The organism is Pseudomonas sp. NFACC08-1, from assembly GCF_900106735.1.
In the GTDB taxonomy this organism is placed as follows: domain Bacteria; phylum Pseudomonadota; class Gammaproteobacteria; order Pseudomonadales; family Pseudomonadaceae; genus Aquipseudomonas; species Aquipseudomonas fluorescens_Q.
On sequence record NZ_FNNL01000007.1, the window covers coordinates 169,320 to 282,068 of the forward strand.

Below are 112,749 nucleotides of genomic sequence, written 5' to 3' on the forward strand. Positions count from 1 at the left end.
ATGAACCCGCCAGGGGCGAGCAGGGCCAGGGGCAGGCCGTTGCCGATCAACTCACGCACGGCGCCCAGGCTGATCATCAAAAGGCCAAACAGCCCGGCCAGCTTGAGGCGTCCGGGCCAGCGAGAATCAACGAAGAAGCCCTCATGCTCCAGCGCTACGCAGCTCAGGGCGATCCAGCCAACGTAAAGGCTCAACGGTCGATACAATTCCAGTGCCCAGGCCTGGAGGACAAGGCCAATGCAGGTGCTCAGGGTAGCGGCCAACACGATAGAGGCGAGCAGCCGTTGACAGGCTGCCAGGTGTTGCCGCACAAGCCCCATTGCCAAGCCATGGCTGAAAAGAACCAGGGCCCAGGCCAGCCATAACCCCAGCGCGCCAACCAGCGAATCGCTCGCGCCGACCAATGGGACGAGCAGCAGGCCGTGTGTCAGTCCCCATGGCTTATTCATTGGCCGCCACCCCCGTCAACTGAGCCTTGTGCTCGTCGAAGTAACGCAGCGCATCGTGAACAGCCTGGAGGACCGCCCGGGACGTCACTGTCGCGCCAGCCAGTTGATCGAACTGGCCCTGGTCCTTTTTCAAGGCCCAGCCGCTGTCATCAGGTGCCTGGCGTGATTTACCCGTGAAGGTCTGCAACCAGGCGTTCGGCCAGCCGGCAATTGCTGCGCCCAATCCGGGTGTCTCGGATTGGCGCAGGGTCTTGACGCCCAGCAACCGGCCCTGTGGATCGATGGCGACCAGCAATTCGATGCTGCCTTCATAGCCCAGCGCCTGGCTACGCAGCAGCACGGCGCTGGGTTGGCCGCTGCGAGTCGCCAGGTAGCCGCCCAGCAGCGTGCTATGGGCCAGGGGCTCTGAGGCTGTGACAACGGGGTGCGCCAACGGCTGGTTATCATAGTGGTCGGTGGGCAGCACCTCGAGCAAGGCCCTGTTCGCCAGCGCTTGCTGCTGGGCCTCGATGCGCCCGGCCGTGCCGAGGTGCGTGAGGTAAGTGGCACCGAGCCCCAGGCCGATCAACAAGGTCAGGATTGCCACGCCGACGGGGTTGTTCATGTCAGTGGCCGCCGTTGTCGCGCCTCGGCAAACCGGTCCAGTGCCGGCACGCCGAGGTTCATCAGCAACACTGCGAACGCCACGCCGTCGGGATAGCCACCCCAGGTGCGTATCAGATAGACCAGCAATCCCATGCCCGCGCCAAACAGCAGGCGGGCGAGAGGAACCTTGGCACCGGAGACCGGTTCGGTCGCGATAAAAAACGCGCCGAGCATGGTTGCGCCGCTGAACAGATGAAACAGCGGCGAGCCATGGGTGTCGGAGCCCGAACCGTTCCAGCACAGCAGGCTGACGACGGACAGGCTCAGCAGCATGCCCACGGGTGCATGCCAACTGAACACCCGTTGCTGCAGCAGAAACAGACCGCCCGCCAGGAAGGCCAGGTTGACCCATTCGCCACCCCGGCCACCGAAACGCCCGAACGCCGGATCGTTGGCGAACAGTTCATCGACGGTCAGGCTCGCGTTGATTCGCAGGCTGTCCAGTGCGGTCGCCCCCGCCCAGGCATCGGGCGCCGGATGAGCGCCGAATACCTGCTGCAAGCCTTCAGACAGGCCCATGCCGTGGAGCGCCGGCCAGTGACTCATCTGGGAAGGAAAGGCCACCAGTACCAGGGCGTACCCGAGCATTGCCGGGTTGAACGGGTTGCTGCCGACGCCGCCCCACAGGTGCTTGCCGAACAGCAAGGCGCAGGCGGCGGCCGTGACGGTCAGCCACCAGGGGCAATAGGCCGGCAAGGCCAGGGCCAGCAGCGTGGCGCTGACCAGCGCGCTGCCATCGTTCAGGTCGGGCCTGAGTGGCTGGCGTCGCAAACGCAGCACCAACGCCTCGACTGCCAGCGCAGTGACGCCGGACAACAGCAGGTTGAGCGCCACGCCCCAGCCTTGGAACCACAGCAACGCCAGTACGCCGGGCAGCGTCGCCAGCAACACTCGCGTCATTGCTTGGCGCAGCCGTTCGTCCACTGGCTCAAGAGGCGGCATGGGCGTCCACCTGGCGTTCGGCATCCTTCACCGCTTGTTCCAATGCCTGCAGTTGTTCATCCGATGCCGTAGCTGCCCGGGCTTTGCTGAGTTCGGCGCGGCGCATCGCCAGTTGGATCTTGGCCCGCTTCAGCTCGGCGTTTTGCGTCGGTGCTGGGGCTGGCGGGGCCGCGGGCGCGGCGTTTTCCAGTTGGTTCAGCGCCTGTTCGGCCGCTTCGAACTGGCGTTGCAGCACGATCAGTTGCGACTGCTGCTCGAAGGTTGGCGGGTGGCCGAACGCTTTCAAGGATTTGTTCAACTGTGCCCGGCTCATGGCCAGGTCGACCTTGGCTTTTTTCAAGGCGGCATCGGCGGTGGCGGCTTTTTGCGCGCGCACGCGCTCCAGCGCGGCTTGCACGGGGTCGAGTGCCGGGTCCTGGGTTTGAGCCTGGGCCTGGGCCTGCGCCGCCCGTTGGGTCCGAGCCAGGCGCTCGGCCTGGCGCTGTTCCTCTTCGCGGCGCAGGCGCGCATTGCGTTGTTCGAAGCGGCGCCGGGCATGGTTGCGCTTGGCGGTTCGCGCCTGTTGTTCCTCGGTGCTGAAGGCCAGGCCGCCGACAATCGGCAGCACGTTTGCCGTCGGCAGGGGACGCATTTCGATGCAATCGACCGGGCAGGGCGCCACGCACAGGTCGCAGCCTGTGCATTCGTCGATGAGGACGGTGTGCATCAGCTTGGCGGCGCCGACAATCGCGTCCACCGGACAGGCCTGGATGCACTTGGTGCAACCGATGCATTCGGCTTCCCGGATAAAGGCGATTTGCGCCGGGGCCACGCCGCGGCTGGTGTCCAGCTCCAACACCGGTATTTTCATCAGTTCGGCCAGGGCCGCGATGGTTTCGCGCCCCCCGGGCGGACATTTATTGATCGGCTCGCCCTGGGCGATGCCTTCGGCGTAGGGTTTGCACCCGGGATGGCCGCACTTGCCGCATTGGGTCTGCGGCAGCAGGGCGTCGATACGTTGAATCAGGCTCATGTTTTGACCAGCCCGCGTAATCCGAGAAAGGCCACCGCCATCAGTCCGGCGCTGATCAACTGAATCGGCAGGCCCCGAAAGGGCAGGGGAACATCGTTATTGAAAGTGCGCTGGCGCAAATCGTCGAACAGGCCCAGCACCAGCCAGAACCCCAGCCCGGCACCCAGGCTCAGGGCGATGGCGTGGCCCAGGCCCCGGTCATCCTGGCCGTTGAGCAGTGTGACGCCCAGTATGCCGGCATTGCCGAGCAACAGCGGCCACAACCCCTCGAACGACATTGCCGGCCGCCAGCGTGCCAGCAGGCGCAGCAAGGGGCCGATCAGCAACACGCTCAAGGACAGCCAGGCCAACAAGCGCAGCGAGACCAGGTTGCTCGGCGCCAGCAGGCAATGATCGATCAGGTAGCCCAGGGTACCGACGATCAGCATCAGGCACGCCGTCGCCAGGCCCAAGGCGTGCACCTGCTTTCGACCATTGGCCGCCAGCAGCGGATCGACGCCCAGCGGCCAGTGCAACACCAGGTTGTTGATCAGGGCAGCGCTGAACAGCGTGAGGACGATTTCGGTCATGGGTGCGTTGGCGACAAAGGGCCTGTTACAAGATTAGGCATTATCCGGCACGCCGGGAGCATGGGCCAGATATGAAAATCCCACAGCCACCTGCAAGGCGACTGTGGGATCGGTGCAGCAAGCGGTCGCGTTACTTGATCCGCTGGCCCGGCTTGGCGCCGCTGTCAGGGCTCAACAGGTAGATTTCCTCGCCGCCGGGGCCCGCCGCCATCACCATGCCTTCGGAGATGCCAAAGCGCATTTTGCGCGGCTTGAGGTTGGCGATCATCATCGTCAACCGACCTTCGAGCTTGGCCGGGTCCGGGTAGGCACTCTTGATCCCGGAGAACACGTTGCGTTGCTCGTCGCCGATGTCCAGGGTCAGGCGCAGCAGCTTGTCGGCGCCTTCGACGGCCTCGGCCTTGACGATCAGCGCCACGCGCAGGTCAACGGCGGCGAAAGTGTCGAAGTCGATTTCCGGCGACAGCGGGTCCTTGGCCAGTTCGCCGTTCCCGGCAGGTACACCGGTGTCGGTCTGGCTGGCGGCCAGGTCTTCCTTGGAGGCGTCGGTCATGGCTTGCACCTTGGTCGCGTCGATACGGGTCATCAACGGTTTGAACGCGTTCAACTGATGGTTGCTCAGCAGGGTCTGGTGATCGTTCCAGGTCAGCGGTGCGACGTTGAGGAACGCCTCGGCATCGGCGGCCAGCAGCGGCAGCACTGGCTTGAGGAAAATCACCAGTTGGCGGAACAGGTTGATGCCCAGGGCGCAGATCGCCTGGACTTCGTCCTGCTTGCCTTCCTGCTTGGCCAGGGACCAGGGCGCCTTGTCGGCGATCCAGGCATTGGCGCGGTCGGCCAAGGCCATGATCTCGCGCATGGCCCGGGCAAAGTCGCGGCTCTCATAGGCATCGGCGATGCTTGGCGCCGCGGCCAGGAAAGCGTCGGTCAGCTCCGGCGCGGCGTTGCCGGCTACCAGAACACCGGCGTTGCCTTTGTGGATAAAACCGGCGCAGCGGCTGGCAATGTTGACCACCTTGCCCACCAGGTCGGAGTTGACCTTCTGCACGAAGTCTTCGAGGTTCAGGTCCAGGTCGTCGACGCCGCGGCCGAGCTTGGCCGCGTAGTAGTAGCGCAGGTATTCCGGGGACAGGTGGTCCAGGTAGGTCCGGGCCTTGATGAAGGTGCCGCGGGACTTGGACATTTTCTGGCCGTTGACGGTCAGGTAGCCGTGGACATTGATGCCGGTCGGCTTGCGGAAGCCGGCGCCTTCGAGCATGGCCGGCCAGAACAAGGCGTGGAAGTTGACGATGTCCTTGCCGATGAAGTGATACAGCTCGGCAGTGGAGTCCTTGCCCCAGAACGCGTCGAAGTCCAGCTCCGGTGTGCGGTTGCAGAGGTTCTTGAAACTCGCCATGTAGCCGATCGGTGCATCCAGCCACACGTAGAAATACTTGCCGGGCTCGTCGGGGATCTCGAAGCCGAAGTACGGCGCATCGCGGGAAATGTCCCACTGCTGCAGGCCTGCATCGAGCCATTCGGCGATCTTGTTGGCGACGGCGTCCTGCAGGGTGCCGCTGCGGGTCCAGGCTTGCAGCATCTGCTGGAAGTCCGGCAGCTTGAAGAAGAAATGCTGGGAGTCCTTGAGCACCGGCGTCGCCCCGGAAATCGCCGATTTCGGGTCCTTCAGGTCGGTCGGTGCGTAGGTGGCGCCGCATTTTTCGCAGTTATCGCCGTACTGGTCTTCAGTGCCGCATTTCGGGCAGGTGCCCTTGATGAAGCGGTCGGCCAGGAACATTTTCTTTTCCGGGTCGAAATACTGGGTGATCGAACGGGTAGCGATGTGCCCGGCGTCACGCAGCTTCAGGTAGATCTGGCTCGACAGCTCACGGTTTTCTTCGGCGTGGGTGGAGTGGAAGTTGTCGAAATCCACCAGGAACTCGGCAAAGTCGGCGCTGTGTTCAGCCTGGACGTTGGCGATCAGTTGTTCCGGGGTGATGCCTTCCTTTTCCGCACGCAGCATGATGGCCGAGCCGTGGGCGTCGTCGGCGCAGACATAAATACATTGGTTGCCGCGATGCTTCTGGAAGCGCACCCACATATCGGTCTGGATGTATTCCAGCATATGGCCGAGGTGAATCGAACCATTGGCATAGGGCAGGGCGCTGGTGACGAGGATCTTGCGTGGCTCGGACATGGGGCTCGGCTACTTGATGAAACGGAGGTCGGCCACTATAAAGCGCCGGGAAATATATTTCACCCCACTGGCCTGTTTCCGCATGCATCGTTGGGAGCGGTGAAAGGCCTGAGCCAGGCTCAATCTGTGGCGAGGGGATTTATCCCCGCTGGACTGCGCAGCAGTCCCAAAACATTCGAATCTGACCAGCCTGACTCAGCGAGGCGCCAGATTTTGGGGTTGCTTCGCAACCCAGCGGGGATAAATCCCCTCGCCACAAAAGGTGTTCGCCCTGCTGTAATCGGGTCGCCACGCGCAAGCGTGGGGCGTAGGATAGCGGCCTGTTTTCAAGTCTTGCTATCGGAGTTGCCCATGAGCGCCGTCAATCGCGCAGCGGTGGAAGCCGTCCTTCGCCAGTACACCGACCCCTACCTGAACCAGGATCCGGTCAGCGCCGGATGTGTGCGCACCATCGACATCCAGGGCGATCGCGTCAGCGTCCAGCTGGAAATCGGCTACGCCGCCGACCTGTTCAAGCGTGGTTGGGCGCAGATGCTGCAAATGGCGATCGAGGCCCTGGACGGGGTGAGCGCCGCCAAAGTCGACGTCACCAGTGTGATCGCCGCCCACAAGGCCCAGGCGCAGGTGCCGGGGCTGGCGAACGTCAAGAACGTGATCGCCGTGGCCTCGGGCAAGGGCGGCGTGGGCAAGTCCACCACTGCGGCCAACCTGGCCCTGGCCCTGGCCCGTGAAGGGGCGAAGGTCGGGATTCTCGATGCAGACATCTACGGCCCGAGCCAGGGCATCATGTTCGGTGTTGCCGAGGGCACCCGACCGCAGGTCAAGGACCAGAAGTGGTTTGTGCCGATCCAGTCCCATGGCGTGGAAGTCATGTCCATGGCGTTCCTCACCGACGACAACACGCCGATGGTCTGGCGCGGGCCGATGGTGTCCGGTGCCTTGTTGCAATTGGTCACGCAAACCGCCTGGGGCGACCTGGATTACCTGGTGATCGACATGCCACCAGGCACCGGCGATATCCAACTGACCCTGGCGCAGAAAGTCCCGGTGGCCGGTGCGGTGATCGTCACCACGCCTCAAGACCTGGCCTTGCTGGACGCGCGCAAGGGTGTGGAGATGTTTCGCAAGGTCAACATCCCGGTGCTGGGCGTGGTGGAGAACATGGCCGTGCACATCTGTTCGAACTGCGGGCATGCCGAGCACCTGTTCGGCGAAGGTGGCGGGGAAAAACTGGCGAGCCAGTACGGCGTCGAATTGTTGGCTTCGCTGCCGCTGTCGATGCTGATCCGCGAACAGGCCGACGGCGGCAAGCCGACGGTCATCGCCGAACCGGACAGCCAGATCGCCATGGTCTATCAGGAACTGGCCCGCCACGTGGGCGCGCGGATCGTGTTGCAAGAGGCCGCTTCACCGATGATGCCGAACATCACGGTCAGTGACGATTGATAGAGTGAAACCCTATCCACTGTGGGAGCGAGCTTGCTCGCGATAGCGGAGTGTCAGTCACATCAAGGCTGATTGACCCGACGCCATCGCGAGCAAACTCGCTCCCACAGTGGCTGTGTGCGGGCGCTTAGATCCGCAACCCGCCATCCATCTCCAGGATCCGACCGGTGTAGTAGTCGTTCTCGAAGATATACGCCGCCGAATGAGCAATCTCCTCGGGTTTGCCCATGCGCTTGAGCGGAATCCCCGAGGTCATTTTTTCCAGGGCCTCGGGCTTCATGCCCAGGGTCATTTCGGTTTCGATGAAACCCGGGGCGATGCCGGCGACACGGATGCCGTAGCGTGCCAGCTCCTTGGCCCAGGTCACAGTGGCGGCGGCCACACCGGCCTTGGCGGCCGAGTAATTGGTCTGGCCGACGTTGCCGGCGCGGGAGATCGACGAGATATTGATGATGGCGCCGCTGTTCTTCAGCTCGACCATTTTCGCGGCCACCTCACGGGTGCAAAGGAATACACCGGTGAGGTTGACGTCGATCACGGCCTGCCACTGGGCCAGGCTCATCTTGGTCATTTCGCCGTCCTTGACCTTGAGCAGCAGACCGTCACGCAGGATCCCGGCGTTGTTGATCAGGCCGTGGATCGCGCCGAAGTCCTCGGCGACCCGGGCGACCATGTCGCTGACCTGCTCCTCATTGGCAACGTTGCACAGGTACGCCCGGGCTTCGACGCCCTTGGCTGCACACGCGGCAACCGCCTGGTCGAGTTTTTCCTGGTTGAGGTCCACCAGGGCGAGTTTCGCGCCTTTGCCCGCGAGATACTCGGCCATGGAGCGGCCCAGGCCCTGGCAACCGCCGGTGATAATGATTACTTTGTCAGTGAGTTGCATGCTCATGTCCAGGTGGCGCAGCGATGGAGGGGACCTTTTGGGACGTCTCTCGATTGGCGTGTAGCCCGGTTGCACACGAGAACTGTCCTATCGGTGTATCGGAACATTACTCCAGTCGCCTGACCGTTTTCTAGACGGATTTCATTAAAGGAGTCATAAGTTGAGCGTTGAAGCTGCCAAGCATGCCCGGGAATTGCTGCTCAAGGAATACCGTGGAGTGCTCTCCACTCATTCCAAATCCATGCCCGGCTTTCCGTTCGGTTCCGTGGTGCCCTATTGCCTGGACGAACAAGGCCGGCCACTGATCCTGATCAGCCGTATCGCCCAGCACACTCACAATCTGCAGAAAGACCCCAAGTGTTCGATGCTGGTGGGCGAGCGGGGCGCCGAGGATGTGCAGGCCGTGGGGCGCCTGACCTACCTGGCCGAGGCCCGCAAACTCGAAGACAGCGCCGTCATCGAGGCTGCCGCCGAGCGTTACTACCGCTATTTCCCTGACTCGCAGAACTACCACAAGGCCCATGATTTCGATTTCTGGGTGCTCGAGCCGGTGCGCCATCGCTACATTGGCGGCTTTGGCGCCATCCACTGGATAGACCAGCTCACCCTGGCCAACCCCTTCGCCGGCAAAGCCGAAGCCAGCATGGTCGAGCACATGAATGCCGATCACGCCAAGGCCATTGCCCATTACGTGGAACTGACCGGCCTGCCGAAAAGCGAACCGGCACAACTGGCGGGCATCGACAGCGAGGGCATGCACTTGCGCATTGGCCAGGGCCTGCACTGGCTGGCGTTTCCGACGCCTTGCAACACCCCGACACAAGTGCGCGAAGCCTTGGTTTATCTGGCTCACGCCGAGCAATGGCCGAAAAATGCCGAGGTCGACGCTTGAATTCACGAAAGGGCGACGTCATTTAGGGTTTCATAGCAAGGCATTCTTGCGTTGAGGAACCATTTGATGCGCCCTTTTTTGTTGCTCTTTCTGCTGTTCCCGGTGTTGGAGCTGTTCGTATTCGTCAAGGTCAGCGGTGCGATCGGGTTTTTCCCGGCCCTGCTGCTGGTCATTCTCGGCTCGATGCTCGGCGTGTTCGTGCTGCGTATCGCCGGCCTCGCCACGGCATTGCGTGCCCGTGAAAGCCTGAACCGCGGCGAGCTGCCCGCCCAGACCATGCTCGAAGGCCTGATGCTGGCCCTGGGTGGCGGTCTGTTGATCCTGCCAGGCTTTATCAGCGACGTGTTGGGCCTGGTCATGCTGTTGCCGTTCACCCGTAGGCTGCTGGCCAATAAAATGCGCCAGCGTGCCGAAGAGCAGGCGATGCGTCAGCGCGCCTTCGCCGATGACCTGCAACCCCGTGGCGGCCCGGCTCCGCGAGAGCCTATGGGCCGCGAGCCCAATGTGATCGAAGGCGAATTCGAACACCGGGATTCCAAGTAAAACCATCAGCACGGCGCCTTCGGGCGCCGTGCTCGTTTTGGTGGCGCGGAGCAAAAAAATTTCTGTCTCCGCCCTTGTAATCCACTTGTGCGCCCTTATGTAACGGTCACCGCAAGGTTTCCGGTGGTGACACCGGGCAGACTTCCGCGGTTCGACTGACGAACCGCACCCGGCTCCGCCGGCTTTGTTAAACCCGCCGGGACTACACCGGCCGATGAAAACCAAAAATTAGGAGAGATCGACAATGAAGCTTCGTCCTCTGCATGACCGCGTCGTCATCCGTCGCAGCGAAGAAGAGAAGAAAACCGCTGGCGGTATCGTCCTGCCAGGTTCGGCTGCTGAAAAAGCCAACCACGGTGAAGTTCTCGCTGTAGGCCCAGGCAAGGCACTGGAAAACGGTGAAGTACGTGCGCTGGCCGTGAAAGTGGGTGACAAGGTTGTGTTCGGCCCTTACTCCGGCAGCAACACAGTGAAAGTCGACGGCGAAGACCTGCTGGTAATGAGCGAGAACGAAATCCTCGCTGTTCTCGAAGGCTGATTCCCCCGCCCATTTTCCCGTTACTACAAAGTATTTAAGGAATATCGATCATGGCTGCTAAAGAAGTTAAATTCGGCGATTCCGCCCGCAAGAAAATGCTCGCCGGTGTCAACGTCCTGGCTGACGCAGTAAAAGCGACCCTGGGCCCGAAAGGCCGTAACGTGATCATCGAGAAGAGCTTCGGCGCTCCGACCATCACCAAGGACGGCGTTTCCGTAGCCAAAGAAATCGAGCTGAAAGATCGCTTCGAAAACATGGGCGCGCAGCTGGTCAAAGACGTTGCCTCCCGTGCCAACGATGACGCCGGTGACGGCACCACCACCGCCACCGTACTGGCTCAGTCGATCGTCAACGAAGGCCTGAAAGCCGTCGCTGCCGGCATGAACCCGATGGACCTCAAGCGTGGTATCGACAAGGCGACCATCGCCATCGTCAAGGAACTGAAGGGTCTGGCCAAGCCTTGCGCTGACTCCAAGGCGATCGCTCAGGTCGGCACCATCTCGGCCAACTCCGACAACTCCATCGGCGACATCATTGCCGAAGCCATGGAAAAAGTCGGTAAAGAAGGCGTGATCACCGTTGAAGAAGGCTCGGGCCTGGAAAACGAACTGTCGGTTGTAGAAGGCATGCAGTTCGACCGTGGCTACCTGTCCCCGTACTTCGTCAACAAGCCGGACACCATGACCGCCGAGCTGGACAGCCCGCTGATCCTGCTGGTGGACAAGAAAATCTCGAACATCCGCGAAATGCTGCCAGTGCTGGAAGCCGTTGCCAAAGCCGGCCGCCCACTGCTGATCGTGGCTGAAGACGTTGAAGGCGAAGCCCTGGCGACCCTGGTTGTGAACAACATGCGCGGTATCGTCAAAGTCGCTGCCGTCAAGGCACCAGGCTTCGGTGATCGTCGCAAGGCCATGCTGCAGGACATCGCCGTACTGACCGGCGGTACCGTTATCTCCGAAGAGATCGGCCTGAGCCTGGAAAGCACCACCCTGGAGCACCTGGGTAACGCCAAGCGCGTGATCCTGTCCAAGGAAAACACCACCGTGATCGACGGTGCCGGCGTTGAGGCTGACATCCAGGCTCGCGTTACCCAGATCCGCGCACAAGTGGCCGAGACCTCGTCCGACTACGACCGTGAAAAACTGCAAGAGCGTCTGGCCAAGTTGTCCGGCGGCGTCGCAGTGATCAAGGTTGGCGCGGGTTCCGAAGTTGAAATGAAAGAGAAGAAAGCCCGCGTTGAAGACGCCCTGCACGCTACCCGCGCAGCCGTCGAAGAAGGCGTGGTACCTGGCGGTGGCGTGGCTCTGGTTCGTGCCCTGCAAGCCATCAGCGAACTCAAAGGCGACAACGATGACCAGAACGTCGGCATCCAGTTGCTGCGTCGCGCTGTAGAAGCTCCGCTGCGCCAGATCGTTGCCAACTCCGGCGACGAGCCAAGCGTTGTGGTCGACAAGGTCAAGCAGGGTTCGGGTAACTACGGTTACAACGCTGCCACCGGCGAATACGGCGACATGATCGAAATGGGTATCCTGGACCCGGCCAAAGTGACTCGTTCGGCTCTGCAAGCGGCTTCGTCGATTGCCAGCCTGATGATCACCACCGAGGCGATGATCGCTGAAATCAAGGAAGACGCTCCAGCTGGCGGCGGTATGCCAGACATGGGCGGCATGGGTGGCATGGGCGGCATGATGTAAGCCAGCCTTACCCCTGTAGCGAAAAACCCCGCCTGCGAAAGCAAGCGGGGTTTTTTATTGCCTTGGATTCATGACGCGGTGCCAATCCCCTGTGGGAGCGAGCTTGCTCGCGATTACGGTGTGTCAGCTCATATATCCGGCACTGACCCACCGCTATCGCGAGCAAGCTCGCTCCCACATTGGGATGTGGTTCAGTTCAGGCATTGGCGGGACTGGTTACAGCTACGTGATCAGCCGTGGCGGCCGGTCGGTACAGGATGTAGTAGTAACACCCCAGGCAAATCAGCCAACAGAACACCGCCGTCCACACGTTATGGGAAAAGAAATGCGCCCCTTGCATCATCCGCCCCAGGGAGAACACCGTTCCCAACGTGAAGGCGAATATCAGAGCCTGGCGGGCCAGGCGTGGACGGCGGTCGCGTAGCACAAAAAACAGCGCAAACAACGTGAACCCAGTGGCGGCGTGACCGCCGGGCCAGCATCGACCGGGTTTGTCCGTGGCCGGCCGTGGGCTGAGCAGTTCGCTATAGGTTTCCTTGCCACCGAATTCCTTCAGGCTCCAGGGGCATTGCACTGCTGTCACCGCTTTCATCGGCGTGACGAAGGACGTCGCCAGTGCCAGGGACAGCACCAGGCAACCGAGCTCGCGCTTGAGCGGTTTGAGCCGGGCGATGAAGAACGAGCTGATGAATCCCAGGACCGCCAGCATGGAAAATACGATCACCACCTCTTTGGCCCGGTCGTGCAGGATGTCCTCCAGGAAAAAGCTGTGTCGACCGATAAATCCACCCGCCATCGGGTCGTAAAACAGCTTCGCCAGGTCCATGTCCAACGTGGTCAGTTCCAGTAACACCAGAATCGCTGCGACAAAGGCAGGCAGGCCGAGGGCAATCCAGAAATTCAGGGGCCTGGAAGCGGGGCGGATGGCGGTGGAAACCATGGCAGTACCTTTGGTGGTGGGGGCGTAAGCAGCGCGATGCGCAGTCTGGTCTGTGTTGCGTCGGGACGGTGTGAATGTTGGGTGAAAAACTCGTCAATGCCTTGCAGTCTGGCTGTGGGTCCAGGCTGCCACAGCCGATACAATCCTAGCCGTCAGCCAAACTTGGCCGTAAGCTGCGCGGGCCAAGATGGCCGTTAATTGCGTACGCTGAGGTGCCCATGCGAATTCTATTGGTCGAAGACAACCGCGATATCCTGGCCAATCTGGCCGATTACCTGGGGCTCAAGGGCTATACCGTCGATTGTGCCCAGGACGGTTTGTCGGGGTTGCACCTGGCCGCGACCGAACACTACGACCTGATCGTGCTCGACATCATGCTGCCGGGCATCGACGGCTACACCTTGTGCAAGCGCCTGCGCGAAGACGCCCGGCGCGATACGCCGGTGATCATGCTCACCGCCCGGGATCAGTTGGACGATCGTTTGCAGGGCTTCAAGTCCGGCGCCGATGACTACCTGATCAAGCCGTTTGCCTTGTCGGAACTGGCGGCGCGGATCGAAGCCGTCATGCGTCGATCCCAGGGCGGTGGCCGCCGTGCCTTGCAGGTCGGCGACCTGAGCTATGACCTCGATACCCTTGAAGTGACGCGCGAAGGAAAGCTGCTCAAGCTCAACCCCGTAGGCCTCAAGCTGCTGGCGGTACTGATGCAGAAAAGCCCCCACGTGCTGCGCCGCGAAATCCTCGAAGAAGCCTTGTGGGGCGATGACTGCCCGGACAGCGACAGCCTGCGCAGCCACGTCCATCAACTGCGCCAGGTGATCGACAAACCGTTCGACAAACCGTTGTTGCACACCGTACATGGCGTCGGCTATCGCTTGGCCGAGGGCCGCGATGGAGTTTAAGCAGAGCCTCGCCCAACGGATCATCATCGCCTTTGCGCTGATGAGCGCACTGGTGGCAGGCGCTTTCGCCATGGGCATCGTGGCGACGGTCCACCTGGTGGAAGAGAAGCTGATTTCCGCCGGGCTTGGCGGTGATTTGCAACGCCTGCTGTTGATGGACAGTGTCTCGGACTGGAACCATCGGCCGGAACCCGACCAGTTGTTTTATTTCAGCGGCGGCCCGGGGGACTTCGAGTTGCCCAAGGATCTGCGCCATCTGGAGCGCGGTTTCCACGAGGTGTTTCGCGAGCAGTTGTCCTATCACGCCATGGTAGAGATCGTTGATGGGCGGCACTACGTGTTGCTGCAGGACCAGAGCGATTTCGAAGAGCGCGAACGGGTGCTGTTCGCCGTGGTGCTGGTGGGTTTCGTGCTCAGCCTGGCACTGGCGGTATTTCTGGGCTGGGTCTTGGCACGCCGGGTAATGGCGCCCGTGGTTCGCCTGGCCCGGCAAGTGCGTCATCGCGACCAGCTGCTGGGACTCGCGCCGCCGCTGGCCCCGGATTATGCCGCCGATGAGGTGGGTGAACTGGCGGTGGCGTTCGATGCCACATTGGGGCGTTTACGCCAGGCCTTGACCCGCGAGCGGTTGTTTACCAGCGACGTGAGCCACGAGTTGCGCACACCGTTGATGGTCCTGGCGACCTCTTGTGAGTTGCTGTTGGAAAACCCGGCGCTGGACCCGCGCGGTCGTACCCAGGTCGAGCGCATCAATCGGGCCAGTGAAGAGATGCGCGAGCTGGTGCAGACCTTCCTGATGCTCGCCAGGGCCGAGCGTGAAGACAACGGCATGTCGCCTCGACTGACCTTGGGGCAGGTGGCCGAGAACCTCCTTGGCGTGTGGCGTGCCCCCATCGAATCCAAAGGTCTGACGCTGATCTTCGAACCTGGGCAACCCGTCGACACCCTGTATAACGCCACGTTCCTGACGGCCGTGATGGGCAATCTATTGCGTAACGCCCTGCACTACACTGACCAGGGTTTTATCCGCCTGTCGCTGACCACCACCGGATTCGTGGTCGAGGACAGCGGCGTGGGGATTCCAGAGGAGAAGCGCGAGGCGATGTTCGAGCCGTTCGTGCGCGGAAACGAAAAACGCGGTGAGGGATTGGGATTGGGCTTGTCTCTGGTGCAGCGCATCTGCGAGAACCAGGCTTGGACAGTCAGCCTCAGTACGATGGAGCCCAATGGTTGCCACTTCGAGGTGGAATTGAATCCAGAGGGCTAAACCTCCATGCCGAAAAGTCTTGTAAACATTGGAGCGTTTACCTGACTTTATTTTCACAAAGGCATGACATTCCGATCCATAAGGTGGGGCCGATCAGTCATCGAGACCCGCCTAATGTCCAAACCCATCAAGCTGGAATTTTCTGAAAAATACGACGAGCAGCACGCCAGGGAATATTTTCATAAGCACCGCCGTGGCTTGAGTCGTCGTCTTTCCAATCAGCGAGATCAACAACTGGCCCGGCGTGCATTGGCCCTCGTCGCAGACCCCGGCCTGGTCCTGGACCTGCCCTGCGGTGCCGGGCGCTTCTGGTCTTTGTTAGCCGAAAAGCCGAATCGAGTCATCATCGGCGCGGACAATTCCGAGGCCATGCTCAAGACCGCAATGGAGGCTCAACCGACCGATGTGGTGAAACGGGTACAACCCTTGCACACTTCTGCGTTCGACATCGCGTTGCCTGATAACGCCGTCGATAGCATTTTTTGCATGCGTCTGTTGCACCACATCGGTGAACCCGCGCACCGACTGGCGATTCTGAAGGAATTCGAGCGTGTCAGCCGCGACAGCGTGATCGTTTCATTGTGGGTTGATGGCAATTTCAAGGCCTGGAAACGCAAGCGTCTGGAGCGCACTCGTGCGCAGAAAGACTACCAGAATCGATTTGTGTTACCGACAGATACAGTAGAAGAAGAGTTTCGGCAGTCTGGGTTTCGCATTCAGGAACGGCTGGATTTCCTACCGCTCTATGCCATGTGGCGAGTTTATGTATTGCGCAAGAGGTAAGGGCATGGGTGTACAGGCAGCAGAACCATCAATGTTTCTTCTCGACGACTTTGAACATTTCTGGAGTCAGCAGGGTGATTGGGTGGAAGAACCTAATGTACGTCGCGGTGGTGAAAGCGGCGTGCAGCGGATCAAGAGCAAGGATGGCAAGCTGCTTTATGCCAAGCGTCAGACCGGACATATTTATCGCAGCTGGCTGCACCCATTTGGTAGACCGACCGTGCTGCGCGAGCAAGACGCACTCCTGGCGTTGACCCGACTGGATGTTCGCGTCCCCCAGCTCATTTTCTGTGGCGCCCAATGGGACCCGGTTCACCAGTGGCGTGCGCTGCTGGTAACCGAGGCGCTGGAAGGTTTTGAAGAGATCGAGCACTGGTATGCCGGGGGTGGCCGCGAGCGCCATGGCGAAGCCGTGCATGATCAAATCCTCCTGGCACTGGCTGAAAACCTGGCTCGCATGCACAAGGGCCGTTGGCAACATGGCTGTATCTACATCAAGCATGTCTTTGTGCGCGTGAGCGGGGAGGGCGAGGCGGCCGAGGCCGAAGTGGCTTTGCTCGATTTTGAAAAGTGTCGCCAGCGTCTGACCGCCCAACGTGCGGCATCCCATGACCTGAAGCAGCTGCGGCGCCACTCGTCGTTCAGCGAGGCTGACTGGAAAAAACTGGTCTATTTTTACGAGGCGGCGTTTGGCAGCGCTATCAAAGGTTTATAGCGATGAAACTAGAAATTGCTAGAGGTTTGTTTTTAGTCGGAGCCCTGGCAGTTGCGTCGATGGCGTTGGCTGTCTGGGAACAGCCTCGTTCGCAGATCCTCAGTGCGTCCAGTGCGGGTGCGTATTGTCCGCTGCCGCGTGTGGCAAAGACGAGTGAGGCGATCCGACCGGACGATGATCTGTTGCTGTTCATGTTCAGCCTGTCCCAAGGAATGAGGCCGCAGAGTTGAACATCACGAAGCCCAAAAGGCCTCGCTTGTGCGAGGCCTTTTTTTTCCTGCCGCAATCTCCAGTCGAGCACTGAAACCTGTGGCGAGGGAGCTTGCTCCCGCTGGACCGCGAAGCGGTCCCAATCGATTGCTCAGGTAGCCTTGGTGCATTGACGACTGCTTCGCAGCCGAGCGGGAGCAAGCTCCCTCGCCACAAAAAACCTCCTGTTCCCTTCTGGCCGCCTTCAGGGTTTATCGGGCTTGGCCAGCAGCGTGTAGACGCAAGGCAACACGAACAGCGTGAACAAGGTGCCAATCGACATCCCGGTGGCGATCACCGTGCCAATGTCGAAGCGGCTCACCGCCCCGGCGCCTGTGGCGAAGATGAGCGGCACCATGCCGAACACCATCGCAGCGGTGGTCATCAGCACCGGCCGCAGACGAATCGACGCGGCTTGTTCCACGGCTTCCCGCGGTGTCAGGTTCTGTTCCCTGCGCAGCTGGTTGGCGAATTCGACAATCAGAATCCCATGCTTGCTGATCAGGCCAATCAACGTCACCAGCCCCACCTGGGTATAGATGTTCATGCTCGACCAGCCGAGGAACAACGGAATCAAGGCGCCGCAAATCGACAACGGCACGGTCACCAGGATCACCAGCGGGTCCCGGAAACTCTCGAACTGCGCGGCCAGCACCAGGAAGATAATCGCCAGGGCCAGGGCAAAGGTCACCCACAACGCGCTGCCTTCCTGTACGAATTGGCGTGAAGCCCCGGCGTAATCGAAGGCGAACCCCGCCGGGGCTTCCTCCCGGGCGATCTGGCGGACGGTCTCGATCGCCTCGCCCATGCTTACGACGGGAAAGCCCGAAATGGTCACCGCATTGAGCTGCTGGAACTGGTTCAGCTGTCGCGGTCGCGCCCGGTCGCTGACCTTGATCAGGGTCGACAGCGGGAGTGATTCACCCTTGGCATTTTTCACGTAGTAGTTGTTCAACCAGTCCGGGTTGTCCCGGAAGGGGCGTTCGACCTGGGCAATGACCTTATAGCTGCGCCCCTCGAGGGTGAAGCGGTTGATCTCGGCTTCACCCAGCAGTGTCGCCAGGGTACCGCCCAGATCCTGCATCGAGACGCCCATCTGGGCGGCCTTGGCGCGATCGATATCCACCACGACTTCGGGTTTGTCGAACGCCAGGTCAATGTCCATGAAGGCGAACTTGCCGGATTCCAATGCGCGCTTTTTGACACGCTCGGCAATCTCCAGCAGCGTCGCATAATCCTTCGGCGAGTTGATGACGAACGCAAATGGCAAGCCTTCGCCAGTGCCCGGCAGTGAGGGCAGGTTGAAACCGAAGATCTGCAAACCAGGCACGCTTTCGAGCTTGGCCTGGACCTCTGGCAGGATTTCCATCTGGGTGCGGCTGCGTTCGTTCCAGGGCTTGAGCAGGAAGCCGCCGATGCCCGACTGTACGCCGTTGTAGCCGTTGATCTGGAACGAGGAGTAGTACTCCGGGAACTCCTTGAAGATGGTAATGAAGTGATCGGTGTAGGTGTTCAGGTAGTCGAGGTTGGTTGGCTGCGGGGCGTTGGCCATCATGAAGATGATGCCCTGGTCCTCGTCGGGGGCCAGTTCGGACTTGGTGAACATGATCAGCACCGGGATCAGCAGCAGTACGATCACGGCGAACACCAGTACCACCGGCCGGGTGTTGAGCGTGCCGTGAAGCATGCGCTGGTAACGGCTCTTCAGACGCTCGAAAACCATGTCCAGCCGATGGGCCAGCCCCGAGGGGTTCTCATCGTGGCGCAGGAGCATGGCGCACATCATCGGTGACAAGGTCAGGGCGACGATGCCGGAGATCACCACCGCCCCGGCCAGGGTCAATGCGAACTCCTTGAACAAAGCGCCCGTCAGGCCCTGGAGCAGGCCGATCGGCGCGTACACCGCCGCCAGGGTGATGGTCATCGAGACCACCGGCATGGCGATTTCCCGGGCACCTTCTATCGCGGCGTCGAATGGTGTCTTGCCTTCCTCGATATGCCGGTGAATGTTCTCCACCACCACGATGGCGTCGTCCACTACCAGGCCGATGGCGAGCACCATGGCCAGCAGGGTCAGGAGGTTCATCGAGTAGCCCATCAACTGCATGAAGAACATCACGCCGATCATCGACAGCGGGATGGTCACCACCGGGATGACCACCGAACGCAGGGCGCCGAGGAACAGGAACACGACGACGATGACGATCAGCACCGCCTCGAACAGGGTTTTCACCACTTCGTCGATCGAGGCCTGGATGAACAGGGTGGCATCGTAGGCAATCTCGGCCTTGAGGTTGGCCGGGAGCTGGGCCTCCATGTCCGGCATGATCTTGCGTACTTCCTTGATCACATCCAGCGGGTTCGCACCGGGTGTGGCCTTGATCCCTATGTACACCGAGGGTGTGCCACCAAAGGAACTGATGGTGTCGTAGTTCTCGGCGCCCATTTCCACGCGGGCGACGTCTCGCAGCAACACCCGGCTATCACCGTCGGTCTTGAGCGGGATCGCGGCGAAGGCCTCGGCGGACTTGAGTTCGGTGTTGGCGTTGATGCTGGTGACGATGTATTCGCCTTTCACTTCACCGGCGGCGGAGAGGAAGTTGTGCTGGCGCACGGCATTGGTTACGTCGGCGGCAGTCAGGCCGAAGCCGGCGAGCTTGACCGGGTCCAGCCACAGGCGCATGGCGAAGACCTGGTTGCCGAGGATCTCCGCCTCGGCCATGCCGGGCAATGTCGCCAGCTTGGGCTGGATCACCCGTGACAGGTAGTCGGTGATCTGCGGGTTGTTCAGTTCCTTGCTGAAGAAGCTGATGTACATCAGTGCCGAGGCATCGGCGGCCTCGCGGCTGAGGACCGGGTCCTCGGCATCCTGGGGCAACTGGTTCTTGACCTCGTTGGCCTTGGCCAGCAGTTCGGTAAAGAGCCGGTCGCTGTTGGAGCCGATGCGGGCATAGACCGAAATCACCGAGAAGTTCTGGCGACTGACCGAGGTCATGTAGTCGATGCCCTCGGCACTGGCCAGGCTCTGTTGCATCGGTTGGGTGATGTAGCCCTGGATGGTCTCGGCGTTGGCCCCGGGGTAGGCGGTGGTCACCGTGATCAGGGCGTTTTCCATTTGTGGATACTGACGCAGGGGCAGCTTGCTCCAGGCCTGGAAACCCAGGAGCACGATCAACAGGCTGACCACGGTGGCGAGCACCGGACGGCGGATGAACGGATCGGTAAAAGCCATGGGGGTTCCTTGATCAGTCCGCGCGCGGCGGGCTGTTCTGTTCGGTCAGGGTCTTGTCGTCGCTGATGGCGATGGGCGTACCGTTATCGAGCTTGATCTGGCCGGCGATCACGACTTGGTCGCCGCTCTGCACACCTTTGGTAACCAGCACCTGCCCGTCGCGTCGCTCGCCGGTTTCAACGAAACGCCGTTCAGCGATCAGGACCGGCTGGCCCTTGTCGTCTTTCTCGACTGTGCCGTCGGCGGCTTTCTTTTGCGCCACCACGTACATGGAGTTGCCGTAGAGGGTGTAGGTCACGGCGCTTTCCGGCACGACGATTCCGGCGGCCACGTCCGGCAGGATCACCTGCAGGTTGGCGAACATGCCGGGCAGCAGCTTGCCGTCGGGGTTGCCCAGGGTGGCGCGCACCAGGACGTTGCGGGTGCTGTCCTCGACCTTGGGGTTGATCGCGCTGATGGTGCCGACGAAGGTCTGCCCGGGATAGGCCGAGACGCTGACGTTGACCGGTTGGGCGACCGCGAGCCGGGGCACGCTTTGCTCTGGCACGTAGAAGTCCACGTACAGGCTGCTGAGGTCTTGCAGGGTGGCGATCACCGTGCCGCTGGCCAGGTAGTCGCCGACGTCCACCTGGCGAATGCCGATGGTGCCGCTGAATGGCGCCAGAATCTGTTTTTTGGCCAGCGAAGCCTTGAGCTGGTTGACCGTGGCCTGGTTCTTCTTCAGTTGTGCCGAGAGCCGGTCGAATTCGCCCTTGGAGATCGCCTGGCTGCCCACCAGCTGTCGGCCGCGACCGAAATCCAGTTGCGCCAGGCCAAGGTCGGCCTCGGCGGTTTCCAGCAGGGCGCTTTCGACTTCACTATCCAGTTGCAGCAGCGGCTGGCCCGCCTTGACCTTCTGCCCGGACTGGAACTGCACCTTCTGCACGGTCCCGGCGATTTCCAGGCTCAGGTCCACGCCTTGCAGGGCCTTGAGGCTACCGACGGTGGGCAGGCGTGCCTGCCAGGGCTGCTCGATGGCCTTGGCCACGGCCACGCTGACGGGTGGTTTCGGTGCAGAAAACATCTGGATCTGCTGGTAGATGGAGAAGGCCTTGTAGCCGGCGAGCAACAGCACCACCAGCAGGACAACACCCAACATGATCAGCATGCGGCGTCGCAGCATGTTCCACTTCCTTGGAAAAGAGCTGAGAGAAAATACAGATAGGCGGGCACATTACCCTGAGTGTGCGGGCTATTCCAGATGCTGGCGGGCTGGAGGTGCGTGGGATTTTTCCGAAAAATCAGGGAGCTCGGCGCCGATGGGCTTCGCTCCCTGGCTCAGGCCAGATGCAAATGGTTGTCCCAGAGCCCTGCCGGCAGATCCAGCGGCTTTGCAACCAGTTGTGTCTGCCGGCAATCGTAATAACGGCAACGCCCTTGTCCCGACGTCACGACGAAACCGTCGGCCACCGCACCCACACCGGCACAGTCCGGTAAAGGTGCATCCAGGCGCACTTCACCGCTGTCCAGGTCCCAGATGAAAAAGCGGTTGCCACGGGGAGCGGTCAGGGCCACCAGGCGCAGGTCGCTGTGCACGGCGACGCTGGCGGTGTAGTGCCCCATGGCCTGCAATTGTTCCTCAGGCAGGGGAAACGCCTGGAACGGCTGGCCCGGCCGCTTGATCGCTAGCAGTTCCGACGACTCGTGGGCTGCGCCCATGAACTGCTGGCCGGAGACGATGGTGCCGTCACTGGCGATGCCGAGGTGGCGCACGCTGTTCATCGATTGGGCGAGGGTTTCCTTGCTCAGCAGGGTGCCATCGCGTTGCATCAGCACCAGGCTCGGCTCCATGGCGTCGAGGTTCATTTCGACCCGGCTTTCGGCCTCGGTGCGAATGCCGCCATTGGCCACCACCAGGGTTTCGCCATCAGGCATCCATGAGACCTGGTGCGGACCGATGCCATGGGTGGATATCTCGCCGCTGTGCACCAGCCGCTCGCCTTCGAAACGGTAAACGCCCAACAGGCCGCGTCCCGGGTCGGTGGTGTCGTTCTCGGTGGTGTACAGCCATTCGCCGCTGTTATGGATGACCGCGTGGCCGTAGAAATGCCGGTTCGGCAACGAGGCGATGGTTTGCAGCAGCGCCCCGTCGCGCAGGTCGATCAAGTAGCTTTCGGTGCCTGGACGACGGGCGACGAACAGCGCAATCGGCTGTGTCGGATGATTGATGATGTCATGGCAGCGTTGGCCGACCTGGGTGGCGAACACCCGGGTGCCGTCCAGTCGATAGCCGACGGCATAGTGCTTGCCGTCGCCATCGTCCCGTGCCGAAAGCAAGAGTGGGTGCTTGTCCTTTTGCTTGAACAGCGTCCAGCCGCCCAGGGTGACGGCGCCGAGCAGCAAGCTGCCCAGTGCCAGGACCTGACGTCGAAACATGATCAGTCACCGTCGTTGGCATTGAAGCCCAGTTGAATGCCCAGCGCCTTGGCCAGTTCGCCTTCGTGCAGGCGATGGACGACGTTGAGGCTGTCATACAAATCGTTGAGTTGCTGGCGCCCGGCATCGTCGTTGAGCATTTCGGTCAACGAGCGCTGGCTGCTGGCGAACAACTTCAAGGAGGCATCGTAGGCGGCGTCGATCTTGTCCGCCAACGGTTTCTGGTCGCTGGGCAGCAGGCCGCGCAGACCCTTGTTGTCCACGCCGGCCCAGACGGTCCTGGCCGCGCTCAGGCTGGCCTCCAGGCCTTGCAGCGACGACTGGCTGCGCCAGGCATCGGCCTGGAACGGTTGCGGCACACCCTTGCTCTGGCGGCCCATCGGCGTGCCGAGTTTTTTCTTCAGGGTGTCGAGGGCGGTGACCTGGACCCGCAGCAGGTCAGCGATGGCTTCGTGGGAATCGGCGTAGCGCTGGTTGGGGAATTTGCTCATCTGGGCGAGCATGCCGTCGTTGGTGTTCCAGCGCGACAGGATCTCTTCGGCCAGTTGTTTCTGGCGTTCGCCAATGGCGGTGAGCAGCGGGCAATACTTGGCTTTTTGCGCACTGTCGGCCATGTCGATCTTGGCGTCGAACAGCAGGTATTCATAGGCCGAGAGGCCCTGGACCACGACGCTGGACTTGGCCAGGCCGGCGGCGTCGATCTGTGGCTCGCTGTTGACCAATTGCTCGACCTGACGGCCCACCAGGTTTTTCTTGTCCGGCCAGAACTGCACCTGCCAGGCGCGGTTGCCCTCGGCCAGCGGACCGATCAACAGCGGTTGCAATTCGGCCCAGGCTTTTTGTGCCTTGAGGAAATCGGCGCGGGCGGTTTCCAGGTTTTCCTTGCCTTGGCAGAAAGCCAGGGCGCTGGTCGCCAGTTGCCGGTCGGCGTCGACCCAGCGGCTATAGGTCGGCAGGATCACTTGCTTGGCGATGGCGGCCGAGGTTACGGCTTGTGGATCCTGGGGCGAGCAGGCACCGAGGGCGATGGCGGCGAGGCTGGTGAACAACAGCTTGGGACGGAACATGTTGTGCTCCCACTTCTGGAAAAGGCATTTAAAGGGAATTCAGGAAGGCCAGCAACGCAGTGCGCTGCTCGGCATTGAACGCTAAAACCTGACGCTGCGCCGCTTGTGCTTCGCCGCCATGCCACAGCACGGCTTCGAGCAGGTTGCGGGCCCGGCCGTCATGCAGGAACTGGGTGTGGCCGTTGACGGTTTCGGTCAGGCCGATGCCCCACAGCGGCGGGGTTCGCCAGTCACGGCCGCTGGCCTTGAATTCGCTGCGGTTGTCCGCCAGGCCTTCGCCCATGTCGTGCAACAGCAGGTCGGTGTAAGGGCGAATGAGCTGGTTCGCCAACTCCGGTTCGGCGGCGTTGGCGGAGGTGGTGTATTTCGGGGTGTGGCAGGACTGGCAACCGGCCTGGAAGAACAGATTCTTGCCCGCCAGCACCTGGGGTGAATTCACCTCGCGCCGGGCCGGTACGGCGAGGTTGCGGCTATAGAACAGCACCAGTCGCAGGATGTTGTCGCTGACTTCCGGTTCGCCATCGGGGCCGTTGCCGCTGGGCGCACGCTTGCAGTCGGCCTGGGTCTGGGTGCAGTCGTCGAAGGGTCGCAGGCTTGTCGTCAGGCCCATGTCGCCGGAGAACGCGTGGACGTTCTGCTGGTTGAGGTTGGGCTGTCCGGCCTTCCAGCCGAACCTTCCCAGGACGGTTTTTTGCTGGGCATCGTCCCAGACCTCGTTGGGACGCCCGGCGATGCCGTTTTTCTCCCGGGCCTGGGCTTCGGCGTTTGCGAGGATGGCTTCGTCGGGGATCGCCTCGAGCAGTCCCAGGCCGATCATCGGCGGGGCGACGCGGGCGGAAAAACGCGTGTCCGGGTGCATCGGTCCATAGGCCAGTTGGGTAATCTGCAGGTCCGGCTTGCGCAGTTCCACCACGGTGCCGTCCTTGAAACGCATCGGGACCGGCGTGTAATCGACCCGCACCTTGCCTTCGGGGGCGACGCCGGGCACGGACATGTCCTGTAATTGCCCGCCGTAAACCGGTTCCGGCACGACGCCCAATTGTTCGATGACCTTGGCGTAGGGTGGTGCGTCGGGGATCGACAGGCGTACCAGCATCGATACCGCGGTGGTCGCGTCCGGCGCAGGTGGGTGGCCGCGGCCGTCCTTGATGTGGCAGTTCTGGCAGGCGTTGGTGTTGAACAAGGGCCCGAGGCCGTCGCGAGCGGTGGTGGTCGAGGGGGCGATCACCCAGGGGCTGCGGAAGAAACTGTTGCCGACGCTGAAATCCACGCGCCGTGAGGGCGGCAGGTTGGCCGAGGGCAGGGAAAAGGCGTTCTGGTCCGTCTTGCGTACTGTCGCGGCGCCACCGGAACGGGCTTCACCCGGTTCGGCCTGGGTAAAGCGCGGGGCATCATCGCAGGCGCTCAGGCCCAGGGCCATGAACAACGCACATAAACGAAGAGGCAACGACGGCATCGGGCGTCCTGGGAGATGAGTGAAAACGAGGGCGCAAAGTCTAACAGGGCGGGGCTGTTTGAATAAGAGGAATTATCGTTTGGTTGAGGGGGTCGCGCTTGCCTGGCGGCAACACTGCTCACTCAGGCTTGCTCGATTCCCTGTGGCGAGGGAGCTTGCTCCCGCTCGGTTGCGCAGCAACCGCAAAATCTTGGGGCCGCTTCGCAGCCCAGCGGGAGCAAGCTCCCTCGCCACAGGGTGCAGCGTTGCCCTGGAGTCAACAGATCAACTGTTCATTTGCAGGTTACGGCTGGACAACAGCCCCCGGCACCAACGGCAACTCCAGCGTCGCGATGAACCCGCCGCCAGGATGATTGCCCAGCACCAGCGTGCCGCCGTGGCGTTCGGCGGCACGGCGCGCGATGGCCAGGCCCAGGCCATGGCCGGCGGCGGTCTGGCCGGGCGCGCGATAGAACGGCTCGCCCAATTGTCCCAGGTGTTCGGCATCCACGCCTGGCCCGTGGTCGCGCACGCTGATCAGGATCCGTTCACCCTGGCGCATCGCGTGCATCTCGATCGATTGCCCGGCCGGATTGAAGCGCTGGGCGTTGCGCAGCAGGTTGTCCACTGCTCGCTCGATCATGGTCGGCCAGCCCTTGAGGGTCAGGTCCGCCTCGGTTTCGAGCTGCACGGTTTGTTCCGGTGAGGCCAGTTGCGCATCTTTTTGCAGGGTGACCAGCAAACCGTTGAGTTCCACCTCTTCGGCGCTGGCGTTGTCGGCATCGACCCGGGCCAACACCAGGATTTCACTGATCAACGCTTCCAGGCGATCGCATTCGCGGGTCAGGCGTGGCCAGAGCCTTTCACGCTCCTCGGGGCTGGCCCGTTCAGCCAAGGCCAAGGCAATGCGCAGCCGGGCCAGGGGCGAGCGCAGTTCGTGGGACACGTCGCGCAGCAGTTGTCGCTGGCTGGTGATCAAGCTTTGCAGGCGTGCGCCCATGCGGTTGAAGTCAGTGGCCAGTACGCCGAACTCATCCCGCCGGTTGGCCAGCTTGGCGAGGCTGTTCTGCTGATAGGCGGCCTGGCCCAAGTCATGCACCGCACCACGCAGGCGGCTCAGCGGGCGAGTGATGGAAAGCGTCACCAACAGGCTGAACAAGGTCAGCACCACCAGCGCGATCCCCAGCGCACTGAGGGGCCAGAGCAGGCTGTCGCGGTGCCAGGCGTCCAGTTCGGGATGGGGGATGCGGTAGATGAACAGATACGTGTCGCCGGTTTTGGCGCTGGTGAATTCGTCGGTCAGTCGCCGCCAGGGCAGGCGTCGCTCGTTGTTGTTCTGCCGAGCCTCGAAGGCCGCGGCGCGATGTGGGAAGGTGCCGCGCACCACCGGGTCGCCGCTTTCATTGAACACTTGGACGTCGATGTGATATTGACGCTTGCGCTGTTGCAGGATGTCCTGCGCGGCGTCCTCGCCCTGGCTTTCGTAGGTTTGTGTCCACTCTTCGGGCAGGGTGTTGAGACCCGGATGGCGGCTGAGGATCCAGGCGTCCTGATTGAGCATGTGGCCCATCAGGAGCGAAAGCCCTGCAACCAGAGCGATGGCCAGCCAGAAACTGGCCAGGATGCGCCAGAACAATGAACGCACGGTAAATCCTCGAAAACAAAGAAAGCCCAACGGCGACTTGCCGTTGGGCTGGGGGCTTCAGTGCATTATTGCGCTTTTTGCGGCTGTTGCGCTTTCCAGGCCTTGAACTCAGCCCACTCGGCGCGACGCTCGGCCTGTTTCTTCTGGATCGCGTCGAACTCTTTCTGCTGCTCAGGCTTCAACAGCCCGCGGATCTGGGCATCGATCTTCTGATGCCGGGCGTCCATTTCGTCTTGCATGGCTTTCTGGTCGGCTGGCGACAGCTTGGCCAGGTACTTGTCTACCAGTTCGCGTTGTTCGTGGCGCTGTTCGCCCATGATCCGGCGAATCTGCTGGCGCTGTTCGCGGCTCAGGTCCAGATCGCTGAAGGGACCTTTGTCATGTATCATGCCGCCGTGGCGCGGGCCATCCATCGGACCCATCGGGCCGGCGTCTCCAGGCATGGCCATGGCGACGGTCGGCAGGGCAGCAGCGAACATCAGAGCGATAAGGGTCTTGCGCATGGTGTGTCTCCTTGTCTCATTCCCGGTCAGTTCCGGATGAGTGCAGATTACGGAGATCAAGGTCAGCGGCGGTCAGGGGTGGGTAAAGCTTGGGTAAAGAGGTTTTGGTGGCGGGCTTACAAAACCGTCGAAGCAAAAGATGTGGCAGGCAGATAATCTGTGGCGAGGGGATTTATCCCCGTTGGGCCGCGCAGCGGCCCCCCCTTGGTGTTATTTGATACACCAATGGGCAGACTGACTTGGGGGCGCTTCGCACCCCAACGGGGATAAATCCCCTCGCCACAAAGGGATCATGTCCCCCAGTCCAAGCAAGGCATCGGTGCAGTGCTTAGAGGCTGTAGTAGTAACCACGGCTACGCAGCGCCACGATGCGCGGGCGGCCGTCGGGGTGGGGGCCGATCTTCTTGCGCAGGTTGCTCACGTGCATATCGAGGCTGCGGTCGTACAGGGTCAGCTTGCGGCCCAGGGCGATCTGCGCCAGTTCCTGCTTGTCCAGCGGCTCGCCTGGCTGCTTGAGCAACGCTTCGAGCAGGCGGCTTTCGGAAATGGTGAGGGCCTGTTCCTGTTCATCGATGCTGACCACGCCACGCACCGGGCTGAAAGTCAGGTCACCCAGTTCGATCTGGGTGGACACGGCCGTCGGGTGGCTGCGCCGTAGCACGGCGCGCAGGCGGGCGGTCAGTTCGCGTGGGTCGCAGGGCTTGGCCAGGTAATCATCGGCGCCCAGTTCCAGGCCGAGGATACGGTCCAGCGGTTCACCCCGGGCCGACAGCATCAGCACCGGCAGCTCCGGGTGATCGCTGCGCAATTGCTTGAGCAGTTCCAGGCCACTGCCGTCGGGCAGCATCACGTCCAGTACCACGGCTGCCGGGGCGGTTTCGGCCAGGGCCTTGCGGGCACTTTGGCCATCGTGACAGGCCCGGACCTGAAAACCTTCCTGGCTCAACCAGCTAACGAGGAGCTCGCACAGCTCCTGGTCATCGTCTATCAGTAACAGCTCGCTCATGACTCACTCAATTTAGCCATTGCCGACGTTGTCTACGTCCACCGCTGGCAAAGATACCGCACAGCAGGGCCAATAGCGCTACCCCGGCACCGATGACAAACCATTGCTGTTGATCGGTCAACAGGCGTGGCAGGGGGCTGGCCTGGGCTTCCTTGAGTTGCAGCTTCAGGCGCTGGTTCTCCTGGCGCAACCGGGCCAGCAATGCGCTCTCGCGTTCGCTGTCGGCGCTTTGCAATTGCTTGCTCAATTCTTCGCGCTGGCGTTCGCTGTCTTTCAAGCGTTGCTGCAGTTCGGCGATCTGGCTGCCGGCACTCAGGGACAAAGGCGTCGAATGACTGCCCTCGGTGTTCTCCTCGCCATGGGCGGGTGCCCCGATCGCCAACGTGACCAATAACAGGCACAACGGACCTTTGCGCATTGCAACTCCTGAATTCCAATCGAGATTAGACAGGTTGTCGGCAGGCAAACGAGAACAATGAGCAATTGAACGCAATGAGCCGCGAAGGCTCATCGCGCCAGGGGCATTTACGGCATGACTTGCTTGAATGGCTTGACCACGACATTGGCATAGACGCCGGCCGCAACGAACGGATCGGCCTCGGCCCATTGCTGCGCGGCGGACAGCGAGTCGAATTCGACCACCATCAGGCTGCCACTGAAGCCCGCGGCGCCCGGGTCATTGCTGTCCACCGCCGGATGCGGTCCAGCCAGCACTACGCGGCCTTCGTCCTGGAGTTTTTGCAGGCGCTCCAGGTGCGCGGGACGAGCGGCCTGGCGTTTTTCCAGGGAGTTGGCGACGTCGGTAGCAATGATTGCGTAGAGCATGTCAGTCCTCGGTTTTTGGCGTGGTGGGGTCGGCATCATGCAGATGACGGGACAGGTAGATACCCTGGCCAATCAGGAACAACAGCGTCAAGCCCAGGCTACCGAAGACCTTGAAGTCGACCCAGTAGTCCTGGAACGTGAATGCAACGAACAGGTTGGCGGCGCCGCAGAACAGGAAGAACGCGATCCAGGCGATGTTCAACCGGGTCCAGATCAGTTCTGGCAGGTTGATGGCATGGCCCATGATGCGCTTGATCAGCAAGCGGTCACCGACAAAGTGGCTGCCGATGAAGGCGAGGGCGAACAACCAGTTGACCACCGGGGCCTTCCATTTGAGGAAGGTTTCGCTGTGGAACGCCAGGGTCAGGCTGCCGAACACGAGGCAGGCGATCAGGGTCAGCCACTGGCTCTTCTCCAGCTTGCGCTGGGACACGAACAATGCGCCGTAGACCACCAGGGAACTGATGATCAGCACTGCGGTGGCGCTGTAAATACCGCCTACAGTCAAGGAGTGACCGGCGATATCGACGGTTCGTGGATCAAGTTTGTAGACGATGAAAAACAGCAGGAGCGGGATGAAGTCGATGAATTGTTTCACAGTGGCAGCCAGAAGCAGGATGTGGCGGCATAATAACAAACATCCTTGGCCGCGATAGGGCCAGCTGATTTGAGGTAACAAACTCTCGTGAATGTTGATTTGCACTGCCATAGCACGGCCTCCGATGGCGCCCTGGCGCCTGCGGTTCTGGTGGCGCGGGCGTTCGAGCACGGCGTGCGAGTCCTGGCCCTGACCGATCACGACACCCTCGAAGGCCTCGACGAGGCCCGCAGCGCCGCCACGGCACTGGGCATGCAACTGGTCAATGGGGTCGAGTTGTCCTGTACCTGGGGCGGGGCGACCATTCATGTGCTGGGCTATGGTTTCGATGTGAATGCGCCCGCGTTGGTCCAGGCCATCGCGCAGTTGCGCGACGGGCGCTGGCTGCGTTCCGAAGAGATCAGCCGCAAGCTGGCCCTCAAGGGCATGCCCGGTGCGCTGGACGGCGCCCGGCAGATCCAGCAGGAACTGGGCGACAGCGGCAACGCACCGGCCCGGCCACACTTTGCCGACTGGATGGTGCGCGAAGGGTTCGTCAAGGATCGCGCCGAAGCGTTCCGCAAATGGCTGGGGGCCGGCAAGCTGGGGGATGTCAAGCAGCACTGGCCGACGCTGGAAGAAACCGTCCAGACCCTGCGGGCCGCTGGCGCCTGGGTCAGCCTGGCACATCCATGGCATTATGATTTCACTCGCAGCAAGCGCCGTCGCCTGGTCGCCGACTATATTCAAGCGGGGGGCCATGCCATTGAGGTGGTCAACGGCCATCAGCCTGCCGAGCAGGTCGGCAGCCTGGCGATCCTGGCCCGTGAGTTCGGCCTGCTGGTCACCGCCGGCAGTGATTTCCATGGCCCTGGGGGCTGGTCCGAGATTGGCGAGTACCGCCCGTTGCCGGAAGATCTGCCACCACTATGGTGTAGATTCAAACATGATCCCGTTACCGCCGCCGTCTGAACAGGTAGAACACGTGAGTCAATTTTTCCAGATTCATCCGGAAAACCCGCAAGCGCGCCTGATCAAACAGGCCGTGGAGATTATTCGTAGCGGTGGCGTGGTGGTCTATCCCACCGACTCGTCCTATGCCATCGGTTGCCAGATCGGCGACAAGAATGCCGTGGAGCGTGTCAGACGCCTGCGTCAACTGGACGACAAGCACAACTTCGCGCTCATCTGCAGCGACCTGTCGCAGTTGGGCCTGTTCGCCAAGATCGACACCGGCACCTTCCGCCTGCTCAAGGCGCATTTGCCGGGGCCATACACCTTTATTCTCAATGCTACGCGGGAAGTCCCGCGGCTGTTGCTGCACCCGAAAAAGCGCACCATCGGCCTGCGGGTGCCAAGCCATCCCATTGCCCTGGCGCTGCTGGCGGAACTGGGTGAGCCGCTGATGAGCGTGACGCTGATCATGCCCGGCGAGACCGATCCATTGACCGATCCCTATGAGATGCGCCAGATCCTCGAGCATCAGGTGGACCTGATCATCGACGGCGGTTTCGGCGGCATGTCGGCGTCCACGGTGATCAACCTGGCCGATGGCGAGCCCCAGGTGGTGCGCGTCGGTTGTGGCGATCCGACACCGTTCATGGTCGAGGCCTGAATGTCCGCCGTGGAAACCGCCGTGGAGCGTACAGACAGCCAGGCCGGCGCGCAGCAGGAGCTGCCGTTCGCCATGGTCTATGGCCAGGCGGTCATGGAAATGCCCCTGGACCTGTACATTCCGCCGGATGCGCTGGAAGTATTCCTCGAAGCCTTCGAGGGCCCGCTTGACCTGCTGCTGTACCTGATTCGCAAACAGAACATCAACATCCTCGACATCCCCGTGGCGGAAATCACCCGCCAGTACATGGGCTACGTCGAGTTGATGCAGTCGGTGCGCCTGGAACTGGCGGCCGAGTACCTGGTGATGGCCGCCATGCTGGCCGAGATCAAGTCGCGGATGCTGCTGCCGCGCTCGGCTGAGGTCGAAGCGGAAGAGGACGACCCGCGGGCCGAACTGATCCGTCGTTTGCAGGAGTACGAACGCTTCAAGGTCGCAGCCGAAGGCCTCGATGGTTTGAACCGGGTCGGGCGCGATGTGGTGGTGCCCAAGCTCGATGCCCCCGAGGCGCGGGCGCGCAAGTTGCTGCCGGATGTGAGCCTGGAAGAGTTGCTGATGTCCATGGCTGAGGTCCTGCGCCGGGGCGATATGTTTGAAAGTCATCAGGTCAGCCGCGAAGCGCTGTCCACCCGCGAGCGCATGAGCGATGTGCTGGAGCGGCTCAAGGGCGGCGGTTTCGTGCCGTTCGTCGAGCTGTTCACCGCCGAGGAAGGGCGCCTGGGGGTCGTTGTGACGTTTATGGCGGTCTTGGAATTGGTCAAGGAATCCTTGGTCGAGCTGGTACAGAATGAGCCGTTCGCAGCGATCCATGTGCGGGCACGAGCCGAATAACGAGCAAATCAATGAATCTGACTGAACCCCGCGAGCTGGCCCCCTTGCTTGAAGCTTTCCTGTTGGCCTCGGGAAAGCCGCAATCGATGGAGCGCCTGTTCGAACTCTTCGAAGAAGGCGAGCGACCTGAGCCGGCCGTGTTCAAGAAAGCCCTGACGCTGCTGGGCAAATCCTGCGAGGGACGGGCCTTCGAGCTCAAGGAAGTGGCGTCCGGTTATCGCCTGCAGATCCGCGAGAAGTTCGCGCCATGGGTCGGGCGCCTGTGGGAGGAGCGGCCGCAGCGCTACTCCCGCGCCATGCTCGAAACCATGGCATTGATTGCCTATCGTCAACCGATCACCCGGGGCGAGATCGAAGATGTGCGCGGCGTGGCGGTCAACAGCCATATCGTCAAGACGCTGTTGGAGCGCGAGTGGATCCGCGTCGTCGGCTATCGCGATGTGCCCGGCAAACCGGCGATGTTCGCCACCACCAAGGCCTTTCTCGATCACTTCAACCTGAAGAACCTGGATGACCTGCCGCCGCTGGCCGAACTGCGGGAGCTGGAACCCGAACCGATGCTGGAATTCGACGACGCCCCGGTGCCCCAGGGCCTGCAGGAATTGGCCGACGCCAGTGCCGAGCCTGAGGAGCCGAAGGAAGAGACCAGTTTCCACTCGTTGTTGCTGGAGCTGGACACCATGGAGGAGGGCTTGAAGACCGATTTCGACGACCTGCTGCGTGAGGGGCCGGGGCCTGAAGGCGAGACGGATGAGTTGCCGGAGCCTGACAGCGAGTCGGAGCCTGAACCTGAGCCGGAAGAAGACATCCTCGGCGTTGCCGAAGCCCGGGAAAAACTGCTGGCCGCCGTCGCCGCCCTCCAACCGCCGGAACCCGAACTGAGCGACGAGGAAGCCGAAGCCCGCGCCCTGGCCGAAGCGATCGAAAACGAACGGCGCCAGTTCGACGATTGATTCAACTGGGTTGGAACGCGGTCGCCTGTGGGAGCCGAGCTGCTCGCGATGACAGAGGAACATTCAGCATCAATGCAAGCTGACCCACCGCTATCGCGAGCAAGCTCGGCTCCCACAGGGGGCCTTCAGCCACCGGTCGGCGGAAAAAGCGCTGAGCCTGGGTTGATCAGCTAGTCTCTGATGCGCAATCGCCTCAACGAGCGTATGATTCGCGACCCTTTGGCGATCCCTTCGTCGAAGACCCGTTTTCAAAGCGTCAGGCCAAGCCTGGCTCGACCACACCGGGAGGTGCCCAGAATGAAAGACCAAGACCAGAACGACAGCCAGGAAATCGGCCCAGCAGGCGAGAAGCTGCAAAAAGTCCTCGCCCGTATCGGCGTTGGTTCGCGCCGTGACGTGGAAGCCTGGATCACCCAGGGCCGGATCAAGGTCAATGGCAAAGATGCCACCTTGGGCCTGCGTGTCGACATGCATGACGCCATCACCATCGATGGCAAGGTGATCAAGCGCGAAGAGGCCGCCGAAACGGTGCGTCGCGTGATCATGTACAACAAACCCGACGGCGAGATCTGCACCCGTGACGACCCGGAAGGCCGTCCGACCGTGTTCGACAAGATGCCGCGTCCGAAAGAGGGCCGCTGGATCAACATCGGGCGCCTGGACATCAACACCACCGGTCTGCTGATGTTCACCACCGACGGTGAGTTGGCCAACCGTTTGATGCACCCGTCCTATGAGATGGACCGCGAATACGCTGTGCGTGTGCGTGGTGAAGTCGACGACGAGATGATCGAGCGCCTGAAGGCCGGCGTCGTGCTGGAAGACGGTCCGGCGCGTTTCACCGACATCAAGCAGGCGCCCGGCGGTGAAGGCTTCAACCACTGGTACCACTGCGTGGTGATGGAAGGCCGCAACCGTGAAGTGCGGCGTCTGTGGGAATCCCAGGGGTTGGTGGTCAGCCGCCTCAAGCGCGTGCGCTTCGGTCCGGTGTTCCTCAATTCCGACCTGCCGATGGGCCGCTGGCGCGAAATGAGCCAGTACGAAGTCGACATCCTGGCGGCCGAAGTGGGCCTCAAGCCGGTAGCAATGCCGCAGATGACCGCCAAGAGCAAGGACAAGCTGGAGCGGATGCAGCGCAAGTCCTCGCGTCCGATGGGCAAGACCGAGCGCGTGCGTACCCTGCGTCCGGCTGCTGAAGGTGTGGCGACCGGCCCGCGTCCTTCACGCGAGCCGCAGATCGAAGGCGAACGCCCGGCCCGCAAGCCTGCACCTCGCCAGGACGGTGAGCGTGGCCCACGTACGCCGCGTCCGGCCAATGGTCGGACTGAACGTGGTGAGGGGCGCGGTGCTCCGGCTGGCCGCGGTACGCCAGTCGCCGATCGCCCGGCCGACACCAAGCGTCCGGCCAAGCCCGCGCCGAAAAAGCGCCCGGGTATCGTCCTGGCCGATCGCGATGCGCCATCGGGCAAGCGCCGTGGTGCACCGGCAGGTTCGGGACAGCGTCCGGGGTTCGGGCGTCGTAAGCCGGAGTGAGGCAGCCATGAGCTTCTAGCTGCAAGCTGCAAGAAAAAACGGCAACCACTAGGTTGCCGTTTTTGTGTCTGGCGTTATTGATACGCTGCCGGTGCGGCCGTCTTCGCGAGCAGCTCCACGCCACGATCCAGAGGCTGCTCGCTCTTTCTTGCCGCTTGAAGCTCGCCGCTTGCAACTGCCCCTAAAGCACAAACCGCCCATCAAACATCGGCTTGTTATCCAGCGCCAATACGCCGCTCTCGAAAATCAGGTCCAGGTGATGGCTGCCCTTGGCCCCGCCACCGAGTCCCAGGTGCAGGCCGCAATGGCGCTCCTCGAAACCGGCGTTGCGTGCATAAAGACTCTTGACCCCTTCATTGGTGCCGATTCCCAGTTCCTCGATGCGGCGATTGGACGGGTTGGCGTCCAGGTACTTGTTGAAGTCGTGCTCCAGGCCCGGTACGTCGGTGGCGATTTTCTGGATGGTGGAGTCTTCGATCCACAGCTCCAGCGGCGATTGCAGCACGCCGTATTTACGTGCGAACGGGATGGTGCTCAGGAAGGTGCCGACGAAATTCACCCGACCATTGATGGTGTCGCTGTGAGTGGCGATTTCGCCGGGCGCCAGGTCGTAGTTGCCGAGGCCGTTGATGTCGGTCCACTTCTTCACGCCGCCCAGGACTGTGTCGAAATATGAACCGTGGTCATCCTGGAAACTCAGGGTCGCCGCCTGGGACATGCGTCGGATCAGGTGACTGTTGAGCCCGGCGATACGCTGGGGAATCACGCTGAAGGTGTCGTAGAAGTAGTCGCCGTAGTCCTTGAACAGCAGCGATTTCTTCCAGTTGTCGGCCATCACGCCTTGCAGTGCGCGGACAAAGTCCGGGCCGTCGGGACGAGGGTTGGGCAGGGTCGAGGAGTCGTAGAAGAAAATATACAGATCGCTGTCGGCAATGGCCTGGGACAGGCGCTCCGTGGGTTCGAGGTCCAGGCGCATGGCACTGAACCGGAAGGGCGAGCCGCTGCCCGCCTGTTCGGCGATGGCGCCGGTCAGCGCTTCGTAGTCAGCGGTATGGCCGAGCAACACCTTGGCGGGCTGGATGCCGGCCAGGGCGGGATGGTGTTCGAGGTAGTAAAGGAAATGTGAGATGGCTCGTTGCGTGTCCATGCTTATTCTTCCCTGACAAGTTCATTAAACGTCCCTGACAACCGGCAAAAGTGGCGGAGTCGACCGGCCGGATCGCCTCCGCCGGGCGGTGCCTACAGAGGCCACATCGCCGTGCCGAATGGAACGACGGCATCGGCCTGCATCATTTCAACGGCGGCTTCATGGGTTGGGGCTTCAAACCATTCGTCCAGTTGCAGTTCGGTTTCCAAGTCTTTGTCCAGTGCTTGCATAGTGAATCTCCTAGATGACTTTTACGGAAATAAGCGGCTCGCTTCGGCGAGTGGAAACAGGCCGGCGACGGCACCGCAGAACTTGTCGGCACGATGCCTTGGCAAGTCGCTGAAAACCTAGTCGAGGGAATTTTGGATTGCAAAAAAATAATTTATTTTTTTTCGTTTGAACTTTTTGTTCCATTTTCAGCGACGACATTACTCATTCAAAAACAGCCGCCTGGGTGTTTTTTTAAATAGGTAGCTACCTACCGTCAATTTGCAGTCAGCCTACGGAAATTTCCTACTTGGAAAATTTGCGTGACGGGTTGTAAAGAAATGCTGACGTAAAAGGCCGGTCGAGAGGGGCCGAAACGTCGTTTTCCCAAAGCGTAAGAAAAAACTTCCGTAAGCCCCGCCCTGCAGGGGTTTCCAAAGCTCTGGCCCGCTTGTTTCGAATCGATGGGCAGGGTGAGATGCGCCTCATGCCTGTCGTGCAGGTGAATAACAAGAAGGAGGCGCAATGAACGCCGCAGCTCAAGTGCATTTCTCCCGTCGTAGCGTTTTTAGCGCTACACCCTTCAGGGGCTCGCAAGGGCCTGGACACTTTTTTGCAGCCGCCCGGCATGTTCGGGGCGGCCCCACGCAATCCCGGCAAACGACACGCTGATCCGGTGGTGTCTGGCAGCAGGGGGTCAGCGGTGTACAATGCGCCGCGTTTTACTGTGACCCTTCGCGTACCCACGCACTTTCAAGGTTATCCACCTTGTTCACTCCGCCACGCCACAAGCGTGTCGGGTTCGATTTCGTCACAGATAAAAACAAACAGGTGACGCATGACCGTTGTAAAAACGCTGAATTCCTGGTGCCTGCGCTGGGGTTTGATCGGCGCTGCTTGAGATCCGATTCGAGCGGCAACGTCTAACGAACATCATCAAACCTTGCGTGAGACCCTTTTCATGAGTGGACAAAACTCGCATTCGGGCGAGCTGAAACGCGGCCTGAAAAATCGCCACATTCAACTGATCGCCCTCGGTGGCGCGATCGGCACTGGCCTGTTCCTCGGCTCGGCGGGGGTGCTGAAATCAGCCGGCCCGTCGATGATCCTTGGCTACGCCATCTGCGGCTTCATCGCCTTCATGATCATGCGCCAGTTGGGCGAAATGATCGTCGAAGAGCCAGTCGCCGGGTCCTTCAGCCACTTCGCCCACAAGTATTGGGGCGGTTTCGCCGGGTTCCTGTCGGGTTGGAACTGCTGGATTCTGTACATCCTGGTGGGCATGTCCGAACTGACTGCTGTCGGCAAGTACATCCATTACTGGGCGCCGGATATCCCGACCTGGGTGTCGGCGGCGGCGTTTTTCATCCTGATCAACGTCATCAACCTGGCTAACGTCAAAGTCTTCGGCGAGGCCGAGTTCTGGTTCGCGATCATCAAGGTCGTGGCGATTGTCGGCATGATTGCCCTGGGCAGCTATTTGCTGGTCAGTGGCCACGGCGGCCCGCAAGCGTCGGTGACCAACCTGTGGTCCCATGGTGGGTTTTTCCCCAATGGCGTCAGCGGCCTGGTGATGGCCATGGCGATCATCATGTTCTCTTTTGGTGGCCTGGAAATGCTCGGTTTCACCGCCGCTGAGGCCGACAAACCGAAAACCGTGATCCCCAAGGCCATTAACCAGGTGATCTACCGGATCCTGATTTTCTACATCGGTGCGCTCGTGGTGCTGCTGTCCCTGACGCCTTGGGACAGCCTGCTGAGCACGCTCAACGCCTCCGGCGATGCCTACAGCGGCAGCCCGTTCGTGCAGGTGTTCTCGATGCTGGGCAGCAACACCGCGGCGCATATCCTCAACTTCGTGGTGCTGACCGCCGCGCTGTCGGTGTACAACAGCGGCACCTATTGCAACAGCCGTATGTTGCTGGGCATGGCCGAGCAGGGCGATGCGCCCAAGGTCTTGTCCAAGATCGACAAGCGCGGCGTGCCGGTGCGTTCGATCCTCGCATCGGCGGCGGTCACGCTGGTGGCGGTGCTGTTGAATTACCTGATCCCGCAACATGCGCTGGAGTTGCTGATGTCGCTGGTGGTCGCGACCCTGGTGATCAACTGGGCGATGATCAGCTACTCGCACTTCAAGTTCCGCCAGCACATGAACCAGACCCATCAGACGCCGCTGTTCAAGGCGCTGTGGTACCCGTACGGCAACTACATCTGCCTGGCGTTCGTGGTGTTCATCCTGGGCGTGATGTTGTTGATCCCGGGCATCCAGGTATCGGTCTATGCGATTCCGGTGTGGGTGGTGTTCATGGCCGTGTGCTATTGGATCAAGAACAAGCGCAGTGCGCGGCAGGAACTGGCTGTGGCGGCTGCAGCCAAGTAATCCATCCTGAAAATACAACAAACCCGGCGAAGTGCCGTAATGCTGTTCACTCAAGGCAATCGGCAAACCCGTGGCGAGGGAGCTTGCTCCCGCTGGGCCGCGAAGCGGCCCCAAAACCTGCCAGATGCGGAGCATCAGACGCACCGCACCCGCCGGTTTACGACTGCTTCGCAGCCGAACGGGAGCAAGCTCCCTCGCCACAGGTCCATCATTTTTCTTGAATGAACCGCATTAGGCCAGGTGCCGGGTTTGTCGTTTCCGGCTCACACCTCCCACAGGGTTAGGCGTTGTCGGGGGGATTCGCGGTATCCTGTGGGGCCTGATACCGGACACTTTCCATGCTGGCGATTTCCAACACCGTGCACATCCCGGATGCCGAGATCGAGCTGACGGCCATCCGCGCCCAGGGGGCCGGGGGGCAGAACGTCAACAAGGTCTCCAGTGCCGTGCATTTGCGCTTCGACATTCCGGCCTCGTCGCTGCCCGAGTTCTACAAGGAGCGGCTGCTGGCCCTGAGTGACAGTCGCATTACCAGCGACGGTGTGTTGATCATCAAGGCCCAGCAGTACCGCACCCAGGAACAGAACCGGGCCGATGCCCTGGAGCGCCTGCTCGAGCTGATCCTCAGCGCCACCAAGGTCGAGAAGAAGCGCCGTCCGACCAAACCGACCCTGGGTTCGAAAAAGCGTCGCCTGGAATCCAAGACCAAGCGCGGCTCGATCAAGGCCGGCCGCGGCAAGGTGGACTTCTAGCTTTTCTCCCGTTCCTGGCGATGCCTCGGCGCCTGTCGGTACAGATAGACGCTCAATGCCAACCCGCCCAGGGCCGCGAATGCGGCGAACAGAAAGATCGAGGCAAAGCCGAAGCCCGCAGCAATCGCACCGGCCAGCGGTCCGGTGATCCCCAGCGACAAATCAATGAACAGTGAATAAGCCCCCACCGCCGCCCCACGGCTGGAGGCCGGCACCAGGTTGACCGCTTCCACGCCCAGCGCCGGAAACACCAGGGAGAAGCCGAAACCGCTCAACGCCGCGCCCGCCAGGGCCCAGTGGGCATCCGGTGCGAGCCACAACAGCAACAGGCCCAGGGTTTCCACCGACAGGCAGGCAATGGCGACGCGGAAGCCGCCCATTCGGTTGATCAGGTTGCCAAAGAGCAAGCGCGCGCCGATGAAGCTGGCGCCGAACAGGCTCAGGCACAACACCGCGTTGTCCCAATGCTGGGTGGCGTAGTACAGGGTGATGAACGTGGCGATGGTGCCAAACCCGATGGAACCCAGGGCCAGGCCGCAGCCGTGCGGCAGGACGCGCCCCAGCACGTGCATGAACGGCAGGCGTTCGCCAGTGACGATGGGCGCGGCGGTTTTGCGCCAGGCCAATGCCAACCCCAGCAAACCGAGCAAGATAATGCTCACGCCCATGCTCCACAGCCCCAGCGCATTGACCAGCCACACCCCCAGCGGTGCGCCGATCGCCAGCGCGCCGTAACTGGCGATACCGTTCCAGGAAATCACCTTGGCGGTATTCGCCGCGCCGACCCGGCCGATGCCCCAGCCAATCGAACCGGAGCCCACCAGGCTTTCCGCGCTGCCGAGCACCAGACGACCGATCAGCAGGCTGATCAGGCTGAACGTGGGCAGGTGGGGCGTCCAGGCAGAGACCAGCATGAACACGCCGCTCAGCCCGCAGCCGGCGAGGCCGAACATCACCGCGCGCTTGCTCCCCAGGTTATCGATGATTCGCCCGGCGTAAGGACGACTGAGCAGGGTGGCCAGGTATTGCACGCTGATCACCAACCCGGCGATCACTGCGCCGAAGCCCAGTTCGCCGTGGACGAACCCGGGCAGCACGGCCAGGGGAATGCCGATATTCAGGTAGCCGATGAAGGTGAACAGGACGATGGAGACGACTTGCAGCGTGACCGCCAGGGGGCGCTGGGAATCTGACATGGGGTAAAGGTCCACGGAGCAGCAGGATAGATAGGCTGCTTATGATAACGGCGACCGTGGGGTCAGGGCGCAGAAAAGTAAAACTATTTGCCCAATGGTGGTTCAGTTGCCGCTCTCACCGCTGACCAGGCGTGTGGTAACCAGTGCGGCGATGGCGTTTTCTTCGCTGCCAAAGCGCGCCAGCAGGACCGCTTGTTTCTCGGCAGGAAGGCGGGTCCAGATCTCGACCATTTTTTCGGCAGTGCCGATCAGTACGCTGGCCTGGGCTTCGCTGAATGGAGGGGTGTCATCGGTCATGGAGGGCTCGGGGTTCAGGCGGTGTGGAAAGCGCATCTTAGCGCTTTCCACACGGTCTGGTGGTGCGGGTCAATCAGTCTTCGCTGTCGGCCTGGCGGCGTTCAGTGGCTTCTTTTGGCTCGGGTTGCTGGGCGTCTGCTTGCCCCCCGGCTTGTAGCGTGGTCGTCTGCTCAGTGTCGTGCAGGCTTGGGAAGGGGAGATTAGGGATCTCGTGCATATCGCGCTCCTCGCAAGGTCTGTGGATAGATCTGGTAGATCCGCGCTTTTACAAAGCCTGGGCAGGATACAGCAGGAGAAATGACAAAAAGACTTTTAAATCCCGTCGGGCCGACAAAAGGGATTGTCTAGACACGTCATGTTCAATAGTCACCTCGCTTGCGAAATGCCCAGCGGCCGGCAATCAGCGTGAAGGTTGCCACCAGTGCCACCAGGATCCAGAAGCCTTCGGGATCGCTGGCAAGCGGCACGCCACCGACGTTCATGCCAAAGAAACCGGCAATGATGTTGATGGGCAATGCCAATACCGTGACCACCGTCAGGGTGAACAGGGTGCGGTTGCTTTGTTCGTTGAGATTGGCGGCGATTTCTTCCTGGAGCAGCTTGATCCGTTCACTCAACGCGGTGAGGTCGTTGATGATCAGGGCGAATTCCTCGGTGGATTTGCGCAGCTCCTTGACGTCTTCTTTCTGCAACCATTGCGGCGGGCGGTTGAGCAGACGTAGCAATGAACCCGGCTCCAGGGCCAGCAAGCGCTGCAAGCGCACCAGCACCCGGCGGTTGCTGCCCAGCTCGGCGCGGTTGGTGGACAGCCGCGAGGACAGCAATTGATCTTCGATCTGGTCGACGCTCAGGCTGGTCTTGCGCACGATCTGGGTCAGCACTTCGCCCTGGTCGCGCAGCAAGTGCACGAGTAATTCCACTGGCGAGCGAAAGCACTCGCCGGCCTTCACCGACGAGCGCAGCTTGTCGACCGAGTGCAAGGGTTGCAGGCGCGCGCTGACGATCAATCGGCTGTGCACGCAAACCCACAATGTGGAGACATCCGAGGACACCATGTTGCTGAGGTTGAACACGACATCGTTCACCACGGCCAGCAACGCCGAGTCGACATGCTCGATGCGGGTCGAGCGCGAGCCTTCGTGCAAGGCTTCGAAAAATTCCTGGGGCAGGGCCAGGTGACCTTTCATCCAGCGCTCGCACGCAGCGTGGGCCAGGTTCAGGTGCAGCCAGAGGAACTCATCCGAGTCTTGCGGGTGTTGCAGGCTCCGTAAGGCCTGGGCCGAATCGATTTCCTGCCCGCGTTCGCCGGGGCGGAAACGGAACCCGTAAAGCAGGCCGAACAGGTCCGGATCACGGTGGCTTTGATCAAGGCTGTGGTTCATGAAGTCTCGCTGGCGGGAAGTGCCTGTCGCGGCTACAGGTTCACTTGAACGCCATCTTCGCAAGCTTTCTTGATGGTTTTGTGACAGTCCCATCCGCACCGCCAAGCTGGCGCTACCGGCAGTCGCCAAGTTTCAAGAATGCCCCGGGCAGGCCGATGTCGTGTACATATCCCCCGTATTCGGTGTGTTGCGGATATGGGGGCGGGACATCGTTCCTGTTCCTCTTGCTTAGAGATTGCTCCCCATGATTCTACAAAAATCCCTTCGAGCCCAGATTCTCGCCCTGTTGAGCGGCAGCCTGCTGGCGATGTTGCTGATCGCCCTGGCGTCCTTTCATTTCCTTTCCAATGGTGTCCAGAACTATCGCAACCTGATCGATGGACCGTTGCGTGCCTCGCAATTGATCGACGAGGCCAACCTGCAGTTCAAGGTGCAGGTGCAGGAATGGAAAAACGTCCTGCTGCGCGGCAAGCAGCCGGCGGACCTGGATAAATACTGGAAGCAGTTCGAGGAACGTCAGCGTGAGGTCCAAGACATCCTTGGCCAATTGAGCGGGCGTGAAGGTGTGCCGGCGCCAATCAAGACCCGCATCGTGGCCCTGCGCGATGAACATCGTCAGTTGGGTGCTGCCTACCAAAAGGGCCGTGACGCATTTGTCGCCTCCGGTGGCGATTCGGCGGCGGGCGATGCGGCGGTCAAGGGCGTGGACCGTGCGGCCAGTGAGCAAATGAGTGCGCTGGTGGTGGAGCTGCGCAAGCTGGCCACCGAGCAATCGACGCTGATCAGTGCCGGCGCCGATCGCACGATTATGCTGGGCACCGTGATCATGCTGGTGTCGGGTGTGCTGATTGGGCTGTTCAGCCTGTGGCTGGTCAATCGCAACCTGGTTCAACCGATCCGTAACCTGATCGACTACGTGACCCGACTCAGCCATGGGCGTTTCGCCGAGCGTGTGACGAGCAACCGTCAGGACGAGTTGGGCAATCTGGCGGTAGCGGCCAACACATTGCGCGATTTCCTTGCCGAAACCTTTACCCGCCTGCAACGCAGTGCCACGGAACTGGACAGTGCCAGCGGTGAGCTCAATGCCATCGCCAGCCTGATGAGCCAGGGCACCAGCGAGCAATTCGAACGCACCGATCAGGTGGCGACGGCGATGAACGAAATGTCCGCCACGGCCCAGGAAGTGGCCCGCCATGCGGCTGATGCTGCAAGGGCGGCCGATGACGCCGATCAATCGGCGCAGCAGGGCGAGAAGGTCATGCAAGGGACCATTCACACCATCACGCGGATGCGCGGCGAGATCGCCAACACGGCCACGGTCATCCGTCAGTTGGAAACCGACAGCGGGCGCATCGGCAAGGTGCTGGAGGTGATCCGCGGGATCGCCGAACAGACCAACCTGCTGGCCCTCAATGCTGCCATCGAAGCGGCGCGAGCCGGGGAGGCGGGGCGCGGTTTCGCGGTGGTCGCCGATGAGGTCCGCAGCCTGGCCCAGCGTACGGCTTCGTCAATCATCGAGATCAACCAGATTATCCAGACTGTACAAACGGGAGCGGTGGACGCGGCCCACGCCATTGAGAGTGGGCAATCGCGCAGCGAAGAAAGTGTGGAGCAAGTGACCCAGGCCGGTGTGATGCTCGAACGCATCACCCAGGCTGTCGAAGCGATTCGCGACATGAACCGCCAGATCGCCACCGCAGCCGAAGAGCAGACTTCCGTGGCCGAAGACATTTCCCGCAACCTGACGGAAATCACCTGCATCGCCAGCACTAACCTGGACAATGTGCAACGCACCGAAGCCGCCAGTCGGGACTTGCACGGTTTGTCGGGACAGTTGAATGAAGTGACGGCGCGGTTGAGTGCCTGACGGTCGTTCGCGACAGGTATTGATAAACGCAAAAGAGCCGCGCAACCCCAAGGTTGCGCGGCTCTTTTTTTTGCTGATGGATCAAGTGTCTTGCTTGTTGCTCAAGACTTTGCCGGTGGTGGCATCGAAATCAACATCAAACTCTTTGCCGTCGGCGGTTTTCAATTCGACTTCATATTCATAACCGTTGAAGTGGTTATCCAGGTCGGTGTCGGTGATGGTCGCGCCCGGGTGCAACTTCAGGGCTTCGTCGTTCATCGACTCAAGGGACTTGATCTTGCCTTCCTTGACCAGTTGAGGAATCTGATCGACGCGAACATCTGCCTGGGCCAGGCCAGCAGTCAGGGTCAGGGCAGCGGCGGTAAACAGGGCAGTCAATGTTTTCATGAGTTCTTTCCTTGGTGTCGTTAAGGGTGAGTCGTTTAAGTGAGCTCAGATTAACTGTGGCAACTTAATTCACCCTTAATTCGAAAAAACCTGAAGCAAGTTGCCTGGCAACCGTCTTGCGACTCAGTAGCCATTCTTTTCCAATAGTTGCACCACGCTGCCTGTCTCGGGACGCTGGAAGTACTTGAGCAACTCATTGGCACGGTTGGTGAAGATGCCATCGACACCGGCATCCATCACTTTCTTGAAGTCCACCGCTTCATCCACGGTGTAGACATGCACCAGCAGACCCTGGTCATGGGTGTACTGGTTCATCCACGGTTGCACCAGGTCCGCGTAACTCTGGCTGCCGCCATGGGTCAACGCCGCGGATGGCCCGGTACCAACGGCGCCCTGGGCCTTGGCGTACTGAATCCATTTTTCGAATTCAGCCTTGTCCTTGGGTTCCTGTTTGGCGTAATAGGCGGCCTTGTCCGTTTCGCCGGACTCGGCAAAAGGCACCTTGGATTTGGGCTCGATGTTGCCTTCGCCCACCCACAACAGCAGGATCTTCGGCACCTTTGGCATCTCTTTGTGCAGCAGTTCGAGACTGCTCTTTTCAAAGGTCTGCAAGACGACCTTGCCCTTGCCCTGGCCGACTCCCGTGGCCCGCTTGGCCAGTTTCGACCCGGCTGGGCTCAGCCAACCGCGGTCCTGCAATTTGTCCTTCAGGTCGCGCTCGATGCCGGGGAACAGTTTCGGCTCTTTGGTTTCGATGTACAGCCCGGGCTTTTGCTGCGGATTGCCCTCGGCGATATTGATCACTTCATCGAGGGTCAGGATCTTCAGGCCGGCGAACGAAGGGCGCGCGCGGTCCGGGTAAGCGGTGTTGAACCAACTGCCGGCATCGAGCGTCTTGAGTTCCGCCATGGTGAATTCGTTGGCGGTGCTGTCCTTGCGCTCGGGGAATTTGACCGCGACATCCGTGGTGCGCAGCAGGCTGTCGTCATGCAGGACGAACAACACGCCGTCCTTGCTGCGTTGCAGGTCCAGTTCCAGGTAATCGGCGCCCAGGTCGCGGGCCAGCTTGTAGGCGGCAGCAGTAGATTCCGGCGCGTCGAACGAGGCCCCGCGGTGGGCGATCACGGCGGGGTGCGGAATGCCCTGGAGGGTTGCCAGGGCCTTGGGGCTCGGGGCCTCGGACGCTTGGGGCTGGCCGAAGCCGAGCAACAGGCTCAGCATCAAGGCGGTGCGGGTGAAGGTGACAGGCATGCTCGAAATCCTTTCGTCGGTGTGCAAAAAACTATCTTTTAACAACTGAACGCGGTCGGCGCTATCGCCATACCGACATAAAGCTGTGCAAAGAAGATTTTTCCCACGCATTTCCAGGCCGCTTTGCAGTACCCTTGCCGCATCAGTTTCCCCGGCAGAGGGAAACCTTAAATCCTGTGTCCGCTTGCCCTGCGTGTAAACCATTGATCAGACGTCCTGAGGGACGCATCCATGAGGTTTACCATGCGCACCACTTCGACATTCATCTGCCAGGCCGCCGACCAGCTCAAGGGTTTTGTCGGCTTGAACCGCAAGACTGGCCAGTACATCGTGCGTTTCAGCGAAGACGCTTTCGGCATGGACGTGGCCGACGACGGCATCATCCCCACCTGCGAATTTGTCTGGGCCCCCGTGGCAGACGGCACCATGGCCCTCAAGCGCGAGCGGATCCAGTTGCTGCTGGACCAGCACATCGACGACCGGATCAACCTCACCGAACCCTTGCGGGTGTACATGGCCCGCAGTGATTTGCCAGAGATCGTGGCGGTGCGGCAGTTGGTGGAGGGCTGAAGCCCTCGAGCTTGCGTTGAACAGAGATCCTGTGGGAGCCCACAAGGATTTTTGGAATGGCACGGTCCTGTGGCGAGGGAGCAAGCTCCCTCGCCACAAAAGCTTCCCTGCTATCACGCTACAGATTGATCAACGGTAAACACTGTGACATTAGATTGGGCGTTGGAAGGCATAGTCGCGTTCGACCTTGCACACCCTCGTATGGCAATGGCTATACCAGGTGGAGCGGCCGCGCTCACGGATCGCGCAGTGTTCGGGATGCTGCTTCCAGGCCAGGATCGCGGCTTCATCGCTCCAATAGGACACGGTAATCCCCAGGCCATCTTCGCCACGCGCCGATTCGACACCGAGAAACCCCGGCTGCTCTCGAGCCAAGGCCAGCATGCGCTCGGCGGCTTCGGCGTATCCTTGGTTCCCCTCGGTGCGCAGGGAGGTGAAAATCACTGCGTAGTAGTGGGCGTTCATGGCGTTGTCCTGGCGCAGGCTTGGACAAACGCGCTGACCAGCGGCGGCACGCGCCCTTCCAATGCGGCACGTTCAGGCTGGAACAGCGTGGCGACGAAGAACGGATGGTCCTGCAGCTCCACCGCTCGCAGGCCGCCGGCCAAGTCTCGGGCCACGGGATGCAGGCGCTGATTGAGCAAGTCTTCTTCAAAGTTCGGGTTGACCCCGAAGCGGCAATGGTAGCCCTCGAATACCATCTGGCGACCATAAGCCTTGGCAATCAACGAGTCCGCATCGAGCTGAAGGCTATCGATGGTTTCGATCAAGGCACAGCTCAGCGGCGTCAACAGCGCGCGTTTAGCTTCGGGATCGGTTTCGCCATGGGCGGCATCGGCCCACCCCATCACATTGCGCGCGTATTCCAGCACGGCATGCTGAAAACCACCGCAGGTGCCGAGGAAAGGGCGACGCTGTTCGCGGGCAAAACGAATCGCTTGCACGGCGCCGTCTTCACTTCGGTAAGGACTGCCGGGCACGCACCAGACGCCGTTGAAGTCATTTAGAACGCTGTTGTCAGCGATGGAGTCGGTTGCCAACCATTGGAAGTGAATGTCTTGGCCGGTTTGTCTGGTGATGAGCTCAAGGGCGATGGGGATTGCCCGATGAGCCGTTATCTGGGGGTCATGGTCGCCGACCAGGGCGATGTGTAAAGGACGCTGTTTTTCCATGGGAGAGTCGCCGCTTGTTGATTCCTGGTCGCCACTATAGATTGGCGTTCACGCAATCAATATTGGCGTTTATACAAGTGATCAATGCAGCAGCGCACTATCGTCTGGACTATCCCGACCTGTCCCTGATCCTCGCACTGGTCCGTGGCGGCTCACTGGCCCGGGCCGCTCGATTGCTGCAGGTGGATGTGTCCACGGTGTTTCGTTCGGTACGTCGGCTGGAGGCGGCCCTGGGCCAGCCCTTGTTCGAAAAAAGCCGTTCCGGGTACTTGCCCACGAGCCTGGCCCAGGCGCTGGCCGAGCAAGCCGAGCGCGCCGAACAGGCCTTGGAGGCGGCGCGGGTGGGGGTGGAGCAGGGCGGCGAGGTCATCAGCGGGACGGTACGCTTGACGTGCAGCGACTCGGTCCTGCAAGCGTTGCTGCTGCCTGCGCTGGCGCGTTTCATGCCCGCGTATCCGGCGTTGACCCTTGAGCTGAGCACCTCGAACGACTTCGCCAACCTGAGCCGCCGCGATGCCGACATCGCGTTACGCCTGACCCGTACGCCGCCGGAACACCTGGTCGGTCGAAATCTGGGCGATGTGGCATACCGGGTATGCGCCAGCGCCACCTACCTGCGCTTGGCGAATACGGATGACCTGGCTTCCATGACCTGGATCGCGTCGGACGATTTTCTCCCGGATCACCCCACCGTAGCCTGGCGCCGCCAACATCTACCCGCCGTGGTGCCCGCCTATCGCTGCAACAGCATGCTCTCGGTCACCGAACTGGTGCGAGCCGGCTTGGGGGTGGCGGCGCTGCCAGACTTTCTGATCGATGAACACCAGGGCCTGATGCCCCTTGGCGAACCGCTGGAGGGGTATGACACCGCCCTGTGGCTCCTGACTCGCCCCGACTGCCGGGCCTTGCGCTCGGTGGTGAGCTTGTTCGATGAGCTGGGGCGCAATCTGCGCTGGCGCTGACTTTTAACGAGTAGGGTGTGCATGACTCAATGGATGATGGTCCCCCAACGATTATAGTGCCTCAAGCACCCGCCCTTGGCAGAGAACATCACGATGACGAAGTCTTCCCAACCCACTCCCGCCGCACCCGTTGACCACTTGCGTTTTCATCGCCCCCACGCGCATCTGGCGCCGACCTTCGGCAATGACCGCTTTGCGCTGAGAGCGGAGGCGTTTGCGCGTTTTTTCGGGACGCCGATGTTCCTCGGCGCGCAAACCTTGATCGTGTTGATATGGGTCAGCCTGAACCTGCTGGGGGTCTTTCATTTCGATGCTTACCCATTCATTTTGCTGAACCTGGCGTTCAGCCTGCAGTCAGCCTATGCCGCGCCGCTGATCTTGCTGGCACAAACCCGTCAGGCTGCTCGGGACAAAGCCCAGGCGGAAGCCGATGCCCAGCATCGTGAAGCCTTGGCCATCGCCAATAGCGAGCGCCAGGCCCAGGCCGCGCAGAATACGGCGCAGTTACTTGAGTTGTTGGAACAGAACACCCGCCTGACGGAAATGACCAAGGCATTGACCGAGCGCATCGACAACTTGACCACTGAAATGCACCAGAAGGTCGTGCACAACCCATCGGTGCAATAGCCCTTCACGCCAGGACTTCTTGATCAAGCCTGGTAACGGCTCAGGAACATGTCGAGGGCCGATTCGATCACCTGGGCCTGCTCATCCTGGGTCAGGCTGGGTTGCCCCATCGAGACCTGCGGCCAGAAGGCGAACGTCTTGAGCAGCCCATGCATTTGCTGGGCGGCAAATGCCGGTTCCACGGCTTTCAACCGGCCATCGGCCTGGGCTTGGCGAATCCAGGCCGTCAGGCCTTCTTCCCGCTGTCCCATGCGCGACACCATGTCCCGGGCCCGCTCCGGGGAATGAATGGTTGCGGCGATGGCGATGCGCGCCAGGTCAAGGAAGTTCTCGTCCGCCAGCATGTGCAGTTTGGCTTGCAGCAACGTTTGCAGCTGCTCCCGTAGCGGCTTTCGCGGGCTGTAGGGCATGTCCTGTTCCGCGGTAATGCTGTTCCATAACCGATTCAGAATTTCGGCAAACAACTCTTCCTTGCTCGGAAAATGGTTATACACCGTGCGCTTCGATACGCCGGCAGTCGCCGCAATCTTGTCCATGCTGGTGATCTCGAAACCGCTGCTACGGAATTCAGCAATCGCGGCCTGGAGGATGGCTTCGCGTTTTCGCTCGGTAAGGCGCTGCGGTACGGTCATGGGCAATTCGTCGGTGAGATGAGAGAACTTACACTCGGCAGTTTACTTGCTGCCGGGATTCATGCAATCTAGAAAGTACACCGAGTGGTGTAGTTTTTTGAGTCAAGCGGCTGAGCGTGCATGCAACGGCCATCCAGCGTCCCACAACGGCGAAGCGCAATTGCGCCGACGCCCTTGGAGTTATCGCACCATGACCATTCCCTCTCTTTCGACCGACAATCCGTCCGCCCAAGACGCATCCCGGCGTGAACAGGGCAAGTATCGCAATCATGCCTTCACGCCTCGGGAAGGCTTTGGCACCACCCTGCGTATCATCTGGAACATGATCTTCCACAAGCCGCGCACCACTCGGCCTTCGGGCGCCATCGAGGTTCAACCGCTGTCGCGCGACACCCTGCTGGCCGCGCCGAACAACAGTGTCTGGCGCCTCGGCCATTCCACCGTGCTGCTCAAGCTGCGGGACAAGTTCTGGCTGACCGACCCGGTTTTCTCCGAACGTGCCTCACCCGTGCAATGGGTCGGTCCCAAGCGTTTTCATCAGCCACCCATCAGCCTGGAAGAACTGCCGCCGATCGAAGCAGTGATCCTTTCCCATGATCATTACGATCACCTCGACCATCAGGCCATTCTCAAACTGGCTGCCAAGACTCGCCACTTCCTGGCTCCCTTGGGCGTGGGCGACACCCTGATCAAATGGGGCATCGACGCCAGCAAGGTCCGTCAGTTGGACTGGTGGCAAGGCACCGAAGTGGACGGTATCGAGTTCATTGCCACGCCATCCCAGCATTTTTCCGGTCGCGGCCTGTTCGACAGCAACGGCACGTTATGGGCCTCGTGGGTGATGATCGACGCCGGTACCCGGATTTTCTTCAGCGGCGACACTGGTTATTTCGATGGTTTCAAACGCATCGGTGAGCAATACGGCCCCTTTGACCTGACGCTGATGGAAACTGGTGCCTATAACGTCGACTGGCCGCATGTCCACATGCAGCCGGAGCAAACCCTGCAAGCTCATATCGACCTCAGGGGCCGCTGGTTGCTGCCGATTCACAACGGCACATTCGACCTGGCGATGCATGCCTGGTATGAACCCTTCGATCGCATCCTGGCCCTGGCCTGGGAGCGAAACGTCAGCATCGCTACGCCGCAAATGGGCGAAGCATTCACCCTGACGCAGCCGAAACGTGGCCGCGCCTGGTGGCTGGATGTGGAGCCCTCGGCTTATCAGGACCAGCCCGACATGGCCTGACTCCCGACGCATCGATCATTCGATCATTGCGTAGTCTGGGCGCTCCATCGGATCCGGCGTGGCGCCCTTGATGTTCATGCCGCGCCCCGGTGCGAAGCCGGGGAAGAACACCAGGCCCTCGGCCTCCAGCCGAAAGGCCAGGGCCAGGCGGGTCACATCGAGCAACTCGCCCCCAGCCTCGAAGCGGCGGATGGCCTGGACCGAGACGCCGGATTGGCGGGACAGCTCCTCGACACTCCAGCCCAGCATGGCTCGCGCCTGTGCACTGTGAGCAGGGGTGAATTGATAGACAGCGATGCGTTGCAGGGTGGTTTTGATTGCGAGAGAGGCCATGGGGGGCTCCAAAGCTATGGGATAAAAAAATACTGTGTTTTTGTACAGTTGTTTTGAATCCCGATCAATCTCATTTTTTTGATCAATGACCAGCGGTCTTTTCCAGCCAGGCACTCGGTGCATGTCCCAGTACCCGGCGGAACATGGTGGAGAACGCGGCGGGGCTGTCGTAGCCCAGATCAAGGGCAATGCGGGTTACCGAATCGCCTACGGCCAATCGGGACAATGCCGACATCACACACGCCTGTTGCCGCCATTGGCTGAAACTTGCCCCAGTTTGCTGGCTGAACAGGCGATTGAACGAGCGCAAGCTGATATGTAGCTGCGCCGCCCATTGCACGGGCGAGACGTGGGCGTTGGGGTGTTTCAGAAAACCCTGGCACAGGCCTAGCAGACGCGGGTCCTTGGGCAGTGGAAGGTGCAGCGGCAAATGCGCGCTGCGGGCCAGCTCGTGCAGCAACAGATCGATTAATGCACCGTCGCGTCCAGCCTCGTCATAGTCCGGGGCAAGTTCCACGGCTTCCATCAGCAACTGGCGCATCAGCGGCGACACGCTGATGACCTGGCAACGGGCGTCCATGGCCGTTACCGCAGCCGGTTCGATATACAAACTTCGCGTGCTGACGCCCAGCATCAGCACCTCATGGGCAACCCCGGGCGGGATCCACACCGCCCGTTGCGGCGGCACCACCCAATTGCCGTCCGCGGTGCTGACCTGCATGACTCCGGTGGCGCCGTAGAGCAACTGCGCCCGCCGGTGGGTATGGCGCGGCAACCGATGACCGTCGGGGTAATCCGTACCGATAGCCACTACTGGCCGTGGCGTGTCGTCCAGCAGGTCAATCGAAACATTGCGCATCGAGCGGTATCCAGCGATTGGCGTAAACACAAACATTATTGGCCTACTTGCTGAGGCAGGCCAAGCCCCATCGCTCTATCGTCGGCCTCTCTCAATTTACGGATGCTGCGCGATGTTCTACCTCTTGCTGGCACTCTTCGGTTGCATGACTGGCATCACTGCTGTGCTGTTCGGCTTCGGCGGTGGATTCGTCGTGGTGCCCTTGCTATACCGCATGCTCACCGCCAGCCACGGCGCTGACGACCCTATCGGCCAATCGGCGATGCATATTGCCGTGGCCACCTCGACCTGCGTGATGATAGTCAACGCGCTGATCGCCACCACCAAGCATCACCGCGCCGGTAACCTCATTCGCCACTACGTGTGGCCGTTGGGCGGTTTCATCGGCCTGGGCGCTATCGTCGGAGCCGTTGCCGCGATGTGGGCGAGTAGCGAAGTCATTCGCTATGCCTTCATCGTTTATCTGGGCGTGACCATCCTGGACTGCTTGTTCAGACGCGGTTTTCTGACGCAGCCTGACGCTGTAGTCCCACGGCGATTGGGCAGGGCAGAGGTATCGGCAGGCGGAATCAGCATCGGCGTCATCGCCACTTTTCTGGGCGTGGGTGGCAGCGTCCTGACCGTGCCGTTATTGCGTCGTTGCGGGCTGAACATGTCGCGCGCGACGTCCATGGCTAACCCGCTGAGTTTGCCGGTTGCGGTGGCCGGGACGTTGACTTACATGGCCATGGCCGGGTTTACCGAGTTTGATTTGGGGCCGTGGTTTGTTGGGTATGTGGATTTGCAGGCGTTTGCGGTTTTGACACTGGGCTCGTTAGTGGGGATTCGATTAGCTACGCCATGGATCGGGCGGATACCGGATCGATTTCACGCCGGGGTCTATATCGGATTGTTGATCGTCGTGATGTTGGGCATATCGGTGCGGTAAGTTGCTGCGTGGCATTGCTAAAAATTTTGTGGGAGAGGGTGGCATATCGATTCTATGAAGCTGATTCGTCATACTTCGCGCCACTCATTTCGTGAGCTGACGCTCGCTTTTTCCAGGAAGATTCCATGTTCAAAGGACTGTTGCTCCTCGCATCCAGCGCCGCGTGCCTGCTCGCGCTCTGTTCGACAGCCAGTGCCGATGGTGGTAGTGGCGTCTTTACCGGCACCTTGGGCAAGATGCCGATTGTGCTGGGACTCAACACTGCTCAAGAGGACGAGGTCATCGGTCGTTATTTCTATGAGAAATACCATCGTGACTTGGGATTGAGCGGCTCGCAGCAAGGAAAGACCCTGACGCTGGTCGAGGGCGGTACCCGTTACGACGACGGCCAATCGCTGCCAACCCTGACGCTGCAAAAAACGGCCAACGGCTGGCAGGGTGAATGGAAAAGTCTCAAGGGCAAAGTTCTGCCCGTACAGTTGACCGAGGCCAGGCTCCCGGCACCTGGGGCTGATCTTTCCCCCGTTATCGCCGAGCTGCAAAAAAGTGATCCTTATGAGTATCTCCGCCTGCAAGGCTTGAAACTCAAGCCGGGCAAGAAAGAATCTTTCATGGGGCATGACTTGCAATGGTGGACGGAGCCAGATTCCGGCATTTCTATGTTCAGCGTCGAGTCCGGCTACTCGAAAGACGAACTACAACGGGTCAATCGGCAATTGTTGGGACGGCTCTGGACCGAAGTCATCAGCTACCACGGCTGTCTGTTGCAGGGCGCGGATAATGCCGAGTTCGACCAAGGCGTTGCGCCCAAATTCCTATCGCCCGATGTGATCAGCCTGAACATTTCCACAAGTTACTACTGCGGCGGCGTGCATCCGGATTTTGGCAATTCGCCGCTCAATCTCGATGCTCACACCGGCCACAGTTTGTCGCTGGAAGATGTGCTCTGGGTTGGCACAGGCAAGCCACCGCTGTACGCCGGCCACAACGACATGGGTGATGCTCCGTTGACCGATGCAGAGAGCCAGGCGCGATACACTTACCAGCGCGAGGTATTCGCGCCATGGCTGATCAAGCAATTCACCACGCTGTACCCCGACGAGATGCTGAAGCCAACGGATGAAGACAGCTGCGACTACACCGATGAAGGCGTCTGGGGATATTCCAATTGGTACTTCACCGAAAAAGGTTTGTACCTGGGACCGTTCTTCGCCCGCGCGCAACGCGTTTGTGATGATCCTGGCTGGTCGGTGCTGCCATACGCAGTCGTAAAACAACACCCCGGTGCGGTCAAACTTCAATTGCCCGGGACTGGTGACTAACCCTCAGCCAACCCGGGTGCCTCCCGAATAACGAAGTGATCGAGGTTCTCGATACTGGCACTGAACACCCCGAACGTCTGTTCGGGGTTCTTCTTGCTCGGTACCTGTTTCAACTCCGGCGTCACGCCATAAAAGAAGCAATACAACGGCGCGTCACTGTCGACGGCATGCTTGATCTCTTCCAGGAACGCTTTGCGCTTGCGGTAGTTGTCGATCAACTTCTTGCTCAGGTAAACATTGACTGAGTAAGGCTTCTTCTTCGTCTCGTCCGGTTGCCTGAACCAGACCTTCTGTTCGAAATCGATGCGAAAGCTTTGCGTGTAATCCTTGATCTCCTTGATCTTGCCCCAGTAAATGAGCCCCTTGTTATCCAGCAGGTACTCGACCTTCTTGAAGAACGAGCCATAGGGCGCCGTGTGCTCGCCAATCTTCAGCATCATGCGCTTGAGCAGGTCCTTGTCCGCGAAGTTCGACACGAAGCACTCCACCGGATGGGCGAAGACATGGGTCTTGTCCGGTGCCGAGTCACGGCCCGGGTGCTCGTCATGCCTGGCGGCTGAAGGCACTCGCTCATCGCGCATCACGTCTGCAGTCGCCGTCGGGTTGGACGGCTTGCGCACATACTCACGTCGAGTCAGCAACAACTCCGAAGGGAAATGCTCCTCCCGCCCGTCATCCGATTCCGCACCATCCACTTCCAGGCCCGACGCCGATGCCTTCAGGCTGACATAAGGACAACCTTCGATATGCCGTGTGCTGGGGATGTTCTTGAAGTGCGGCGTGCGCACGTAATTCACATTCTTGGCGTTGAACGTCCCCAACACATTCGCCGCATCAAACGCCATTCGACAGGCATCGTTGGGGCACTGGAACTGTTCCTTCGCGGAATCGAACGCCACCGTCTCGTCGAAATTCAAATCGCGAACGTCATAGATCGACAGCTTGTCGTCGAGGCTGCGGCAGTAGGCGAGGTCGAATTTCATGGTGGGCTCGGGTCCTTGAGGGGGAAGGGTATTAATAGCGGGAGGCGGGGTGGGTTGCACTGACTGTTTTCAGCTCAGAGCAAATTTGTAGCAATGCCCCGCCCATGGACAGCGCCCGAGACGTTATTGATATTCTTCCAGCTCAACACCGACCCTGTGGCGAGGGAGCTTGCTCCCGCTGGGCTGCGCAGCAGCCCCCAATTCCTATTACCAACAAAAAACCGTCGCTCGAACACAGACAACAGCGTCGCAATTACAACTCGCTTAACCACGCGAGTGCATAACCGGAATTATATTTCCGGAAGTGGAGGCTTGAGCCACGACAATCGGCATTATAGTTCCGACTGTGTCGGACAAGCCTGCTCCTGAAGCGAGCGTTGACTGCGAGGCATTGCGAAGGCCAAGGATGATGACAAGGGGGATCGAATGAGTGATGACGCAAAATCCGCAGGTACGCGTGCATGGCAGGGCGACAGGGTGATGATCACTAAGGCCGATAAGCCTCATCTGGATCTGCTACCTCATGCCGATACGCCTCAGGTGCGCAAGCCAGGTCGGTTGAAGGGGAAGATTCGGGCGTCGGCGGATTTTGACTGCACCCCCGGGGACATCATCGAGAGTTTTGAGGGACGGTCGTGAGTTCGGAAGAGTTTTCCTGATCTGAGATTTCAGCAGGCACCTCAGCAATGCAGGCTTCGTCGAACTCCTGCATAGTAGCCGTGTCGATAGCGCCGATCTTCAGCAGCGCTTCAGCCGAGTTGTGAATCGATTCGAGAGTTTCACTTTTGTATTCTTCAGCCATGGCACATCTCCAAAAAATCTCGTTCTTGAGCAACTCAACGGGAGCCTGCTCGTGATCTTAAAAAAACACAGTAATGAGGCCTGCCGCTGAATTGTGGCGAGGGGATTTATCCCCGCTGGGCTGCGAAGCAGCCCCAACTCCCATTTCACCAACAAAGAACCGCCGCCCGAACACGGACGACGGCTTCAGATTGAGCTTCAAAACCCCCGCAAAACCCGCGACGCCTTCCGCCACCAAGACTCATGCTGGCCAAACGGATCATCCACCAACACCGCCGGCATATCCCGCAAGCGAATCCACGGCTCATCCTGCCAGTGCAGCATGCAGAGCGACATCTTCGGCCAATCCAACACGCTCAACGTCGGCCGCTCCACCTTATGCGAGCAGCGCTCATCCCGCAGCGCAGGCACCACCTGATGCGTGATCCACTCACGCAGCAACCGATACTCAGGGCAGTAGTGATAAACCAACAACGCATAAACGCCCGACTCGCTCAGCATCAGACGCTCTTCGGTCAAGCCGTGGACATGCACGAGCATCATCCGGCGTTGGTCAGGGTCAAGCTTGCGGGTCATGCGCTCATCGAGGTGCTTGCTCATCAAACGTCCCAAGTCACAGGCGCTGAACCAAGCCTGGTTTTCAACCAAGAGGGCATGAAGATGGAGGTTGTGACGGGTGAACGATCCCGGGAGATAAGCATCAGGCATGATTGATCTCCAAGGTATACGGAGAGCAGGGTGAAATTTTTGTGGGCATAACCACCTCTACGTTCGAAGGTTAGCGGCGCGAGCCCGACGTAGAGGATGTAAGAAAATCCCAACAAGCTATTTCCCTACACAGAATTGCTCATGTTCCTAGACAACATGCGCTTCTATGGGGGGGCGATCAGCTACTACGTTGGGCGTTTCTTAGGCACCTGCGACTAAGATAGGTAACGAGGCGATACGGCGTCAATGCGGAAGGATTCTGAGTTTTTCGTAGGGCAAAGGTAGCGCGCCTGCGCCAGAGTTAAACGTGGCTTGGCTTCTGCGGAACACAAAAAACCCCGTTTTCACGGGGTTTTAAGTTAAGTCGCTGGTGGTTCAGCTCAGGATTTCTCTCTCGAAATCAATCCCAGCTCAAAGCCCCACCCGTCTGATACTCAATCACTCGCGTCTCAAAGAAATTCTTCTCTTTCTTCAAGTCCATGATCTCGCTCATCCAAGGGAACGGGTTAGTCGTGCCTGGATACTCTTCCTTCAGACCAATCTGCGACAGGCGACGGTTAGCGATGAACTTCAGATAGTCTTCCATCATCGCCGCATTCATCCCCAACACGCCGCGAGGCATGGTGTCGCGGGCGTATTCGATCTCCAGCTGCGTACCCTGCAGGATCATCTGGGTCGCTTCTTCCTTCATCTCGGCATCCCACAGGTGCGGGTTTTCGATCTTGATCTGGTTGATCACGTCGATGCCGAAGTTCAGGTGCATGGATTCGTCGCGCAGGATGTACTGGAACTGCTCGGCGACGCCGGTCATTTTGTTGCGGCGGCCCATGGAGAGGATCTGGGTGAAGCCGCAGTAGAAGAAGATGCCTTCCAGGACGCAGTAGTAGGCGATCAGGTTGCGCAGCAGCTCTTTGTCGGTTTCCGGGGTGCCGGTTTCGAACTTCGGATCGGAGATCGAACGGGTGTATTTCAGGCCCCAGGCGGCTTTTTTCGCGACCGATGGGATCTCGTGGTACATGTTGAAGATCTCGCCTTCATCCATGGCCAGCGATTCGATGCAGTACTGGTAGGCGTGGGTGTGGATCGCCTCTTCGAAGGCCTGGCGCAGGATGTACTGGCGGCATTCCGGGTTGGTGATCAGGCGGTACACGGCCAGGACCAGGTTGTTGGCAACCAGGGAGTCGGCGGTGGAGAAGAAGCCCAGGTTGCGCATCACGATGCGGCGCTCGTCGTCGGTCAGGCCTTCCGGGTTTTTCCAGAGGGCGATGTCGGCGGTCATGTTGACTTCTTGCGGCATCCAGTGGTTTGCGCAGCCGTCCAGGTACTTCTGCCAGGCCCAATCGTATTTGAATGGCACGAGCTGGTTAAGGTCGGCGCGGCAGTTGATCATGCGCTTTTCGTCGACGGCGACACGGGCGGAGGCGCCTTCGAGTTCGGCGAGGCCTTCGGCGATGTCGAGTTTGTCGAGGGCGGCCTTGGCGCGAATGATCGCGGCCGAGTCGTTGGCCGTCACGGCCCGGGCTTCGAGGGCGGCGGCACCGCCGGCGCTGTCGAGGCGGTCCATGTTGGCTTCAGAAGCGTGGCCGGCGTTGGCGCCTTTTACAGCGACTTCGCCGTCTTCTTTGTCGAATTCGTCCCAGCTCAGCATGACGTGTCGTCTCCTGCGTGAGGGCCAGATGCCCAATGAAGGCCTACTGGCCGCGGTGGATCTTGGAAAAATCGTTTGTTGCAGCAGCTGACGCAGGCAATAAACAGAAAAATGTACGGGTCATTCTGAAGCGGCTGTGTACGCGAGGAGGCGATGAGCCTCTGCGGGGGCTTCAGGCTGGCTTGATCCCCTGTAAGGGAATATTGCAGGCCCGTTTAAGGCGGCATTATAAGGACTTTTTTACCTACGTGCTGCGGCGAAATCGCCCACGAAGGAGGTGGCGGGGGGCATATCCGCGTGGGAGCGAGGGTTTACAAGGCTTTGGCTGCTGAAGATTTTTTTTGCATGGGTCGCGGGGCGGGTTTTTTTGATCAAAAAATGAGCGTTTTTTACGGTTTTGCACTACATGTTGTGTTTGTGGAGGGTTTTCGGCGCTTTCAGACACAACCAGGCCCGATCGAAATCGGGCCGTGGAAAATGCCAGTAATGATCAGCCGATACGGGCCGAACCGGTTTGATCGTAGCCATCTTCCGCGACGGTAGCGGAGCCGGTACGGTCGTAGCCGTCTTGCGCGACGGTAGCAGAACCGGTGCGGTCGTAGCCGTCTTCAGCGACCGCAGAACCGGTGCGATCAAATCCGTCGGCGGCGAAGGTGTTGCCGGCCAGTACGGACAGGGTCAGGACGAGGATCAGTGGGGTTTTCATGGTGGTTGCTCCCGATTGGTTTAAAGGTTGATCAGCCGTTGGAGCAGCCGTTGCCCATGACGCTGTAGCGCAGGATGTGGCGCTGGCCCTTGGAATCGTCGTATTCCATCTTCGCCGGGACCACTTCGCAGACGTTCGGGATTTCGCTCATGGAAATGACTTTGGCGATGTCCAGGTGGGTGGAGTAGGTGTACTCCTCAATGGCCGGTTTTTGCTGTGCAGCGTCGGTCGGGAGCTCGTCTGCCATCGCGGTGGCGCAAAGGCTGCCGAGGACCAGAACCCATAAAGCTTTCATCTGATTCACCTTTCTTGAGGTCGAGTGGGGTCACGCAACCTTTTTGGGGTTGCGTGTGGAGCAAGTATTGGAAGTTGGATTAACGGCCTTCGTGGGGGCTGTGTTGCGTTAATCGTGTTTGCCGGTTGGCGAGATGAATTTTAGGGAGTGGGGCGGGGCACAAAAAGACTCGGTTTTGATAAACACTGTTGGTTGATCTGGTAATAATCGCTGCAGGTGGGGGGATTGTCTGCTGTATCTATGTTGGATGGGCTACCGCCATCGCGAGCAGGCTCGGCTCCCACAGGCTCGGCTGCTGCACAGGGAAAAGCCTGGCGGGAGGGAGTTGCACGTTAGTACCGACATTTTGTAGGGACTTGTTACTACCATCGTCGAATGGTTCTATAGGCCCGCCCCGGGCTACAACGGGATCATACAAAAACAACTATTCACCGAGGTAAGAAAGATGAGTGCGGCTTCTGTGTATCCCGTTCGTCCCGAGGTTGCGGCCAATACGCTGACTGACGAGGCGACCTACAAGGCCATGTACCAGCAGTCGGTGGTCAACCCGGACGGCTTCTGGCGCGAGCAGGCCAAGCGCCTCGATTGGATCAAGCCTTTCACCACGGTGAAGCAGACGTCCTTCGACGATCACCATGTCGACATCAAGTGGTTCGCCGACGGCACCCTGAACGTTTCCTACAACTGCCTCGACCGTCACCTGGCCGAGCGCGGCGATCAGGTTGCAATTATCTGGGAGGGCGATGACCCTGCCGAGAGCCGCAACATCACCTATCGCGAGCTGCATGAAGAAGTCTGCAAGTTCGCCAACGCCCTGCGCGGCCAGGATGTGCATCGCGGCGACGTGGTGACGATCTACATGCCGATGATCCCCGAGGCCGTGGTCGCCATGCTGGCTTGTGCCCGGATCGGAGCGATCCACTCGGTCGTTTTCGGCGGCTTCTCGCCGGAAGCACTGGCCGGTCGGATCATCGACTGCAAGTCCAAAGTGGTGATCACCGCCGACGAGGGCGTTCGCGCCGGCAAGAAGATCCCGCTCAAGGCCAACGTCGATGACGCGTTGACCAACCCGGAAACCAGCAGCATCCAGAAGGTCATCGTGTGCAAGCGCACCGGTGGTGGCATCAAGTGGAACCAGCACCGCGACATCTGGTACGAAGACCTGATGAAAGTGGCCGGCACCGTTTGCGCGCCGAAGGAAATGGGCGCCGAAGAAGCGCTGTTCATCCTCTACACCTCCGGTTCCACCGGCAAGCCCAAGGGCGTGCAGCACACCACGGCCGGCTACTTGCTGTACGCGGCGCTGACCCATGAGCGCGTGTTCGACTACAAGCCCGGTGACGTCTACTGGTGCACCGCCGATGTCGGCTGGGTCACTGGCCACAGCTATATCGTCTACGGCCCGCTGGCCAATGGCGCGACCACGCTGCTGTTCGAAGGCGTGCCGAACTACCCGGACATCACCCGAGTGGCCAAGGTTGTCGACAAGCACAAGGTCAACATCCTCTACACCGCGCCGACCGCTATCCGCGCGATGATGGCCTCGGGTACTGCCGCCGTCGAAGGTGCCGACGGCAGCAGCCTGCGCCTGTTGGGTTCGGTGGGCGAGCCGATCAACCCGGAAGCCTGGGACTGGTACTACAAGAATGTTGGCAAGGAGCGTTGCCCGATCGTCGACACCTGGTGGCAGACCGAAACCGGTGGCGTGCTGATCAGCCCACTGCCAGGCGCCACGGCATTGAAGCCAGGTTCGGCCACGCGTCCGTTCTTCGGTGTGGTGCCGGCGTTGGTGGACAACCTCGGCAACCTGATCGAAGGCGCGGCCGAAGGCAACCTGGTGATCCTCGATTCGTGGCCAGGCCAGGCGCGTACGCTGTACGGCGACCATGATCGTTTTGTCGACACCTACTTCAAGACTTTCAGCGGCATGTATTTCACCGGCGACGGTGCGCGTCGCGACGAGGATGGCTACTACTGGATCACCGGTCGGGTGGATGACGTGCTCAACGTGTCCGGCCACCGCATGGGCACGGCCGAGATCGAGAGCGCCATGGTCGCCCACCCGAAAGTCGCCGAAGCGGCGGTGGTCGGTGTGCCGCACGACATCAAGGGGCAGGGCATCTACGTCTATGTCACCCTCAATGCCGGCGAAGAAACCAGCGAGGCCCTGCGCCTGGAACTGAAGAACTGGGTGCGCAAGGAGATCGGTCCGATTGCTTCGCCGGATGTGATCCAGTGGGCGCCGGGGCTGCCAAAAACCCGCTCTGGCAAGATCATGCGCCGCATCCTGCGCAAGATCGCCACGGCGGAGTACGACGGGTTGGGTGATATCTCCACCCTGGCCGACCCGAGCGTGGTGGCGCATCTGATCGAGACGCACAAGACCATGAACGTCGCCTGACGGCGGTTTGTGACCTCAAGCAGCCCCGCCTGGCATTTGCCTGGCGGGGCTTTTTTATGGGGCCTGTCTGGTCCTGAATAAGGTTTACACCTATTTCACGGCTGGGTGCTCTTGTGGCGAGGGAGCTTGCTCCCGCTCGGCTGCGCAGCAGTCGTAAACCGGCCCATGCGGTATGACCGAACGACCGCGGTGCCTGGCTTTGGGGCTGCTTCAGCCCTGCGGGAGCAAGCTCCCTCGCCACGGGTTGGGTGTTCGAACGACTGCGGTGCCTGGCTTTGGGGCTGCTGCGCAGCCCAGCGGGAGCAAGCTCCCTCGCCACAGGTTGGGTGTTCGAACGACTGCGGTGCCTGGCTTTGGGGCTGCTGCGCAGTCCAGCGGGAGCAAGCTCCCTCGCCACAGGGTTTTGTGTTTGGCCGACATGGTCTGCGAATAAATATCGATCTTCGTCGTCAGACGCTTCCGAGCGTTACCGGTGTTTCGAAATGTGTAACCAAAGGCGCCACAACGGGGCGATGTGAAACGCCAAGCCCCGATACAGGGCGCTTCCGGGTGTCTCCAAAAATAAGCCGACACGCTGTGCTTGCCGGATTAGAAGGGTTTGCGAATAATGGGCCCGCTATTTGCAGCATAGATCGGTTTCCCTTCTTTTGCTCTTGCATGAATTTGCGGGGCTGTCAATGCGCTCGAACAGCTTTCTCGGTGCTTCTGTAATTTGTTGTCGCATTGAAGAAATATCGGCTTCGGGCCTGTCGTTAGAATGCCGATCACTCGCTCGTCGTGGCTCGTGTTGAATAAATCGTGAGCTTCCTAGGACGCAGCACCAAAGTTCGTTTCACCCATTCGCATATTGGGCTGTTGCTCACTCTGCCGTTTTTGCCCTTTACCGATGGAGTCCCAAGATGAAGAAACTTGTGCTGCTTGGCGCCCTGGCACTGTCCGTGCTGTCCCTGCCAACCTTCGCTGATGAGAAACCCCTGAAGATTGGTATCGAAGCGGCTTACCCTCCGTTCGCTTCTAAAGCTCCGGATGGCAGCATCGTCGGTTTCGACTACGACATCGGCAATGCGCTGTGCGAAGAGATGAAGGTCAAGTGCGTGTGGGTCGAGCAAGAGTTCGACGGTCTGATCCCGGCGCTCAAGGTTCGCAAGATCGACGCGATCCTGTCGTCCATGTCGATCACCGAAGATCGCAAGAAGTCGGTTGATTTCACCAACAAGTACTACAACACCCCGGCTCGTCTGGTGATGAAGGCCGGTACCCAGGTCAGCGACGGTCTGACCGAGCTCAAGGGCAAGAATATCGGCGTGCAGCGTGGTTCGATCCACGAGCGTTTCGCCCGTGAAGTCCTGGCCCCGCTGGGTGCCGAGATCAAGCCATACGGTTCGCAGAACGAGATCTACCTGGACGTGTCCGCTGGTCGTCTCGACGGCACCGTGGCAGACGCTACGCTGTTGGATGACGGCTTCCTCAAGACCGATGCCGGCAAGGGCTTCGCGTTCGTCGGCCCGGCCTTTACCGACGTCAAGTACTTCGGCGACGGCGTCGGCATCGCGGTGCGCAAGGGCGACGCGTTGAAGGGCAAGATCAATGGCGCGATCGCGGCCATTCGCGAGAACGGCAAGTACAAGCAAATCCAGGACAAATACTTCGCTTTCGACATCTACGGCAAGTAACGACGTCCCGCCACTCGTGCGAAATGGCGCAAGCAACAGGATCTCTGCGGTTTGCGCCATTTTTTCATCCCACTTTCGAGGACCTGAATCATGTTGAAAGGCTACGGGGCTGTCATCCTCGATGGCGCATGGTTGACGCTTGAGCTCGCCTTGTCGTCCATGGCCCTGGCCATCGTCCTGGGGTTGATCGGCGTTGCGTTGCGCCTCTCTCCGGTGCGCTGGCTGGCGTGGCTGGGCGACCTGTATGCCACGGTCATTCGCGGTATTCCCGATCTTGTGCTGATCCTGCTGATTTTCTACGGCGGTCAGGACTTGCTCAATCGCGTGGCGCCGATGCTCGGCTACGACGATTACATCGACCTGAACCCGCTGGCGGCCGGTATCGGCACTCTGGGGTTCATCTTCGGTGCCTACCTGTCGGAAACCTTCCGCGGTGCCTTCATGGCGATCCCCAAGGGGCAGGCCGAGGCGGGCATGGCGTACGGCATGAACGGGTTCCAGGTGTTTTTCCGGGTGCTGGTGCCGCAGATGATTCGCCTGGCGATCCCGGGCTTCACCAACAACTGGCTGGTGCTGACCAAGGCCACCGCGCTGATTTCGGTGGTGGGCCTGCAAGACATGATGTTCAAGGCCAAGCAGGCGGCAGATGCCACGCGCGAGCCTTTCACCTTCTTCCTCGCAGTGGCGGCGATGTACCTGGTGATCACCAGTGTCTCGTTACTGGCATTGCGTCACCTTGAGAAGCGCTACTCGGTAGGCGTAAGGGCGGCTGATCTATGATCTTCGACTACAACGTCATCTATGAAGCCTTGCCGCTGTATTTCAGTGGCTTGTTGACCACTCTGAAGTTGCTGGCCCTGTCGCTGTTCTTCGGCCTGCTGGCGGCGTTGCCCCTGGGGCTGATGCGGGTGTCCAAGCAGCCGGTCGTCAACATGACGGCCTGGCTCTACACCTACGTGATCCGCGGCACGCCGATGCTGGTGCAACTGTTCCTGATCTACTACGGGCTGGCGCAGTTCGCGATCGTTCGCGAAAGCTTCCTCTGGCCGTGGCTGTCCAGTGCGACCTTCTGTGCGTGCCTGGCGTTCGCCATCAACACCAGCGCCTACACCGCTGAAATCATCGCCGGCAGCCTGCGGGCCACGTCCAACGGTGAGATCGAAGCGGCCAAGGCCATGGGCATGTCGCGCTACAAGCTGTATCGCCGGATCCTGCTGCCATCGGCCTTGCGTCGGGCGCTGCCGCAATACAGCAATGAGGTGATCATGATGTTGCAGACCACCAGCCTGGCCTCCATCGTGACCCTGATCGACATCACCGGTGCCGCGCGCACAGTGAATGCGCAGTACTACTTGCCGTTCGAAGCCTACATCACGGCCGGCGTTTTCTACCTGTGCCTGACTTTCATCCTGGTGCGCCTGTTCAAGCTGGCCGAGCGCCGCTGGCTGGGTTACCTGGCCCCGCGCAAGCACTGATAACGCATCGATCCGATCGACTGCTCAACGACTGACGTTTTGTGAGAACCGACCGCATGTACAAGCTTGAAGTCCAAGACCTGCATAAACGCTATGGCAGTCACGAAGTGCTCAAGGGCGTGTCCCTGAAAGCCGCCGCCGGCGATGTGATCAGCATCATCGGCTCCAGTGGCTCCGGCAAGAGTACTTTCCTGCGTTGCATCAACCTGCTTGAGCAACCCCATGCTGGCAAGATCCTGCTCAACAACGAAGAGTTGAAGCTGGTCGCCGGCAAGGACGGCGCGTTGAAGGCTGCAGACCCCAAGCAACTGCAGCGCATGCGTTCGCGGCTGTCGATGGTGTTCCAGCATTTCAACCTGTGGTCCCACATGACCGCGCTGGAAAACATCATGGAAGCGCCGGTGCATGTGCTGGGCGTGACCAAGGCTCAAGCGCGGGAGAAAGCCGAGCACTACCTGAACAAGGTCGGCGTGGCCCATCGCAAGGATGCCTACCCGGGCCACATGTCCGGCGGCGAGCAGCAGCGTGTGGCGATCGCCCGTGCGCTGGCGATGGAGCCGGAGGTGATGCTGTTCGACGAGCCGACCTCGGCCCTCGACCCGGAACTGGTAGGCGATGTGCTCAAGGTGATGCAGGGCCTGGCCCTGGAAGGCCGGACGATGGTGGTGGTGACCCACGAAATGGGCTTTGCCCGTGAAGTGTCGAACCAACTGGTGTTCTTGCACAAAGGCATCGTCGAAGAAAGCGGCAACCCGCGCGAAGTGCTGGTCAATCCGCAATCCGAGCGCTTGCAACAATTTCTTTCGGGCAGCCTCAAGTAATCGCTCCCGTTACGCACCTGATTTGGGTCATGCTGCGCACCGCGCGCCAGATGGTCTAATTTGGTTGCAGCCGCTTTTGGCTTTAACACTGTTTTCGCTTCGGATCGCCCGCCATGACTGCCCATCGAATAGGTTTCCTGATTTGGCCCAGCACTAAAGCCTTGACGCTGGCGCTGGCCGAGGAGGCCTTGCGTGTTGCTCAGCGGGTGCATCCGGATGTGGTCTATGAACTTTCGTTCTTGCAGGCCGAACCACCGGTCGACGGCGCCTGGCAACTGCCGGGCGAGCCCTGGGCTGGCAAGCTCGAAGGCTTGCAGAAGCTTTTCCTGCTGGCCGATGAGCCGCCGGCTGCACTGGCCTCATCCCTGAGCAGCGCCCTCAAGCAACTGGTGCGTGCCGGTTGTGTGATTGGTGGTTTGTCTGCCGGTGTCTATCCCCTGGCCCAACTGGGTTTGCTCGACGGTTACCGTGCCGCCGTGCATTGGCGCTGGCAGGACGATTTCTCCGAGCGCTTCCCCAAGGTCATCGCCACTAGCCATCTGTTTGACTGGGATCGCGATCGCCTGAGCGCTTGCGGCGGCATGTCGGTGCTCGACCTGTTGCTGGCGGTGCTGGCTCGCGATCACGGCGCGGAACTGGCCGGTGCGGTGTCGGAAGAGTTGGTGGTCGAGCGCATTCGCGAGGGCGGCGAGCGTCAGCGCATCCCGTTGCAGAACCGTCTTGGCTCCAGCCATCCAAAGCTCACCCAGGCAGTGCTGTTGATGGAAGCCAACATCGAGGAGCCGCTGACCACCGACGAGATCGCCCAGCATGTCTGTGTATCCCGCCGGCAACTGGAGCGGATCTTCAAGCAATACCTCAATCGCGTGCCGAGCCAGTATTACCTGGAGCTGCGCCTGAACAAGGCCCGGCAGATGCTGATGCAGACCAGCAAATCCATCATCCAGATCGGCCTGTCCTGCGGTTTTTCCTCGGGGCCGCACTTCTCCAGCGCCTACCGCAACTTTTTCGGCGCCACACCGCGGGAAGACCGCAACCAGCGCCGCAGCAGCAGCCCGTTCGAACTGTCGTCGGTGCCGTCCGAACGGGGCTAGGGCATAAGGCTCCTGGGGTAAGACAACTTCCTGTGGCGAGGGAGCTTGCTCCTGCTGGGCCGCGAAGCGGACCCAAATGGTAACCCCGGTGCCTCAGATTGATCGGGTTTTTTTCTGGGGGACGCTGCGCGCCCCAGCGGGAGCAAGCTCCCTCGCCACAGATAACGCCTCTCAAGCTCCAGTTGTGGCTGGCCAGGGAAATATGGATGCAGGTGCCTCAAATCCCTTGGCAACGTTTAAACTGCGCCTTTGCGACGCTATTTGTCGCATTGCCGTAAACCCGCGAAAAACGTGGGTTGGCGCTATAAGAAGTTGTCGCTTGGCGGCAAGGCCGGGCTGAAAACTGTCCTTACAATCCTTACCAAGCCCGCCAGTTCCAGGCGGGTGTTCCTCATCAGGAGACTCCGATGTCCGTTGAGCAAGCCGCGGTACAACGCGCCGATTTCGACCAGGTTATGGTTCCCAACTATGCACCTGCTGCCTTCATCCCTGTGCGTGGTGCCGGTTCCCGCGTATGGGACCAATCCGGTCGTGAGTTGATCGACTTTGCTGGCGGTATTGCAGTCAACGTACTGGGCCACGCCCACCCGGCGCTGGTCGGCGCACTGACCGAACAGGCCAACAAGTTGTGGCACGTGTCCAACGTATTCACCAACGAGCCGGCCCTGCGCCTGGCCCATAAGTTGGTCAACGCAACCTTTGCCGAGCGCGCGTTCTTCTGCAATTCGGGCGCCGAAGCCAACGAGGCCGCCTTCAAGCTGGCCCGTCGTGTCGCGTTCGATCGTTTCGGCAGCGAGAAGTACGAAATCATCGCCGCACTCAATAGCTTCCACGGTCGTACCTTGTTCACCGTCAACGTCGGCGGGCAGTCGAAGTACTCCGACGGCTTCGGTCCTAAAATTACTGGCATCACCCACGTTCCCTACAACGACCTGGCCGCTTTGAAAGCCGCCATTTCGGATAAGACCTGCGCCGTGGTGCTGGAGCCGATCCAGGGCGAGGGCGGGGTGCTGCCGGCCGAGCAGGCCTACCTGCAAGGCGCCCGCGACCTGTGCGATGCCCACGACGCATTGCTGGTGTTCGATGAAGTGCAGACCGGCATGGGCCGCAGCGGCCACCTGTTCGCCTACATGCATTACGGCGTGGTCCCGGACATCCTCACCAGCGCCAAGAGCCTGGGTGGTGGTTTCCCGATCGCGGCGATGCTCACCACGGAAGCGCTGGCCAAGCACCTGGTGGTTGGCACCCATGGCACCACCTACGGCGGCAACCCGCTGGCTTGTGCGGTGGCCGAAGCGGTGATCGATGTGGTCAATACGCCTGAGGTACTGGGCGGTGTCAAAACCAAGCACGCCAAGTTCAAGGCGCGCCTGGAGCAGATCGGCGAGAAGTACGGCCTGTTCACCCAGGTACGCGGCCTGGGCCTGCTGATCGGCTGCGTGCTGAACGACGCCTGGAAAGGCAAGGCCAAGGACATCTTCAACGCCGCCGAACAGGAAGGCCTGATGATCCTGCAAGCCGGCCCGGACGTGATTCGCTTCGCCCCGAGCCTGGTGGTGGAAGACGCCGATATCGATGCCGGCCTGGACCGCTTCGAGCGGGCCGCGGCGAAGCTGACGCAAGCCTGATTCCTTAAGGCCGGACAGGATCCAAATGTGGGAGCGGGCTTGCCCGCGAAGGCGATCGATCAGTCAACATCTGCGTTGAAAGTGATGGCCTCTTCGCGAGCAAGCCCGCTCCCACACTCGAACGGATGCGGTAGTCGGTCCGGTATTTTTTTCATGTCTCGACCCCTGGTCGAACCGTTTATTTCAAGTTAAGGAGTGACACCATGCTGGTGATGCGCCCCGCGCAAATGGCTGATCTGGGCGAGGTACAGCGTCTGGCTGCGGACAGTCCGATCGGTGTCACTTCCTTGCCGGATGACGTGGAACGCCTGAGCGACAAGATCGCCGCAAGCGAAGCCTCGTTTGCCGCCGAAGTCAGCTTCAACGGTGAAGAGAGCTATTTCTTCGTCCTTGAAGACACCACGACCGGCAAGCTGGTGGGCTGTTCGGCCATCGTCGCTTCGGCCGGTTATTCCGAACCGTTCTACAGCTTTCGCAACGAGACTTTCGTTCACGCCTCCCGTGAGCTGAAGATCCACAACAAGATCCACGTGCTCTCCCAATGCCACGACCTGACTGGCAACAGCCTGCTGACCAGTTTCTACGTGGTGCCGGAGCTGGTGGGTTCGCCATGGTCGGAACTCAATTCCCGCGGGCGCCTGCTGTTCGTCGCCAGCCACCCGGAACGGTTTGCCGATTCGGTGGTGACCGAGATCGTCGGCTACAGCGATGAGAATGGCGACTCGCCGTTCTGGGACGCCATCGGTCGCAACTTCTTCGACCTCAACTACGCCGCCGCCGAGCGCTTGTGCGGGCTGAAAAGTCGCACCTTCCTCGCCGAATTGATGCCGCATTACCCGATCTACGTGCCGCTGTTGCCGGACGCCGCCCAAGAGGCCATGGGGCAGGTCCATCCGCGGGCGCAGATCACCTTCGACATCCTGATGCGCGAGGGTTTCGAGACCGATCACTACATCGACATCTTCGACGGTGGCCCGACCCTGCATGCTCGTGTCTCGGGCATCCGCTCGATCGCCCAGAGCCGCGTGGTGCCGGTCAAGATCGGCGAACCGGTCAAGGGTGCCGGCCGCCAGTACCTGGTGGCCAATGCCCAGTTGCAGGATTACCGCGCCGTGCTGCTCGAGCTCGATTACGCGCCGGGCAAGCCTGTGACGCTGGACATGGAAGCGGCCGAAGCCTTGGGCGTCGGCGAAGGCGCCAGCGTGCGCCTGGTAGCCGTATAACGCTTTACAGCTGAGTTTCGCGGGTGGCGCAAGCGACCCGTTTGAGGAGATAGCATGATCGTTCGTCCCGTACGCAGCAGCGATTTACCCGCTCTGATCGCCCTGGCCCGCAGCACGGGCACCGGCCTGACCACCTTGCCGGCCAACGAAGAGCGCCTGGCCCATCGGGTCGGCTGGGCCGAGAAGACCTTTCGCGGCGAAGCCGGGCGCGGTGACGCGGACTACCTGTTCGTGCTCGAAGACGATGACGGTCGCGTGGTGGGCATTTCCGCCATCGCCGGTGCCGTGGGGTTGCGTGAGCCCTGGTACAACTTCCGGGTCGGCCTGACGGTCAGCGCTTCCCAGGAATTGAACATCTATCGGGAAATCCCGACCTTGTTCCTGGCCAACGACCTGACCGGCAATTCCGAGCTGTGCTCGCTGTTCCTGCATGCCGATTTCCGCAGTGGTCTCAATGGCCGCATGCTGGCCAAGGCGCGGCTGTTGTTCATTGCCGAATTCCCACAGCTGTTCGGCAACAAGATCATCGCCGAGATGCGCGGCATGTCCGACGACAAGGGGCGTTCACCGTTCTGGGAAAGCCTGGGCCGACACTTCTTCAAGATGGAATTCAGCCAGGCCGATTACCTCACCGGCGTGGGCAACAAGGCCTTCATCGCCGAGCTGATGCCCAAGTTCCCGCTGTACACCTGTTTCTTGTCCGAAGATGCCCGGGCCGTGATCGGCCAGGTTCATCCGGACACCGAACCGGCATTGTCGATGCTCAAGAGCGAAGGCTTCAGTTACCAGGGTTACGTCGACATCTTCGACGCCGGCCCGGCGGTGGAGTGCGAAACCGGCAAGATCCGCGCGATTCGTGACAGCCAGGCGCTGGTGCTGGCCATCGGTACGCCGGGTGATGACGCCACGCCGTTCATCATTCATAACCGTAAGCGCGAGGACTGCCGCATCACGGCGGCACCGGCGCGCCTGGCTGCGGGCACCCTGGTGGTCGATCCGCTGACTGCCAAACGTCTTCAACTCAATGCCGGCGATCAGGTGCGTGCCGTCGCGTTGTCTGCTGCTCGGGAGTCGAAATAATGAATTCGCTGTACATCGCAGGAAGTTGGCTGGAAGGCCAAGGTGACGTTTTTGAGTCGTTGAACCCGGTGACCCAGCAGGTGCTGTGGTCGGGCAAGGGCGCCACGGCTGCGCAGGTGGAGTCGGCGGTGCAGGCCGCGCGCCAGGCGTTTCCGGGCTGGGCTCGGCGTACGCTGGATGAGCGCATCCAGGTACTGGAAGCCTTTGCCGCGAGCCTGAAAAGCCATGCTGACGAACTGGCCCAGTGCATCGGTGAAGAAACCGGAAAACCGTTGTGGGAAGCGGCGACCGAAGTCACCACCATGGTCAATAAAATTGCCATTTCGGTGCAGAGCTACCGCGAGCGGACCGGTGAGAAGAGCGGCCCCCTGGGCGACGCCACCGCCGTGCTGCGCCACAAGCCCCATGGCGTGGTGGCGGTGTTCGGCCCCTACAACTTCCCCGGTCACTTGCCCAATGGCCACATCGTGCCAGCGCTGCTGGCCGGTAACAGCGTGCTGTTCAAACCGAGCGAGCTGACGCCGAAAGTCGCCGAGCTGACGGTCAAGTGCTGGGTCGAGGCTGGTCTGCCGGCGGGCGTACTGAACCTGCTGCAAGGCGCGCGGGAAACCGGTATCGCCCTGGCGGCCAACTCGGGCATCGACGGGTTGTTCTTCACCGGCTCCAGCCGTACCGGCAATCTGTTGCACCAACAATTTTCCGGGCGTCCGGACAAGATCCTCGCGCTGGAAATGGGCGGCAACAACCCGCTGGTGGTGGATGAGGTGGCCGACGTCGATGCTGCGGTCTACACCATTATTCAGTCCGCTTTCATTTCCGCCGGGCAGCGCTGCACCTGTGCGCGCCGCCTGCTGGTGCCGGAAGGAGCCTGGGGCGATGCCTTGCTGGCGCGCCTGGTGGCGGTCAGCTCGACCCTCGAGGTCGGAGCCTTCGACCAGCAACCGGCGCCGTTCATGGGCTCGGTGATTTCCCTGGCCGCGGCGAAGGCGCTGATGGACGCGCAGAACCATTTGTTGGGCCTGGGCGCCGTGCCGCTGTTGGCCATGACCCAACCCCAGGCCCAGGCCGCATTGCTGACGCCGGGTATCCTCGACGTGACGGCGGTGGCCGAGCGTCCTGACGAGGAGCTGTTCGGGCCGTTGCTGCAGGTGATTCGCTACACGGATTTCCCAGCGGCGATCGCCGAGGCCAACAATACTCAATATGGCCTGGCCGCCGGTTTGCTGTCGGACTCCGAAGCGCGTTACCAGCAGTTCTGGCTGGAGAGCCGTGCCGGTATCGTCAACTGGAACAAGCAACTGACGGGGGCTGCCAGCAGCGCACCGTTCGGCGGTGTCGGCGCTTCGGGCAACCATCGCGCCAGTGCTTATTACGCGGCTGATTATTGCGCGTACCCGGTGGCTTCCCTGGAAACCCCGAGCCTCGTCATGCCGGCTGCCCTGACCCCCGGCGTGAGAATGGTGTGAACCCCGATCGCGAGCAAGCTCGCTCCCACAGGGGGTTGTGCAGTCCTTTGTGGGAGCGAGCTTGCTCGCGATAGCCGCGACGCGGTTGTAATTGATGCCTATAAAAACAGATTCTCGTGGAGCCTCGCTGATGAAATCCTATGAAGTCAACTTTGACGGTCTAGTGGGGCCGACCCATAACTACGGCGGGCTCTCGTACGGCAACGTCGCCTCCCAGAGCAATAGCCAGCAGTCCTCCAACCCCAAGGAAGCGGCGTTGCAGGGCCTGGCGAAAATGAAAGCGCTGATGGACATGGGTTTCCAGCAAGGTGTGCTGGCGCCGCAGGAGCGCCCGGACGTGGCGGCCCTGCGTCGGTTGGGTTTTGCCGGCAGCGATGCCCAGGTCATCCAGCAGGCGGCGAAAGAAGCGATGCCGCTGCTGGTCGCCAGTTGCTCGGCCTCCAGCATGTGGGTGGCCAACGCCGCCACCGTCAGCCCGAGTGCCGACACCGCTGATGGTCGCGTGCATTTCACCGCCGCCAACCTGAATTGCAAATACCACCGCAGCATCGAACATCCGACCACCAGTCGTGTGCTGGGGGCGATGTTCGCCAACCAGCAACACTTCGCCCACCACGCCGCGTTGCCAGCGGTGGCGCAATTCGGCGATGAAGGCGCGGCCAACCACACCCGTTTCTGCCGCGCCTACGGTGAGGCCGGTGTCGAGTTCTTTGTGTTCGGTCGCAGCGCTTTTGACACCCGCTATCCCGCGCCGCAGAAATACCCGGCGCGCCAGACCCTGGAAGCTTCCCAGGCTGTTGCCCGCCTGCACGGGCTGAGGGAGGAGGGCGTGGTGTACGCTCAACAGAACCCATCGGTGATCGACCAGGGTGTGTTCCACAACGACGTGATCGCGGTGGGCAATGGCGAAGTGCTGTTCTATCACGAGGACGCGTTTCTCGAGACCGACAAGATGTTGGCCGAGCTGAGCGCCAAACTCGCCAAAGTCGGTGGGAAATTTCAGTCGGTATGCGTGCCGCGTTCGGCGGTGACGGTGGATGATGCGGTGCGCTCCTACCTGTTCAATAGCCAGTTGCTGTCGCGTCCCGACGGCTCGATGCTGTTGATCGTGCCGGAAGAGTGCCGTGGCAACGAGCGCGTCTGGCAATACCTGCAAGGCCTGACGGGCGCAGGCGGGGTGATTCGCGAAGTGAAGGTCTTCGACCTCAAGCAAAGCATGCAGAACGGTGGTGGCCCGGCTTGCCTGAGGTTACGCGTGGCCCTCAACGAAACCGAGCTGGCGGCCGTCAACCCAGGGGTTATCATGACCGCGCCGCTGTACGATTCGCTGACCCAATGGGTCGAGCGGCACTACCGCGACCGCATGACCGAAAACGATCTGGCAGACCCTCAGTTGCTGCTCGAATGCCGTGGGGCACTGGATGAACTGACACAAATCCTTAAACTTGGCTCGGTTTATCCTTTCCAGATCAATTGAAAGCGCGCGCGACCTGACTACAGTCAAAGCAGGGCGCGTTGCCTTATCCCCAGACGAGAATGTAAAGACATGAGCGATACCTTGCAGCTGATCCTTGAAGACACCGACGGCACCCAACTGGAAACCTCCTGCACCCGCGTAGCGGTGATGTGGCAAGGCAAGGAGTTGTGGATCCAGCAGGATGGCCGTGGTCAGTTGCTGATCGGCGTCGATGTCGAGGAAGGGGACGAGGAATACGCCAACCTGTTGTTGCGTCCATTGGCGACCAACCTGGTCAGCCTGCAACTGGAAATGGAACCGGCGGACGTCGGCGACGATGACCATGTCCATGGCCCGGATTGCGGCCACGACCATTAAGGAAACCGCGCTATGCTCGCCCTCGGCAAACTGCTTGAACTGACCCTCGCCGGCCGTGAACCGGCGGAGAAGACTCAACTGACTGTCGAAGGCGTACGGATGCGCTGGTTGAGCGAGGGCGCGCTGGAGGTCAAGCCGCCCGAAGCCCGGGATAACGGTCTGGACCTGCTGCTGTCGGCCGGTATCCACGGCAACGAAACCGCGCCGATCGAGCTGCTCGACCGCTTGCTGCACGACATCGCCCGTGGCCATTTGAAGCCGCGGGCCCGCATTCTGTTCCTGTTCGGCAACCCCGAGGCCATACGGCGCGGTGAGCGTTTCGTCGAACAGGACGTCAACCGCCTGTTCAATGGCCGCCATGAGCTGAGCGGCGGTCCTGAGGCGCTACGGGCCTGCGAGCTGGAGCGCCTGGCCGCCAGTTTCTTCAGCCGGCCAGAACGCAGTCGCTTGCATTACGACCTGCACACCGCCATCCGCGGCTCGAAGATCGAGCAGTTCGCCCTCTACCCGTGGAAAGAAGGTCGCCAGCATTCACGCCGTGAACTGGCACGCCTGCGTGCCGGGGGCATGGAGGCGGTGTTGCTGCAGAACAAGCCGTCCATTGTGTTCAGTGCCTACACCTACGACCAGCTCGGTGCCGAGTCCTTCACCCTGGAACTGGGCAAGGCCCGGCCATTCGGACAGAACGGCGGGGTCAACGTCAGCCTGCTGGAAACCCGCCTGCAACAGATCATCGAGGGCAACGAGCCGGAGCTGGATGAAGGGCTCGATGGCCTGCAGCTGTTCAGCGTGGCCCGGGAAATCATCAAGCACAGCGACAGTTTCCGCCTGAACCTGCCGGCGGACATCGAGAACTTCTCGGAATTGGGCAAAGGCTACGTGCTGGCCGAAGACATTGCCCAGACCCGCTGGGTGATCGAAGAAGAGGGCGCCCGGATCATCTTTCCGAACCCCAAGGTCAAGAATGGCTTGCGGGCTGGCATCCTGATTGTGCCGGCGACCGACGAAAACCTGATCTAAAACCCGCGGAACTATTGTGGGAGCGAGCTTGGTCGCGATAGCGATGTATCAGTCAACATCGATGCAGGCTGAACCACCGCTATCGCGAGCAAGCTCGCTCCCACAGGTTTTTCAGTGGTTTTTAGCTCGCTACCGCCCGCTGCTCACTACGGCGCAACGCTCGGGTCTTGTGCAACGTATCGGCGCAGGTCTTCGCCGCTTCCTGGCCCTTGTGCACGAAATGCTCGAAGAAGAACTTCTGATGTTCTTCCCCGGCATGGAAGTGATGCGGCGTGAGCACGACCGAGAACACCGGCACTTCGGTTTCCAGCTGGACCTGCATCAGGCCGCTGATCACCGATTGGGCGACGAATTCGTGACGGTAGATGCCACCGTCCACCACCAGGCCGGCGGCGACGATGCCGGCGTAGCGGCCTGACTTGGCCAGCAGCTTGGCGTGCAGCGGAATCTCGAAGGCGCCACCGACTTCGAAGAAGTCGATATCACTTTCCTGGTAACCCTGGATGATCATTTCGGCGACGAAGCCTTTACGGCTCTGGTCGACGATTTCCTTGTGCCAGCAGGCCTGGATGAACGCGACGCGCTCGCCCGGATGACTTTTGCTTTTGCTGTCGATTGCAGTGGGTTGCATGTTCTGGTTCCTGTTTGTGTGAAAAACAGGGCGTCATGAATCGAAGGGGATTCGAGGGTACGCCGCGCACGGACAGTCGCAGTCGGCCCTTGGATATCAATCCCGTTCTCTCTTCATCCGGACTATGACCGTCGGCCCCGGAATCACACCGGGTCTGCTGACCTTGTCGCTACACCCCAAAAAGCGGTGCACCACCAAGCGCTCGCGGGCTATGCACGTTGCGTGCAATTACCGCCGGTGGGGAATTACACCCCGCCCTGAGAACGTTTTTGCCGCCATGGTTTGGGGCGGCTGGGGATTTTTAACACATATTTCAGCGCAACGCATGACCTGGATGTCCCGAGAACACTGTGGCGAGGGAGCTTGCTCCCGCTGGGCTGCGAAGCGGCCCCAAGATTTTGCGGCTGCTTCGCACCCGAGCGGGAGCAAGCTCCCTCGCCACGGAATATTCCTCCAGTCGGTCTTGATTAATCGTCGCCATACCCGCAGTAATTACCCTTCGAAAGGGAATTCCCCCACCAGAACCCGAGGCCAGATTCATGAGTGTTATCGATCTTCGCAGCGACACGGTCACCCAACCCAGCGCCGGCATGCTGGATGCCATGGCCAGCGCGCCTACCGGTGACGATGTGTACGGGGAAGACCCGACCGTCAATCGCCTTGAGGCCGAACTGGCCGCGCGCCTGGGATTTGCCGCAGCGTTGTTCGTGCCCACGGGGACCATGAGTAACCTGTTGGGGTTGATGGCCCACTGCGAGCGCGGCGACGAATACATCGTCGGCCAGCAGGCCCACACCTACAAATACGAAGGTGGCGGGGCGGCGGTGCTGGGTTCGATCCAGCCTCAGCCCCTCGAGGTGCAAGCGGACGGTTCCCTGGACTTGGCGCAAGTGGCCGCGGCGATCAAGCCCGATGACTTCCACTTTGCCCGCACCCGCCTGCTGGCCCTGGAAAACACCATGCAGGGCAAGGTGCTGCCACTGGAATACCTGGCCCGGGCCCGGCGTTTCACCCAGGAACATGGCCTGGCCCTGCATTTGGACGGGGCGCGGCTGTACAACGCCGCGGTCAAGCTGAATGTCGACGCCCGGCAGATCACGCAGCATTTCGATTCGGTGTCGGTGTGCTTGTCCAAGGGCCTCGGCGCGCCGGTGGGCTCGGTCCTGTGCGGCAGCGTCGAGCTGATCGGCAAGGCCCGTCGGCTGCGCAAGATGGTCGGCGGCGGCATGCGCCAGGCCGGGATTCTCGCGGCGGCGGGGCTGTACGCCCTGGAACATCAGGTCCAGCGCCTGGCCGATGACCACGCCAATGCCCAGCGGCTCGCCGAGGGCTTGCGAGCGGCGGGTTACGAGGTCGAGCCGGTGCAGACCAACATGGTCTACGTGCAAATGGGCGAGCGGGCCGAGGCGATCAAGGCATTTGCCGATGAACGGGGCGTCAAGCTCAGCGCTGCGCCACGCCTGCGAATGGTGACGCACATGGACGTGAGCGCGGCGCAAATCGACCAGGTGGTCGCCACTTTCGTCGAATTTTCCCGCCACTGACCCGTCAACCGGGCCAATTGACAGTTTCTATCGCATAAACACGCTGTACCCCACGCGCAGGGCCGATATAATGCGGCCCTTTGCCGTTGCTTCGTCTGTTGACGTTTTGCACAGGCCTTTGGCCGCAGCCTCCGTGGAAGAACCTAATGAAAAGCGCAGAAATCCGTGAAGCCTTCCTTCGCTTCTTCGAAGAGCAAGGCCACACCCGAGTAGCCTCCAGCTCTTTGATTCCGGGCAACGACCCGACCCTGCTGTTCACCAACGCGGGGATGAACCAGTTCAAGGACTGCTTCCTGGGCCAGGAAAAACGTGCCTACACCCGTGCGGTGAGCAGCCAGAAGTGCGTGCGTGCCGGCGGCAAGCACAACGACCTGGAAAACGTCGGTTATACCGCTCGTCACCACACCTTCTTCGAAATGCTGGGTAACTTCAGCTTCGGTGACTATTTCAAGCGCGACGCCATCACCTTCGCCTGGACCTTCCTGACCTCCGACAAGTGGCTGAACCTGCCCAAGGAGAAGCTCTGGGTCACGGTCTACGCCACCGATGACGAAGCCTATGACATCTGGACCAAACAGGTCGGTGTCCCGGCCGAGCGCATGGTGCGTATCGGCGACAACAAAGGTGCGCCTTACGCCTCCGATAACTTCTGGACCATGGGCGACACCGGCCCGTGCGGTCCGTGCACCGAGATTTTCTACGATCACGGCGCCGACATCTGGGGCGGCCCACCCGGCTCGCCGGAAGAAGACGGCGACCGCTACATCGAGATCTGGAACAACGTGTTCATGCAGTTCAACCGCACCGCCGATGGCGTGTTGCATCCGCTGCCAGCGCCGTCGGTCGACACCGGCATGGGCCTGGAGCGGATCAGTGCGGTGCTGCAGCACGTTCACTCCAACTACGAAATCGACCTGTTCCAGAGCTTGCTGAGCGCGTCGGCCCAGGCTATCGGTTGCACCAATGACAACCAGGCCTCGCTCAAAGTGGTCGCCGACCACATCCGTTCCTGCGGCTTCCTGATTGCCGACGGTGTGCTGCCTTCCAACGAAGGTCGTGGCTATGTGCTGCGCCGGATCATCCGCCGCGCCTGCCGTCACGGCAACAAGCTGGGCGCCAAGGGCAGCTTCTTCTATCAGATCGTTGCGGCATTGGCGGCCGAGATGGGCGACGCTTTCCCGGAACTCAAGTCCCAGCAAGCGCATATCGAGCGCGTGCTCAAGGCTGAAGAAGAGCAATTCGCCAAGACCCTGGAGCAAGGCCTGAAGATCCTCGAGCAGGACCTGGCCGAGCTCAAGGGCAACGTGGTCCCGGGCGACGTGGTGTTCAAGCTGTACGACACCTATGGCTTCCCGATGGACCTGACCGGCGACATCGCCCGCGAACGCAACCTGACCCTCGACGAGGAAGGTTTCGAGCGCGAGATGGAAGCCCAGCGGGTGCGCGCGCGTTCCGCCAGCTCCTTTGGCATGGACTACAACAGCCTGGTCAAGGTAGACGTGGCCACCGAGTTCACCGGTTATGCGGGCACCACCGGCTCGGCCAAGATCGTCGCCATCTATAAGGATGGGCAATCGGTCGACATCCTGAGCGAAGGCCAGGAAGGTGTGATCGTGCTGGACAAGACTCCGTTCTACGCCGAATCCGGCGGCCAGATCGGCGACAGCGGTTACCTGCAGGCCGGCAGCTCGCGTTTCGACGTGCGTGACACCACCAAGACCGGCGGCGCCTTCCTGCACCACGGCGTGCTGGCGTCGGGCAGCCTGATGATCGCCGCCCCGGTGGCCGCCCATGTCGACGCCGACGTTCGGCATGCCACGTCGCTGAATCACTCCGCTACGCACTTGCTGCACGCGGCGTTGCGCCAGGTGCTGGGCGAGCATGTCCAGCAGAAGGGTTCGTTGGTGGACAGTCAGCGCCTGCGCTTTGACTTCAGCCATTTCGAGGCCATCAAGCTTGAGCAGCTCAAGGCGCTGGAAGAAATCGTCAACGCCGAGATTCGCAAGAACTCCCCGGTGGAAACCGAAGAAACCGACATCGAGACCGCCAAGCGCAAGGGCGCGATGGCGTTGTTCGGCGAGAAGTACGGCGACAGCGTGCGCGTACTGAGCATGGGCGATTTCTCCGTTGAACTGTGCGGCGGTATCCACGCCAACCGCACCGGCGACATCGGCCTGATGAAAATCATCAGCGAAGGTGGCGTGGCATCCGGTGTGCGCCGGATCGAAGCGGTCACCGGCGCCGCAGCCCTGGCGTACCTCAACGCGGCTGAAGAACAACTCAAGGAAGCGGCAACCCTGATCAAGGGCAGCCGCGACAACCTGATCGACAAGCTGTCGGCTGTGCTGGAGCGCAACCGCCTGCTGGAAAAGCAACTCGAGCAGTTGCAGGCCAAGGCCGCCAGCGCCGCGGGCGACGATCTGTCGGCCCAGGCCGTGGACGTCAAGGGCGTGAAGGTGCTGGCCGTGCGTCTGGACGGCCAGGATGGCAAGGCACTGCTGGCGCTGGTCGATCAACTGAAAAACAAACTCGGCCGCGCAGTGATCCTGCTCGGCAGTGTCCATGAGGAAAAGGTCGTTCTCGTCGCAGGCGTGACCAAAGACCTGACTGGCCAACTCAAAGCCGGTGATTTGATGAAGCAAGCCGCTGCAGCAGTGGGCGGCAAGGGCGGTGGTCGTCCGGACATGGCGCAAGGCGGTGGTACCGACGTCGGCGCCCTGGACGCGGCACTGGCCCAGACCGTTGCATTCGTAGAGCAGGGTATTTAAGGCAGCGTCGCGGGCTCGTGGTCTAGTGACGAGCCCGGCCGCTGTTTGAGTGATTTATTGGGCGCCCTTCATGGGCAGAGGCGGCTTTGAAATGGCTTTGATCGTACAGAAATTTGGAGGCACCTCGGTCGGCACTGTCGAGAGAATCGAACAAGTCGCCGACAAGGTTAAGAAATTCCGTGAAGCGGGCGATGACCTGGTGGTTGTGCTGTCGGCAATGAGCGGCGAGACCAACCGTCTGATCGATCTGGCCAAGCAAATCAGCGGCGACCAGCAACCGGTTCCCCGTGAGCTGGACGTGATCGTTTCCACTGGCGAGCAGGTGACCATCGCCTTGCTGGCCATGGCGCTGATCAAGCGTGGCGTGCCAGCGGTGTCCTACACCGGCAACCAGGTGCGTATCCTGACGGACAGCGCGCACAACAAAGCGCGTATCCTGCAGATCGACGACCAGAAGATTCGCGGCGACCTGAAGGCTGGCCGTGTCGTGGTCGTCGCTGGTTTCCAGGGCGTGGACGAGCAGGGCAATATCACCACCCTCGGCCGTGGCGGTTCCGACACCACCGGGGTTGCCCTGGCGGCGGCCCTCAAGGCTGACGAATGCCAGATCTACACCGATGTGGACGGTGTCTACACCACTGACCCGCGGGTGGTGCCTGTGGCCCAGCGGCTGGACAAGATCACGTTCGAAGAAATGCTGGAAATGGCCAGTCTCGGTTCGAAGGTGTTGCAGATCCGGGCGGTCGAATTCGCCGGCAAGTACAACGTTCCGCTGCGCGTTCTGCACAGCTTCAAAGAGGGTCCGGGCACCCTCATTACTATTGATGAAGAGGAATCCATGGAACAGCCGATCATTTCCGGCATCGCTTTCAACCGCGATGAGGCCAAGCTGACCATCCGTGGCGTGCCAGACACCCCCGGCGTGGCGTTCAAGATTCTCGGCCCGATCAGTGCCGCGAACATCGAAGTCGACATGATCGTGCAGAACGTCTCGCACGATAACACCACTGACTTCACCTTCACCGTGCACCGCAACGACTACCAGTCTGCCGAAGCGATCCTGAAAAAGACCGCTGGCGAGATCGGTGCCCGGGAAGTGGTGGGTGATACCAAGATCGCCAAGGTCTCGATCGTCGGTGTCGGCATGCGTTCCCACGCAGGCGTGGCCAGCCGCATGTTCGAATCCCTGGCCAAGGAAAGCATCAACATCCAGATGATCTCTACCTCGGAAATCAAGGTTTCCGTGGTGATCGAAGAGAAGTACCTGGAACTGGCCGTGCGCGCCCTGCACACGGCTTTCGAACTCGACGCTGCTGCCCAGCCGGGCGAGTAAAAAGCGTTGTCTGGAGGGCGCGGCTGGACCGCGCCCTCTGTTTTTCTGAATGGCGCGTCCCAAAACTGTTCTTTTGCCCGCGCTGGTCAATACTAGGCCTGTAGGCTTCGACCGTTTCGGTTGTAGGTCCAATGCCTTTTTTTTGCAGACTGTTGTCCCTTAAGTGAATTGCGTGAGGAGAAAGGTATGCTGATTCTGACCCGTCGGTGTGCAGAAAGCCTGATTATTGGCGATGGCGAAATCACCGTGACCGTGCTCGGCGTCAAAGGAAACCAAGTGCGTATCGGCGTCAATGCCCCGAAAGAGGTTGCTGTACACCGCGAGGAAATTTACCTGCGTATCAAGAAAGAGAAGGACGACGAACCAAGCCATTAATTTTTATCGATTTTTATGTTTGCAAACGGGGATGAAGGTGGTTAATATACGCCCCGTGTTGCGGAGAGCTGGCCGAGTGGCCGAAGGCGCTCCCCTGCTAAGGGAGTACACCTCAAAAGGGTGTCGGGGGTTCGAATCCCCCGTTCTCCGCCATTATTCGTTTAGTGCGTCAAAACCTGGCTTGCTCAGTAAGTGATTGAAATTACTGAAAAAAAGCGCTTTACAAAAGGAATTGACGACCTATAATGCGCGGCAACAAATGCACTCGTAGCTCAGCTGGATAGAGTACTCGGCTACGAACCGAGCGGTCACAGGTTCGAATCCTGTCGAGTGCACCATTTAAGAGTTGTTTGCAGCAATGCAAATAACTTGGCTTCAACCAGTTGTGATCTGGTATAAAACCACAACTTGCACTCGTAGCTCAGCTGGATAGAGTACTCGGCTACGAACCGAGCGGTCACAGGTTCGAATCCTGTCGAGTGCACCAAACACCAAAAAGCCCGCGTTAAACGCGGGCTTTTTGCTGTCTACGATTTGCCTTTCACGCATCCCCTCTCATCGAACACGACCTCTGCGCTGCGGCCTTTCTTCGCCTTGTAGGTATAGCGCGTGCTCGAATTCCGAACTTTGATCGAGTCTGGCTTGCCCAGGGCGCTCTCTACGTCCTGCTGGCTCATGCCGGCGATGATGCGTCGGCCCAGGATGGCGTCGCGGCGTCGCCTGGCGTCGATGAGGTTCCCGCAGCGGTCCTGGAACTGGCCAATCACGGTCGGTTCCTTGCGCGTGGTTTTGTTGCTGGATGTTTGTCCGCGCTCCGCTTCAGGCAGCATCGCCTCGGTCGTCGGTTTGATTGTCGGTTCGATCGAACCTGGGCGATACGGATGGATCTGTTGTAGTGACAGAGCTTCTCCCGGGCCGCAGCTCAGGGTGGTGAATGTCACGTGCCCTGCGATGTTTTCGCAGCGATGCACGGTCTGCCCGGCAGCCCATAAAGGCAAGCAGGCGAGCAGGAACAGGCAGTGGTTGAGGTGCATCCGGTCGTCCTCCTTGACGGTGCAGAAGAGAAGAGTAGTCGCCGCATTTCTGCCGCGGCGTGTGTTTTCTTTTCCGGATAAGTCGTCGTAAAGGAACAGGTTCAGCCTGTGTTCAGGTTTGTCTCGCAAGCGCTTGTTCTTGCCATGATTTTTTAGCGTTTTAAAGCGTCAAGCGGTGTATGATTGCGCCCGTCAGCCCCGCCGGGGCTTTGGAATATATCCATGGACTTACCCAGTAGTTACTCAATATTAAGTTTTGCCAATCATGAATTAACTGATTGATGCTTCCGGCGTGCTCCACTGCTGGGAGTGGAGTTCGCCTATGACCCAAGTAGAAGTAAAAAAAACGCAGGAAAGCCTTCAGGATCGTCTCGCTCAAGTCGTTGAGCTGCTGCAGCGCCAGCGGGTCGTCGAAGACCTGACGCATCGCCAGGAAGGCCCGCATCATGACCGGGTCGAGAACCTGGTCCACCGGCAGAATCTCGTCGAGCTGCAACGCAAGCTCGATGACCTGCACTCCGCCGACGTTGCCTACATTCTTGAAGCCTTGCCACTGGAAGAGCGTCTGACGGTCTGGCAGTTGGTCAAGGCTGATCGCGACGGTGACATCCTGCTCGAAGTGTCGGACTCGGTTCGGGAAACCCTGATCGCCGACATGGATGATCACGAGTTGCTGGCGGCGGCCAAGGAAATGGACGCCGACGAACTCGCCGACCTTGCGCCCGAACTGCCGCGGGACGTTGTCCATGAACTGATGGAAGCCCTCGACGGCCAGCAGCGCGAGCGTGTGCGCTCGGCGTTGTCCTATGACGAGGAGCAGGTCGGTGCGCTGATGGACTTCGAGATGGTGACGATCCGCGAGGATGTCAGCCTTGAAGTGGTCTTGCGCTACCTGCGTCGCCTCAAGGAACTGCCGGGGCATACTGACAAACTGTTTGTGGTCGACTACGACGGCGTGCTCAAGGGCGTGCTGCCCATCAAGCGTTTGCTCGTCAACGACCCGGAAAAGCAGGTGGCCGAGGTCATGGCCAGCGATCCGGTGAGTTTCCACCCGGACGAAGACGCCTATGATGCGGCCCAGGCGTTCGAACGTTATGACTTGATTTCTGCACCGGTGGTCGACAAGAACGGCAAGCTGATCGGCCGTCTGACCATCGATGAAATGGTCGACTTGATTCGTGAGGAAAGCGAAAGCGAAGTCCTCAACATGGCCGGTCTGCGCGAAGAAGAAGACATCTTCGCCTCGGTCTGGAAGTCCCTGCGTAACCGCTGGGCCTGGCTGGCGATCAACCTGATCACGGCGTTTGTCGCTTCCCGGGTCATCGGCCTGTTCGAAGGCTCCATCGAGAAGCTGGTGGCGCTCGCGGCCCTGATGCCCATCGTCGCCGGTATCGGTGGCAACTCCGGTAACCAGACCATCACCATGATCGTCCGTGCCATGGCACTGGACCAGGTCAGCACCGGCAATACCTCGCGGTTGATGCGCAAGGAACTCGCGGTGTCCTTGATCAACGGCGTGATTTGGGGAGGGGTGATTGGCGTGGTGGCTTACCTGCTTTATGGCAGCTGGTCGCTGGGGGTGGTCATGACGGCCGCGATGACGCTCAATCTGTTGTTGGCGGCATTGATGGGAGTCCTGATCCCCATGACCCTGGCCCGCATGGGGCGCGATCCTGCCATGGGTGCCAGTGTCATGATTACCGCGGTGACCGACAGCGGCGGGTTCTTCATTTTCCTGGGGTTGGCGACGATTTTCCTGCTCTGAGTCACTCATCGAGAAACCCCGCCTGTTTGGCGTAATACAGTCCACATAGAAAAAACGGCGCTTCCTTCAGAAATGGGAGGCGCCGTTTTTTTTGCGTTTCTTTTGGTTTGCGGGGCGTCAAGAACCAAAGACACGAGCAGCAGGCAGGTCCAGCCTCTGTGCAACTGCAGCACCGCTATCGCGAGCACATTGACACATCGCCTTCGCGAGTCTGTTTGGCGGTTTTTTCATCACGCAAAATCCCCTGCGCATCACTGCATCAACGCCAGTCGTGCAGCCAGTAGCACAAAGGCTGCCGAGAATAGCCGGCGTATCCACTGCAACACGGATGGACGCTCCAGAACATGGCGGCGCATCGATGCGCAGAGCACGCCATAGATGACGAAGACGACAAAGGTGATCGCCATGAAGATGAAGCTCAGTTGCAACATGCGCCACATGGCATCCGTTTCTCCTGGCGCGAGAAATTGCGGTAGAAAGGCCAGGAAAAAAATCGACAGTTTTGGATTCAGCAGATTGACCAAGATGCCCGAAAAAATCACCGCGCCGTTCGAACGTGGGGTCTTGTGCGGATCAATATGCAATGCCCCATGGCTCTGGAGCGTGCTCCATGCCATCCACAGCAGGTAAGCGACGCCAAGGTACTTGATGATCTCGAAGGCCAGTGGGCTTGTGTGCAGCAGTGCAGCGAGGCCCGTGATGGCTGCCAGCATGTGCGGCACGATCCCCAGGGTACAACTCAATGCCGCTATCACGCTTGCGCGCCAGCCCCGGGCCAGGCCGGCCGCCACTGTATAGACCACGCCAGTGCCAGGCGAGGCCGCCACGATCAGGGAAGTGATAAAAAATTCGAGGTTCATGCGACGCCGACCTTGGCAGTTGTGAAGTCTCCAGCCTGCCTGCTGTGAGGAGGGGCGTCTTGAACGAAATTGCAGGTTGCTACGGGTGTCCTTGCCGGGCGTACATGCCCGGTGAGAATCCAAAGCTGCGCACGAAGCATCGAGTCATATGGCTCTGATCGGCGAAACCGCTGGCCAGGGACGCGTCGGCCAGGGGCATGCCTGCAGCGATCAGTTGTCGTACTCGGTGGATGCGTCGTTGCAGCAGATAGGCGTGGGGTGTCAAACCGGTCAGGCGGGTGAAGGCGCGTACCAATTGAAAGCGGCTTAAATCGGCCTCCCTGGCGAGCAGGGCAAGCGACATGGACGACTGCGGATCGTCGTCGATCAAGGCTTTTGCACGGTTTGCCGCGACCTTCGGCAAACACGATATCGGCATGGAGCGATCCAGCAAATGTTCGAGCAAAAGCACGAGCGTTTCTTCGATCTTCAGGTGAGCGCCAAATTCCTCGGCTTGAGCGAGGGCTTGATACAACGTGCGGAACAACTCTGCCGCACGGGGGCTTTGCAGCACCGGATAAGCGAATTCCTGGGCACAGATGCCTCCATCGTTCTGCATATCCTTGAATGCCTGCGCAATCAGCAGCGGGTCGAAATACAGCATCTGCCAACGACGCGTTCCGTTTCCGATGGGCGCGCCGTCATGCACTTCGGCGGGGTTGACCGATATAAGGTCGCCAGCCGTCGCTTCTACCTGGCCTCGGCCGCTGGCTGAACGTTGCGCCCCGCGCACAAGCAAGCCAATGCCAAAATGTTCGTGCATATGCCGGACGAACGTTCGATCTGAATCGGCCTCGACGATTTCCACGCCCAGTCCTGGAATTCTTTGGATCTTGAATGCGTGACCTGTCATGCAGGCCTCCATGCCCGTACTTTTTAGAGGATCAATTTAGCATCACTGCCATGGATCAGCAGTGGCGTTGGTTCGATGGCTCTATGAGTGCTTGAAAAGCAGGCTGAGGCCAAACGCCAGGCAAAAAAAAGCCAGCACGAGGCTGGCTTGAGTATTTTTGGGCTATCAGGTCGCGTCTGCGGCCATTTCTGCGTCATGGGCAATCAGCGAAACGAGGGCGTTCTGCTGGCGATGGGAGAGTTGTCGGAAGCGTTGAAGCAGTTCGCGCTCATGCAATGACAGCTCTGGACTGTCCAGGCGCATGCTCAACTCTTCACCCAACGCGCCTTCCTGAATAAGGCTTTGCTCAAGACGCGCGATGATTTCAGAGTTCATGCTGCGGTGATGATTGCGAGCCACTTCGGCAATGCGTTCCCGCATTCCGTCTGGCAGACGTACGACGAACTTGTCAGCCGTACGGCTGGAATAAATTGCCTGTTTCAATGGGCGCATATATTTAACCGGTTAGTTCAGGGGAGCGGTTCTCGGGATTGGCCGCAGGATGTCGATAGGACAAGCTCCATTGCCAAATGTTCAACCTGAATTGTTAAGAGGCCCGCATCATGCCTCAAAATTGCCAGATCATTGGCGCCAATTCTGTGACAAATTCTGATCGGGGTAAAGGCGTTCTGCCAGTATCCTTCATCAAAAAATGCGGACTGGTTGGTAAAAAACAACAGGTTCGCATTTGTGACCGTCGAATTGTGTCTATGTGCCATACCGTCTGGCGGATAACGGAAATGGACAAAAACCTGTGCCATCCCTGTCTTGTACAGGATAGTGGCAAATGGCCGATTTACTAGGATGAGCGAGCCAGGACAGATGAATGGCGGCCCGCGCTCGGCGTCCAGAATCTGCCAGCCTTACAGGGGAGTACTATTTGCCTACACTTAAAAAGCCATGGGCGACATGACAAACGCAGGGCAGGTCGTTAACATGCACGCCGTCCTGCGCACCGCATCTCTTGTGGTCGACTCGTGTCTCAGTAGCTCAATTGGATAGAGCATCCCCCTCCTAAGGGGAAGGTTGGCAGTTCGAACCTGCCCTGGGACACCATATTAATCAAAGATTTAGCGAATTTTTTGCCCGGCTCTCGTTTTTTTTCCTGGTCCCCACTTCTTAATGCATTCTTTGTGGCGAGGGAGCTTGCTCCCGCTCGGTTGCGCAGCAGCCGTCAAAAAACGGGTCCGCTGCGCGGCCCAGCGGGAGCAAGCTTTCTCGCCACGGTCTGATTTTCTGCACTCGGTTTTCCCTACAGCTTCCCCTTAACGGAACGCCATTTCCTGCCGATAACCCGATGAGCCCGGTTGTCTCCTGCGTTTTGGCTCGCAATGTGCGTCACGACACAGCCAGGCCAAGCGATTGCTGAAATCCCTTGAACGTTGCTGGCTGGTGGCTATCATCTGCGCGCCTCGGGCTTGTGACACGGCGTTTCGTTGTTATGCCATTGGGTTATTTTTTTACTTGCCTGGACATCCTCGATGCTGGCGTACCACCAAAAAAGTTTTCTGATCGTCGATGATTTCTCGGATTTCCGCAGTTCGATCCGGTCCATGCTGCGTGAGCTGGGCGTCAAGGACGTGGACACCGCCGACACCGGTGAAGTGGCGCTGCGCATGTGCTCGCAGAAGCGTTATGACTTCATCTTGCAGGACTATCACCTGGGCGACGGGCGCAAGAATGGCCAGCAGGTGCTGGAAGACCTGATGGTCGAGAAGCTGATCAGCCATGAAAGTGTGTTTCTCATGGTGACCGCCGAGACCAGCCAGGCGATGGTGCTCAGTGCCCTGGAGCATGAGCCCGATGCGTACCTGACCAAACCGTTCAACCGCTCCGGCCTGGCCCAGCGGCTGGAGCGGTTGGAGCAGCGCAAGACCCTGCTCAAGCCGATCCTGCAGGCCCTCGATCGTGGCAAGCCGATGGACGTGCTCAATGCCTGCATCGCCTTGTGCAAGCAGGACCCGCGCTACGGGCCGTTGTGCCTGCGTTATCGGGCCGATGCGTTGCGCGACCTGAATCAGAACGAGGCCCTGGAGCGTCTGTACAACTCCATCCTCGCGGATCGCCCGTTGCCGTGGGCCTACGCGGGGCTGGGCAAGTTGATGTTCAAGCGCGGCCAGGTGGGGCAGGCCAAGGCCGTTTATGAAAAGGCCCTGAAAGTCTTTCCAATGATGCCGGCGTTGTACGATGGCATGGCCGAAGTGTTGATGGCCGAAGGTGACACCAAGCAGGCGCAGCACGTGCTGGAAGAAGCGGTGCGCCTGTCGCCGCTGGCGGTGCGCCGTCAGTCGTTGCTGGGCAAGTTGGCGATGACCAACGAAGACTACGACACGGCTTCCCGGGCTTATCGCCAGGCGGTCGGGCAGGGCGCGCAGTCACGTTTCAAGGATCCGGAAAGCAACCTCGGCCTGGCCCATGCGCTGATCAGCAAGGGCAGCGAAAAAGGCCTTGATACCCGGACCCGGCTGGAGATCAACACCACGCTCAGTGCCGTGGCGAAGGAGAACCTCAACGACCCGGGGTTGCAGGTCCGGGCACGGCTGATGAAGGCCACCAGCCTGTTGCTCAACGATGCCGAAACCGCCGAGAAGCTCACCGAACAGGCTTTGCAGCGCCTCGATGGCATGGAGCAATTCATGAGCGCCGAGGCCGCGTTGCTGGTGGCCAAGCAGTTACAAATGCTTGGCCAGGCCAGCGCCGGCGAGTCGATGCTCAAGAACTGCGCGGAAATCTACGGTGATGACCCGACGGTGATGCAAGGCATCGCCAAGCTGACCGACGACCCGAACATTCTCAATCAAGGCAATGCCGCCGCCGAGCTGAACCGCGAAGGCGTGCGGGTCTACAAGACCGGCGCGTTGCCGGAGGCGCGGGAGCTGTTCCGCCGCGCCCTGAAGATGCAACCGAAGAACATCAGTATTGCCCTGAACATGGCGCAATCGCTGCTGCATGGCACCGACACCAGCGTGGAGTCGGAACTGCTGCAGGAGTGTCGCGCCTGCCTGAAACTGGTGGGCATGATGCCCGACACCGATGCGCGTTTTGCGCGCTATCAAAAACTGCGAAGCAAGGCATTTGGCGATGAATGACAGCGAACAGGTCCTCGATTTTTCCACGGTGATCGCATCGACCGTGCACGACATGAAGAACTCCCTGACCTTGCTCATGCAGACGCATACGCAATGGCTCGAGCGCTTGCCCGACGCCGAGCGCCAGACCTCGGAGCAAGGCGTCATCGAGTTCGAATTCGCCCATCTCAATGGTTTGCTGGTGCAACTGCTGGGGCTGTACAAGCTCGGTGTCAACCAGTTGCCGCTGCACCCGGCCTACCATGAGCTGGATGACTTCATCGAGGCGCAACTGGCCGGCCATCAGGACGTGTTCCGCAGTCGCGGGATCATGGTCACCTATGAAGTCGATCCGCTCAGCCCCTTGGGTTTTTTCGACCGTGAACTGATTGCTTCGGTGCTCGACAATTGCATCAATAATGCCATTCGCCATGCGCGCCAGGCGCTGCTGATCAGTGTGAGCGACGAGGCTGGGCAACTGGTGCTGACCCTCAATGACGACGGCGAAGGTTACCCGCCTGAGATGATCGAGCGTCAGGCCGAGTACGTGCAAGGCATCAACCACAGCAGCGGCAGCACCGGGCTGGGTCTGTACTTCGCCGCGCGGATCGCCAGGCTGCACCAGCGCGGCGGCGTGAGCGGGCGTACCGAGATTGCCAATGGCGGTGTGTTGGGTGGTGGGGTGTTCCGGCTTTACCTGCCCTGAGCGTGCGCTTTTTAAAAAACAGCACAAATCCTCTGTGGGAGCGAGCTTGCTCGCGATAGCGGTGTATCAGTCAGCTCAATATTGACTGAGCCGATGCCATCGCGACCAAGCTCGCTCCCACACGCGTATTGCGTAAATTTTAATTGCCTCCGGGTGCTTGATATTCCGAACAGCCGAAGCCTATTTTGTACGGGTTGCCGTTCGCGGCTCGCACATAACAAGGATTGCGTCATGACGACCGATGGCCAGCGTTCACTCGCGCAGCGACTGACGGGCATTGATGAGATTGAATGTGTCACGCCGGATTTGAATGGCGTGCCGCGGGGCAAGGTAATGACCGCTGAGGGTTTCCTCGAAGGCCGGCGGTTGCAGTTGGCGCGGGGCGTGCTGCTGCAATGCATCATGGGCGGTTATCCGCCGTCGCGTTTCTACGGCAGCGACGACGGCGACCTGGCGCTGGTGGCCGATCCGAAACAGATTCATCGCCTGCCTTGGAGCCAGCAGCCCCGTGCCCTGGCGATCTGCGATGCCGACGAGTTGACCGGTGAAAGCTCCCGGCTCTCGACGCGCGGCCAGCTCAAGGCCGTTGTCGCGCGCTATGCCGCCCTTGGCCTGGCGCCGGTGGTAGCCACCGAACTGGAATTTTTCGTGTTCGCCCCCAATCCGGACCCGACCCAGCCGTTCCAGCCGCCGATGGGCCTGGATGGGCGTCGCGAAGACGGCCATTCGGCGTTCAGCGTCAGCTCCAACAATGGCCTGCGCCCGTTCTTCAGTGAAGTCTATGCCTGCATGGCGGCGCTGGGCCTGCCTCGTGACACCTTCATGCATGAAATGGGCGTAAGCCAGTTCGAGATCAATCTGCTGCACGGCGATCCGCTGTTGCTGGCCGACCAGACGTTCCTGTTCAAGCACCTGCTCAAGGAAGTGGCCCTCAAGCACGGCCTGACCGTGGTCTGCATGGCCAAGCCTCTGGCCCACACACCGGGCAGTTCGATGCACATCCACCAGAGCGTCGTCGAGGCGGACAGCGGCCGCAACGTCTTCAGCGACGAAGCGGGCGAGCCGACGGCGACTTTCCGACATTTCATCGGTGGGCAACAGGCGTGCCTGGCGGATTTCACCGCGTTGTTCGCGCCGAACGTGAATTCCTACCAGCGCCTGTGCCACCCGTTCGCCTCGCCGAACAATGCCTGCTGGTCCCATGACAACCGTTCGGCCGGGTTGCGGATTCCTGCCAGCTCGCCGGTGGCCCGGCGGGTCGAGAACCGCTTGCCGGGAGCCGATGCCAACCCCTACCTGGCGATTGCCGCCAGCCTGGCCGCCGGGCTGTATGGGATTGAACATCGGCTGGAGCCGAGCGCGGCGATCCAGGGTGAATTCGAAGTGCCGGATAATCTGTCGCTGCCATGTACCTTGCATGCCGCCTTGGAGCGTCTGAAGCGTAGTCATCTGGCGAAGGAACTGTTTGGTACGGAGTTCATCGAAGGCTACATCGCCTCCAAGACCCTGGAGCTGACCAGCTTCTTCGATGAAATCACGCCTTGGGAGCGACGTGTCCTCGCGGCCCAGGCATAACGAACCGTCGCATTCGGGCTATCTTCAACAGGTAGCCCTTACTCACCTCAAGGAGCCGCTCGGAACGCCGATGCGCCAAATCTGGAAACCTTTTCGAGCGCTTTATTTCGCTTCGCTGATGATGTTGATCGGCTCGGGCCTCTTGAGTACTTACCTGGCCTTGCGCCTGGCCGCCGACCATGTGGACAGTCTCTGGGTCGGTGCGCTGATGGCCGCCAACTATTTCGGCCTGGTGCTGGGGGGCAAGATCGGCCATCGGCTGATCGCCCGCGTCGGGCACATCCGCGCCTATTCGGCCTGCGCCGGGATTGTCGGGGCGGCCGTGCTGGGCCATGGCTTGGTGGACTGGCTGCCGGCCTGGGTCGTGCTGCGGATGATTGTCGGCCTCGGGATGATGTGCCAGTACATGGTCATCGAGAGCTGGCTCAACGAGCAAGCCGATGCCAAGCAGCGTGGGGTGGTGTTCAGTGGCTATATGATCGCCTCGTACCTGGGGTTGGTGCTGGGGCAGTTGATCCTGGTCATGCACCCGGCCCTGGGGCCTGAGCTGTTGATGCTGGTGGCGCTGTGCTTCGCCTTGTGCCTGGTGCCGGTGACACTGACCCGGCGGATTCACCCGGCGGCGCTGCATCCGGCGCCCATGGAGCCGCGCTTCTTCATCAAGCGTGTGCCACAGTCATTGAGTACGGTGCTGGGCTCCGGATTGATCGTCGGCTCGTTCTATGGTCTGGCGCCGCTGTATGCCTCTCAGCAGGGTCTGTCGACCGAGCAGGTCGGTCTGTTCATGGGTAGCTGCATCTTCGCCGGACTGCTGGTGCAGTGGCCCCTGGGCTGGCTGTCCGATCGATATGACCGGGCGCTGCTGATCCGCTGCTTTGCGCTGGTCCTGACGATCTGTGCGCTGCCATTGGCGATTCTTCCGACGGTGCCGCTGGAGGTGCTGTTCGTCGCGGGGTTCTTCTGTTCGCTGGTGCAGTTCTGCCTGTATCCGCTGGCGGTAGCGTTCTCCAACGACCACGTCGAAGCTGATCGAAGGGTGTCCCTGACCGCGATGCTGCTGGTGACCTACGGCGTGGGAGCCAGCATCGGGCCACTGGTGGCCGGCGTGCTGATGAAAATGTTCGGCAGCCAGATGCTCTACGGCTTTTTCGCTTTCTTCGCCTTGGTACTGGTGTGGCGGATCCGACCGAAAGCGGTGACCAACCTGCATCAGGTCGATGACGCACCGCTGCATCACGTGGCGATGCCGGACAGCATGTCGAGTTCGCCTTTGGTGGCGTGTCTTGATCCGCGGGTGGATGAGCAGGTGGTGCAGGAGCAGATGCAGGCGCCGGCCAATCCGGACGTGGAGCCCGAGCCGGCCACTGAGGCTGCGGCCGAGGCTGAAACTGAAACCGAGGCGCCCGAGACACCGAGTTTTACCCAGGCCAGGCCTTGAAGCAGGCATAAAAAAACGGGCAGTCGCCGTAAGGGACTGCCCGTTTTTCATGCCTCGAAAAATCAGAGGTCGTCTTTATCGAAGCGCCGGGCTTCTCGTTGGAGCTGGTAGACGAACCGCTCGACCTGCCGTTGCACCAAGCCACTGATGTTATGGAAGCGTACACCGGCGAACGTGGTGTTGATCCTTTCTTCGAAATGCAGGTAACGCAGCTCGACTGGCGCGGTCATGTTGCCAAAAGGCAGGGCCGCGATGAAACGCTCATACACCTGGCCCAATTGCAGACGCTCCGTGATGTCGCCGTCAAAGCGCAATTTGCAACCGGTGGCGGAGATGTCCAGCAACTTGCCATCTACGGGGGACTTGAGCTTGTCGCCGCCCAGTTCAACGCTTACCAGTTGTGCCAGTTTCAGGGCGGCGCGGAAGGCGTTGCGACGTTGGTGGTAGACCACTTCGTCGGGCAGGGCGCCGCGATAGCAGCGACCGTCGCTGGATTCATCGATGGTCAGTGGACCCTTGCCATCCCAGGCGATACGCACGCCGTCATGAAAACCCTCGACACGAAACGGCTCGCCAGCCAGCAGGAAACGCTCGCCGTCCCGGGGGATCATTTCATCCAGGGCGATGGAGTTGGTCTCGCGATCGACGTTGACCAGATAGCTCTGGAAGCGCTGGCTACGTTCGTGGAAGGTGATGATCAGTGGGTCGTGGCTCTCTTGCAGCATCCGCAGGTTGCCGGAGATTTCCAGGGGCGTGGTGAGGACCTTGGGGGGCTGCGGAGCATCATCCGCGTTTGATGCATTGAACACGGTGAGTCAATCTCCAGGCAAAATACGACTACGAATGGCCGGCATTTTGCCAGCATGTATCGCGCGTTGATAGAGCGAAGGCATTGTTCGTTTCATGCCTGGCTGAGCGGGCGGTGCTTGACCATTCTGGCCGTTGAACCGCTAGCGTCATACAGCGTCGGGATCTCGCCACCGTTGAGAATGCGCAACTGGTTGGCGGTGGCGGCCTGCTGCATCAGGATCGACTGGCCGTTGCGGGCGTTGGTTGCCTGGCATTGGGCGAGCAGGTCGTTGAGTACTTTGCTCTGGGAGCGCAGCTGATCGCCGATCGTCGACTGGCTGGCCAGTTGCTCGAGGCCGTCATGGCTGGCAGGCAGGTTGAGGCTGGCGAGGATCTCGCTGCGTTTGCGGCCATGCTGGTCAAGCAAGATGATCAATGCCTGTTTCTGCGCCAGGATATTCTCCAGCAGAGGCATGTCACGACCGTGCAGTGCCACGGATTCGGCCTGCAACAATTCCAGTAGCTGTTGCGCTGGAACGAAGTCGTCGATGATCAATTGCAACAAATGAGTGTCGTGCATGGCTGGCCTTGGGTCTTAGCGTCCAAAAGCCTGGCGCAGGCGGCGGCCTAGCGCTGGGCTTCGAAGTTGAGCAGTTTGCTGGCTACGCGGTTGCTGTCGACTTTGTAGCTGCCATCGGCGATTGCTGCTTTCAACTCGGCCACGCGGGCGTTGTCGACGACAGGTTGATCGCGCAGCTTGTCAGTGACCTTCTGCAACTGCTGAGCCTCATTGCTGAGGTGTACCGACTCCCCATTGCTGACTTGGTCGGCTGGTGTAGACAGCGGCGCGGATTTGCCGGCTTCGGCGGTTTCCTTGGTAGCGCTGGTACGCGTAGTGCCTGTCAGCGGTGAAGAGCTGTTTAAACGATTGAAATCGATGACCATGGTAAAAAACCTCTGGGTATTTGGACGCTTGCCATGTTTTCGGCCATTCCCAAAAAAACTTTAGGCTCATTTATTCAATGAACGTGCGCACGTCTGCGCTTGCCTTTGCGTAAGGCACAGTCTAGGGAACACCGGGATCAAGCGCCAGCTTTCTACCTCCTCTACCGGGTCATTACATCGCCACTTCCACTTGGCCTGGAGCCATCACTTGCGCCTTGATGACGCGCTGGGAATTGAGGTTTTTTACCCGTATCTGTTCACGCATGCCGCCGTTGGACAGGGCTTCGCCGGGCATCCGCACGGCCAGGGAGCCGCTGCGGGCGGTGATGACCACCTGGTCGCCCTTGCGGACCACTTCGGCCTGCTCCAGGTGCACCAGCGTCACGACCTGATCGGCGACCATTGGTCGGACAAGTTTCTGCCCGATGGCCTGATCGACGGAGGTCAGGAAGCCCTGGGTGATCTGGCTGATGTCCCGTTCACGCAGCATCACGTCCTGGGGCTCGACGATCCCGGCCCGCTTGAGCGGACGCGTGGTGGTGACAATTTCCCGAAACAGGCGCACTTGAGCGGGCACGAACACCGTCCAGGGCGCGGCGCTATCGCAACGAACCTTCACCGTGACGCGGCCCAGAGGGCGAGCGGGACTTTCCAGCGAAGCAGTCAATTCCTTGTCGCACATTGGCATGCGCAGGCGCGGGTCGAGTTGGTTGACTTCGATTTCGTAGCGACCTTCGGTTTGACTGGTAGCCAGATAGTCTTCTACGGTGAATTCAAGAAAGCCCTGAGTGACGCCGATAAGGAGATCAGGCAAGGTAACCGGAACAGCAGCAAGGGCAGGACCGCCCGAAGTGAACAGGCAGACAGCCAGCAGTGCACCGAGCCAGTGGCGGCAGTGAGTGGTCAGGCGTCGAGAAAATGTCGTTTGTGCGTTCATGCCGGTTCAATAGCAAGCCCCGTGCCGTTTAGTGATGAATGCGCGTCGGACACATTAGCGTTAGGTAGGAGTCAGGGCATGGCGGGAGTAATGGATTCGGTGAACCAGCGCACTCAGCTGGTCGGTCAGAATCGCCTGGAGCTGTTGTTGTTCCGTCTCGACGGCCAACAAATGTATGGGATCAACGTATTCAAGGTCCGCGAGGTGCTGCAATGCCCCAAGCTGACCCTGATGCCCAAGTCCAGCCCCGTCGTGTGCGGTGTGGCCAATATTCGGGGAGCGACCATCCCGATTCTCGACCTGGCGATGGCGACCGGTTCCGGTCGGCTGCTGGACCAGAGCAATCCGTTTGTGATCATCACCGAGTACAACACCAAGACCCAGGGGTTCCTGGTCCGCTCGGTGGAGCGCATCGTCAACATGAACTGGGAAGAGATCCATCCACCGCCCAAGGGGACCGGCCGCGATCACTACCTCACGGCAGTGACCCGGGTCGATAACCAGTTGGTGGAAATCATCGACGTGGAAAAAATCCTCGCCGAAGTAGCGCCCACGCCGGAAGCGATCTCCGTGGGGGTGGTGGATGCCGAAACCCAGCACAAGGCGATTTCGCTGCGGGTGTTGACCGTCGATGACTCTTCGGTGGCCCGCAAGCAGGTGACCCGTTGTCTGCAAACGGTTGGCGTCGAGGTGGTGGCGTTGAACGACGGGCGACAGGCGCTGGATTACCTGCGCAAACTGGTCGACGAGGGCAAGAAGCCTGAGGAAGAGTTCCTGATGATGATCTCCGACATTGAAATGCCGGAGATGGACGGGTACACCCTGACTTCTGAAATCCGCAGCGATCCGCGCATGCAAAAGCTGCACATCATCTTGCATACTTCGTTGTCCGGGGTTTTCAACCAGGCGATGGTCAAGAAGGTCGGTGCCGACGATTTCCTGGCGAAATTCCGTCCCGATGACCTGGCGTCCCGGGTCGTCGAGCGGATCAAGGCAGCAGAATAAAGTAAAGGTCGGGCGCGTTGTGCGCCCGGCAAGTCAACACGATGAAAGAGGCGGTATCTTGTCTACGGGTAATTTGGATTTCGAACAGTTCCGGGTCTTCCTGGAAAAAGCCTGTGGCATCTTGCTTGGTGAAAACAAGCAATACCTGGTGTCGAGCCGTCTCAATAAATTGATGGAGCAACAGGGCCTCAAGTCATTGGGCGAGCTTGTGCAGCGTATCCAGACCCAACCGCGCAGTGGTTTGCGCGAGATGGTGGTGGACGCGATGACTACCAACGAAACCCTGTGGTTTCGCGACACCTATCCGTTCGAAGTGCTGAAGAACAAAGTGCTGCCGGCTGCCATCAAGGCCAGCCCGGGCCAGCGCCTGCGGATCTGGTCGGCGGCCTGCTCGTCGGGGCAGGAACCCTATTCGCTGTCGATGTCCATCGATGAGTTCGAACGCTCCAACCTCGGCCAGTTGAAAGGCGGCGTGCAGATCGTCGCCACCGACCTGTCCGGGACCATGCTCAATAACTGCAAGACTGGCGAGTACGACAGCCTGGCCATCGGCCGTGGTTTGTCGCCGGACCGCCTGCAACGCTACTTCGACCCGAAAGGGCCGGGCAAGTGGGTGGTCAAGGCGCCGATCAAGAGCCGGGTGGAGTTCCGCTCGTTCAACCTGCTGGACAGCTATGCCAGCCTGGGCAAGTTCGACATCGTGTTCTGCCGCAACGTACTGATCTACTTCTCCGCCGAAGTGAAGAAAGACATCCTGCTGCGCATCCACGGCACGCTCAAGCCGGGCGGCTACCTGTTCCTCGGCGCCTCCGAGGCGTTGAACGGTTTGCCGGATCATTACCAGATGGTCCAGTGCAGCCCGGGGATCATTTACCAGGCGAAGTGATTGGCTTGGGTTGACAAAAAACGGGAGTCCCCACGGGCTCCCGTTTTTTTATGCCCGCTCATTCCTCCCTATCACCATTATCCCTGTGGGAGCGGGCTTGCTCGCGAATGCGGCGGTCAGTCGAGATAAATGTCGCTGTCACACCGCTTTCGCGAGCAAGCCCGCTCCCACAGTTTGAATGCCATTGCCCTTGAGAAGCGGCAGAAAAGCGGCAGCTTGCGGAAGCCAGTTGCCGCTTTTCTGGCATTGCCGCCTTGCCGATGCCCGCAAAGCCCCGGTTTACGGGGCTTTGGAAAGTGGCACGCCGCTTGCTATAGCCAACGTACGTACATTCTGGTCACCCAAAGGTTTCCGACATGAGCATCAGCTTCGATAAAGCGCTCGGTATCCACGAACAGGCCCTGAGCTTCCGCGCCCAGCGTGCCGAAGTCCTGGCCAACAACATCGCCAACGCCGATACCCCGAACTACAAGGCTCGGGACCTGGACTTCTCCAAAGTGCTCGCCGAGCAGAACGAGAAGGCCAAGAACGGCCACTTCGCCTTGAACATGACCAACAGCCGTCATATCGAAGCCGAAGGCCTGGGTAATGGCGACGAGTCGTTGATGTATCGCACGCCGATGCAGCCGTCGATCGACCAGAACACCGTGGACGCTCAACTGGAACAGTCCAACTACGCGGAAAACTCCGTGAACTTCCAGGCCAGCTTCACCCTGCTCAACAGCAAATTCAAAGGGCTGGTATCGGCCCTGCGTGGAGAGTAAGCCATGTCGATTGCTAGCGTATTCAACATTGCCGGCAGTGCCATGAGTGCCCAGACCACTCGCCTGAACACCGTCGCCAGTAACATCGCCAACGCCGAGACCGTTTCGTCGAGCATCGACCAGACCTACCGCGCCCGCCACCCGGTATTCGCCACCATGTTCCAGGGCGGCCAGTCCGGCGGCAGCGACTCGCTGTTCCAGGAGCAGGACGCGGCCGGGCAGGGCGTACAGGTGCTTGGCGTGGTCGAAGACCAGAGCAACCTCGAAGCCCGTTATGAGCCGAACCATCCGGCCGCTGATGCCAAGGGTTATGTCTACTACCCGAACGTCAACGTTGTCGAAGAAATGGCCGACATGATTTCCGCCAGTCGTTCGTTCCAGACCAACGCCGAAATGATGAACACCGCCAAAACCATGATGCAGAAGGTCCTGACCCTCGGTCAGTGATAAGGGGCGAGTCACATGAGCGTTACCAACACTACCAGCGGTTTGAGCCTGAACGAGATTCTGGCCAATTCCTCGGTCAAGACCAACAACACCTCCGATACCCTCGGGGCAATGACAGGTGCGGCGACCGGCAAGAAGGAACTGGGCAAGGATGCGTTCCTGCAACTGCTCGTTACCCAGCTGAAGAACCAGAACCCGCTGGAGCCCCAGGACAACGGTGAGTTCGTGGCCCAATTGGCGCAGTTCAGCAGCCTGGAAGGCATCACCACCCTCAACGAGACCGTCAGCGGCATCGCCGGCAACTACAACTCGTCCCAGGCCCTGCAGGCCTCGTCACTGGTCGGTCGCTCGGTCATTGCTCCAGGCGACAAGGCTGTGGTCGATACCTCCAAGAGCCTCAACGGTACGGTGGTGGTGCCAACCTCGGTGTCCTCCGTCGCGGTCAAGATCGTGGACAAGGACGGCAAGACCGTTCGCACCATCGACTTGGGCAGCCAGAACGCCGGCAATTCCGCGTTCATCTGGGACGGCAAGAACGATGCGGGCACGGTCGTTGAATCGGGCACTTACACCTTCGCGGCCTCGACCACCATCGACGGCAAGGCCACGTCGTTGATCACCAACCTGCCGGCCACGGTCAGCAGCGTGACGATCAGCCAGACGGGCGGTGAGCTGATGCTCAACCTGGCCGGGCTGGGCAGCATTGCCCTGTCCAAAGTACAAACTATTGGTATGTAGAGCCGACTAACCGGCAAAAGGAGTCAACATGTCTTTTAACATCGGCCTTAGCGGTCTCTATGCAGCCAACAAACAGCTGGACGTGACCGGCAACAACATCGCCAACGTGGCGACCACCGGTTTCAAATCGTCCCGCGCGGAATTCGAAGACGTCTACTCGGCCACCAAGCTGGGTTCGGGCAGCAAGACCGTCGGCAACGGCGTGCGCCTGGCCAACGTTTCCCAGCAGTTCGGCCAGGGGGATGTCAACAACACCGGCAACGTGCTGGACATGGGTATCCAGGGCCAGGGCTTCTTTGTCCTGAGCAACGACGGCTCCCTGAGCTACACCCGTGCCGGTACCTTCAAGACCGACAAGGAAGGCTACATCACCAACAGTGACGGCACTTCGCGCCTGCAAGGCTATGGCGTGGATGCCAACGGCAAGATCCAGAACGGGATCCTGACCGACCTGCGCATCGACACTTCGAACCTGCCGCCGCAAGCCACCAGCCTGGTTTCTTCGACGATCAACCTGAACTCCACGGCGACGCCGATCACCGTTGCGTTCAACCCGACCGACACGGCCACATTCACCAAGCAATTCACTACCCCGGTCTATGATACCCAGGGCAACCAGCACTCCATGGACCAGTACATGGTCAAGACTGCCGGTAATACCTGGAACGTCTATACCTTGATCGATGGTCGTAACCTCAATGGCAGCGCGCCGGTTGCTCCGAACGCTCCGGTTCCTTCCACAATGACGTTCGACTCGAACGGCAGACTAACCCAGGTCAGCACTCCGGTTCCGCCGACCGTTCCGCCGACTGTTCCGACACCTGCGCCAACCATCAGCAATGATCTGAATCTGGTTGGCTGGGTCCCAGGCACTGTGACTAATGGTACATGGACTGCTAATGGCGCGGGCTCGTCGACTATTACGATCTCCATGGCCAACACCACCCAATTCAACGCCGACACCGCCCGCTCGATTCCAGCCCAGAACGGCTACGCCACCGGCCAGATCACCAACCTGACCATCGACGGCAGCGGCGTATTGCTGGCCAACTTCAGCAACAACCAGACCAAGCCGATCGGCCAGCTCGCACTCGCCAGCTTCACCAACGAGCAAGGCCTGCAGCCGGTAGGCGGCACCAGCTGGAAAGAAACCTTCGCCTCGGGCATCCCGGGCTACGATGCCCCGGAAACCGGCACTTTGGGCTCGATCGTCTCCAACTCCCTGGAAGAGTCCAACGTCAACCTGACCAACGAACTGGTCGAGCTGATCAAGGCCCAGAGCAACTACCAGGCGAACGCCAAGACCATCTCCACCCAGAGCACCATCATGCAGACCATCATCCAGATGGCTTGATGTCGATGGTTGCTTGACGCTGCACACGGAGCCCCTCGCAAGAGGGGCTTTTTCATGCCCGCTAGAGCCCGTCCTCATGCCAGGTTTCCCTTTGTGGCGAGGGGATCTATCCCCGCTGGGCTGCGCAGCAGCCCCCTCCACAAGCTGTCAATACGACCTGCCTGACCCACCGGGTCGCTGGCATTCAGGGCCGCTCCGCGCCCCAGCGGGGATAAATCCCCTCGCCACAATGAATGTCACCCTGAATATGGATGAGGGCAGCCCAGGCGACGTCGTTTCCAAGGCAAAAGAAAACCCCCGATAAACCAGCGGTCTATCGGAGGCTTCTTCAGTCGGCGCCTTTACACGCCCACCCACTCAGCTTATTGGCAAGCTTCGCAATCCGGCTCGTCGATCGCGCAGGCCTTTGGCACTGGCGCAGGGCCTGCTGGAGCCGCCAGGACCGAATCGTCACCGTGGTTGCCGCCGCTGGAAACAGCGTTCAGCTTGCCGGTGTTGATGGTCGACTTCTCGGTGCTGGTCGCGGCCAGGGCACGGAGGTAGTAAGTGGTTTTCAGACCACGGTACCAAGCCATGCGGTAGGTCACGTCCAGCTTCTTGCCCGAAGCACCGGCGATGTACAGGTTCAGCGATTGAGCCTGGTCGATCCACTTCTGGCGACGGCTGGCGGCGTCGACGATCCACTTGGTGTCCACTTCGAACGCGGTGGCGTAGAGGGCTTTGAGCTCTTGCGGGATGCGTTCGATCTGCTGCACCGAACCGTCGTAGTACTTCAGGTCGTTGATCATGACCGAGTCCCAGAGGCCGCGGGCCTTGAGGTCGCGAACCAGGTACGGGTTGATCACGGTGAACTCGCCCGACAGGTTCGATTTCACATACAGGTTCTGGTAGGTCGGTTCGATCGACTGCGACACGCCGGTGATGTTGGCGATGGTGGCGGTCGGTGCGATGGCCATGATGTTGGAGTTACGGATGCCTTTCTGCACACGGGCGCGAACCGGTGCCCAGTCCAGGGATTCGTTCAGGTCAACGTCGATGTATTTCTGGCCGCGCTGGGCGATCAGGATCTGTTGCGAGTCCAGCGGCAGAATGCCCTGGGACCACAGCGAACCCTGGAACGTCTCGTAGGCGCCACGCTCGTCGGCCAGGTCGCAGGAAGCCTGGATTGCGTAGTAGCTGACCGCTTCCATGGACTTGTCGGCGAATTCGACCGCGGCATCGGAACCGTACGGGATGTGCTGCAGGTACAGTGCGTCCTGGAAGCCCATGATGCCCAGGCCGACCGGACGGTGCTTGAAGTTGGAGTTCTTCGCCTGTGGCACCGAGTAGTAGTTGATGTCGATCACGTTGTCGAGCATGCGCACGGCAGTGTTCACGGTGCGTTGCAGCTTGGCGGTGTCCAGCTTGCCGTCGACGATGTGGTTCGGCAGGTTGATCGAGCCCAGGTTGCAGACCGCGATCTCATCCTTGTTGGTGTTCAGGGTGATCTCGGTGCACAGGTTCGAGCTGTGGACCACGCCCACGTGCTGCTGCGGGCTGCGCAGGTTGCACGGGTCCTTGAAGGTCAGCCATGGGTGGCCGGTTTCGAACAGCATCGACAGCATCTTGCGCCACAGGTCTTTGGCCTGGACGACTTTGAACAGCTTGATCTTGTTGTACTCGGTCAGGGCTTCGTAGTACTCGTAGCGCTCTTCGAAAGCCTTGCCGGTCAGGTCGTGCAGGTCCGGTACTTCGGACGGCGAGAACAGGGTCCACTTGCCGTCATCGAAGACACGCTTCATGAACAGGTCAGGGATCCAGTTGGCGGTGTTCATGTCGTGGGTACGACGACGGTCATCACCGGTGTTCTTGCGCAGCTCGATGAACTCTTCGATGTCCATGTGCCAGGTTTCCAGGTAGGCACAGACCGCGCCCTTGCGCTTGCCGCCCTGGTTGACCGCCACGGCGGTGTCGTTGACCACTTTGAGGAACGGCACCACGCCCTGGGATTTGCCGTTGGTGCCCTTGATGTACGAGCCCAATGCGCGAACCGGGGTCCAGTCGTTGCCCAGGCCACCGGCGAATTTCGACAGCATGGCGTTGTCGTGGATCGCGCCGTAGATGCCCGACAGGTCATCCGGAACGGTGGTCAGGTAGCAGCTCGACAGCTGTGGACGCAGGGTACCGGCGTTGAACAGGGTCGGGGTCGAGGCCATGTAGTCGAAGGACGACAACAGGTTGTAGAACTCGATCGCACGGTCTTCGCGCTGCTTCTCTTCGATCGCCAGGCCCATGGCCACGCGCATGAAGAAGATCTGTGGCAGTTCGAAACGCACGCCATCCTTGTGGATGAAGTAACGGTCATACAGGGTTTGCAGGCCCAGGTAGGTGAACTGCTGGTCGCGCTCGTGGTTGATCGCCTTGCCGAGTTTTTCCAGATCGAATTCGGCCAGGACCGGGTTCAGCAATTCGAACTCGATACCCTTGGCAACATAAGCTGGCAGCGCCTTGGCGTACAGGTCGACCATTTCGTGGTGGGTCGCGCTCTCGGCGACTTCCAGGAAGCTCAGGCCTTCGGCACGCAGGGTGTCCATCAGCAGGCGGGCGGTCACGAAGGAGTAGTTCGGCTCGCGTTCCACCAGGGTCCGCGCGGTCATCACCAGGGCCGTGTTGACGTCCTTGAGTGCAACGCCGTCATAGAGGTTCTTCAGGGTTTCGCGCTGGATCAGGTCGCCATCGACTTCTTCCAGGCCTTCGCAGGCCTCGGTGACGATGGTGTTCAGGCGGCCCATGTCCAGCGGCGCCAGGCTGCCGTCGGCGCGGGCGATGCGGATCGAAGGGTGGGCCTGGACCGGTGCGTCGGCCGGGGAGCGGGTCGCACGTTCCTTGGCGCGGGAGTCACGGTAGATCACGTAGTCGCGCGCCACTTTCTGCTCGCCGGCACGCATCAGGGCCAGTTCGACCTGGTCCTGGATTTCTTCGATGTGGATGGTGCCGCCCGAGGGCATGCGACGCTTGAAGGTCGCGGTGACCTGTTCGGTCAGGCGGGCTACGGTGTCGTGGATTCGCGACGAAGCGGCAGCGGTGCCACCTTCAACTGCGAGGAACGCTTTGGTGATGGCGACGGTGATCTTGTCATCGGTGTAAGGAACGACAGTGCCGTTACGCTTGATCACACGCAGTTGGCCCGGCGCGGTGGCGGACAGATCCGGGTTCGAATCGGCGGCCAGCGGCGCGGTGCCCTGCGGGTTCTCGCGAGTTGTGTCGGTGTGCATGGGTGTCTCCACGTTCTCTATGTTTGTTTGGGCACCATCACGGTGCCCACCGTTCCGTCCTGAAGCACTACAACCGACTGGCGCCGGGCATAACAACTTCGGGACAGTAGGAAGCAGGCGTTTAATGCCGCTTCCATCCGAAGTTCTCAGGTTGCGAGCGGGGCTCGAAACCGGGTTGCCGGGGTGGCAGCAATTGACTGCAACACCCGTACCGTTTCGGTCGTTTTCGACCTTGAAACAGTTGCCATCCGCAGGGGCGGTCTGGGCTTGGGGAAATACGGTGTTTCAGCTGGACAGAAGCAAGAAAAGCGCTTGAATTCTCTGCCCGACTTGTGTTTGGTTTTTGGCCTGAAACCCTACATGTAGGGTTTTTTGCGCGGCGGGCTACAAGATAATGCGTTTTTGGGGGGTATGCAACGTGCTACCTGTGGATAAGCCTGTGCGTAATTTGTGTGCGAAACGTGGAACTGCTCTGTAGGCCGCGACCTAGCTGGAGTGGACCTTTTTTCATCGGTTTCAACGGTCTGAAAACTGCCCGATGGTTTTTTGCGGGCGCGGACGTTACCACATAAAACCTGCTTCGACCGAACGCATTTGTCCGCTTGTTTTCTAGGGGGGCGACGTTTATACAATCGACCGGTGTGCTGGCATGTTTATCCTCCTTTGATATGACAAAAAGAGGAGGCTGTATTCGAATCTCTGGAATGAACACTGTTGTGGCCAGAGATTGCTCCCGCTCGATTGCGCAGCAATCGCAAAAAACAGGGGCCGCTTCGCAGCCCAGCGGGAGCAAGCTCCCTCGCCACGGGGTAGTGATCCTTCTGCAAGGGTTGTGGCCATCCGGTCCTTTATTTTCATAACAAAACGAGGCCCCCCATGGAACAAGAAGCCTGGCAGGTATTGATCGTCGAGGATGACCAGCGTCTGGCCGAGCTGACCCGGGAGTACCTCGAAAGCAACGGGTTGCGTGTCGCCATCGAAGGCGACGGCGCGGTGGCGGCGGCGCGGATCATTGCCGAGCAGCCGGACCTGGTGGTCCTCGACCTGATGCTGCCCGGCGAAGACGGCCTGAGCATCTGTCGCAAGGTGCGCGGGCATTATGACGGGCCGATCCTCATGCTCACCGCCCGCACCGACGACACCGATCAGATCCAGGGCCTGGACCTGGGCGCCGATGATTATGTCTGCAAGCCGGTTCGCCCGCGTTTGCTCTTGGCGCGTATCCAGGCCCTGCTGCGGCGCAGCGAACCGGAGCCGAGCGTCGCGCAGAAGCAGCGACGCCTGCAATTCGGCCCGCTGGTGGTCGACGACGCCCTGCGCGAAGCCTGGTTGCAGGGCAACGGTATCGAGCTGACCAGCGCCGAATTCGACCTGCTGTGGCTGCTGGTGTCCAATGCCGGGCGCATCCTGTCCCGGGAAGAAATCTTCACCGCTTTGCGCGGCATCGGTTATGACGGCCAGGACCGTTCCATCGACGTGCGCATTTCGCGTATCCGCCCCAAGATCGGCGATGACCCGGACCATCCACGGCTGATCAAGACCATTCGCAGCAAAGGCTACCTGTTCGTTCCTGAAGCCTGCGTAGACCCGACACCGTGAACTCGATCTTCCTGCGTATTTATGGCGGCATGTGTGCCGCACTGGTGCTGGTGGCGGTCCTCGGCGTACTGGCCCTGCACCTGCTCAACCAGACCCGCAGCGAGCAATACCGCGAGCGCCTGGCCCACGGTACGTTTTCGTTGATGGCCGACAACCTGCGGCCGATGAACGACACCGAGCGGCGGCGGGCGTTGCTGGTATGGGAGCGCCTGCTGGGCATTCCCCTGGCGTTGCAGACCTTTGCCCAGACCGACCTCGACCTCGGCCAGCGCACCCGCGTGCTGCGTGGCCAGGCATTGGTGGAGCAGACCGGACCCCATGCGGCCAAAGTCTATCGGCTGGTCAGCGATGGCGAGCAACTGATGTTGGTGGGGGAAGTCCAGCAGATCAGCGAACAACTGGCCCGCGCGACCATCTATCTGTTGGCCGACGAGCTGGTGCGTTCCCCGGTGGCCGAACAACCCAAGCGGCTGGCGCAACTGGCGCAGGAAAAAGGTTTTGGTTTCGATCTGCGACTCATGACCGCCGAGCAGGCGGACATGGATGAAGACCAGCGCCGTCGTGTGTCCGAGGGCGATACGGTGATGGCGTTGGGCAAGGGCGGCGACTCCATCCGGGTCTTCGCCGGCATGGTCGGCACGCCGTGGGTGCTGGAGATTGGTCCGCTGTACCAGATGAACCCTTATCCGCCGCAATGGCTGGTGCTGATCGCGGCGCTGGGCTTGAGCCTGATCGGCTTGATCGTCTACCTGTTGGTGCGCCAGTTGGAGCGGCGCTTGCGCGGCCTGGAGTCGGCCGCCACCCAGATCGCCCAGGGCAGCCTGGAAACCCGGGTACCGGCCCGAGGTGCCGACTCGGTGGGGCGGCTGGCCGCTGCGTTCAACGGCATGGCCGAGCACTTGCAGCAATTGTTGGCCATCCAGCGCGAGCTGGTGCGGGCGGTGTCCCACGAATTGCGTACCCCGGTGGCGCGCCTGCGCTTCGGCCTGGAAATGCTCGGCAGCGCCACCACGCCCCAGGCCCGGGACAAATACCTGGCGGGCATGGACCACGACATCGAAGACCTGGATCGGCTGGTGGACGAAATGCTCACCTATGCGCGGCTGGAACAGGGTTCACCGGCCCTGAACTTCCAGCGGGTGGACCTGGATGCGCTGGTCAATCAAGTGATCGATGAATTGGGGCCGTTGCGGGCCGGGATCACGGTCGAGCGCGGTCTATGCCTGTCGGCCGTCGATTGCGACGGCGCCTGGGTCGAGGCCGAGCCACGCTTTCTGCATCGGGCCCTGCAGAACCTGGTGGGCAACGCCATGCGTCACGCCAGTTCCCGGGTCACCGTCAGCTATCAGGTGGGCCAGTTGCGCTGTCGGGTGGATGTGGAGGACGACGGGCCTGGTGTGCCGGAGGCGGCATGGGAGCGGATCTTCAAGCCCTTCCTGCGCCTGGATGACAGCCGCGCCCGGGCGTCGGGCGGCCATGGGCTGGGGCTGTCGATCGTGCGACGGATTATCCACTGGCATGACGGTCGGGCGTTGATCGGCAAGAGCAAGAGCCTGGGCGGGGCTTGCTTCAGTTTGAGTTGGCCGAGGCATCAGGACAGGTCTTGATAGGTGGGCTCCCAAACCCACAACTCTCAGGCTTTGATCCCCACCAGGCTCAATAGCTGCCCATCCTTCACCCCGAACTGCGCCTGCAGTTCGCTGCCATGACGCCACTCGGCCGACAGGTCCGTCAGCAACCGCAGTCGCACCTGTCCGTCGTGTGTCCATTCCAGCACTTCGGCATGCTCGAAATAAAAGCGCTGCCTGACGATGGGATACAGCGCCTTGAACAAGCTTTCCTTCACTGAAAAGGTCAGGGTGACCAGCAAGGCGCGGTCGTCATGCGCAAGCGTTGCCATGCGCAGCAGCTCCGGCGAGGTGAGGATTTCACCGGCCAGGCGCTCGGCGCGCTCGGGGTCGAGCAGGTTTTCCACGTCCATGCCCAAGCCTTGCCAGCGGTCTTTTTTCGCAACGATGGCCGCGGCCCGGCCCGTGCTGTGGGTGATCGAGCCGCTGACATGGGCCGGCCACACGGGGGCGCGGTCTTCACCGATGGTCGGCACGCAGGCCAGGCCGTCGAGTCGCTGCAATGCCGCCCGGGCGCAGATCCGCCCGGCCAGGAATTCAGCCTGACGCTTGGCCACCGATCGCTGGATGCTCGCCGGTGGTTCGATGGCGCTGTCGGGGAAGTCGGTGCCTACCAGCAGCAACGGGTCGAAGCGGGTGCTCAGCAGCACCGTATCGGGCAGCGCATCAGGCAAAAGCCAGTGTTCATCCAGAGGCGAGCAACAGGCGGGCAGGGTGGGGAGTGTCTTCATGCCCGGCATTTTGCCGGGTTGACGGGAGGCTGGGTAGTGGGGCAAGCCTGAGTGGCGCAAGTGAGTGGAAAAGAAGCTTCTGTGGCGAGGGAGCTTGCTCCCGCTGGGCTGCGAAGCAGTCCTGAATCTGACAGCTCGGAGTATCAGATTGAACGCGTCGCTGCTGTTGGGGCTGCTGCGCAGCCCAGCGGGAGCAAGCTCCCTCGCCACAGGGTTATGCGTCAGTCAAAAACTTTCTTGAAGAACTTCTGCATATCCGCCCACGACTTCTCATCGGCTTCCTTGTTGTAGCCAATGTCCGGCCCGCCATGTTCGCCGTGGCTCAAACGGTCGGCATCGGGGTTGCTGAAGCCGTGTTTGGCGCCGTCGAGGCTGACGAATTTATAGTCGGCGCCGGCCTTGTCCATCTCGCTCTTGAACGCGGTGACGTTGTCCTGGGTGACCATGCTGTCCAGGGCGCCATGCTCGACCAGCACCTTGGCCTTGACGCTGCCAGGTGTTGCCGGGGTGTTGGTCACCAGCGCACCGTGGAAGCTCACCACGCCGGCCAGCGGCACACCCTGGCGCGCCGCATCGAGTACCACCTTGCCGCCGAAGCAGTAGCCGATGGCAGCGAGTTTGTCCGGATCGGTCTGGGGTTGTTTCTTCAGCAGGTCCAACCCCGCCTGGAAGCGTGCGCTGGCGGCCTTGCCGTCCTTGAGCGCCGCCTGCATGAAGGCCATGGCGTCCTTGGGGTGCTCGGTGTTCTTGCCGTCGCCGTACATGTCGATGGCCAGGGCGCTATAGCCCAGGCCGGCGAGGTCACGGGCACGGCGCTTGGCGTAGTCGTTCAACCCCCACCATTCATGCACCACCACCACGCCCGGGCGCGGGCCCTTGACGGTGTCGTCATACGCGTAATAGCCGATCAGCTTGGTGCCGTCGGCACTGGTGTAGGGGAGCTCCTGGGTCTGGATGGCGGCTTGGCTCACGCCGCTAATGGCCAGAAGTACAACAGCAAGCAGCCTGCGCATGATGGATCTCCTTAAAAAGTGCTGAGACAGGACACTCTAGCCGATTCATTCAGCGAAGGTTCAGAGAACGTTCAAGGGGGGTTCAGGTATCGCTGGTTAAGGTGACGGCGACTTCACAGTTCACCCACGTTGCAAAGGAACTTGATCATGACTGCTATGAAAAAACTGCTGTTGGCTTTCACCGTGCTGGGCGCCAGCGCCCTGGCCCACGCCGATGACAACTTCGCCAGCCTGACCCTCGGCCAGACCAGCGACAAGGTGAAGAAATCCAGCGCCTTGGACAGCGCCCTGAACAACCCGAACGCCGACGGCGTCATCGGCAAGGACACCACGTATGGCCTGCGACTGGGCAAGCAAAACGACCAGGGCCGCTACTACGCCACCTACGACAACGTCTCGGGCACCCACAACGGCATCAAGCTGCGCCAGGAAAACCTGCTGGGCAGCTACGATGTGTTCTATCCGGTCACCAGCAGCACCAAGCTGTTCGGTGGCGGCACGGCGGGCCTGACCAAGCTGACCCAGGATTCTCCCGGCTTCAGCCGCGACAGCGACATTGGCTACGCAGTGGGCTTGCAAGGGGGCGTGCTGCAACAAATTTCGCAGAACACCTCGGTTGAACTGGGTTACCGTTACCTGCGCAGCAACGCCAGCACCGAGATGAGCCCGCACGGTGGCGATAAGGTTGGCTCGTTGGACCTGACCAGCAGCGCCCAGACCTACCTGTCCGCCAACTACACGTTCTAAGCGGTTGATGGTGAGCGTATCCAGCCGGATCGGTCGAAGACGATCCGGCGCCTTTCGTTGAAGTGCGCCGCACTGGATTGTTTGATTTGCCTGGGAGAGGCTCCATGAAATTACTGGTCGTCGAAGACGAAGCGCTGTTGCGTCACCACCTGCAAACCCGTCTCACCGACAGCGGCCATGTGGTGCAGGCCGTGGCCAATGCCGAAGAGGCCTTGTACCAGGTTCGGGAATTCAACCATGACCTGGCGGTGATCGACCTGGGCTTGCCGGGCATCAGCGGGCTGGAGCTGATCCGCCGGCTGCGCTCGCAGGACAAGACGTTTCCGATCCTGATCCTCACCGCCCGCGGCAACTGGCAGGACAAGGTCGAAGGCCTGGCCGCCGGCGCCGACGACTACGTGGTCAAGCCGTTTCAGTTCGAAGAGCTGGAGGCCCGGCTGAACGCCCTGTTGCGCCGCTCCAGTGGTTTTACCCAATCGACCATCGTCGCCGGTCCGTTGCTGCTCGACCTCAACCGCAAGCAGGCGTCCCTCGATGAGGAGCCACTGGCGCTGACTGCTTACGAGTACCGCATCCTCGAATACCTCATGCGCCATCACCAGCAGGTGGTGGCCAAGGACCGCTTGATGGAGCAGCTTTACCCCGATGACGACGAGCGTGATCCCAATGTCATCGAAGTGCTGGTCGGGCGCCTGCGCCGTAAGCTGGAAGCGCCGGCGGGCTTCAAGCCGATCGATACCGTGCGCGGCCTGGGCTACCTGTTCAACGAGCGCTGCCAGTGATTCGTTCGCTTCGCCTGCGGTTGATGCTGGCCGCCATGACCCTGGCGGTGCTGTTCATGCTGGCCTTGTTGCCGGCCATGCAAGGCGCGTTCAGCCTGGCGCTGCAGGAATCCATCGAGCAACGCCTGGCTTCGGACGTGACCACGCTGATTTCCGCCGCCCGAGTGGAAAACAACCGCTTGAGGATGCCGGCGCAGTTGCCCGATGAGCGCTTCAACCTCGCCGATGCCCGCCTGCTGGGCTACATCTACGATCGCGAGGGGCGGTTGGTCTGGCGATCCAAGGCGACCCAGGAAGAAAACATCAATTACACGCCACGCTATGACGGCCAGGGCAACCAGTTCGCGCGCATTCGCGAGAACGACGGCCAGGAGTTTTTTGTCTATGACGTCGAGATCAAGCTGCTCGGCGGCCAGAGCGCGGCGTTCAGCATCGTTACCTTGCAACCGGTGCGCGACTATGAAGTGACGTTGCAGGGGCTGCGGGACAATCTCTACCTGGGCTTTGGCGCGGCCCTGTTGGTGTTGCTGGCGCTGTTGTGGATCGGCCTGACCTGGGGCCTTCGGGCGCTGCGGCGCCTGAGCCAGGAACTGGACGAAATCGAAAGCGGGGCCCGGGAAAGCCTCAGTACCGAGCATCCCCGGGAACTGTTGCGCCTGACCGGCTCCCTCAACCGCCTGCTGTACAGCGAGCGGGAGCAACGCAGCCGTTATCGCGATTCCCTCGATGACCTGGCCCACAGCTTGAAGACCCCGTTGGCGGTGTTGCAGGGCGTCAGCGAGGACATGGCCCGACGCCCGGAGGACCGTGGACAGGCTTGGGTGCTGCAAACCCAGATCGAGCGCATGAGCCAGCAGATCGGCTACCAGTTGCAGCGCGCCAGCCTGCGCAAAAGCGGGCTGGTGCGCCATCAGGTACGCTTGCGCCCGGTGTTGCAAAGCCTGTGTGACACCCTGGACAAGGTCTATCGCGACAAACGAGTCAATGTCAGTTTCGATCTGCCGGAGCACTGCCAGGTGCCGATCGAACAGGGCGCCTTGCTGGAGATGCTCGGCAACCTGCTGGAAAACGCCTATCGGCTGTGCCTGGGCGAGGTGCGCGTCAGCGTGCACCAGACCCTTGGCGGTACGGAGTTGAGTGTCGAGGACGACGGGCCGGGCGTGCCACCGGATCAACGTGCGCGGATTCTCCAGCGGGGCGAGCGACTGGATCGCCAGCATCCGGGGCAGGGGATCGGACTGGCGGTGGTGGAAGACATCATCGAGAGCTACGGCGCCAAGTTGACCCTGGGGGATTCAGAGCTGGGCGGGGCGGCGTTCCGGATTCATTTTCCGGTGGTTTGACTGGAATACTTCGGTGGGGTTGCCGGCCTTTGTGGCGAGGGAGCTTGCTCCCGCTCGAGTGCGCAGCGCTCGCAAGTTCTTGGGGCCGCTTCGCAGCCCAGCGGGAGCAAGCTCCCTCGCCACAGGGGCCGGCGGGCTCCCCACAGGATTTGGATGTCACCACTCAATTCTCCTGCTCCCGATAAGCCCCCGGCGTCAGCCCCGTCCACTTCTTGAACGCCCGGTGAAACGCCGATGGCTCTGAGAAACCCAACTGCTCGGCAATCTGCTGCAACGACAGGTCCGCACGCCCCAAGTGGTAGATGGCGATATCCCGCCGCAGCTGATCCTTGAGTTCCTGGAAGCTGGTGCCTTCTTCACGCAAATGCCGGCGCAAGGTCTGCGGGCTGATGTGCAGATGGCCGGCGACGGTGTCCAGGTCGGGCCAGCGGGCGGTGTCGCGGCTGAGCAGGCGGCGCAGTTGGCTGCTCAGGCTATGGCCATCGTCCGGGCGCGACAGCAGGTCGGCGGGGGAGCGTTCGAGGAAATGCTTGAGGGTGCGTTCGTCCTGCAGCAGTGGCATGTCCAGGTAACGGCTGTGGAACAACAGGCTGCTGCTGCGCGCTTCGAACACCAGCGGACAGGAAAAAAGTAAGTCGTATTCGGCACCGTGGGCGGGTTTGGTGTAGCCGAAAGTCGCCTGTTCCAGGCCGATACGCTGGCCGATCAGCCAACTGGCCAGACGATGCCAGACTACCAGCAAGCTTTCAGTCAGAAAATGATCCGGGTCCCACAGCGTCGAATCGTCCAGCACCAGCCGCACTCGCTCGCCTTCGGCTTCCAGGGTCAGGCTCGGCGCGTCGGGGAACAGGCTGTAGAACAGCAAGCCGCGTTGAAGGGCCTTGCCCAGGGTCCGACAGTGGATCAACGCGTGACACATCATGGCAAACGTCCCGGGTTTACTCGCAGCCCTACCGAATCCCAGGTATTCGTCCCCCAATGCCAGCCACAGCGCCTGCAACAGGCGCGCGAACTGCTCGGGCGCAATCCGCGCGCGCGGCTCATCCAACAGCTCTGGGCTGATGCCCAGCTGTTGCAGCACAGGAACATAGTCGA

At 60.6% G+C, this 112,749-nt stretch carries 108 protein-coding genes, 4 tRNA genes and 1 riboswitch (2 of these 113 running past the window's edge); of the genes, 61 read left to right on the plus strand and 51 right to left on the minus strand.

Annotation, left to right across the window (positions count from 1 at the left end):
- The 6 genes from BLU76_RS16420 to metG all read right to left on the minus strand — a co-directional run.
- Positions 1–449, minus strand: the 5' portion of a protein-coding gene (locus tag BLU76_RS16420; protein WP_092223501.1) for an Rnf-Nqr domain containing protein. 85 nt of this gene lie to the left of the window's left edge; 449 of the gene's 534 nt are visible here — the first part of the coding sequence; its start codon is at positions 447–449; the stop codon falls past the left edge of the window.
- Entirely contained in the window at positions 442–1,053 is a 612-nt protein-coding gene (locus BLU76_RS16425) for an RnfABCDGE type electron transport complex subunit G (RefSeq protein ID WP_063324654.1), read from the minus strand. Before BLU76_RS16425 ends, BLU76_RS16420 begins: the two co-directional genes overlap by 8 nt.
- Complete coding sequence (locus BLU76_RS16430) at positions 1,050–2,036, minus strand: RnfABCDGE type electron transport complex subunit D (protein WP_092223503.1); 987 nt, start codon at positions 2,034–2,036, stop codon at positions 1,050–1,052. The genes BLU76_RS16425 and BLU76_RS16430 overlap by 4 nt, the downstream gene beginning before the upstream one ends.
- A complete protein-coding gene (rsxB, locus tag BLU76_RS16435) occupies positions 2,023–3,048 on the minus strand; it encodes an electron transport complex subunit RsxB (protein ID WP_092223505.1) in 1,026 nt (341 codons plus the stop codon). The genes BLU76_RS16430 and rsxB overlap by 14 nt, the downstream gene beginning before the upstream one ends.
- Positions 3,045–3,617 carry an Rnf-Nqr domain containing protein gene (locus tag BLU76_RS16440; protein ID WP_092223506.1) on the minus strand — a complete coding sequence of 191 codons (573 nt, stop codon included), beginning with the start codon at positions 3,615–3,617 and terminating at the stop codon, positions 3,045–3,047. The genes rsxB and BLU76_RS16440 overlap by 4 nt, the downstream gene beginning before the upstream one ends.
- 130 nt (positions 3,618–3,747) lie before the next feature.
- Entirely contained in the window at positions 3,748–5,793 is a 2,046-nt protein-coding gene (gene metG, locus BLU76_RS16445) for a methionine--tRNA ligase (protein WP_092223508.1), read from the minus strand.
- 351 nt (positions 5,794–6,144) lie between these two features.
- On the opposite strand from metG, the gene apbC reads away from it, so the two are divergent.
- Positions 6,145–7,239, plus strand: coding sequence for an iron-sulfur cluster carrier protein ApbC (gene apbC / locus BLU76_RS16450; protein WP_092223510.1), 1,095 nt, complete (start codon positions 6,145–6,147; stop codon positions 7,237–7,239).
- Between the two features lie 127 nt (positions 7,240–7,366).
- Here apbC and BLU76_RS16455 read toward each other — a convergent pair whose 3' ends face one another.
- Positions 7,367–8,125, minus strand: coding sequence for an SDR family oxidoreductase (locus BLU76_RS16455; protein WP_063324660.1), 759 nt, complete (start codon positions 8,123–8,125; stop codon positions 7,367–7,369).
- Positions 8,126–8,285: 160 nt separating this feature from the next.
- Between BLU76_RS16455 and BLU76_RS16460 the strand changes: the two genes are divergently transcribed.
- From BLU76_RS16460 to groL, 4 genes are all read left to right on the plus strand, one after another.
- Positions 8,286–9,017 carry a HugZ family pyridoxamine 5'-phosphate oxidase gene (locus BLU76_RS16460; RefSeq protein ID WP_063324661.1) on the plus strand — a complete coding sequence of 244 codons (732 nt, stop codon included), beginning with the start codon at positions 8,286–8,288 and terminating at the stop codon, positions 9,015–9,017.
- Between the two features lie 66 nt (positions 9,018–9,083).
- Positions 9,084–9,560 (plus strand): FxsA family protein, encoded by a 477-nt coding sequence (locus BLU76_RS16465; protein WP_063324662.1) that lies wholly within the window; start codon positions 9,084–9,086, stop codon positions 9,558–9,560.
- 244 nt (positions 9,561–9,804) lie between these two features.
- Entirely contained in the window at positions 9,805–10,098 is a 294-nt protein-coding gene (locus BLU76_RS16470) for a co-chaperone GroES (RefSeq protein WP_003204913.1), read from the plus strand.
- A gap of 50 nt (positions 10,099–10,148) precedes the next feature.
- Entirely contained in the window at positions 10,149–11,792 is a 1,644-nt protein-coding gene (gene groL, locus BLU76_RS16475) for a chaperonin GroEL (RefSeq protein ID WP_063324663.1), read from the plus strand.
- Positions 11,793–11,988: 196 nt separating this feature from the next.
- On the opposite strand, the gene BLU76_RS16480 is transcribed toward groL, so the two are convergent.
- Positions 11,989–12,732: a phosphatase PAP2 family protein gene (locus BLU76_RS16480; protein WP_092223512.1), complete on the minus strand. Its 744-nt coding sequence runs from the start codon at positions 12,730–12,732 to the stop codon at positions 11,989–11,991.
- A gap of 218 nt (positions 12,733–12,950) precedes the next feature.
- On the opposite strand from BLU76_RS16480, the gene colR reads away from it, so the two are divergent.
- From colR to BLU76_RS31915, 5 genes are all read left to right on the plus strand, one after another.
- Positions 12,951–13,634 carry a two-component system response regulator ColR gene (gene colR, locus BLU76_RS16485; protein WP_058544498.1) on the plus strand — a complete coding sequence of 228 codons (684 nt, stop codon included), beginning with the start codon at positions 12,951–12,953 and terminating at the stop codon, positions 13,632–13,634.
- Positions 13,624–14,901 carry a sensor histidine kinase gene (locus BLU76_RS16490; RefSeq protein WP_063324665.1) on the plus strand — a complete coding sequence of 426 codons (1,278 nt, stop codon included), beginning with the start codon at positions 13,624–13,626 and terminating at the stop codon, positions 14,899–14,901. Before colR ends, BLU76_RS16490 begins: the two co-directional genes overlap by 11 nt.
- 114 nt (positions 14,902–15,015) lie before the next feature.
- Positions 15,016–15,684 carry a class I SAM-dependent methyltransferase gene (locus BLU76_RS16495; protein WP_092223515.1) on the plus strand — a complete coding sequence of 223 codons (669 nt, stop codon included), beginning with the start codon at positions 15,016–15,018 and terminating at the stop codon, positions 15,682–15,684.
- A gap of 4 nt (positions 15,685–15,688) precedes the next feature.
- A complete protein-coding gene (locus BLU76_RS16500; protein WP_092223517.1) occupies positions 15,689–16,399 on the plus strand; it encodes a lipopolysaccharide kinase InaA family protein in 711 nt (236 codons plus the stop codon).
- Between the two features lie 2 nt (positions 16,400–16,401).
- Complete coding sequence (locus tag BLU76_RS31915) at positions 16,402–16,629, plus strand: hypothetical protein (RefSeq protein ID WP_063324668.1); 228 nt, start codon at positions 16,402–16,404, stop codon at positions 16,627–16,629.
- A 224-nt stretch (positions 16,630–16,853) separates the two neighbouring features.
- Here the strand turns inward: BLU76_RS31915 and BLU76_RS16515 are convergent, their stop codons facing one another.
- From BLU76_RS16515 to BLU76_RS16565, 11 genes are all read right to left on the minus strand, one after another.
- Complete coding sequence (locus tag BLU76_RS16515) at positions 16,854–19,880, minus strand: multidrug efflux RND transporter permease subunit (RefSeq protein WP_063324669.1); 3,027 nt, start codon at positions 19,878–19,880, stop codon at positions 16,854–16,856.
- A 13-nt stretch (positions 19,881–19,893) separates the two neighbouring features.
- Positions 19,894–21,042, minus strand: coding sequence for an efflux RND transporter periplasmic adaptor subunit (locus BLU76_RS16520; protein ID WP_092223521.1), 1,149 nt, complete (start codon positions 21,040–21,042; stop codon positions 19,894–19,896).
- Between the two features lie 155 nt (positions 21,043–21,197).
- On the minus strand, positions 21,198–22,295 hold the full coding sequence (locus tag BLU76_RS16525; RefSeq protein ID WP_092223523.1) for a DUF1513 domain-containing protein: 1,098 nt from the start codon (positions 22,293–22,295) through the stop codon (positions 21,198–21,200).
- A 2-nt stretch (positions 22,296–22,297) separates the two neighbouring features.
- A complete protein-coding gene (locus tag BLU76_RS16530) occupies positions 22,298–23,362 on the minus strand; it encodes an imelysin family protein (RefSeq protein WP_003204891.1) in 1,065 nt (354 codons plus the stop codon).
- 28 nt (positions 23,363–23,390) lie between these two features.
- The gene (locus tag BLU76_RS16535; RefSeq protein WP_092223525.1) at positions 23,391–24,818 is read right to left on the minus strand and encodes a di-heme oxidoreductase family protein; all 1,428 of its coding nucleotides are present in this window, start codon (positions 24,816–24,818) and stop codon (positions 23,391–23,393) included.
- 283 nt (positions 24,819–25,101) lie between these two features.
- Positions 25,102–26,442, minus strand: a complete 1,341-nt coding sequence (locus BLU76_RS16540; RefSeq protein WP_063324673.1) for a sensor histidine kinase — start codon at positions 26,440–26,442, stop codon at positions 25,102–25,104.
- A 65-nt stretch (positions 26,443–26,507) separates the two neighbouring features.
- Entirely contained in the window at positions 26,508–26,945 is a 438-nt protein-coding gene (locus BLU76_RS16545) for a Spy/CpxP family protein refolding chaperone (protein WP_092223527.1), read from the minus strand.
- Positions 26,946–27,273: 328 nt separating this feature from the next.
- The gene (locus BLU76_RS16550) at positions 27,274–27,951 is read right to left on the minus strand and encodes a response regulator transcription factor (RefSeq protein ID WP_063324675.1); all 678 of its coding nucleotides are present in this window, start codon (positions 27,949–27,951) and stop codon (positions 27,274–27,276) included.
- A gap of 7 nt (positions 27,952–27,958) precedes the next feature.
- Complete coding sequence (locus BLU76_RS16555) at positions 27,959–28,369, minus strand: SH3 domain-containing protein (protein ID WP_092223529.1); 411 nt, start codon at positions 28,367–28,369, stop codon at positions 27,959–27,961.
- A 107-nt stretch (positions 28,370–28,476) separates the two neighbouring features.
- Positions 28,477–28,776 carry a YciI family protein gene (locus BLU76_RS16560; RefSeq protein ID WP_057452480.1) on the minus strand — a complete coding sequence of 100 codons (300 nt, stop codon included), beginning with the start codon at positions 28,774–28,776 and terminating at the stop codon, positions 28,477–28,479.
- Position 28,777: 1 nt separating this feature from the next.
- The gene (locus BLU76_RS16565) at positions 28,778–29,374 is read right to left on the minus strand and encodes a septation protein A (RefSeq protein WP_092223530.1); all 597 of its coding nucleotides are present in this window, start codon (positions 29,372–29,374) and stop codon (positions 28,778–28,780) included.
- A gap of 87 nt (positions 29,375–29,461) precedes the next feature.
- Between BLU76_RS16565 and BLU76_RS16570 the strand changes: the two genes are divergently transcribed.
- The 5 genes from BLU76_RS16570 to rluB all read left to right on the plus strand — a co-directional run bounded on the left by BLU76_RS16570 (position 29,462) and on the right by rluB (position 34,285).
- Positions 29,462–30,325: a PHP domain-containing protein gene (locus BLU76_RS16570; RefSeq protein ID WP_060740970.1), complete on the plus strand. Its 864-nt coding sequence runs from the start codon at positions 29,462–29,464 to the stop codon at positions 30,323–30,325.
- Positions 30,326–30,338: 13 nt separating this feature from the next.
- Entirely contained in the window at positions 30,339–30,968 is a 630-nt protein-coding gene (locus BLU76_RS16575; protein WP_063325238.1) for an L-threonylcarbamoyladenylate synthase, read from the plus strand.
- Between the two features lie 132 nt (positions 30,969–31,100).
- Positions 31,101–31,799: a segregation and condensation protein A gene (locus BLU76_RS16580; protein WP_165826070.1), complete on the plus strand. Its 699-nt coding sequence runs from the start codon at positions 31,101–31,103 to the stop codon at positions 31,797–31,799.
- 11 nt (positions 31,800–31,810) lie between these two features.
- The gene (scpB, locus tag BLU76_RS16585; protein ID WP_063324679.1) at positions 31,811–32,752 is read left to right on the plus strand and encodes an SMC-Scp complex subunit ScpB; all 942 of its coding nucleotides are present in this window, start codon (positions 31,811–31,813) and stop codon (positions 32,750–32,752) included.
- A gap of 297 nt (positions 32,753–33,049) precedes the next feature.
- Positions 33,050–34,285 (plus strand): 23S rRNA pseudouridine(2605) synthase RluB, encoded by a 1,236-nt coding sequence (rluB, locus tag BLU76_RS16590; RefSeq protein ID WP_060740973.1) that lies wholly within the window; start codon positions 33,050–33,052, stop codon positions 34,283–34,285.
- A gap of 181 nt (positions 34,286–34,466) precedes the next feature.
- Here rluB and BLU76_RS16595 read toward each other — a convergent pair whose 3' ends face one another.
- Together BLU76_RS16595 and BLU76_RS31555 are read right to left on the minus strand one after the other, a co-directional pair.
- Positions 34,467–35,432, minus strand: a complete 966-nt coding sequence (locus BLU76_RS16595) for a M29 family metallopeptidase (RefSeq protein WP_092223532.1) — start codon at positions 35,430–35,432, stop codon at positions 34,467–34,469.
- A 92-nt stretch (positions 35,433–35,524) separates the two neighbouring features.
- Positions 35,525–35,662: a hypothetical protein gene (locus BLU76_RS31555; RefSeq protein WP_003178782.1), complete on the minus strand. Its 138-nt coding sequence runs from the start codon at positions 35,660–35,662 to the stop codon at positions 35,525–35,527.
- A gap of 938 nt (positions 35,663–36,600) precedes the next feature.
- Between BLU76_RS31555 and BLU76_RS16600 the strand changes: the two genes are divergently transcribed.
- The gene (locus tag BLU76_RS16600; protein ID WP_063324682.1) at positions 36,601–38,019 is read left to right on the plus strand and encodes an amino acid permease; all 1,419 of its coding nucleotides are present in this window, start codon (positions 36,601–36,603) and stop codon (positions 38,017–38,019) included.
- A gap of 338 nt (positions 38,020–38,357) precedes the next feature.
- Positions 38,358–38,771 carry an alternative ribosome rescue aminoacyl-tRNA hydrolase ArfB gene (arfB, locus tag BLU76_RS16605; protein ID WP_092145197.1) on the plus strand — a complete coding sequence of 138 codons (414 nt, stop codon included), beginning with the start codon at positions 38,358–38,360 and terminating at the stop codon, positions 38,769–38,771.
- On the opposite strand, the gene BLU76_RS16610 is transcribed toward arfB, so the two are convergent.
- The 4 genes from BLU76_RS16610 to BLU76_RS16620 all read right to left on the minus strand — a co-directional run bounded on the left by BLU76_RS16610 (position 38,768) and on the right by BLU76_RS16620 (position 41,646).
- Complete coding sequence (locus BLU76_RS16610) at positions 38,768–39,967, minus strand: MFS transporter (protein WP_063324684.1); 1,200 nt, start codon at positions 39,965–39,967, stop codon at positions 38,768–38,770. The genes arfB and BLU76_RS16610 overlap by 4 nt on opposite strands.
- Before the next feature lie 102 nt (positions 39,968–40,069).
- Complete coding sequence (locus tag BLU76_RS16615; RefSeq protein ID WP_092223533.1) at positions 40,070–40,300, minus strand: hypothetical protein; 231 nt, start codon at positions 40,298–40,300, stop codon at positions 40,070–40,072.
- A 37-nt stretch (positions 40,301–40,337) separates the two neighbouring features.
- Positions 40,338–40,481, minus strand: a complete 144-nt coding sequence (locus BLU76_RS31560) for a hypothetical protein (protein WP_003204853.1) — start codon at positions 40,479–40,481, stop codon at positions 40,338–40,340.
- Positions 40,482–40,623: 142 nt separating this feature from the next.
- Entirely contained in the window at positions 40,624–41,646 is a 1,023-nt protein-coding gene (locus BLU76_RS16620) for a transporter (protein WP_092223535.1), read from the minus strand.
- Between the two features lie 244 nt (positions 41,647–41,890).
- Between BLU76_RS16620 and BLU76_RS16625 the strand changes: the two genes are divergently transcribed.
- The gene (locus BLU76_RS16625) at positions 41,891–43,516 is read left to right on the plus strand and encodes a methyl-accepting chemotaxis protein (protein WP_092145203.1); all 1,626 of its coding nucleotides are present in this window, start codon (positions 41,891–41,893) and stop codon (positions 43,514–43,516) included.
- Between the two features lie 81 nt (positions 43,517–43,597).
- Here BLU76_RS16625 and BLU76_RS16630 read toward each other — a convergent pair whose 3' ends face one another.
- The gene (locus BLU76_RS16630; RefSeq protein ID WP_063324687.1) at positions 43,598–43,903 is read right to left on the minus strand and encodes a PepSY domain-containing protein; all 306 of its coding nucleotides are present in this window, start codon (positions 43,901–43,903) and stop codon (positions 43,598–43,600) included.
- Between the two features lie 123 nt (positions 43,904–44,026).
- A complete protein-coding gene (locus tag BLU76_RS16635) occupies positions 44,027–45,154 on the minus strand; it encodes a glycerophosphodiester phosphodiesterase (protein ID WP_092145207.1) in 1,128 nt (375 codons plus the stop codon).
- A 243-nt stretch (positions 45,155–45,397) separates the two neighbouring features.
- On the opposite strand from BLU76_RS16635, the gene BLU76_RS16640 reads away from it, so the two are divergent.
- Entirely contained in the window at positions 45,398–45,724 is a 327-nt protein-coding gene (locus BLU76_RS16640) for a DUF2025 family protein (RefSeq protein ID WP_063324689.1), read from the plus strand.
- A gap of 150 nt (positions 45,725–45,874) precedes the next feature.
- Here the strand turns inward: BLU76_RS16640 and BLU76_RS16645 are convergent, their stop codons facing one another.
- Complete coding sequence (locus BLU76_RS16645; RefSeq protein WP_092145209.1) at positions 45,875–46,189, minus strand: antibiotic biosynthesis monooxygenase family protein; 315 nt, start codon at positions 46,187–46,189, stop codon at positions 45,875–45,877.
- Positions 46,186–46,896, minus strand: a complete 711-nt coding sequence (locus tag BLU76_RS16650) for a CTP synthase C-terminal region-related (seleno)protein (RefSeq protein WP_092223538.1) — start codon at positions 46,894–46,896, stop codon at positions 46,186–46,188. Before BLU76_RS16650 ends, BLU76_RS16645 begins: the two co-directional genes overlap by 4 nt.
- A gap of 14 nt (positions 46,897–46,910) precedes the next feature.
- On the opposite strand from BLU76_RS16650, the gene BLU76_RS16655 reads away from it, so the two are divergent.
- A complete protein-coding gene (locus tag BLU76_RS16655; RefSeq protein ID WP_092223540.1) occupies positions 46,911–47,858 on the plus strand; it encodes a LysR family transcriptional regulator in 948 nt (315 codons plus the stop codon).
- 93 nt (positions 47,859–47,951) lie between these two features.
- Positions 47,952–48,485, plus strand: coding sequence for a DUF1003 domain-containing protein (locus BLU76_RS16660; RefSeq protein WP_092145215.1), 534 nt, complete (start codon positions 47,952–47,954; stop codon positions 48,483–48,485).
- Positions 48,486–48,508: 23 nt separating this feature from the next.
- Here BLU76_RS16660 and BLU76_RS16665 read toward each other — a convergent pair whose 3' ends face one another.
- Positions 48,509–49,117, minus strand: coding sequence for a TetR/AcrR family transcriptional regulator (locus tag BLU76_RS16665; protein ID WP_092145217.1), 609 nt, complete (start codon positions 49,115–49,117; stop codon positions 48,509–48,511).
- Between the two features lie 190 nt (positions 49,118–49,307).
- On the opposite strand from BLU76_RS16665, the gene BLU76_RS16670 reads away from it, so the two are divergent.
- Positions 49,308–50,366 carry an MBL fold metallo-hydrolase gene (locus BLU76_RS16670; RefSeq protein ID WP_092223542.1) on the plus strand — a complete coding sequence of 353 codons (1,059 nt, stop codon included), beginning with the start codon at positions 49,308–49,310 and terminating at the stop codon, positions 50,364–50,366.
- Between the two features lie 15 nt (positions 50,367–50,381).
- On the opposite strand, the gene BLU76_RS16675 is transcribed toward BLU76_RS16670, so the two are convergent.
- Positions 50,382–50,699 (minus strand): helix-turn-helix domain-containing protein, encoded by a 318-nt coding sequence (locus BLU76_RS16675; RefSeq protein WP_063324696.1) that lies wholly within the window; start codon positions 50,697–50,699, stop codon positions 50,382–50,384.
- Positions 50,700–50,781: 82 nt separating this feature from the next.
- Positions 50,782–51,558 carry an AraC family transcriptional regulator gene (locus BLU76_RS16680; protein ID WP_092145221.1) on the minus strand — a complete coding sequence of 259 codons (777 nt, stop codon included), beginning with the start codon at positions 51,556–51,558 and terminating at the stop codon, positions 50,782–50,784.
- A 112-nt stretch (positions 51,559–51,670) separates the two neighbouring features.
- Here BLU76_RS16680 and BLU76_RS16685 point away from each other — a divergent pair, with 112 nt between their 5' ends.
- Together BLU76_RS16685 and BLU76_RS16690 are read left to right on the plus strand one after the other, a co-directional pair.
- Entirely contained in the window at positions 51,671–52,486 is an 816-nt protein-coding gene (locus BLU76_RS16685) for a sulfite exporter TauE/SafE family protein (protein ID WP_092223543.1), read from the plus strand.
- Between the two features lie 125 nt (positions 52,487–52,611).
- Complete coding sequence (locus BLU76_RS16690) at positions 52,612–53,808, plus strand: DUF3298 domain-containing protein (protein ID WP_092223545.1); 1,197 nt, start codon at positions 52,612–52,614, stop codon at positions 53,806–53,808.
- Here the strand turns inward: BLU76_RS16690 and BLU76_RS16695 are convergent.
- The 6 genes from BLU76_RS16695 to BLU76_RS16725 all read right to left on the minus strand — a co-directional run bounded on the left by BLU76_RS16695 (position 53,805) and on the right by BLU76_RS16725 (position 58,949).
- Entirely contained in the window at positions 53,805–54,791 is a 987-nt protein-coding gene (locus BLU76_RS16695) for a hypothetical protein (protein ID WP_092223547.1), read from the minus strand. The two genes, BLU76_RS16690 and BLU76_RS16695, sit on opposite strands and share 4 nt — an antisense overlap.
- Before the next feature lie 610 nt (positions 54,792–55,401).
- The gene (locus BLU76_RS16705; RefSeq protein ID WP_092223551.1) at positions 55,402–55,593 is read right to left on the minus strand and encodes a DNA-binding protein; all 192 of its coding nucleotides are present in this window, start codon (positions 55,591–55,593) and stop codon (positions 55,402–55,404) included.
- 197 nt (positions 55,594–55,790) lie between these two features.
- On the minus strand, positions 55,791–56,300 hold the full coding sequence (locus tag BLU76_RS16710; RefSeq protein WP_092223553.1) for a BRO-N domain-containing protein: 510 nt from the start codon (positions 56,298–56,300) through the stop codon (positions 55,791–55,793).
- A 400-nt stretch (positions 56,301–56,700) separates the two neighbouring features.
- A complete protein-coding gene (locus BLU76_RS16715; protein ID WP_092223555.1) occupies positions 56,701–57,948 on the minus strand; it encodes a ribonucleotide-diphosphate reductase subunit beta in 1,248 nt (415 codons plus the stop codon).
- 490 nt (positions 57,949–58,438) lie between these two features.
- On the minus strand, positions 58,439–58,654 hold the full coding sequence (locus BLU76_RS16720) for a hypothetical protein (protein WP_063324704.1): 216 nt from the start codon (positions 58,652–58,654) through the stop codon (positions 58,439–58,441).
- Positions 58,655–58,685: 31 nt separating this feature from the next.
- Positions 58,686–58,949, minus strand: a complete 264-nt coding sequence (locus BLU76_RS16725) for a DUF2790 domain-containing protein (protein ID WP_003204807.1) — start codon at positions 58,947–58,949, stop codon at positions 58,686–58,688.
- A 445-nt stretch (positions 58,950–59,394) separates the two neighbouring features.
- Here BLU76_RS16725 and acs point away from each other — a divergent pair, with 445 nt between their 5' ends.
- From acs to astE, 13 genes are all read left to right on the plus strand, one after another.
- Positions 59,395–61,350: an acetate--CoA ligase gene (acs, locus tag BLU76_RS16730; protein WP_092145230.1), complete on the plus strand. Its 1,956-nt coding sequence runs from the start codon at positions 59,395–59,397 to the stop codon at positions 61,348–61,350.
- Between the two features lie 899 nt (positions 61,351–62,249).
- Positions 62,250–63,023: an ABC transporter substrate-binding protein gene (locus BLU76_RS16735; RefSeq protein ID WP_092223557.1), complete on the plus strand. Its 774-nt coding sequence runs from the start codon at positions 62,250–62,252 to the stop codon at positions 63,021–63,023.
- 90 nt (positions 63,024–63,113) lie between these two features.
- Entirely contained in the window at positions 63,114–63,803 is a 690-nt protein-coding gene (locus BLU76_RS16740; RefSeq protein ID WP_003204800.1) for an ABC transporter permease, read from the plus strand.
- Positions 63,800–64,498, plus strand: a complete 699-nt coding sequence (locus tag BLU76_RS16745) for an ABC transporter permease (RefSeq protein WP_072346411.1) — start codon at positions 63,800–63,802, stop codon at positions 64,496–64,498. The genes BLU76_RS16740 and BLU76_RS16745 overlap by 4 nt, the downstream gene beginning before the upstream one ends.
- Before the next feature lie 56 nt (positions 64,499–64,554).
- The gene (locus BLU76_RS16750; RefSeq protein ID WP_063324708.1) at positions 64,555–65,319 is read left to right on the plus strand and encodes an ABC transporter ATP-binding protein; all 765 of its coding nucleotides are present in this window, start codon (positions 64,555–64,557) and stop codon (positions 65,317–65,319) included.
- A gap of 113 nt (positions 65,320–65,432) precedes the next feature.
- Positions 65,433–66,413 (plus strand): GlxA family transcriptional regulator, encoded by a 981-nt coding sequence (locus BLU76_RS16755; RefSeq protein ID WP_092223559.1) that lies wholly within the window; start codon positions 65,433–65,435, stop codon positions 66,411–66,413.
- A 407-nt stretch (positions 66,414–66,820) separates the two neighbouring features.
- On the plus strand, positions 66,821–68,041 hold the full coding sequence (locus BLU76_RS16760; RefSeq protein WP_072346413.1) for an aspartate aminotransferase family protein: 1,221 nt from the start codon (positions 66,821–66,823) through the stop codon (positions 68,039–68,041).
- A 203-nt stretch (positions 68,042–68,244) separates the two neighbouring features.
- A complete protein-coding gene (aruF, locus tag BLU76_RS16765; RefSeq protein WP_092145236.1) occupies positions 68,245–69,264 on the plus strand; it encodes an arginine/ornithine succinyltransferase subunit alpha in 1,020 nt (339 codons plus the stop codon).
- 54 nt (positions 69,265–69,318) lie between these two features.
- The gene (gene astA / locus BLU76_RS16770; protein ID WP_063324712.1) at positions 69,319–70,344 is read left to right on the plus strand and encodes an arginine N-succinyltransferase; all 1,026 of its coding nucleotides are present in this window, start codon (positions 69,319–69,321) and stop codon (positions 70,342–70,344) included.
- On the plus strand, positions 70,341–71,810 hold the full coding sequence (gene astD / locus BLU76_RS16775) for a succinylglutamate-semialdehyde dehydrogenase (protein ID WP_170862025.1): 1,470 nt from the start codon (positions 70,341–70,343) through the stop codon (positions 71,808–71,810). The genes astA and astD overlap by 4 nt, the downstream gene beginning before the upstream one ends.
- A gap of 130 nt (positions 71,811–71,940) precedes the next feature.
- On the plus strand, positions 71,941–73,287 hold the full coding sequence (gene astB / locus BLU76_RS16780; protein WP_092223563.1) for an N-succinylarginine dihydrolase: 1,347 nt from the start codon (positions 71,941–71,943) through the stop codon (positions 73,285–73,287).
- A 69-nt stretch (positions 73,288–73,356) separates the two neighbouring features.
- Positions 73,357–73,644, plus strand: a complete 288-nt coding sequence (locus BLU76_RS16785) for a hypothetical protein (RefSeq protein ID WP_003178862.1) — start codon at positions 73,357–73,359, stop codon at positions 73,642–73,644.
- A gap of 12 nt (positions 73,645–73,656) precedes the next feature.
- On the plus strand, positions 73,657–74,664 hold the full coding sequence (gene astE, locus BLU76_RS16790; protein ID WP_092223565.1) for a succinylglutamate desuccinylase: 1,008 nt from the start codon (positions 73,657–73,659) through the stop codon (positions 74,662–74,664).
- 121 nt (positions 74,665–74,785) lie between these two features.
- Here astE and BLU76_RS16795 read toward each other — a convergent pair whose 3' ends face one another.
- Positions 74,786–75,295, minus strand: coding sequence for a 6,7-dimethyl-8-ribityllumazine synthase (locus BLU76_RS16795; protein WP_092145243.1), 510 nt, complete (start codon positions 75,293–75,295; stop codon positions 74,786–74,788).
- 100 nt (positions 75,296–75,395) lie between these two features.
- Positions 75,396–75,564, minus strand: a riboswitch (FMN riboswitch).
- A gap of 270 nt (positions 75,565–75,834) precedes the next feature.
- Here BLU76_RS16795 and ltaE point away from each other — a divergent pair.
- The 7 genes from ltaE (at position 75,835) to BLU76_RS16830 (ending at position 81,802) form a co-directional block, all read left to right on the plus strand.
- On the plus strand, positions 75,835–76,839 hold the full coding sequence (gene ltaE, locus BLU76_RS16800; RefSeq protein ID WP_092145245.1) for a low-specificity L-threonine aldolase: 1,005 nt from the start codon (positions 75,835–75,837) through the stop codon (positions 76,837–76,839).
- Between the two features lie 146 nt (positions 76,840–76,985).
- Entirely contained in the window at positions 76,986–79,607 is a 2,622-nt protein-coding gene (gene alaS / locus BLU76_RS16805; RefSeq protein WP_092223566.1) for an alanine--tRNA ligase, read from the plus strand.
- Between the two features lie 91 nt (positions 79,608–79,698).
- Positions 79,699–80,940, plus strand: a complete 1,242-nt coding sequence (locus BLU76_RS16810) for an aspartate kinase (RefSeq protein WP_014339802.1) — start codon at positions 79,699–79,701, stop codon at positions 80,938–80,940.
- A gap of 186 nt (positions 80,941–81,126) precedes the next feature.
- Positions 81,127–81,315, plus strand: a complete 189-nt coding sequence (csrA, locus tag BLU76_RS16815; RefSeq protein WP_003178872.1) for a carbon storage regulator CsrA — start codon at positions 81,127–81,129, stop codon at positions 81,313–81,315.
- Positions 81,316–81,377: 62 nt separating this feature from the next.
- A tRNA-Ser gene (locus BLU76_RS16820) sits at positions 81,378–81,468 on the plus strand.
- 108 nt (positions 81,469–81,576) lie between these two features.
- Positions 81,577–81,653: transfer RNA gene (locus tag BLU76_RS16825), tRNA-Arg, on the plus strand.
- 72 nt (positions 81,654–81,725) lie between these two features.
- Positions 81,726–81,802: transfer RNA gene (locus BLU76_RS16830), tRNA-Arg, on the plus strand.
- A gap of 40 nt (positions 81,803–81,842) precedes the next feature.
- Here the strand turns inward: BLU76_RS16830 and BLU76_RS16835 are convergent.
- Complete coding sequence (locus BLU76_RS16835; protein ID WP_092145250.1) at positions 81,843–82,349, minus strand: cell envelope protein SmpA; 507 nt, start codon at positions 82,347–82,349, stop codon at positions 81,843–81,845.
- A 322-nt stretch (positions 82,350–82,671) separates the two neighbouring features.
- Between BLU76_RS16835 and mgtE the strand changes: the two genes are divergently transcribed.
- Positions 82,672–84,114 carry a magnesium transporter gene (gene mgtE / locus BLU76_RS16840; RefSeq protein WP_072346428.1) on the plus strand — a complete coding sequence of 481 codons (1,443 nt, stop codon included), beginning with the start codon at positions 82,672–82,674 and terminating at the stop codon, positions 84,112–84,114.
- Positions 84,115–84,365: 251 nt separating this feature from the next.
- Here mgtE and BLU76_RS16845 read toward each other — a convergent pair whose 3' ends face one another.
- From BLU76_RS16845 to BLU76_RS16855, 3 genes are all read right to left on the minus strand, one after another.
- Complete coding sequence (locus tag BLU76_RS16845) at positions 84,366–84,974, minus strand: LysE family translocator (RefSeq protein ID WP_092145252.1); 609 nt, start codon at positions 84,972–84,974, stop codon at positions 84,366–84,368.
- Between the two features lie 79 nt (positions 84,975–85,053).
- The gene (locus BLU76_RS16850; protein ID WP_256572678.1) at positions 85,054–85,821 is read right to left on the minus strand and encodes an AraC family transcriptional regulator; all 768 of its coding nucleotides are present in this window, start codon (positions 85,819–85,821) and stop codon (positions 85,054–85,056) included.
- Positions 85,822–86,031: 210 nt separating this feature from the next.
- Entirely contained in the window at positions 86,032–86,358 is a 327-nt protein-coding gene (locus BLU76_RS16855) for an Arc family DNA-binding protein (RefSeq protein ID WP_003204761.1), read from the minus strand.
- A 526-nt stretch (positions 86,359–86,884) separates the two neighbouring features.
- On the opposite strand from BLU76_RS16855, the gene BLU76_RS16865 reads away from it, so the two are divergent.
- The 5 genes from BLU76_RS16865 to BLU76_RS16885 all read left to right on the plus strand — a co-directional run bounded on the left by BLU76_RS16865 (position 86,885) and on the right by BLU76_RS16885 (position 92,692).
- A tRNA-Arg gene (locus BLU76_RS16865) sits at positions 86,885–86,961 on the plus strand.
- Between the two features lie 425 nt (positions 86,962–87,386).
- Entirely contained in the window at positions 87,387–88,994 is a 1,608-nt protein-coding gene (locus BLU76_RS16870) for a tetratricopeptide repeat-containing response regulator (RefSeq protein WP_063324722.1), read from the plus strand.
- Positions 88,987–89,679 carry a sensor histidine kinase gene (locus BLU76_RS16875; RefSeq protein ID WP_063324723.1) on the plus strand — a complete coding sequence of 231 codons (693 nt, stop codon included), beginning with the start codon at positions 88,987–88,989 and terminating at the stop codon, positions 89,677–89,679. The genes BLU76_RS16870 and BLU76_RS16875 overlap by 8 nt, the downstream gene beginning before the upstream one ends.
- Positions 89,680–90,012: 333 nt before the next feature.
- Positions 90,013–91,254 carry a glutamine synthetase family protein gene (locus tag BLU76_RS16880; RefSeq protein ID WP_162471107.1) on the plus strand — a complete coding sequence of 414 codons (1,242 nt, stop codon included), beginning with the start codon at positions 90,013–90,015 and terminating at the stop codon, positions 91,252–91,254.
- A 70-nt stretch (positions 91,255–91,324) separates the two neighbouring features.
- Positions 91,325–92,692 carry an MFS transporter gene (locus tag BLU76_RS16885; RefSeq protein WP_063324725.1) on the plus strand — a complete coding sequence of 456 codons (1,368 nt, stop codon included), beginning with the start codon at positions 91,325–91,327 and terminating at the stop codon, positions 92,690–92,692.
- 62 nt (positions 92,693–92,754) lie between these two features.
- Here the strand turns inward: BLU76_RS16885 and BLU76_RS16890 are convergent, their stop codons facing one another.
- The 4 genes from BLU76_RS16890 to flgA form a co-directional block, all read right to left on the minus strand.
- The gene (locus BLU76_RS16890) at positions 92,755–93,501 is read right to left on the minus strand and encodes a flagellar brake protein (RefSeq protein ID WP_003204744.1); all 747 of its coding nucleotides are present in this window, start codon (positions 93,499–93,501) and stop codon (positions 92,755–92,757) included.
- 92 nt (positions 93,502–93,593) lie between these two features.
- On the minus strand, positions 93,594–94,061 hold the full coding sequence (locus BLU76_RS16895; RefSeq protein WP_072346436.1) for a flagella synthesis protein FlgN: 468 nt from the start codon (positions 94,059–94,061) through the stop codon (positions 93,594–93,596).
- 47 nt (positions 94,062–94,108) lie between these two features.
- Positions 94,109–94,426, minus strand: coding sequence for a flagellar biosynthesis anti-sigma factor FlgM (gene flgM / locus BLU76_RS16900; RefSeq protein WP_063324728.1), 318 nt, complete (start codon positions 94,424–94,426; stop codon positions 94,109–94,111).
- Between the two features lie 172 nt (positions 94,427–94,598).
- Positions 94,599–95,363, minus strand: coding sequence for a flagellar basal body P-ring formation chaperone FlgA (flgA, locus tag BLU76_RS16905; RefSeq protein ID WP_063324729.1), 765 nt, complete (start codon positions 95,361–95,363; stop codon positions 94,599–94,601).
- 78 nt (positions 95,364–95,441) lie between these two features.
- Here flgA and BLU76_RS16910 point away from each other — a divergent pair, with 78 nt between their 5' ends.
- The 6 genes from BLU76_RS16910 to flgE all read left to right on the plus strand — a co-directional run bounded on the left by BLU76_RS16910 (position 95,442) and on the right by flgE (position 100,557).
- The gene (locus BLU76_RS16910; protein WP_003204737.1) at positions 95,442–96,368 is read left to right on the plus strand and encodes a chemotaxis protein CheV; all 927 of its coding nucleotides are present in this window, start codon (positions 95,442–95,444) and stop codon (positions 96,366–96,368) included.
- A 58-nt stretch (positions 96,369–96,426) separates the two neighbouring features.
- Complete coding sequence (gene cheR, locus BLU76_RS16915; RefSeq protein WP_063324730.1) at positions 96,427–97,254, plus strand: protein-glutamate O-methyltransferase CheR; 828 nt, start codon at positions 96,427–96,429, stop codon at positions 97,252–97,254.
- 356 nt (positions 97,255–97,610) lie between these two features.
- Positions 97,611–98,018, plus strand: a complete 408-nt coding sequence (gene flgB / locus BLU76_RS16920; protein WP_072346448.1) for a flagellar basal body rod protein FlgB — start codon at positions 97,611–97,613, stop codon at positions 98,016–98,018.
- Positions 98,019–98,021: 3 nt separating this feature from the next.
- A complete protein-coding gene (gene flgC / locus BLU76_RS16925) occupies positions 98,022–98,465 on the plus strand; it encodes a flagellar basal body rod protein FlgC (protein ID WP_003204730.1) in 444 nt (147 codons plus the stop codon).
- 15 nt (positions 98,466–98,480) lie between these two features.
- Positions 98,481–99,203, plus strand: coding sequence for a flagellar hook assembly protein FlgD (flgD, locus tag BLU76_RS16930; protein WP_072346450.1), 723 nt, complete (start codon positions 98,481–98,483; stop codon positions 99,201–99,203).
- Positions 99,204–99,231: 28 nt separating this feature from the next.
- Positions 99,232–100,557 carry a flagellar hook protein FlgE gene (gene flgE / locus BLU76_RS16935; protein ID WP_092145258.1) on the plus strand — a complete coding sequence of 442 codons (1,326 nt, stop codon included), beginning with the start codon at positions 99,232–99,234 and terminating at the stop codon, positions 100,555–100,557.
- A 362-nt stretch (positions 100,558–100,919) separates the two neighbouring features.
- On the opposite strand, the gene BLU76_RS16940 is transcribed toward flgE, so the two are convergent.
- Positions 100,920–103,811, minus strand: coding sequence for a ribonucleoside-diphosphate reductase subunit alpha (locus tag BLU76_RS16940; protein WP_063324733.1), 2,892 nt, complete (start codon positions 103,809–103,811; stop codon positions 100,920–100,922).
- A gap of 876 nt (positions 103,812–104,687) precedes the next feature.
- Here BLU76_RS16940 and BLU76_RS16945 point away from each other — a divergent pair.
- Together BLU76_RS16945 and BLU76_RS16950 are read left to right on the plus strand one after the other, a co-directional pair.
- Positions 104,688–105,410: a response regulator gene (locus BLU76_RS16945; RefSeq protein WP_092145260.1), complete on the plus strand. Its 723-nt coding sequence runs from the start codon at positions 104,688–104,690 to the stop codon at positions 105,408–105,410.
- Positions 105,407–107,017, plus strand: a complete 1,611-nt coding sequence (locus BLU76_RS16950) for an ATP-binding protein (protein WP_063324735.1) — start codon at positions 105,407–105,409, stop codon at positions 107,015–107,017. Before BLU76_RS16945 ends, BLU76_RS16950 begins: the two co-directional genes overlap by 4 nt.
- Positions 107,018–107,043: 26 nt before the next feature.
- On the opposite strand, the gene BLU76_RS16955 is transcribed toward BLU76_RS16950, so the two are convergent.
- Both BLU76_RS16955 and BLU76_RS16960 read right to left on the minus strand, forming a co-directional pair.
- On the minus strand, positions 107,044–107,769 hold the full coding sequence (locus tag BLU76_RS16955; protein ID WP_218190244.1) for a 4'-phosphopantetheinyl transferase family protein: 726 nt from the start codon (positions 107,767–107,769) through the stop codon (positions 107,044–107,046).
- Positions 107,770–107,990: 221 nt separating this feature from the next.
- Positions 107,991–108,782: a dienelactone hydrolase family protein gene (locus BLU76_RS16960; RefSeq protein ID WP_092223573.1), complete on the minus strand. Its 792-nt coding sequence runs from the start codon at positions 108,780–108,782 to the stop codon at positions 107,991–107,993.
- A 147-nt stretch (positions 108,783–108,929) separates the two neighbouring features.
- Between BLU76_RS16960 and BLU76_RS16965 the strand changes: the two genes are divergently transcribed.
- The 3 genes from BLU76_RS16965 (at position 108,930) to BLU76_RS16975 (ending at position 111,654) form a co-directional block, all read left to right on the plus strand.
- Complete coding sequence (locus BLU76_RS16965) at positions 108,930–109,529, plus strand: hypothetical protein (RefSeq protein ID WP_092145266.1); 600 nt, start codon at positions 108,930–108,932, stop codon at positions 109,527–109,529.
- 104 nt (positions 109,530–109,633) lie between these two features.
- Complete coding sequence (locus tag BLU76_RS16970; protein WP_014339772.1) at positions 109,634–110,311, plus strand: response regulator; 678 nt, start codon at positions 109,634–109,636, stop codon at positions 110,309–110,311.
- Positions 110,308–111,654, plus strand: coding sequence for an ATP-binding protein (locus BLU76_RS16975; RefSeq protein ID WP_063324739.1), 1,347 nt, complete (start codon positions 110,308–110,310; stop codon positions 111,652–111,654). Before BLU76_RS16970 ends, BLU76_RS16975 begins: the two co-directional genes overlap by 4 nt.
- 163 nt (positions 111,655–111,817) lie before the next feature.
- Here the strand turns inward: BLU76_RS16975 and BLU76_RS16980 are convergent, their stop codons facing one another.
- Positions 111,818–112,749, minus strand: the 3' portion of a protein-coding gene (locus tag BLU76_RS16980; protein ID WP_092145270.1) for an AraC family transcriptional regulator. The gene runs 67 nt beyond the window's last position; 932 of the gene's 999 nt are visible here — the last part of the coding sequence; its start codon lies beyond the right edge, outside the window; its stop codon occupies positions 111,818–111,820.

Excerpts from the sequence above, each read along its gene's own strand:
- BLU76_RS16515 (WP_063324669.1), bottom strand. The coding sequence starts at position 19,880 with ATGGCTTTTACCGATCCGTTCATCCGCCGTCCGGTGCTCGCCACCGTG.
- BLU76_RS16440 (WP_092223506.1), bottom strand. The coding sequence starts at position 3,617 with ATGACCGAAATCGTCCTCACGCTGTTCAGCGCTGCCCTGATCAACAAC.
- BLU76_RS16490 (WP_063324665.1), top strand. The coding sequence starts at position 13,624 with ATGGAGTTTAAGCAGAGCCTCGCCCAACGGATCATCATCGCCTTTGCG.
- acs (WP_092145230.1), top strand. The coding sequence starts at position 59,395 with ATGAGTGCGGCTTCTGTGTATCCCGTTCGTCCCGAGGTTGCGGCCAAT.
- BLU76_RS16870 (WP_063324722.1), top strand. The coding sequence starts at position 87,387 with ATGCTGGCGTACCACCAAAAAAGTTTTCTGATCGTCGATGATTTCTCG.
- BLU76_RS16810 (WP_014339802.1), top strand. The coding sequence starts at position 79,699 with ATGGCTTTGATCGTACAGAAATTTGGAGGCACCTCGGTCGGCACTGTC.
- BLU76_RS16735 (WP_092223557.1), top strand. The coding sequence starts at position 62,250 with ATGAAGAAACTTGTGCTGCTTGGCGCCCTGGCACTGTCCGTGCTGTCC.
- scpB (WP_063324679.1), top strand. The coding sequence starts at position 31,811 with ATGAATCTGACTGAACCCCGCGAGCTGGCCCCCTTGCTTGAAGCTTTC.
- csrA (WP_003178872.1), top strand. The coding sequence starts at position 81,127 with ATGCTGATTCTGACCCGTCGGTGTGCAGAAAGCCTGATTATTGGCGAT.
- BLU76_RS16625 (WP_092145203.1), top strand. The coding sequence starts at position 41,891 with ATGATTCTACAAAAATCCCTTCGAGCCCAGATTCTCGCCCTGTTGAGC.
- BLU76_RS16640 (WP_063324689.1), top strand. The coding sequence starts at position 45,398 with ATGCGCACCACTTCGACATTCATCTGCCAGGCCGCCGACCAGCTCAAG.
- metG (WP_092223508.1), bottom strand. The coding sequence starts at position 5,793 with ATGTCCGAGCCACGCAAGATCCTCGTCACCAGCGCCCTGCCCTATGCC.
- BLU76_RS16960 (WP_092223573.1), bottom strand. The coding sequence starts at position 108,782 with ATGCGCAGGCTGCTTGCTGTTGTACTTCTGGCCATTAGCGGCGTGAGC.
- BLU76_RS16680 (WP_092145221.1), bottom strand. The coding sequence starts at position 51,558 with ATGCGCAATGTTTCGATTGACCTGCTGGACGACACGCCACGGCCAGTA.
- BLU76_RS16845 (WP_092145252.1), bottom strand. The coding sequence starts at position 84,974 with ATGAACCTCGAATTTTTTATCACTTCCCTGATCGTGGCGGCCTCGCCT.
- BLU76_RS16910 (WP_003204737.1), top strand. The coding sequence starts at position 95,442 with ATGGCGGGAGTAATGGATTCGGTGAACCAGCGCACTCAGCTGGTCGGT.
- BLU76_RS16675 (WP_063324696.1), bottom strand. The coding sequence starts at position 50,699 with ATGGCCTCTCTCGCAATCAAAACCACCCTGCAACGCATCGCTGTCTAT.
- ltaE (WP_092145245.1), top strand. The coding sequence starts at position 75,835 with ATGAGTGTTATCGATCTTCGCAGCGACACGGTCACCCAACCCAGCGCC.
- astA (WP_063324712.1), top strand. The coding sequence starts at position 69,319 with ATGATCGTTCGTCCCGTACGCAGCAGCGATTTACCCGCTCTGATCGCC.
- BLU76_RS16620 (WP_092223535.1), bottom strand. The coding sequence starts at position 41,646 with ATGAACCACAGCCTTGATCAAAGCCACCGTGATCCGGACCTGTTCGGC.
- BLU76_RS31555 (WP_003178782.1), bottom strand. The coding sequence starts at position 35,662 with ATGCAAGCACTGGACAAAGACTTGGAAACCGAACTGCAACTGGACGAA.
- BLU76_RS16630 (WP_063324687.1), bottom strand. The coding sequence starts at position 43,903 with ATGAAAACATTGACTGCCCTGTTTACCGCCGCTGCCCTGACCCTGACT.
- BLU76_RS16560 (WP_057452480.1), bottom strand. The coding sequence starts at position 28,776 with ATGCTCTACGCAATCATTGCTACCGACGTCGCCAACTCCCTGGAAAAA.
- BLU76_RS16455 (WP_063324660.1), bottom strand. The coding sequence starts at position 8,125 with ATGCAACTCACTGACAAAGTAATCATTATCACCGGCGGTTGCCAGGGC.
- BLU76_RS16550 (WP_063324675.1), bottom strand. The coding sequence starts at position 27,951 with ATGAGCGAGCTGTTACTGATAGACGATGACCAGGAGCTGTGCGAGCTC.
- aruF (WP_092145236.1), top strand. The coding sequence starts at position 68,245 with ATGCTGGTGATGCGCCCCGCGCAAATGGCTGATCTGGGCGAGGTACAG.
- BLU76_RS16670 (WP_092223542.1), top strand. The coding sequence starts at position 49,308 with ATGACCATTCCCTCTCTTTCGACCGACAATCCGTCCGCCCAAGACGCA.
- BLU76_RS16945 (WP_092145260.1), top strand. The coding sequence starts at position 104,688 with ATGGAACAAGAAGCCTGGCAGGTATTGATCGTCGAGGATGACCAGCGT.
- BLU76_RS16785 (WP_003178862.1), top strand. The coding sequence starts at position 73,357 with ATGAGCGATACCTTGCAGCTGATCCTTGAAGACACCGACGGCACCCAA.
- BLU76_RS16835 (WP_092145250.1), bottom strand. The coding sequence starts at position 82,349 with ATGCACCTCAACCACTGCCTGTTCCTGCTCGCCTGCTTGCCTTTATGG.
- BLU76_RS16720 (WP_063324704.1), bottom strand. The coding sequence starts at position 58,654 with ATGAAAACCCCACTGATCCTCGTCCTGACCCTGTCCGTACTGGCCGGC.
- BLU76_RS16610 (WP_063324684.1), bottom strand. The coding sequence starts at position 39,967 with ATGTCAGATTCCCAGCGCCCCCTGGCGGTCACGCTGCAAGTCGTCTCC.
- flgA (WP_063324729.1), bottom strand. The coding sequence starts at position 95,363 with ATGAACGCACAAACGACATTTTCTCGACGCCTGACCACTCACTGCCGC.
- BLU76_RS16855 (WP_003204761.1), bottom strand. The coding sequence starts at position 86,358 with ATGCGCCCATTGAAACAGGCAATTTATTCCAGCCGTACGGCTGACAAG.
- BLU76_RS16500 (WP_092223517.1), top strand. The coding sequence starts at position 15,689 with ATGGGTGTACAGGCAGCAGAACCATCAATGTTTCTTCTCGACGACTTT.
- BLU76_RS16600 (WP_063324682.1), top strand. The coding sequence starts at position 36,601 with ATGAGTGGACAAAACTCGCATTCGGGCGAGCTGAAACGCGGCCTGAAA.
- BLU76_RS16615 (WP_092223533.1), bottom strand. The coding sequence starts at position 40,300 with ATGCGCTTTCCACACCGCCTGAACCCCGAGCCCTCCATGACCGATGAC.
- BLU76_RS16660 (WP_092145215.1), top strand. The coding sequence starts at position 47,952 with ATGACGAAGTCTTCCCAACCCACTCCCGCCGCACCCGTTGACCACTTG.
- BLU76_RS16520 (WP_092223521.1), bottom strand. The coding sequence starts at position 21,042 with ATGCTGCGACGCCGCATGCTGATCATGTTGGGTGTTGTCCTGCTGGTG.
- BLU76_RS16595 (WP_092223532.1), bottom strand. The coding sequence starts at position 35,432 with ATGGACACGCAACGAGCCATCTCACATTTCCTTTACTACCTCGAACAC.
- BLU76_RS16875 (WP_063324723.1), top strand. The coding sequence starts at position 88,987 with ATGAATGACAGCGAACAGGTCCTCGATTTTTCCACGGTGATCGCATCG.
- BLU76_RS16965 (WP_092145266.1), top strand. The coding sequence starts at position 108,930 with ATGACTGCTATGAAAAAACTGCTGTTGGCTTTCACCGTGCTGGGCGCC.
- BLU76_RS16795 (WP_092145243.1), bottom strand. The coding sequence starts at position 75,295 with ATGCAACCCACTGCAATCGACAGCAAAAGCAAAAGTCATCCGGGCGAG.
- BLU76_RS16895 (WP_072346436.1), bottom strand. The coding sequence starts at position 94,061 with ATGCACGACACTCATTTGTTGCAATTGATCATCGACGACTTCGTTCCA.
- BLU76_RS31560 (WP_003204853.1), bottom strand. The coding sequence starts at position 40,481 with ATGCACGAGATCCCTAATCTCCCCTTCCCAAGCCTGCACGACACTGAG.
- BLU76_RS16545 (WP_092223527.1), bottom strand. The coding sequence starts at position 26,945 with ATGCGCAAGACCCTTATCGCTCTGATGTTCGCTGCTGCCCTGCCGACC.
- BLU76_RS16685 (WP_092223543.1), top strand. The coding sequence starts at position 51,671 with ATGTTCTACCTCTTGCTGGCACTCTTCGGTTGCATGACTGGCATCACT.
- rsxB (WP_092223505.1), bottom strand. The coding sequence starts at position 3,048 with ATGAGCCTGATTCAACGTATCGACGCCCTGCTGCCGCAGACCCAATGC.
- BLU76_RS16740 (WP_003204800.1), top strand. The coding sequence starts at position 63,114 with ATGTTGAAAGGCTACGGGGCTGTCATCCTCGATGGCGCATGGTTGACG.
- BLU76_RS16690 (WP_092223545.1), top strand. The coding sequence starts at position 52,612 with ATGTTCAAAGGACTGTTGCTCCTCGCATCCAGCGCCGCGTGCCTGCTC.
- arfB (WP_092145197.1), top strand. The coding sequence starts at position 38,358 with ATGCTGGCGATTTCCAACACCGTGCACATCCCGGATGCCGAGATCGAG.
- BLU76_RS31915 (WP_063324668.1), top strand. The coding sequence starts at position 16,402 with ATGAAACTAGAAATTGCTAGAGGTTTGTTTTTAGTCGGAGCCCTGGCA.
- BLU76_RS16880 (WP_162471107.1), top strand. The coding sequence starts at position 90,013 with ATGACCGCTGAGGGTTTCCTCGAAGGCCGGCGGTTGCAGTTGGCGCGG.
- BLU76_RS16750 (WP_063324708.1), top strand. The coding sequence starts at position 64,555 with ATGTACAAGCTTGAAGTCCAAGACCTGCATAAACGCTATGGCAGTCAC.
- BLU76_RS16425 (WP_063324654.1), bottom strand. The coding sequence starts at position 1,053 with ATGAACAACCCCGTCGGCGTGGCAATCCTGACCTTGTTGATCGGCCTG.
- BLU76_RS16470 (WP_003204913.1), top strand. The coding sequence starts at position 9,805 with ATGAAGCTTCGTCCTCTGCATGACCGCGTCGTCATCCGTCGCAGCGAA.
- BLU76_RS16650 (WP_092223538.1), bottom strand. The coding sequence starts at position 46,896 with ATGGAAAAACAGCGTCCTTTACACATCGCCCTGGTCGGCGACCATGAC.
- BLU76_RS16955 (WP_218190244.1), bottom strand. The coding sequence starts at position 107,769 with ATGAAGACACTCCCCACCCTGCCCGCCTGTTGCTCGCCTCTGGATGAA.
- mgtE (WP_072346428.1), top strand. The coding sequence starts at position 82,672 with ATGACCCAAGTAGAAGTAAAAAAAACGCAGGAAAGCCTTCAGGATCGT.
- alaS (WP_092223566.1), top strand. The coding sequence starts at position 76,986 with ATGAAAAGCGCAGAAATCCGTGAAGCCTTCCTTCGCTTCTTCGAAGAG.
- BLU76_RS16555 (WP_092223529.1), bottom strand. The coding sequence starts at position 28,369 with ATGCGCAAAGGTCCGTTGTGCCTGTTATTGGTCACGTTGGCGATCGGG.
- BLU76_RS16760 (WP_072346413.1), top strand. The coding sequence starts at position 66,821 with ATGTCCGTTGAGCAAGCCGCGGTACAACGCGCCGATTTCGACCAGGTT.
- BLU76_RS16525 (WP_092223523.1), bottom strand. The coding sequence starts at position 22,295 with ATGTTTCGACGTCAGGTCCTGGCACTGGGCAGCTTGCTGCTCGGCGCC.
- groL (WP_063324663.1), top strand. The coding sequence starts at position 10,149 with ATGGCTGCTAAAGAAGTTAAATTCGGCGATTCCGCCCGCAAGAAAATG.
- BLU76_RS16535 (WP_092223525.1), bottom strand. The coding sequence starts at position 24,818 with ATGCCGTCGTTGCCTCTTCGTTTATGTGCGTTGTTCATGGCCCTGGGC.
- BLU76_RS16715 (WP_092223555.1), bottom strand. The coding sequence starts at position 57,948 with ATGCTGAGCTGGGACGAATTCGACAAAGAAGACGGCGAAGTCGCTGTA.
- colR (WP_058544498.1), top strand. The coding sequence starts at position 12,951 with ATGCGAATTCTATTGGTCGAAGACAACCGCGATATCCTGGCCAATCTG.
- flgM (WP_063324728.1), bottom strand. The coding sequence starts at position 94,426 with ATGGTCATCGATTTCAATCGTTTAAACAGCTCTTCACCGCTGACAGGC.
- rluB (WP_060740973.1), top strand. The coding sequence starts at position 33,050 with ATGAAAGACCAAGACCAGAACGACAGCCAGGAAATCGGCCCAGCAGGC.
- flgD (WP_072346450.1), top strand. The coding sequence starts at position 98,481 with ATGAGCGTTACCAACACTACCAGCGGTTTGAGCCTGAACGAGATTCTG.
- BLU76_RS16745 (WP_072346411.1), top strand. The coding sequence starts at position 63,800 with ATGATCTTCGACTACAACGTCATCTATGAAGCCTTGCCGCTGTATTTC.
- BLU76_RS16755 (WP_092223559.1), top strand. The coding sequence starts at position 65,433 with ATGACTGCCCATCGAATAGGTTTCCTGATTTGGCCCAGCACTAAAGCC.
- BLU76_RS16480 (WP_092223512.1), bottom strand. The coding sequence starts at position 12,732 with ATGGTTTCCACCGCCATCCGCCCCGCTTCCAGGCCCCTGAATTTCTGG.
- astB (WP_092223563.1), top strand. The coding sequence starts at position 71,941 with ATGAAATCCTATGAAGTCAACTTTGACGGTCTAGTGGGGCCGACCCAT.
- flgE (WP_092145258.1), top strand. The coding sequence starts at position 99,232 with ATGTCTTTTAACATCGGCCTTAGCGGTCTCTATGCAGCCAACAAACAG.
- BLU76_RS16885 (WP_063324725.1), top strand. The coding sequence starts at position 91,325 with ATGCGCCAAATCTGGAAACCTTTTCGAGCGCTTTATTTCGCTTCGCTG.
- apbC (WP_092223510.1), top strand. The coding sequence starts at position 6,145 with ATGAGCGCCGTCAATCGCGCAGCGGTGGAAGCCGTCCTTCGCCAGTAC.
- BLU76_RS16695 (WP_092223547.1), bottom strand. The coding sequence starts at position 54,791 with ATGAAATTCGACCTCGCCTACTGCCGCAGCCTCGACGACAAGCTGTCG.
- BLU76_RS16645 (WP_092145209.1), bottom strand. The coding sequence starts at position 46,189 with ATGAACGCCCACTACTACGCAGTGATTTTCACCTCCCTGCGCACCGAG.
- BLU76_RS16430 (WP_092223503.1), bottom strand. The coding sequence starts at position 2,036 with ATGCCGCCTCTTGAGCCAGTGGACGAACGGCTGCGCCAAGCAATGACG.
- BLU76_RS16530 (WP_003204891.1), bottom strand. The coding sequence starts at position 23,362 with ATGTTCCGTCCCAAGCTGTTGTTCACCAGCCTCGCCGCCATCGCCCTC.
- BLU76_RS16465 (WP_063324662.1), top strand. The coding sequence starts at position 9,084 with ATGCGCCCTTTTTTGTTGCTCTTTCTGCTGTTCCCGGTGTTGGAGCTG.
- flgB (WP_072346448.1), top strand. The coding sequence starts at position 97,611 with ATGAGCATCAGCTTCGATAAAGCGCTCGGTATCCACGAACAGGCCCTG.
- BLU76_RS16495 (WP_092223515.1), top strand. The coding sequence starts at position 15,016 with ATGTCCAAACCCATCAAGCTGGAATTTTCTGAAAAATACGACGAGCAG.
- BLU76_RS16940 (WP_063324733.1), bottom strand. The coding sequence starts at position 103,811 with ATGCACACCGACACAACTCGCGAGAACCCGCAGGGCACCGCGCCGCTG.
- BLU76_RS16635 (WP_092145207.1), bottom strand. The coding sequence starts at position 45,154 with ATGCCTGTCACCTTCACCCGCACCGCCTTGATGCTGAGCCTGTTGCTC.
- BLU76_RS16710 (WP_092223553.1), bottom strand. The coding sequence starts at position 56,300 with ATGCCTGATGCTTATCTCCCGGGATCGTTCACCCGTCACAACCTCCAT.
- flgC (WP_003204730.1), top strand. The coding sequence starts at position 98,022 with ATGTCGATTGCTAGCGTATTCAACATTGCCGGCAGTGCCATGAGTGCC.
- astE (WP_092223565.1), top strand. The coding sequence starts at position 73,657 with ATGCTCGCCCTCGGCAAACTGCTTGAACTGACCCTCGCCGGCCGTGAA.
- BLU76_RS16665 (WP_092145217.1), bottom strand. The coding sequence starts at position 49,117 with ATGACCGTACCGCAGCGCCTTACCGAGCGAAAACGCGAAGCCATCCTC.
- BLU76_RS16970 (WP_014339772.1), top strand. The coding sequence starts at position 109,634 with ATGAAATTACTGGTCGTCGAAGACGAAGCGCTGTTGCGTCACCACCTG.
- BLU76_RS16705 (WP_092223551.1), bottom strand. The coding sequence starts at position 55,593 with ATGGCTGAAGAATACAAAAGTGAAACTCTCGAATCGATTCACAACTCG.
- BLU76_RS16725 (WP_003204807.1), bottom strand. The coding sequence starts at position 58,949 with ATGAAAGCTTTATGGGTTCTGGTCCTCGGCAGCCTTTGCGCCACCGCG.